Origin of the sequence: Paenibacillus sp. DP01, from assembly GCF_044784315.1 — a bacterium.
GTDB lineage: Bacteria > Bacillota > Bacilli > Paenibacillales > Paenibacillaceae > Paenibacillus > Paenibacillus polymyxa.
Genome location: NZ_CP173059.1, coordinates 4,680,661 through 4,796,003, shown reverse-complemented (window position 1 = coordinate 4,796,003; position 115,343 = coordinate 4,680,661). Strand labels below are relative to the sequence as shown.

Below are 115,343 nucleotides of genomic sequence, written 5' to 3'. Positions count from 1 at the left end.
ACCAACACCCACGCACTATAACCGAGGATCGCCAATAAAATAATTACATTGATCATGGAATCCACTTCCTTCTATATACTGTAGGGTCTGAATTAACCCCAACCTAATAATCTGCCACACTGATAGATCAAGACGGCGATGATATATGCCACGGTCAAAGGATAGATCACAGAAAATGCAGTCCAGCGCCAAGAGAGTGTCTCTTTGCGAATAACCGCTACCGTGGCCAGACACGGCACATACAACAGAATGAACACCATAAAGCTAAATGAGGCAAGCGGTGTAAAAGCATGACTGACTTGCAGTTCCAATCCCTGCATATCGGGAACGTGGTAAATGATATTCATAGTCGATACGACTACCTCCTTGGCCATAAAACCTGTGAGCAGGGACGCGCCTGCTTGCCAGGTACCAAAACCAAGAGGGGCCAATAGAGGTGCAAACCATCCTCCAATTGTAGCGAGCAGGCTGTCATCCATTTCTACCCCGAAGCCCTGCGGACCGAAATTGGACAAGAGCCAGATGCCAACGGAGCCTGCAAGAATAATCGTTCCGGCTTTACGGACGAAGCCTTTGACCTTTTCCCATGTGCTGCGAAATAAGGTAAGAGCCTGCGGTACCCGATAGGGAGGGAGCTCCACGATGAAGAGGGAAGGCTCACCTGATAAAATAGATACTTTGGAAAAAATTTTGGCAAGTACAAGCGATACGGTGATCCCTAACACATACATCAGCATGATAATGCTTGCCGCATGTGACGGGAAAAACACACCTGCAAACAACGCATAGACTGGCAAGCGGGCCGAGCATGACATAAAGGGTACCAGCAACGTTGTAATGAGGCGTTCTCTTGGTTGTTCGATGGTGCGTGCCGCCATAATGGCCGGAACATTACAACCAAATCCAATAATGAAGGGAATGAAGCTTTTCCCGTTCAAGCCAACAGCCTGCATCAAGCGATCCATGAGTATCGTGACCCGTGCCATATACCCAGAGTCTTCAATCACCGAGATAATCAGAAATAAAATAGCAATTTGAGGCAGAAAAACTAGCACACCCCCGACCCCAGCCACGATGCCGTCCACGACTAGACTTTGCGTAAAAGCGGACGCGTTCAGGTGAACGAGTAATTCAGAAATCCAGCTGCTGAGTGTCCCTGAAAAAAATTCATCTAGCATATCTGAAAGAATTGTGCCCGCCCAATCGAAGGTAAACTTGAAAGTAGCGTACATCAGCAGTAAAAAGATCGGAATCCCCAAATACCGATGAGTTAGCAATGCATCCAGCTTATCCGTCAGGTTGTGAGGTCTGAGTTTGGATGTGTCAATTGCCTTGCTGCACAGTTCAGCAATCCATGCTGTTCGTACAGAACGAATATACTGAGCAGGAGTGACGGCATTACCTTCCCTGAGAAGCTCTCCTTCGCAACGCTGGATGCGTGCAGTTACTTGTTCACGCTGTGTCTCATTCGCCATCCATTCCATGACGACCGGATTGTTTTCCAGACATTGCAGTGCAGCCCACCGGAGCTGCGGCACAGATGTATTCGGCAGCAAGTTGCAAATATCCATAATAGCAGCTTCGACAGCAGGACCGTAATCCAGTTGAAAAACATTGGACGTATGTCTGACCTCTCGAAGAGACGCAAGCATTTGCTTACTTCCGCTACCTGTACGTGCCACCATAGGAATAATGGGAACGTTCAGTTGGTCAGCTAATAATTCCTTGTTTACCCGAAGACCGGTGGCATCAGCTACATCAGTCATGTTTAAGCCGAGTACAAGCGGACGGCCGTATTCTAATAGTTGTATGGTCAGATAAAGATTGCGCTGGAGCTGAGATGCATCCACGATGTTAATCAGCGCCGCAGGCGGTTCCTCCAGCAAATAACGGGTAGCGACACCTTCATCCAGCGATAGAGGGAGTAAAGAATAGGCACCTGGCAAATCCACCAATACGGCAGACTTATCACGCAGAATTCCTGTTTTCTTTTCCACGGTGACGCCGGACCAGTTGCCTACTTCTGCATACGTACGAGTCAGCTTGTTGAATAATGAGGTTTTACCTGTATTGGGATTGCCAAAAAGAGCGATCATGTCCATGTCGGAACAACCTCCAGTTGTTTCACTTGATTTTGACGGAGACCGACCAGCTGTCCGTTGCATTCAATAACAATAGGACCGCCCAATAGACTGATCTTTTTTAAGCGTATGAAGGAGCCTTCGTTGATGCCCATGTCTGTTAAGCGACGGCGCAATGAGGGATGAAGAGGCGCAAGAGATTGCAATCGCACAGTCTGACCTAGTGGCGTACGAAGGAGTGAAATACATTCTGGCATGGTGCTCAGCCTTTCTTATCTAGAATGAGAATCAATATCATTTACTTCCGATGCCAGTACCATATCATGAGGAGTACTAGATTGCTGTGATAAAATTCTCTGCGAACGACATGTTTACCTAAGGTCCCAACTGTTATATAGCAGAGCATGGTGTCACAACCTGCCTTTAAATGCACTCTTACTCGCCTGTAACCGACAAAACTAGAGCGTTTGGGGCAACTGTTTTTATGGTAAGATAGAGCTGTTTACAACTATGCTAAGAAGGGCAGGAACGCTCTGTATGAACAGAAAAATCGGGGTTAGGCTTGTAAAATGTCTGGTTGCAGGTGCGGCGCTGGCTGTGTTGCTGCCGCAGGCTGTAGAGTGGGGCAGCAATGTGTATGCGTCGTCGGTCAAGCCGACTTCCTCCGTATCCTCGCAGCAGCTTCAGAACAAGCTTTTACAGGCAATGGCTACGCGGAGTGAAACGCTGACCTTTACATATCAAGGGCGAGTGAACGGTCTCAAGCAGCAGCTACAGACAGCCATCCAACAGGCGATGGAGAGCGATCCGTATGTGAATTATACGATCAAAAGCTACGCATTCAGCTATACAGGCACAACCACCTCCGCCCAGGTTACGATTCGTTTAAGCTACCGGGAGACGAAGGAACAGACGGCATATGTGGATAGCACAGTTCAAGCTGTGTTGGGGGATATCATTACGAAGGGAATGACGGATCACGAAAAGGTGAAGGCCATTCATGATTGGATCGTCGTTCGCCTGAAGTATGATGAAGCACAGCAAAAGTACACAGCCTACGATGGCCTGAAAACGGGCAGCACAGTGTGTCAGGGTTATTCGCTGTTGGCCTATAAAATGCTCGAACGAGCAGGGATTACGAATCGGATTGTGGAGGGTAGAGCAGGGGGACAGCTGCATGCATGGAATCTTGTTTTATTAGATGGCCGATGGTATCACATGGATACGACATGGGATGACCCGACCCCCGATCGCGCGAACGAGGTAAGCACTTCATATTATCTGCTGACGGATTCAGAAATGCGGCGGGATCACTCATGGGTGAAACAATACCCTCAGGCGAATACATCGTATCGGGAAACCTTATCGGCATTGATAGCTACTGGAGGATCAAAGGCTACCGTGTATCAAAAACTGTACAATAACCTGGAGTATCCATTGCAAGACGGCAAGGGGCTGGTCAAATCATCCGCCGATATCAAGGAGCAGGTTCATAAGGTGATAAATAAGGGAGGAACGTCACTTACCTTCGGCTATCAGGGGACGGAACGAAGTCTCAAGGAGGATTTGCAATCCTTATATCAACTTGGCTTGAAGTCCATTTCCTATCAGATTACGGATCTTGGAAGTACCGGCAATCTTCGTGTAACCCTAAAATGGACCTGATGATTTTGCTGTAAAAAGCTACATTAACAAAGGAGTATTCTAATTTATATGCACAAGCGTTCCTTTACCTATTTGCTTGGCACGCAGACGATGTCCAATGCGGCCGACATTCTTTATATTATGGCACTTGTGTCTCTGGTTTTTCATGAAACGGATTCGATCTTCTCTTCGGTGCTCGTTCCGTTGCTGCGAATGGGTGCACAGATGATCAGCGGCTTTTTGGCACCGCTCATTTTGGCCCGGTTCCAGCTTCCATTTATTTTATTCGTTTCCCAGTTCGGACAACTGGCCTTCTTCGCTGTACTGCTGGGCCACTTGTGGTCAGCGGGCACGGAGCCCGTATGGGTGATTGTGTTTGCGTTGGTGACAGCCATGTCCTTTCTGGACGGCTGGACTACACCTGCGCGCAACGCGCTGATTCCCCGCCTTGCTTCCGGGGAAGGGCTCATGCGGGCAAACAGTCTGGTATCGGTCAGCGATCAGACGGTGCAATTAGCGGGGTGGGGGCTTAGTGGGGTGCTCGTAGCTATGCTGGGCTCGGAAAAAACATTGCTGGTGGCTGGCGGTCTGTATATGATAGCGCTGATCTTCACCAGCTTGATTCGAGATCCCCTAGAAGGCAAAGCCCATTATTTGCTTCAGCCTGGAACAAGGGTGCAAAATGGAGATGTCTCAGCTTATGAGGCTGTAACCGAGCCGGGACAAGGGCACCATGACTTGCCTCCCGCACAGTTGGAAGATAAGCTGTATGGTCCGGAATCAGAGAGTCCGTCGGTGCCTCCTAAACGTAAAAAGGAAATACTGCGAGAAGGTTGGAGTCTCATCGGAGCCAGTCGCAGACTGAAGGCTCTTATTTTTATGGATATGATTGACCTGCTGGGGGGATCGGTTTGGGTAGGCGCGTTCACGCTTGCCTTCGCTCAGCAGGTCTTGCACAAGAGCGAGGCATGGTGGGGATACATCAATGCCGCGTATTTTGCAGGGGCGATTGGTGGCGGCATCGTAGTTCTTGCCTGCGTCAAGCTGTTGCAGCGCAGACTGCTGCCCGCCATGCTGGCAGGAATGGCAGGCTATGGACTGCTGACAGCTTGGTATGCACTGAACACATTACCGCCACTAACGCTGCTTATCGTGCTGTTGATGGGGCTACCTGCGGAAATGTCGGTCGTCTCCCGCCGCACGATGATGCAAATGAGTGTGTCGATACATGATTTGCCTAAGGTGCTGTCCGCCCAGGCTACGCTGACAAGCCTGACGTTTTGTATTTCGCTGCTTTTAATGGGCTGGATTGCAGATCATCTGGGTATCGTTAATTTGTACTTGTTTTCAGCAGTCTTGACGCTGATTGCTGTCATATACGGTATTTTTAGTCGTCGTGCCTTATCTATGTCTTTATCAGCTGAAGTAGCTGCTTCTTCCAAATAAACAGAAAAAGCCCGTCTCCGGGCATATACAGGGGAACATGCGGATAACGGTCTTGGGACCAGGTGTATCAGCGTGTTTCCCTGATATGTGGAGACGGGCTTTTTATCACACACGGTATTCTATTATTTATCCGAAGGCGGATTTGAACTCAAATCACATTCTTTTAATGGAACGATTTTAGTACGTTTAATCCATTTGTAGCCAAGCCACAGCAGAAGGAACAGCGGCACACTCATATACGTAGCGATCATCGTTTTCCAGTCAATCTCCTGTCCGGTGAAGGCATCCGTCCCTTGCCCGATAATGACAATGATACATAGAGCAAAGGCGAACAACGGTCCAAACGGGAACCAGCGGGCTTTGTATGGAAGCTCACTCAGACTGTGACCCTGTGCAGTAAAGGCACGGCGGAAACGATAGTGGCTGACTGCAATCCCAACCCACGTAATAAATCCGCACATTCCTGAGGCATTGAGCAGCCAGTTATAGACTACACCGTCTCCATACAGGGAGGCGAGAAAAGCCAGCATACCAACAGCAGTCGTAATCAGAAGTGCATTCATAGGAATGCCGCGTCGATTGATACGCCCAAGGAAACGGGGGGCTTTACCTTCCCGCGCCAAAGCGTACAGTACCCGAGTCGCTGCATACATACCCGAGTTGCCTGCCGACAATACGGAAGTCAAAATAACGGCGTTCATGACTGAGGCAGCAATGGCAAGCCCCGCTTTTTCAAATACGAGCGTGAACGGACTGACTCCGATATCACTGATATCTCCTCGCAACAGATTCGGATTCGTATACGGAATGATCAAACCAATAACGAGAATCGCGAGAATATAAAAGAACAAGATACGCCAGAAGATTTGACGGATGGCACGTGGCACATTGTCACGCGGATTTTCGCTCTCGCCTGCGGCTACCCCAATCAGCTCGGTTCCCTGAAAGGAAAAGCCCGCAGCCATAAATACGCCTAATACAGCGAAGAATCCACCATGGAACGGGGCATCTCCTACCGTGAAGTTGGCAAAGCCTACCGCAGGACCACCCATGATGCCGAAAATCATCAGCACCCCTACGGCCAAAAAGATGATTACAGTCACAATTTTAATCATCGCGAACCAGTATTCGGACTCACCGTAGCCTTTGACTGTCAACGCGTTCAGCAAGAAGATTATGGCCAAGAATAACAGACTCCACCAAGCAGAGTGACTTTCTGGAAACCAGTATTTGATGAGCACGGTCGCTGCTGCCAATTCGGCAGCAATCGTTACTGCCCAGTTGTACCAGAAGTTCCAGCCCATGGCAAAACCAAAAGCCGGATCAACGAAGCGACCCGCATAGGTATTAAAAGAGCCGGATTCAGGCATAAACGTAGCCAACTCACCGAGGCTGGTCATTAAGAAGTAGACCATAAGGCCAACTGCTGCATAAGCCAGCAGGGCACCGCCAGGTCCAGCTTCGGCGACCGCGCCTCCACTGGCGAGGAATAGCCCTGTTCCGATCGAGCCGCCGAGGGCGATCATCGTCATATGGCGGGCTTTGAGACTTTTACGCAAGGTTGCGTCAGATGTTGCTTTGTGTTGCACGTTCAAACACTCCTTCATGAAATTGTATTTCATGTCAGGGCAAGAGCCAGAAGGAGGGGGAGTATATAAATCAAAAGACCGCAGGGAATACGCCTGCGGTCTTGTCTATGCATTCCGCACCATACCTTCTTCTATAACAAGATAGCTCAACACACGTGTCTGTGTTAGGACATCGCGTGACAGTTCTGCTCCTTTCGGTTAGCAGCCCCAGCATACGGAGTATTTACAAAGAGTCAGCTCCGCATACTTCGGCGGGTGTACCTTTCTACTGGAATCTCAGACGGCTCTTGGCGTCTCCTCCAGTGTACTGATTACATCCGCGACCTCTACCTCATCATAAAACAGGTTGATGAGGTGTATGACATGATATTATATTGTATAGCGAACTACAGTATATCGTACCTGTACACCTTCTGACAATCGACAATTTTTTGAAAATCCACTTATCGATTCTTAAATCAGGAGTTCCGTTTGGCCATCTGCTGCCAAACCGTACCTGCGGCTTGCTCGCCTGATTCGATGCGCTCCAGCGCCATTTTAGCTTGTAGACTGACCTCGAATTCGGGGTCATCGACGGCCTTCTCCAGCGCATCACGCGCATCCTCGGTTCCAACCTCGTATAGAAAACGGGCTGCACGCCAGCGAACCAGCTTGCTGCTGTCCGATAGGGCTCCGATCATAGCACTGGTAGCGACGGGATCGCCAATGTCCGACAACGTGTCGCCAGCAGTGCGGCGTACTGCCGCTGAAGGATCGCGCAGCGCCTCGAACAGCAGTTCCATCGCCTCCGGTGTACGAATATCGCCCAGATAGACGACTCCCAGCCGCCGCAGCTGCATTTTGTCGTCATGCAGCGCTTGCCGGATCAGGGGCAAATGCTCGGGCGTCGGCTCCAGCCGATCCAGCGCAGCGTAGCGTGTGCGCCAGTCTTCGTGTTGCAGGGCCTGCTTCAGTTCGGCATCGCTCCACTCGCGGCGTTCCTCCACGAATTCGCTGTTGTCCGCGCCGTGGGCAATCGCCTGCTGGATAATTTGTTCCAGCCGATCCTGCGGAAAGGCTGCCTCCAATTCCTGCTCAACCTCGCGGGCAATATCCGGCAGTTCACCGTAGCGGACGCCGTAATCACTCAGCTTACGTTCCTTGATCAGCGTTGCACTTGCTACACGGGTAACGGCTTGCACGAAACGGTCGGACAAGGAAATTCGTTCCTCCTGCTGACCCGCTTTAACTCGAATTTGCATGGGAAGGCCGCGAAAAAATTGTACAAAAACCTGTGCTTCGCCAAACGCTTCCCCAGAGGTTTCCTCTGGTAAATCCCAATTAGCGTCAGCACCTTCCTCGCCTAGCTGATCCCGGACCTGACCCAGAATAGTAGACCAATCGGCATTTCCTTTACGGTCAAGGGCTACAAAATCAGTCGTGTGAAACACGCTTTTGACCCCTTCAATGGCCAGCATACGCCGGATAAATGGGGGAGCCGAACGCTCATTGTCCCGTGTATATGTTCTGCGGATACCCGCTTCCAGCCGCTCATCCAGATGCAGCATCATGGTGTTCGGACTGGGAGTTGGCTCGATAGATGTTATCTTCATAGCTCGGTACAGCCTCCTGTTCAAAAGTTCTCCATATATCATATATAGCTTATCTGTATTGTACCTCATTCTGCGTAGGTCTCCAAAGAGAGAGTTTTCGTTTATAGAGAAAACACAATGACATATATCACATGATTTAGATGAGTATACCTGTTAAATAGGAGTATTTTTGAATGAAAACAGGATGCTATATAAGCCAAACTCGAAAAAATGAACATGAAAACGGAGTAGGCGGAATGGTGCTGTACAAGCGTAGCGGTCGCTTTTGTCCCCGGATTTTTACCCTATTCATAGTTTTATTCTAGAAATCCGGGGACGGTGCGGTGGGAAGTAACATCCGATTGCGCAGTGGCACTATAGGTAACTTTTAAGTTCGGTTTTAGTCGGATGTTGTATTATGCATCCCGCTTCAGTGGATCGTTTTGACGGCGGCGAATGAGCAGGGAGGCGATAAGTCCCACAGACAGAACAGCCGCCAGCAGCATAAATGTAGTCATCTGATTGCCGCCATTCCCCATCAAACGAATGGAAAGCATAGGGGCTATACTCGTACCGGCAAACAGGATGAAGGTATATAGTGAGACCGCTATGGCCCTTGCTGCCCCGCCGAGCTGACCAACTATTGTAATGAGTGAAGGGACACTCAGGGCAATGCCGCTGACAAAACATACACTTAATACCACGATAGCTATTAGAGAATGTGTCATTCCCATCAGCGCCAAGCTAAGGATGGAAAGAAGAAGAGCTGTACGTAATACAAGGTGTACATCGAATTTCAGGGCCAATTTTCCGGCGAAGGGTGAGAGAAGCATGCCGATGATGCCAGCCGACCTGACATATAGCATCTGTCTACTATTCAGGCCAAATTCGGGACTGCCAAGGTAGCTTCCCAAAACCGTATACATGCTCACAAATGACATCAGAAGAACAAAAGCAATCGTGTAGCTTAACCATAAAGGATACGAACGCAGAACGGTCCCCAACTGACCGAAGGCTGCCAAAATACGAACCCCTCGTTGCGGGGAGGGAGCTTTAGGCAGGAAAAAAAGAACGATCAGGAAGGTGATTGCGTACAAAACACCTAGCATCCGAAATACCATATTCCATCCGATTTGTTCGCTGATGATAATACTAAATACCTGTCCGGCAATACCTGCCACTAGAAAACCGGTGCTGATAAAGCCGATGGCCGTTACCCGTTTTTCGGTTGGAAACATGTCTACGGCGTATGCGAGAGCAACGGGGGAAAAGGTGGCTGCCGCCAAGCCCTGAAGCAAGCGCAGTGCAACTAATACAGAATACTGACTGGTTAAGCTGAGGGATAACGAAAGGATCGTCAATGCGAGCAATCCAGCGACGATAATCTGCTTGCGTCCAAAGCGATCAGACAATCCTCCATAAATAAGACATCCCGCTGCAAAGCCTAAGGAAAAGATACTTCCCGGCAGAGCTGCTTCAGCTAGCGTTTTTCCAAATACTTTAGCAAAGAGAGGGACCAAAGGGATCGTCACATACAGGCTGGACATGACGACAACCGCTGACCAGCATAGGATTACAGTCATCCATGCATAAGGGAGAGCAACATTTTCCTTCTGGATAACGGTATCGTTTGTTCGTAGTTTACTCATCAATAGAACACTCCTTCATCATCAAATAAGTAATTTGAAATACAAACAATTGAATATATTAGATAACCTAATTATATGTTCAAAAAAAATTACCTGCCCACCCCCAGTTTGTTTTCCATATGATGATGGATTTTTTCTATAATCCGTGAAAAAACGACCTGCTCCTCGGGCTCCAAAATACTCGCTAGGGAAGCACAGGAAGACCAAAATACAGGGAGCACTTGCTGTACAAGGTGAGAACCCGCTTCTGTAATGCGTACATGAATTTTGCGCCGATCTGTAGAACTATGTTCTCTGATAATCCAGCCTCGTTGCTCTGTCCAATCCAGGAGGGATGTTACAGATGCACGTCGGATGCCTAGACGGTCGGCAATCATAGAGGGGCTCATCTGAGACTGGGATTGGTGCAATGTCAATAGCAACAATAAATCTAGCTTACTCTCTGTCAGGCCGTAAGCAGCTAGATCCAAATCTACCGCGTCGAGCACATTATCACCTGTCCATAGCAAGAAGAGACCAATACGAGCAAGTCGCCGGTCTGTTTCTGCAAGGGCAGTTTGATCCATTAACTCTAGATAAGGTTCTGGTCCCAGACGAGGAAGAGATTGCTGGATGAAGTCCCTTTGTTTTGGCGGCATAAGTTCACTCTTTTCATATAATTAGGTTATCTAACTATATATCAATATAACGTATTGTCATGAATAAAACAATATCTAGAAAGAAATACTGCTACATTCAATACAGAAGCAGGGTTAAAAATCAGCTGAATGAACCAAACTGTAAATAGGTTACCAAAATGCGCCAAAAGATAAGTGAAGGAGGCGTTCCTATGTTCCGCAAGCAGGAAAGAACGCTCATTATTGTATGTATAGTAATTGCGGCCATTATGCTATATGCCGTAATTAAAAGCATAGCTCGCTTGACTCCCTAGTTGGTAATCAAGAGTGAATTCGAAGTTTTCCCTATTAAAAATGTGAAATGAAGGAGTGAAACCCATTTGTCTTCACTGGACCCTGTATTGCTAAGCCGGATGCTGACCGGAATTACCCTGTTTGTTCATATCGTATTTGCATCCATCGGCGTTGGCGTACCCTTAATGATTGCACTTGCAGAATGGCGCGGGCTGCGAACTGGTGATCCGCATTATACACTGCTGGCACGGCGGTGGGCTCGGGGGTTTGTCATTACTGTCGCCGTGGGCGTCGTGACAGGCACCTCCATTGGTCTACAGCTCAGTTTGCTGTGGCCTACCTTTATGCGGGTGGCCGGACAAGCGATTGCGCTGCCCCTGTTTTTAGAGACGTTTGCTTTCTTTATCGAAGCAATATTCCTAGGCATCTATTTGTATACCTGGGATCGGTTTAAAAGTAAATATTTTCACTTGATGCTGCTCATCCCGGTAGCGATTGCCTCGTCTGCCTCAGCGGTTTTTATTACGACTGTGAACTCGTTCATGAACCAACCTCAAGGCTTTACACTCAAAAATGGAGTCATGACCAATATTCATCCCATCGAGGCTATGCTAAACCCGGCCACGCCGACCAAAGTGTCCCATGTACTGGCTTCCTCGTATACATTGAGCGCAGGGGTGCTGATGGGGCTGGCTGCTTACAGCATGCTGCGGGGGCGTAATCACCCTTATTTTAAAAAGGCGCTGAAGCTGACGGCCACCTGTACCATTGTATTTGCCATCAGTACAGTGCTGATAGGAGACGCATCCGGTAAATTTCTGGCCAAATATCAGCCGGAGAAGTTGGCTGCCGCCGAATGGCATTTTGATACGATGACACACGCCCCCTTTGTATATGGCGGCTTTATGGACGAAAACGGTGAAATCAAATATGCCCTGAAAGTGCCTTATGCACTTAGTATCCTGGCTGGTAATTTGCCTAGTACAGAGGTTAAGGGGTTAAATGACTATCCGGTGGAGGAGCGTCCGCCGCTGTCTATTCATTATATGTTTGACCTCAAGATCACTACAGGAGTGCTGATTCTCGTCATCCCACTGCTGTATCTGGTCCGTAAGCGTTTGCCAGGTCGCAGACCCTACCCCAAATGGCTGCTGCTAGCGCTCATTCTGGTCGGACCGATGGCGATGGTAGCTATTGAGCTGGGCTGGATGTTTGCAGAGGTCGGCAGACAGCCGTGGATTTTACGCGGATATATGAAGGTGTCCGAAGCAGCAACCACTTCTACAAGTGTTGGGTGGATGCTGGTGTTGTTTGTTATTTTGTATCTGGTGCTGTGCTTCTCGGCCATCAAGGTACTCAGCAAGCTATTCCGTAATAAGGATGCCGTGGAAGAGATAAGACAGCTGGGCCTGGAAGGGGCTGAAGGCAAGTGAGCTATGAAATTGTAGGTATCGCTATATTGTGGACCTTCCTGTTTGGATATTTGCTTGTGGCATCCATTGATTTTGGTGCAGGCTTTTTCAGCTTTTACAGCGTGCTGACAGGCCACCAGAATAAAATCCACAATATCATTCAACGATATCTGTCTCCGGTATGGGAGGTAACGAACGTATTTCTCATCTTTTTTGTGGTGGGATTAAACGGGTTCTTCCCGGATGCGGCTTATTACTATGGTACGGCGTTACTCGTTCCCGGCAGTATTGCGATTGTGCTGCTCGCGATCCGGGGAGTATATTATGCTTACAATACCTATGGGCATTCGGGTAAAAATAATATCGTCTACATGGCATTGTACGGTGCGACTGGGCTGCTGATTCCCGCAGCACTGTCGACGGTCCTCGCTATTTCAGAAGGTGGCATTATTGTAGAGAACAGCACAGGTGTTCATCTGCAATGGGGCCAGCTATTAAGCAACCCTTACACGTGGGCAGTTATTATTCTGGCGCTGGTGAGTGTATTGTATATATCGGCGATGTTTTTGTCCTTTTATGCCAAAAGGGCAGGGGACAAGGTAGCTTTTGAAATCGTACGAGGGTACGCGTTACTCTGGAGTGCTCCTACGATTTTGGCGAGTTTGTTCGCATTTTTCCAGATTAACAAACAAAATCCAGACCATTTTGCCAATATGCTTAGTATGGCCTGGATGTTTGTCGCATCCTTCATATGCTTTGTGGGAGCAGTGTATCTGGTCTGGCAGCGGCGGCATTTGGGTATCTCCTTCATCCTGGTGATGCTGCAATTTGCATTTGCCTGGTATGGCTATGGCCGCTCACATCTTCCGTATGTTCTGTATCCCTACATTAATGTATATAACAGCTTTACGAACTCTACGATGGCGTATGCATTGATTACGGCGTTTGTTGCGGGTCTGCTGGTGCTGATTCCTTCGCTGATCCTGATATTGAGATTGTTTCTGTTCGATGCAAAGTATGTACGAGGACAAGCGGGAAAGAAGGGGTGAGTTAGAGTGGTTGCTTTCGAGCATTTTACGATCATGTATGAGTCGCCGATCATTATCGTGGTGGCGATTGTGTTTTTGTTTATTTATTCGGCACGCTTTAAAAATCCACAGGACTGACAATAACATGTGGAGCAGGCCTTCTGATAGATCCGGGAGGTCTGTTTTTGCTGTATTATCGCAGAATTTCCTTTACAGATGTGATTGAATTATACTTTACATAGTTCAGGATGTTGCATCATTTCATGATCACATTTGAGTGACAATATATAGTTAAATTGAACCGTTGTGTTTTTTGGAGAACGGGTCTGTCAGGGAGGGGCTGCATCATGCCTAAAGTGCGTTTTAACAATATGGATCATGTAAATACCGATAAAACCATCAAGCAATTCAGACAATGGCGGCAGGAGCGACGCAGCAAAATAAAGGATTACACGTTCGTTGTGCCCAACCATCTCCCGGAGCTGGAGTTTCTGCATAGTAATCGGGAAATGGCGACGGCGACCTGGGTGGGCCATTCCACCTTTTTCATTCAGTACCTTGGGCTGAATATGGTCACCGATCCGGTGTGGGCAGAGCGTATGGCTTTTGATAAAAGATTGGCTCCGCCCGGCATTCGCATTCAGGATGTGCCACCGCTGGATATCATTCTGCTGTCACATTCGCATTATGATCATTTACATTTGGCATCGTTGCGGAAGTTATATCGTGCAGATACATTGATACTCGTCCCCTCGGGGTTAAAGTCGAAAATGATCCGCAAAGGCTTTCGCAACTGCCATGAGCTGCAATGGTGGGAGCATTTTACGGTAGGTGGAGTGCGGATTACATTTGTTCCGGCACAGCACTGGACACGGCGTACGCCGTTTGATACCAATACTTCACATTGGGGTGGATACGTTTTGCAAAGTGAGCAGCAGGTGATCGGTTCTGCCACGTCTGTTGCAGGCTCAGATGCTCACGCAGAATCAGATTCAGCGGAGGCACCTACGTTGTATTTTGTGGGAGACACGGGATATTTCCGTGGGTTTAAGGAGATTGGCGAGCGCTTTGCTATTGATCTGACCTTTATGCCGATTGGTGCGTATGAACCGGAATGGTTCATGACCTCACAGCATGTGACACCGGAGGAGGCGTTGCAGGGCTTTGTGGATTGCGGCGCAGATCAGATGATCCCGATGCACTATGGAGCCTTTAAGCTGGCGGACGATACGCCGAGAGAGGCGCTGGATCGTCTTGAAGTGGAGCGAGAGCGCTTGGGGATTGCAAAGGAACGCATCCATGTACTGGGGCACGGAGAGACGCTGAAAATTGGGCGCCGTTGCTCAACTAGAATCTGAAGGGTTCAGTAACGTATATAAAATAAGCGACTCGGTGGACAATGAATTTGCCTGCCGAGCCGCTTTTTCTAGTTTTAGGCTACCGTCCAGAATTAAACGGCTTCGATATCACTCGCCAAAGAGGAATCATTGTTCGAGATGGGATGACGAACGATTTTAACCTCATAAAATGTAATTTTGTTTTCAATAATATAGTCTGGAATTTGACGGTGGTTGTGGGATTCGCGGAACGCTTCACTTTTCGTCCAGCCTTGGAAGTTCTCTTTTTCCTGCCAGCGTGTGCTAATCGTTACTTCCTCATAATCCTTCGTGTTTTCCGTCAGCAGCACTTCCAGACCGAGGAAGCCTTCCATTTTTTCAACCTGTCCTTCTTTGTTAAATCTTTCGATGAGCAGGTGGGCATTGCCCGGTGTAATTTTAGATGTATTTGTAACGATAACCATATTAAATTCCTCCTGAATGATGTGGTATGGTCGGTATAATAACCGGATAGCCATCCTCAAATTTGATGGTAGCGTTCATTTCATAAATGTCGCGAAGAAAAGCAGACGTCAAAATCTGACGGGGTTCGCCAGCGACGGCGATTCGTCCCTTTTTAAGCGCAATCATATGATGACAATAGGCCGCAGCTTGCTGCAAATCATGCAGTACCATAACAATCGTCAAGCCGGACTCGTGATTGATACGCCGCAGCATATCCATAACTTCAAATTGATGGGCGATATCCAGAAAAGTGGTTGGTTCATCGAGTAAAAGAATACCCGTTTGTTGGGCCAAGGCCATTGCAATTCGCGCTTTTTGTTGTTCACCTCCCGATAGAGTATGGAACATCCGATCTGCATAGGGCTTGATGCCTGTGATTCCCATGACATGGTCGATAATATGCTGGTCTTGCCTGGTAGGACTTGTCCTCAAACCCTTGGTATGAGGGGATCTTCCGTAAGCGACCAGCTCACGGACTGTTAATAACGGCAGCATGTCCTTCATTTGCGGCAGCATGGTAATCGTCTGGGCAAAATCACGCCGTTTATATTCCTCTACGGGCCTGCCCAGTACGGAAACCTTGCCCTGATCCTGCTTGAGCAGCCGGGTCAAAATCCGCAAAAGCGTAGACTTGCCTGAGCCGTTGGAACCGACAATGGCAGTGAGTTGTCCGGCGGGCAAGGTAATGTTCACATCGTCCAGCTGGAAATACCCGCGTTGTAAGGAAAGATGCTTACCCTGAATGGCTGTCATCCGAAATTCCCCCGTTTCTTGAGCAGGATTAAGAAGAACGGTGCCCCAATGACGGCCAGCAAAATACCGACAGGCAGCTCAATCGGATCAAACCAAGAGCGTGCCACTGTATCGGCTAGGACAACCAGTGTCCCACCGCCCATGATGGAAAGGGGGAGGAGGAAACGATAATCTTCCCCGATGAGCAGCCTTATAACATGGGGAACGACCAGTCCTACGAACCCGATCAGCCCGGCTACACTGACCGCCGTGCCGGCGAGCAGGGCAGAGAGCAGGATAATGAGCATCCGTTGAAGCTCTACCCGCTGGCCCAGTAACTGTGCTGAATCATCACCCAATAGCAACAAATTCGCAGGCTTAATGGCAAACAAAGAGGCGATTAAGCCAATGATAGCGTAAGGAGCCATGAACTCCAGATGATGCCAGCTTCGTCCATTTAACCCGCCGGATAGCCAAGGAAGTACAGCCTGTACGCGGTCGCTGTACATGACCATTACGCCGTTAGTGAGCGCGCCCAGCAACGCGTTGATTGCAACACCAGCCAGTACAATTTTGACAGGGGAGGTCCCTCGGTCCCAAGCCAGCAGGTAAATGACGATCGCACTCAGAAAGGCTCCCAAAAAGGCGGTTACCGGAAGAAGGTAACTAAGCTGTGGAAGCATCACCATCGTAAAGACGGCTGCAAGTCCACCTCCAGCCGATACCCCAATAATGCCTGGGTCAGCCAATGGATTTTTCATGACGCCTTGAAGAAGTGCTCCTGAAGCTGCGAGACAAGCACCTACCAGTAAACCCACCAACACTCTGGGTAGTCGGAGATCCATTAGGATCGTGCGATATGTGGATTCATCATTATGTAGCAAAACCTGATTGATTTCTTGAAGTGGAATCGACACCGAACCGTAGGCCAGACCGTACACAGAGACAGCTAGCAGTAAGATCGGAAGGGTAATCCAGGCGATGGTGCGTCTTCTGGTGCGCTGTAGTTTGTTCATCGTCATCGCCTATTTCGCCGGATACAGCTTTTGGTGCATCAAATCCAGCGCTTTAGTGACCCGTGTCCCCGGATTCGTCCCGAACAAATCTGAAGGTAAAACTTCGACCTGATTGTTTTGGACTGCCCTGATTCCGTTCCAAGCTGCATTTTCCTGCATTTCCTTTATAAATGCGGCTTTAACCTCTTCCGTATTACCATGGGTCATGATGAAAATGTAATCAGGGTCAGCTTGTACGATGCGTTCTGTGTTCAACTGCGCATATTGCGGGAAATTTTGCAGGCCCGGAAAATCAGCGGCGATATTGGAGCCACCTGCAACTTCCAAAATATTTCCGCCTAGAGAATTCGGCAGCGCCGCCATGTACGTGGCCGGGGCTCCGTAAACCAGCAACACCTTCGGTTTGGAGGTAGAGGCTGTTTCTTTTTGCAGCTTGACTACCTGTTGGTCAATTTGTTGGTTCAGCTTTACGGCCCCGGCCTGCTTTTGCAGTAATTGTCCGAACAGCGTAATTTGTGACTGGATATCCTGAACGGAATTGGCCCCAGTCAGCAGCAGTTGTGAACCGACTCCTTCAATAGCTGGAATGTCTTTTTCATTCATAGGATAATTGCCTAGCACGACATCCGGTTTGAGCATCGTAATTTTCTCCAGATCCACTTCATGGGTGGAGCCTATTTGCTGAACGTTTTCAGCAGCAGGTACGACGGAAGGTCCATTGGAGTTGGGTCTGCCCACGGCTGTCCCGCCTAATGCGTAAATAATATCCAGATCGCCATTGCTGAGCGCAACGATATGTTGAGGGACCTTTTGAAACGCCAACGTCCGTTTTGAAAAGTCAGTAACTTGAATCGTCGCGCCGCTTGTCGTGCTTGAAGCGGTAGATACGGAAGCGCTGGCTGGTTTGTGATCTGCGGAGGTACCATTACTACATCCGGTAACTGCCAATAAAAGCGCTGCGGACGACCACAACACATAAGATTTCATGTTATTCCTCCTGCAATTTTCAAGTTAAACAATAATGATAATCATTTTCATTTATGTATAAGAGAATGATAATGAATATCACTGAGTATTGTCAATTGAAAAAAGCAATTTTTTAAATAAATTTTGAACTAAAAACAAAAGAGAGTCATTCGAATTATAGAAGAAGGAACTACAAATTTTTATTAAAAAATAGCATATATCAAGGGATTACGTACACACAAATACATATTGACATTTTCGAAAAGTGTAAGATATATTGGTGATGGGTTTACTTGATTTTGCGAAATTATGGAATAGAGAGGTGGGGAGACAAGCTCGAAAAGAGCTATTTTTTTTAAATTATTAATTGAGAATGATAATCAATTAGTTATATTCTCGTGGGGAGGGACTGCTGTCAAAATGAAGAAGGGGTATTCTGCAATTATTGCTGTGTTTCTGCTGGTGAGTGTGCTGAGCTTTTGGCCAACTTCGTCATCTGTAGGAGCCGCTGCGGCTTCTCCGAAATTGGCGGATGGTACATACACGCTCAAATACAATATTCTCAAGGCAGAAAATGATTCGGTGTCCATGGCAAATGATTATTTTGAAAAACCAGCTAAGTTGTATGTAAAGAAAGGTCAAATGACCATGCAAATTAAGCTGAATCATAGCGAATGGACAACCGGGTTTAAAGTGGATTACAAAGGTAAAATCATCGATACCAAGATCATCCAAAAGGATGCCAAAGCCGATACTCGCACCGTGCAATTTCCCATTGCAAGTGTCAACAGCCCGTTGATCTCTAAAATCCATGTTACTGTCCCTGCTTACAATTACGATCATGACTATACGATCCGCTTCGCTTTTGATTCCAAAAGCATCAAAAAAGTTGCAGCCGTCCAGTCAGCGAAATCAGCCAAATCTTCCAAAAAGTAAATTGAAGCCATCTTTATCGTTCATAAAATCAACATAAATTCAAGCATAAAAAATTGAGGAGTGTGTGTAGATATGAATATGGTAATGAATCGCTTTGAGCAATTTTCTTTCAAGAAGGCATTCGTAGCACTGATCATGACAGCACTTGTTTTTGCACTGATGGCTCCACTTTCTGCTAAAGCAGCAGCAGCCGACGGCACGTATAACGTAGATTATACCGTTCTGAAGGATCAAACCAATGAAACTTCTCGATTGGACAGCTATCTGACGAAGCCTGCTCAGGTTACGGTAGCTAATGGCAAAAATGTTGTTCGTCTGACTGTGAAAAGCAGCAATCTGATTACGGCGTTCAAAGTAGAGCAAAATGGCGTATTGCAAGATGCGACTGTAGTAAGCACAAATCCGGCGAACAACACTCGTGTCGTGGAATTCGAAGTGGCTGACCTGAATGCCAAAGTAAATGCTTACGCTGAAATTACCATCCCAGTGATTGGCTACACAGGCAAGTACGATGTACAACTGCAATTCGACGAAATCTAATCCAAAATAAAACGTAAAAGGAGATTAAAACATGAACATGATTATGAATCGTATGGAGAAATTGTCTCTAAAAAAAGTAATGCTCACTGTATTGATGGCTGCGCTTGTTTTTGTGGTACTAGCCCCATTCTCAGCTAATCAAGCGAACGCAGCTTTGCCTAATGGAACGTATCAATTGCCTTATACCGTTTATAAAGATGGAACCACTGAGCCTTCTTACATGGATACCAATGGTTATGTAAAAAAACCAGCCACACTGATTGTTACGAATGGTCAATACAAAGTGCGAGTAGCTATTACTAAAAGTGCTTGGGTTACTGAATTCAAAACGCAACAAAACGGCCAGTATGTGAATGCGACTGTGGTAAGTACATCAGGTGATACAAGAATAGTAGAGTTTCCTGTAAGTAATTTTGCTCAAAAATTGAACGTTAAGTTGCATGTAAGTGTACCAAAAGAATACACTGGCGGCATTCCTTACGATCACGACTATGTTGTTCAATTCCAATTCGACGACAGTGATATCTAAGGGTTTCATTTTGAGATAATGATTTTGAACTGAATGCTCATTTGGAGCTTAGTTCCAAAGCTCCAAATGAGTATATTTTAAGTAGGGGGATACATCACCTTGAAAAGCCGATTGAACAAATATATTACGACATTCGCTGCTATTCTAATGTTGTTTTCTTTATTTTCACCATACGCAGGAGCAACACCCGAGGATGAATCCACTTCGTCGAATTTGCCTGACTCAAGCACTACAGTGACTAGTGCTACGTATGCTACTTATGAGTATCCGGTAGAACTGCCCGGTCCATATGTTGAGCCTACGAATGCTATAACAACAACTGAAGCGACTTATGCAGATGGAGAATACCTGATTGATTATAAGCCTTTGCGCAAGACAGTCAGTGGAAGCACCAAGGATTCAAGTTTTAAAACAAATTATACCTACCCTGGAGATTTGATTATTAAAGATGGAAAATACCATTTTTCATTTAAATTTGCAGAGGCTCAAGGGCTTTCGAAATTTCTAGTTGAACAAAACGGGGAAACGGTTCCCGCCAAAATAGAAGTAGATTCCGGAAAAGCTTCGGGAACGGTAAGCTTCGATGTTTATGATTTTCATCAAAATGTAAATACGGAGTTTGGATTTAACAGCAGTTCTCCATGGTATGTAGATACCGATCCGGACCGTTCAGTGAAGGAATGGATTGAGTTTGATCCTTCCAGTTTGAGACTTAAAAACTCAACCGAGAATCCAACCGTTCCACCAGTGACACCACCGGTAACGCCTCCTGGCACAGGAGAAAAGTTAGCTGATTTGGACTTTACCCTCTTGAAAGATGGAACAGAGGAAAAGTCCATGATGGATGGGTATACGGAGAAGCCAGGCTCGCTAATTGAGCGTGGAGGCAAACAATATGCCCAGTTTACGTTAAAGAATAGTAAGCAAATTGATGGCTTTAAGGTAGAGCAAAATGGAGTGTTAACTGACACCTCTATTGTAAGTGAAGACCAGAATGCGAATACACGAGTTATCGAGTTTGAAGTAAAAGAACTACCAGCCAAGCTGAATGCATGGGTGAGCATCAACTGGCCTGAGTTGGGCTACGTGCATACTTATAATGTAGATCTGCAGTTGGCTTCTGTACCTGTACCAACAACTTTGGCGGATGGAACGTACTCTATTAACTTTGATACTTTGCATGCAACCAAAGATCAGCCATCGGCCATGGCCCAATATCTGTTGTCTCCGGCGACTTTGACGGTATTGAAGGGACAAAAAGAAGTTTCCTTCACCATTAAAGACAGCACTACCGTAACAGAATTCAAAACAGAGCAAAACGGGACACTTACGGATGCAGATATTATAAGTGAGGACAAGACAGCCAACACGCGTGTTGTGAAATTCAAGGTAGCTGATTTGGACGCAATTTTGAATGCACAGGTCCATGTGAGCACGACTTATCCAGGTGGGGTTTATGAGATGGACCATAAACTTCGTCTTCAGTTCGATAAAAATAGTATCACAGAAAATGGAAGCTCTCCAGAAACGACATCCAATCTGGACTTCACTCTTTTGAAGGATGGAACGAATGAAGTTTCTATGATGGATGGGTATACGGGGAAACCAGGCACCTTGATTGAACGTAATGGCAAGAAGTATGTTCGTTTCACCTTGAAAAACAGTAAACAAATTGATGGTTTTAAGGTAGAACAAAACGGAGTATTAACTAATGTTGCTACAGTAAGTGAAGACAAAACTGCGAATACACGAGTTATTGAATTCGAGGTTAAAGAAATACCTGCTAAGTTAAGCGCATGGGTAAGTATCAACTGGCCTGAACTGGGCTACGTGCATACCTATAATGTAGATCTTCAATTGGCTTCTGCACCTACATCACCTAGCTTGGCAGATGGAACGTATGCTATTAACTTTAATACCCTGCATGCAACCAAAGATCAGCCATCCGCAATGGCGCAATATCTGTTATCTCCAGCGACTTTAACGGTAGCAAAAGGACAAAAAGAGGTTTCCTTCACCATTAAAGACAGCACTACCGTAACAGAGTTCAAGACAGAACAAAACGGGACATTAACGGATGCAGATATTGTAAGCGAGGACAAGACAGCCAACACGCGTGTTGTGAAATTCAAGGTAGCTGATTTGGACGCAATTTTGAATGCACAAGTGCATGTGAGCACGACCTATCCAGGTGGGGTTTATGAAATGGATCATAAGCTTCGTCTTCAATTTGATAAAAACAGCATTACAAATGCTCCAACCCCGGTTGATCCTGGGACGCCAGGTACACCAGGCACGCCTGGAAAGAATTTAGCTGATGGAACGTATTCAATTAATTTTGATGCGTTGCACGCAACCAAAGATCAAAAATCGGCCATGGCGCAATATTTATTGTCTCCGGCTACGCTGACGGTATCGAAGGGCAAGTATGAAGCCTCCTTTACGATTAAAGACAGCACCACCGTGACAGAGTTCAAAACAGAACAAAACGGGACGTTGACAGATGCAGATATCGTTAGTGAGGATAAGAATGCGAATACACGTGTTGTGAAATTCAAGGTGGCCGATTTGGACGCTATTCTGAATGCACAGGTGCATGTGAGCACGACCTATCCAGGTGGGGTTTATGAGATGGATCATAAGCTTCGTCTTCAATTTGATCGCAGCAGCATTACAGCTAAAGGACCGGATAACGGAACCACAACTCCAGTGGAAAATGGCAGATACAGCATTGATTTCTCCGTACTCAAAAACGGAAGCAATGAAATATCTGTGATGGATGGATATATGCAAAAGCCAGCCACACTGTTAAAACAGTCCGGTAAAAATATCATTCAAATTAAAATGGACAAGAGCAGCTGGATTAAAACGTTTAAAGTAAATGGTTCTGAAGCTCAGGTGGTTGAACAGTCCACCTCTGCAGACACAAGAACAGTACAATTTGAAGTACCTAATCTGTCAGATAAAGTTACAGTGAACACGCATGTCATCGTACCTGGATTAGATTTGGGTGGCATCCCTTATGACCACGTATATGATGTGCAGTTCCAATTCGAGCCTGCCACCATTCGCAGCTTTGTTGAGCCTACCTCTTCAGGGGCGGCTGATCCTATCGTTAAACTGGATTTTGACAAGCTTGCCAATGGGAAATATGCATTGAAATTCACCATTGTGCTGCCAGATGGCATCACAGGATCTGAATCTCCGGCTCAACGCTTCATCACTAATGAACCAGCGCAATTGGTCGTGGAAGGCGACAAACGGTTTGTAGGTCTGAAGCTGCAAAACAGCAATGAAGTTAAGGCGCTGCGCATTTGGGATAACGCAAGTGGAGGTTATCAGGATGCAGAAGTGACCCGGGAAGATGCAGCAAGTAATACGAAGGACGTTCGTTTCAGTGTAAGTGACTTTAAGAACAACGTAAAAGGTCAACTGGTTGTCTACGAAGCTCCAAAAGTGGCAAGTAGCGCTCCGATGGTTTTCAAGGCGGAGGATCGAGTAGAAAAGGTATATGATTTTGAATTTAAATTCGATACCAGTAATGTATCTTATCACAACGAAACAAAAGCAGATGAAGTAGAACAGGGGAAAAATAACTTAGCCGATGGAGAGTACACTGCGAACTTCCGTGTGCTTGCAAACGGAACGGACAAGGATTCTTTGGTGGCTCCATTTGTACAGAGTCTGGCCAAGTTGATTGTGAAAAATGGTAAGGTTCAGGCTCATGTAACCGTAACAGACAATCATGCTTTGAAATTATTCCAAACGGACTTTGAGGGCCGCTACGCGAATCCGACGATTGTGGGTACCGACACAAAAGGTGATACACACACAATTGCCTTCGAAGTACCCGATCTGGATAAAAAGCTGAGTGTGTACACACAGGTATATCTGCCTGAGAAATACATTTTTAATGAGAAATTCGGCGGACAGATTCAATTTGACCGTGCATCGCTCAAAGGTGAAGGAGTTAATGCAGCTACAACTGCAACCGCTACTGAATCGGCAGCAGCTTCTACGGACAAAGCAACAGAAACGACCACCTCGGTAGCTGAAGCAAAACCAGCAGTTGAGCAACCAGTTCAACCTGCTTCCGAGAAGCAATACACGATCAATTACAACGTATTTAAAGACAAAACGAATGAAGCGTCCGTCATGGATGGTTATCTCGATAAACCAGCCACATTGATTGAAAAGGGAGACAAGCGCTATATCCAAATCACTTTGAAAAACAGCTCTTGGATGCCGACTCTACAAGTGGAGCAAAACGGTACCCTAAAAGATGTGGAAGTGATCTCGACATCCGGTGATACACGTATCGTTCAATTTGAGGTAGGGGACTTGTCTCAGAAAATCAGTGCTTACACACACGTTATTGTGCCTGGTTTGGTCCTAGGCGGAGTACCGTATGATCACTGGTATACGGTTCAGTTCCAATTTGATGAAGCAAGCCTAAAGGTGAAATAATCTCAGGTTATGACATCAATGAAGCCTAAATAACAGCAAAGTTTGTATGCGAGCAAGTCTTGGTGCCCCGGCATCAAGACTTGTCAGCATTTACATACCCGAGGAATTTGCAAAAATCCACCCGAAAAAATTGGGACTCACGCTGTTGCTCTATATTTTGAATTGAGGTGATTGGATTTTCATGAAACAGTATGCAGCTTTGGCTCAAAGGAAAGCGTTTGGTTTCTATATGTTAATCGGCATCATGATCTTATTGCTGGCCGGATGCTCCGGGGGAGCACAGCCTGGACAGGACCATAGCGATGGTTCGACTTCAACAGCAGCATCAGATGCAACCGGAAAGTCCTCTGATGATAAAACAGCAACTCTACGTATTGTGGCGACTACAGTAGCCATTTCTGAAATTACGGATGCGCTGGGCTTGGATTTGGCTGGCAAGCCAACAAGCACCAAAGTATTGCCTGATCGTTACAAGGATGTTCCTGATGTGGGGAATCCGATGAGTCCTGATATGGAAAAAGTAATGTCCTTGAAACCTACAGATGTGCTTTCGGTGACCACACTCAAATATGATTTGGAGCCCAAGTTTAAGGACCTGAACATTAATGCTGAATTTTTGAATTTTGAAAGCCTTGCGAATATGCAAAAGGAAATTCAAAAGCTGGGAGACCGATTTGATAAAGCTGAAAAGGCGAAAGAGATTAATGGGGCCTTGGATGCCAAAGTTACTGAGATTCAGCAAAAAATTAAAGGCAAGAAGTCTCCTAAAGTACTAATTCTACTGGGTGTTCCGGGAAGCTATCTGGTGGCTACCGAACATTCCTATATTGGGGATATGGTTAAAATTGCAGGCGGGACAAATGTGGTTCAAGGTGAGAAGGTGGAGTTCATAGCCCACAATACCGAAGCCTTGCAGCAATCCAATCCTGATATCATTTTGCGTGCTGCACACGGGATGCCGGATGAGGTTGTAAAAATGTTCGATGAAGAGTTCAAAACTAACGATATCTGGAAGCATTTCAACGCTGTGAAAAAGGGGCATGTTTATGATTTGCCTGAACCGTTGTTTGGCACCACTGGGAATTTAGCGGCAAGCTCTGCGCTGGATGAGCTGATGAAAATGCTGTATCCTTCGAATTAAAGGAAGCTGATGACATGTCCAAAAAATTATGGAGCCTTATTGTTGTAATTGTCTTACTCGTCGGTGTCATGCTGTACTCAGCGATGACAGGCAGCCTCAAGGTGAATTTGAGTCAGTTGGTGGCCGGATTGTGGACAGGAACAGATGATCAGGTGAATGTGGTCAAGGATCTAAGACTACCGAGAATTATCGTAGCTGTGATAGCGGGTGCAGCCCTTGCAGTGGCGGGCGTTTTGCTGCAAGCCGTCATGAAAAACCCGCTGGCAGATTCCGGGGTGATCGGCATTTCTTCGGGAGCGGCCTTGGTCTCGCTGATCGCGGTGACCCTCTTTCCGGCGCTTTATTTCTGGATGCCGTTCTTTTCATTTATCGGCGGTGCGTTGGCCTGCCTAATGGTCTACGGATTTTCATGGAAATCTGGCTTGCATCCTATTCGACTTATTCTGATTGGGGTGGCAGTAAACGCCATCTTTTCCGGCCTAGGTCAGTCGTTTAACTATCGGGGCAGTTATGCGGTCACCAGCATTAACCAGGTCACCACCTCAACCTTGTCTATGAAAAAATGGGTAGATGTCGAGGTGATTGTGACTTATGGCGGAATTGGTTTAATTTTGGCCATGCTCGTCTTCTCTTGGTGTAATTTCTTGTCCCTTCAAGATAAAACGGCTAAAAATTTGGGCCTTAACGTGACACGTGCACGACTTTTAATTTCTGTGATAGCAGTGCTGCTTGCAGCAACGGCTACAGCTATCGCAGGAGTGATTGCTTTTATCGGCCTGCTCGTTCCGCATTGTGCCCGCTACCTGGTTGGCTCGGATCATAAGTGGCTGATTCCGTTTTCTGCCTTATGCGGCGGTTTGCTGCTGTTGCTTGCGGATACGCTGGGGCGAACGGTGCTTGCTCCCAATGAAATTCCGGCCTCTATTATTATGGCAGTCATTGGCGGACCATTCCTGATATTCCTGATCAGAAAGGCGGATCGCACCTATGGACATTAAAGATATAACCTTCTCCTATGATCGAAAAACAGATCGTCTACATGCGATCAATGCTGTTATTGAACGGGGACGAATTACTACGATTATTGGCCCCAATGGATGCGGCAAATCGACACTGCTCAATGTGATGTCCAACAATGCCGTTCCTCGCAAGGGCCAGGTGGTTCTGGATGGCAAGGAGATAGCCCACTACAAGCCCAAGGAACTGGCCCGTCAATTGGCGGTAGTTCATCAGCAGAACGAAGCGCCCTCTGACCTGACAGTAGAAAAACTCGTCAGCTTCGGAAGACTGCCTCATAAGAGCATGTTCACAACCAGCCGGGACGAGGACGAGGAAGCAGTCGAATGGGCTATAGCCTGCACCAATCTGGAGGAACGCAGGACACATACACTGGATCAGCTCTCAGGAGGAGAACGGCAGCGTGTGTGGATTGCAATGGCCTTGGCACAGCGAACGCCGATTTTATTTTTAGATGAGCCGACCACCTATCTGGATATGTATTACCAGCTTGAGATTTTGGAGCTTATTCGGCAGCTCAATCAGGAGCACGGACTGACCATCGTGATGGTGCTGCATGATATTAATCAGGCTATTCGGTATAGTGATGTGATGATCGCTATGAAAGAAGGACGCATAATAGCGAATGGTTCGCCTATAGAGGTCGTTACATCCGAACTGATTCAGGCAGTCTATGGTGTGAAGGTAGTCATAAGACAGGACGAGGAGGCGGGCATGTATCTTATTCCGATAGGCGTCGGAGATTCCGAACATTTACACGCACAGAGAGAGTGTAAGGTATCTGTCCTTGAGTTATCTCATTGAATTTAAAACATAAAAATGGTTCTGATCCAGGTGTTTGTCAGGTGACAATCGTGAGGACAGAAGCATTTTTTTATTTTATTTATAAGATATTGGATGAGATTCAGGGGCAGTTCTGCTTAGACTACGGTTCGAATCCGATCTTTTGTGTGTTATACTATTGCCGTCGGTAATTTTGTGTTTAGCACTTTACTAATGATAAGGATGGTATGCTTATATGATCAGTACAAGCGGCGTAACGCTTCGTTATGGTAAACGCCCACTTTTTGAAGACGTAAATATCAAATTTACTCCTGGGAACTGCTACGGCCTGATTGGGGCGAATGGCGCGGGTAAATCCACCTTTTTGAAAATTCTTTCCGGTGAAATTGAAGCCAATTCAGGTGAGGTTCACATGACACCAGGCGAACGGATGGCTGTCCTCAAGCAGAACCATTATGAATACGATGAATTTCCGGTTCTGGAAACCGTTATTATGGGCCATACGCGTCTGTATGAAATCATGAAGGAAAAGGATGCACTGTACGCCAAAGCGGAGTTTTCCGAAGCAGACGGTTTACGTGCTGGTGAATTGGAAGGCGAATTTGCAGAGCTGAACGGTTGGGATGCCGAGCCGGATGCGGCTGCATTGTTGATCGGTCTGGGGATTCCGCGTGATCTTCATGACAAAAAAATGGCTGAAATGAGCGGCAATGACAAAGTGCGCGTTCTGTTGGCACAAGCGTTGTTTGGTCGTCCGAACAATTTGCTGCTTGATGAGCCTACCAACCATTTGGATCTCGAATCCATTCAGTGGCTGGAGAACTTCCTGATGGACTATGAAGGCACTGTCATTGTTGTATCCCATGATCGTCACTTCCTGAACAAGGTATGTACGCATATTGCGGATATTGATTTTGGTAAAATCCAGATGTATGTCGGAAACTATGACTTCTGGTACGAGTCCAGCCAGCTTGCACTTACACTGGCTCGCGATGCGAACAAGAAAAAGGAAGAAAAAATCAAAGAACTGCAAGCCTTTATTCAGCGCTTTTCTGCGAATGCTTCCAAGTCCAAACAGGCAACTTCGCGTAAAAAGCAACTGGATAAAATTACGCTGGACGACATCCGTCCATCGAACCGTAAATATCCGTTCATTAACTTCAAGCCTGAGCGTGAAGCGGGCAAACAATTGCTGACTGTAGATAGTCTCAGTAAAACCGTGGAAGGCGAGCAAGTACTGAACGAGTTTAGTCTGGTCGTGAACAAAGGCGATAAAATTGCGTTTGTAGGTCCGAACGGTCTCCCTAAAACAACGCTCTTCCAGATCTTGATGAACGAACTGGAAGCGGATAACGGTGAATTTTCCTGGGGGATTACAACGAGCCAAGCGTATTTCCCGAAAGATAACTCCACTTATTTTGAAGGTGTGGATCTGAATCTGGTGGACTGGTTGCGTCAATATTCCAAGGATCAGGACGAAACGTTCCTGCGCGGCTTCTTGGGACGTATGCTTTTCTCAGGCGAAGAAGCGCTTAAGAAAGCAAGTGTGCTGTCCGGGGGAGAAAAGGTTCGCTGTATGCTGGCAAAAATGATGCTGAACGGTGCTAACGTACTGCTTCTGGAAGAACCGACCAACCACTTGGACTTGGAATCTATCACAGCGCTGAACAATGGTCTGATCGATTTTGACGGGACTATTTTGTTCACTTCTCATGACCATCAGTTCATTCAAACCATCGCGAATCGCATCGTGGAAATTACACCAAACGGCGTAATCGACCGTACGATGAGCTATGATGAATACTTGGAAAATGAAGAAATCGCTCAATTGCGTGAACGCATGTATCCGGTAGAAATCGGCTAACATCCGAACCGCTAATTTCAGCAAATAGATAAACGAAAGAGGAGCTCCATCAGGCCATTGCCTTGGCCGGGAGACTCCTCTTTTTTCGTTTTGTGCCATGACCTTTAGCTTACTTGGTTCCGAGAGTGAGTCAAGATAGATCCCGCCTGATCTCGGTCCCCTATATAGCCTAGAGGGTGGCTTATGATCCGCCTGTACGACGGCGTTGGTTGTTCGGCTTCTTCGTATTTTGGCTTTTCAGTGTTTTGGTGGAACCGCCTTGAAAGCCGCCCTGCTGTGAAGCGCCGGACTGCTGTTTTTTTTGTGCCAGCTTTTCGCGAATGGCATCTGCGAGATTAATTTTACGTGGTTCCTTAGCATCGCTCATGAATAAATTCCTCCTGTTGCCGCCAGATTCATGTCAATCATGCTGGATTGAAGAAAAACGCGGCTGTGTCCTCATTTTATACGTTTTTAAAAGAAGGGACAAGGGCAACAATGATAACACATCGCTGGAGTGAGGTAAGAGGAGAAATGTCTGTTTTTTGCATGAAGGAAAAATTGTTTTGTGTAACCTACAGGGATGGGGCCTGGCAATACTTTTTCATTGTTCCTACAGCGATGTAGAGTGGAAAGACTGTTTCTCTAGACCCACACAAAGTTCGTCTGTTATCCTAAAAATAACAGTTTTCCAAAGGTGAATTGTTATTTTTAGGGCAGCTATGCTGCTTGTTTGAGGGGTAGTGTAAGGGCAGCTATGCTGCTATTTTTATTTCTGGGCAGATCTTTACGCTGCGAACTATCTATTTGAAGGAGTGTCCTCCGTTGTGGTAAATGTCTATGATGAAATACGAAAAGGTGAGCGAGGGGCGTGGGTAAGCATTGCTGCTTATCTTTTGCTGTCCGCTTTTAAGCTGATTAGCGGATATATATTTGCCTCTAGCGCGTTGCTGGCCGATGGATTCAACAATGTCACCGATATTGTGGTGTCGGTTGCTGTATTAATTGGTCTGAGAATTTCGCAAAAACCACCAGATTCCGACCATGCCTATGGACATTTTCGGGCCGAAACGATTGCGGCGCTGCTGGCGTCCTTTATTATGGCTGTTGTTGGTTTGCAGGTGCTGATTGATGGAATCGGAAGCATTTTCAAGGGAGAAAAGCAAATACCGGATATTACCTCTGCGGGTGTGGCTGTGATTTGCGCAGTGATTATGTTCGGGGTGTACCTGTACAATAACAGGCTCGCTCGGCAAATCAACAACAAGGCGTTGCTGGCTGCGGCCAAGGATAATCTATCAGATGCACTCGTCAGTGTTGGAGCAGCAGTGGGCATTATTGGCGCACAGTTCGGGCTGCCGTGGTTGGATACTGTGGCGGCGATCGTGGTAGGATTCATTATTTGTAAAACGGCGTGGGAGATTTTTAGGGATTCCACACATAGCTTGACTGATGGATTTGATGAGCAAGAACTGAACGACTTACGGAGTACGATTGCTCTTATACCTGGAGTAGAGGGAATTCGAGACGTTAAAGCACGGGTACACGGTAACCATGCGCTGGTGGATGTGGTCATTGAGGTGAATCCGCAACTCAGTCTGATCGAAGGACATCGGATCAGCGATCGGATTGAGGAACGTTTACAAGAGGTTCATAATACAATGCACGTTCATGTCCATGTAGAACCTAAATTATAGATTAATTATTAAATAATTAGTATTAAAAGTGACTTTAGACCTATATCAAAAAAGGTGTACACGCTATCTTTTGTGACGTTTGGATTATATCTCTCTTCCTGCTGCTTTTACTATAATGAAGGCATGTCCGGCTATATTCGTCGGAATTATGCTCTTCAAATTCGTAAAAACAGCCAGGAGGTGCAACATTGAGAAGACGCGTGATGGGAATGCTCATGACGTCAGCCGCGCTGTTGGCAGCAATTCATGTGGCGCCGGGTCAGGTTGACGCAGCGGCATCGACAGCATCCACAGGACAGAAGGCGGTTATTCAGGCGGCTGTAAAGCTTAGATCCGATCCTTCGACTACGGGCGATGTAGTCAGCTTTATGAAGCAGGGAGAGGCCGTAACAGTATTGGAGAAAACGAATAGCTATTGGTATAAGATCAAGACCTCTGATGGAGTAACCGGCTACACAAGCAGCTCCGACAAGTACATAAAAGTTGGCGCTACCAGCGTCGCTGCTGCTGTCACCCCGTCTGCCAGCCGTAAAACGGAAGCCTCAGAGTCAGCTAAAACTGTTTCAGCTTCAGTTAAAAATGTTTCAACTAAAGAGGCTCCGGCTTCAGTGAATAGTTCTGCCGGTCAAACGAAAGCTACGATTCAAACGTCCGTTCGTTTGCGGGCGGAGGCATCCACTTCTTCCGAGGTTCTGGGCTATATGAATACAGGGGATGTCGTTACGATTACCGATTCCAGTAACGCGTATTGGTTTAAGATCACCACTGCTGATGGTACAGTAGGCTATGTCAGCTCATCTCCACAATATATTCGTATTGGTGAGGGGGTTGTTGTGCAGCAGCCTGTGGCATCTTCGGCTGCACCCGCTTCAGATACTACTGCTCTACCTGCGGTAGCGTCTCCTGCTTCGACGGTTAGCTTGCCTTCTGGTGATGCAGCGGCTGCAATCGAACAGGTTATTGACACAGGTATGACTTACCTTGGAACACCTTATGAATATGGTTCTGATCGCAACAGTACGGCTACTTTTGATTGCTCGGCATTTACTCGCCAAATTTTCCGTCAGGCTGTAGGGATCCAGCTCCCGGCAGATTCTCGTTCACAGGGTGAGTGGATCAAGCAGAACAGTCAGCCGAATACAGATATGACTACACTGAAGCGTGGCGATCTGCTCTTTTTTACAAATTATAATGCATCTTCCGGGGCGTACACGTCCTTGGATAATTCCTCCCAAACGATTACGCATGTAGCTGTATACTTGGGAGACAACAAGCTTCTCCATACGTTTTCTGTAGCGGCCGGTGGTGTAAAAGTTACGGATTTCAGCAAGCCTTGGCAGGATCGTTTCCTGTTTGGGGGCAGCGTGATCCAATAAAAACGCCGTTCACTGTTAAAAGCTGCATCAAAAAAGGATGTTCCACATCTCTGTTGACCAGGGTGGGAACATCCTTTTTTGATAAGCATATGATACATATCACGTTTGGGTGTAGCTATCATCCAACGTCTATGAAGCTCGTTTTCTTCCGGTAAAAAGTGAAATAACGAATAAGACCAAAAATAGCACAAATAACATTTTGGCTATTGTAGCTGCTACGGAGACGACGATACCAAAAAAACCTAAAATCCCGGCGATCACAGCAAAAACTAAGAATAAAGCCGACCATTTCAGCATGTTCTGTATCCTCCTTTGATTGTATATAATGTGGCATACTCGCGCCCCGATAGAGCGTGGTAGCAGAGGATGGTGACTTCTACAGATTAAGTGTGGCTGTGCCATCATTATACGTTGTTTTAAACGGTGCGAGGGCCCGTGAATCATAACCTTTGGAGCACAAGAAGATACCAGTCTGGACGTTGTTTCGTGTCCGAATGTAGAGGGTAACTATGCAGTAATCATAAACATCATCGTGAAAGACGAAAGAGAGGTTACGCTATGTTAACACAGGTCAGCATTTTTATTATTGCTATCGCATTTGCCGTACTCGTTATTTACCTTATTAAGACATTGAAAGCAGCTCAAGGTTCTCTAGATAAGGTAACTCAAACCTTGCAGGAAGTACAAAAGACAGTCGATGAACTAAGTTATGAAGTAAAACAAACGGTTCGACATGCAAATGACATCACCGCAGACGTTGATCATAAATTGAAGCAAGTGGAACCTGTGATGGAGTCGGTTAAAAACCTGGGGGAGGTACTCAGCGAAGTGACGCTGGCCGCCAAACAGGCTTCAACAGCGTTAATGACACGCCTTCAGAAGTCACGTAGCACTGCGAGCAGCACTTCCGGAACGGAGAAGGCGATCAAGTCAACGGGATCGAACAGACCTTTGACTGCAACAGAGCGGACGGTTCAGAGCTACAATGCCACTTATGGGGAACCTGCGGGCAAGCCGGCTAAGAACTGGCTGGGTTATGTAGACATCGCTGCTGGGGTGTGGCAGAAAATGCGTCAGTAGTATAGTGCTGAACCGTAAACTATAGGAAATTCATTGAAAGGGTGAGAATTATGATGAAGACATTATTACTAGCCGCTGGTTTGCTCACTCCCTTTTCCGGACAGGATACGGTTCAGCAAACCGTCTCCCCGCAGACAGCGGGGCATATGGTAAGGGCTGTTCAGACGATAACTGATCCACATGCTGTGCCAACTGATTTTCATACCTTAAATGGCATATCTCTGGATGATACTCGTGCGGATGTATTGAAAAAACTGGGCAAGCCACTTCGAATTAAGAAGGATAAGCTGCTGCTTTCTACAGAATATCAATACCCGGATGTCACCGTAGGTATGCGTGAGGACGTCGTCTCCTATGTGCATGTAGATCCTGCTGCCGGTCGAATCAAAGTGAATGATAAGTGGCTGCCACTGCAACGGAAAACGCTGGATCAAGAGCTAGGCGGCTCGCAATTTACGGCAGAAGACGGAGAGGTGTATGTGCGCGGGCAGCGGGCGATCAAAGTATTTACGGATAAGACGTCTGACAAGCCAAAGTATGTTGAGTTTTTTGATGAAACGGAGTGGTAATCGATTTTTTCGAGGCGTGACATCATATGGAAGTTTCAAATGGATGAATGAAGTGTAATAGTCAGAGAAGTCAATCCTTAAAGGAGCGTGAGAAACATGAATCAGACCAATCATAAATCTTATGCCAAGGTGGTAGAGAACGGTGTACAAGCCGTTGAAGCTGTGAATGAGTTGCGTAACACGGGCTATCGTTATGAGGATGTGTTCGTGCTCGCTCATGATCAGGATCGGACGGATCGTATCGCAGATACGGTAGCTGCCAAGGAAATCGGGATTAAAGAAGAGGGCGTTTTTGACTCCTTAGCGAATTTGTTCCGTTCTCGTGGCGATGAGCTTCGTGCTAAAATCACTTCCTTAGGTTTTACCGATACGGAAGCAGATTTTTATGAAAAAGAATTGGATCAGGGTAAAGTGCTGGTTATTGCGAAAAAAGCGTGATTTTCCAGCTCATCATAGGATTAAGCAAACTTAGATTTGAAAAAGAGGATGTTGGCCGCAGCCCAAGTGTTTCGCGGGTCCTCCAAAAACATAGATAAGGAATGGGGTTTTAGCCTCATTCCTTATCTATGTTTTTGGAATGCCTGCTTACGGAAACGCTATTTCTAATTAACAAGGGTGTTGCCCCATAAGCAGGTATAGTATAATACATGGGTTACAGATAAGGAGAGAGCAATGAGAATTCTAATTGTTGATGATAATCCAACGAATGTCATTATTATTCGTGAAATACTAAAAAAAGAAAATTATCGCGATGTGATCTCTGCCAGCTCGGCCGCAGAAATGCTGGAGCATCTGGGAATCGGCGACCGTACCATTAGTCTTCGCCCCCGTCCTTCGGATATTGATTTGGTGCTGCTCGATATGATGATGCCTGAAATGGATGGCATTGAAGCTTGCAGTATTGTACAGGAATATGAACATTTAAAAGATATTCCGATTATTATGGTCACCGCTGTAGGCGATTCTAAAAAATTGGCCGAAGCTCTGGATGTGGGAGCCGTCGATTATGTCACAAAGCCGATCAACAAGGTAGAGCTAATGGCGCGAATTCGATCTGCCTTGCGTCTTAAGCAGGAAAAAGACTGGCATAAGGACCGGGATCAGCGAATTCAGGATGAATTGAAACTGGCTGCGATGGTACAGCAGGCGGTGCTAAGTCCTGCCATTCAGGACCCTATGCTGCAAGCGAATGCACTGTACCAGCCTTCCTTTGAACTGGCGGGAGATTTATATTCATGGTATCCGCTAGGAGAAGGGAGATATGCCATCATTTTGCTCGATATGATGGGGCATGGCATTTCTTCTTCTTTGTTTTGCATGTTCATTGCGTCTGTACTCAAGGATACGGTGACCACGTATGTGGAGCCGGAGAAGGTCATACAAGAGCTGAATCGTCGTTTTAATCAACTGGACCTGGGCAAGCAGCTGGTACAGTATTATTTTACGGCGATTTATATGGTGATTGATACTCGTTCACGGCGAATTGACTATGTAAATGCAGGGCATCCTCCCGGCTTGCTGTTCAATCAGGACGGTAGCATAACCAAATTAGACCGTGCGTGTAGTCCGGTCGGATTGTTTGATAAAATTGATGCAGAGATGCACACGATTTATTACGAAGGAACTGGGCATATCGCTTTGTATACAGATGGCTTGCTGGAGACGGTAGAAGGTGAATATGAGGAACAATTGGAGTATCTGACTGCCTGTCTGCGCAAGTATGAGGAATGGAATGAAGAAGCGATGCTGGATGCGTTTTTTCGTAACGAGGGGCCGCAGGATCGCGATGATGATAAGTGCCTGATCTGGATTTCATTGAAAGAGGGAGAGAGCTTGCATGAAAATCAGAAATAAACTGCTGATTGGCTTTGGATCGCTTATGGCGATCCTCCTTGTGCTGACGCTAATCAGCTATGACCGGATGGGGAGCTTGAATGAACAGCTGAACCAGGTTTACCAAGAACGATATGTGAAGGTCCGGAAAACAACGGCTATACGCGGACAGGTGAACGATATGGCTAAAGTCATGGCCAACTTGATCTTGAATCCAGGCTCCTCTGTCAGCGAGGCCAAGCGCGAGATGGATGATATTTCTGCTACTGGAACAAAAGTGCTGGCTAGTCTGCAAACGGATTCCGGTACGAGTGAAGAGCAACAGCAGATTGACCGGGTGGCTGTCGCCTGGAAAGATTATCTAAACTATGAAGAGAGACTCGTTTCCTTATTGGAGCAAGATCGTATTGAGGAAGCTAATGCTTTCCGTAATAGCACGGGTCTGCCTGCTCAAGAGGAGGCAATGGACAGCATTAATACCCTAGCTGTTTTCCAAGACCGGGAAATTGATAACGATATGAAGCAGGCCAATCAGGCTTATGAGGAATCTGTGCAGATTACCACAATCCTGATGGCGGCCGGTCTGATGATGGGCTTACTGGTTATTTTGTGGGTGCTTCCTAGCATTGCCAAAGGTCTAAATACCGTTAACCTCATGATGAACGGTTTTGGCAAGGGAAAGTACAGGGCTATCAGCCGCATGAGTGTGGCCTCCAAAGATGAAATCGGAGAGGTTGCTCGTGTGTTTCAACAATTGGCTGGAGACCTGGATGAAAAAAGGAAATTCGAGCATTCCGTCCTTCAAACGCAGAAGGACCAAACTTGGCTTAATGCCAATACTGCTCGATTGACTGAGCTGTTTCGCGGTGTGAATTCACTGGAGCAGGTTGCTCAGATGTTCATTAGTGAGTTTACACCCATTTTGGGGGGCAGCTATGGAGCCATCTACCTGCAAGGAAAAGAGGTAGAAGACAACCGGTTCAAGTTATACGGCTCCTATGCAAAGGTGACTGGCGAAGGCTCGATCAGAGACGCTATCCAGGTGGGCGAAGGTTTGCTTGGACAGTGTGTTCTGGATCGTAAGCCAATCTTGATCACAGAGGCACCTGAAGGATACTTGTCCATTGGCTCCGCCTTAGGAGAAAGTAAGCCAGTTGGAATTATGATTTTCCCTATTATGTTCGATGATGAATGCATTGGTGCCGTGGAAATAGCGTCACTGGATCGCTTCAGTGATCTGGAAACGAAGCTGTTTGCTCAGTTAGTGGAGAGTTTGGGAATCATTTTGAACAATATCAAGGGACGGATGCGGGTTGAGCAACTATTGCGCGAATCACAAGCACTTACCGAGGAATTGCAATGCCAGTCCGAAGAGTTGCAAACTCAGCAAGAAGAGCTCAAGCGTTCTAACGAGAATTTGGAGCAGCAAACAGAGGAGCTTAAGCGTTCCGAGGAATTATTACAGCGTCAACAGGAAGAATTGGAGCATTTTAATACTGAACTGATTGCTAAAACGAGAGCACTGGAAGAACAGGTTCGAGAAGTGGAAGAAAAGAACGATGAGATCGAACGTGCACGAGCCCAGTTGGAGCAACAGGCGATGCAGCTTGGGATCACAAGCAAATACAAATCCGAGTTTTTGGCCAATATGTCGCATGAATTGCGTACTCCGCTAAATAGCTTGCTTATTCTTTCTCAGCTGCTGTCTGAGAACAAGGAAGGCAATCTCAAGCCCAAACAAGTTGAATATGCACAAACCATTTATATGTCGGGCGCGGATTTGTTGAAAATGATTGATGAAATTCTGGATTTATCCAAAGTGGATGCTGGAAAAATGGATATTAACCATGAAACGGTCCATTTGAAGGAACTGGAGCTGTTTGTAGAACAGAATTTTGCTCCAGTCGCAGCCAAACGAGAGCTTCAACTGCATACCGAAATCGAAGAGAATTTGCCAGATGCTATTATAAGTGACGGTTATCGTCTCAAACAAATTTTACGTAACTTACTGTCCAATGCGTTCAAGTTCACCACGGAAGGTTCTATAAGTTTCAAGGTATCTCGGGTAAATGGAGAGCAGCTTCCGGGTATGCTAAATCCACGAAAATCCTATCTGGCTCTATCTGTGCGTGATACCGGCATCGGGATTGCTTCAGATAAGACAGATCTGATCTTCGAAGCCTTCCAGCAGGTAGACGGTACGACTAGCCGAAAATACGGGGGAACAGGGCTGGGGCTGTCGATCAGCCGTGAGCTTTCCAAATTGTTGGGCGGTGCCATTACAGTCGAATCCGAGCAGGGACAGGGCAGTTGCTTTACACTGTATTTGCCGGAACAAACGCCTACCGAAAAGAATAAGGATTCTCATTCGAGAGAGGCGCTTAACAGTGCAGATGTGCCTCCGGCTTTTGAAGGCGCCGCTGCTTCAGCGGAAGCAGATCTTCCAATGATTATGCCAGCTGAACGCTTACCTGTGTATCAGATACCTGCGAAGAGCGGAGCGGAGGACATACATCCGGGTGACGACCGAAACGAGATTACCCCGCAGGATAAAGTGCTGCTGATTATTGAGGATGATATTAATTTTGCTAATATTTTGTACGACATGGCCCGTAGTCGGGGCTTTAAGGCGTTGATTGCTCTCAAAGGAGACGATGGGCTGAACATGGCTCATACCTATTTGCCCGACGCTATTATATTAGATATTCAGTTACCTGTGATGGATGGCTGGTCCATTTTGGGCGAGCTGAAAGGCAATTCGTCGACACGTCATATTCCAGTACATGTTATCTCAGTCATAGATGATGTGAAGCAGGGCTTGATGATGGGCGCAATTGCTTATCTCAAAAAGCCTTCCTCGAAGGAGAGTCTGGATAAGGCATTTTCACATATAAAGTCGTATACGGACCAAATGGTAAAACGCCTCCTTGTAGTCGAGGATGACGATAATCAACGCAAATCCATTATTGAGCTCATCGACCATGATGATGTGGCCATTACAGCGGTATCGACTGGTAAAGAAGCACTAAACGAGCTGGCCACCCAGCGGTATGACTGCATGGTACTGGACCTGATGTTGAGTGACATGACAGGCTTTGAATTGCTCGACCGCATTCGGGAAAATGAGCAGCTCACCGATCTGCCGATCATTATTTATACAGGCAAAGATCTGGATAGTAAGGAAGAAACACAACTTCGAAAATATGCAGAGTCCATTATTATTAAGGATGTCAAATCACCGGAACGACTTTTGGATGAGACTACGTTGTTCCTGCATCGGGTGGAGGCAAATCTTCCTGAGGACAAACGTAAAATTCTGCAGAAGCTTTATAACAAGGAAGAGCTGTTTGAAGGCAAAAAAATATTGTTGGTAGACGATGATATTCGTAATGTATTTGCTCTGTCCAGTGTGCTGGAAAGCTATCGTATGGAGGTTACCTTTGCTGAAAATGGAAGGGAAGCACTGGAACTGCTCGAACAGACACCTGATTTTGATCTGGTGCTGATGGATATGATGATGCCGGAAATGGATGGATATGAAGCGATGCGACGTATCCGGTTAATGCCACAATTCGAGAAGCTGCCTATTATTGCCCTGACAGCCAAGGCGATGAAAGATGATCGTTCCAAGTGTATTGAGGCAGGCGCTTCCGATTATGTAAAAAAACCGATTCAAACCGAACAGCTTTTATCATTAATGCGAGTGTGGTTGTATTCGTAACCCAAAAAAATGGGTAATATAAAACGACACATGATTGAGAGCGGTGCAGGCAAAACCTATTTAGGAATTGGAGAGAGATTATGACATCGAAGGATATGGCGGATAATGCTGCTAATGAAGTGAAATCGAATGACAATGAGCGGGAAATGATTGAGATTGAGCTGTTGCTGGAAGGTATACATCGGCTGTACGGCTACGATTTTCGTAATTACGCTCTGCCTTCGATCAAGCGGCGTATTTATTATCATGCGCAGTCCGAGAATGTAAGTACGATATCAGGACTTCAGGAGAAGGTGCTGCATGATCGCAGTGCCTTCGATAGACTGGTACAGAGTCTTTCTATTCCGGTGACCGAGATGTTTCGCGATCCGGAGCTGTTTCTAATTTTTAGGCAAAAAATTATTCCTATTTTACGAACGTATCCGTATATCCGAATCTGGCATGCAGGTTGCTCCACAGGTGAGGAAGTATACTCTATGGCAATCTTGCTGCATGAGGAAGGCTTATATGATAAGGCCCGTATTTATGCGACGGATATGAATAACCTGTCTTTACAGCAAGCGAAAGAAGGCGTATATGGGATCGACCGAATGAAGCTGTATACCAAAAATTATTTGGAATCTGGGGGCACACAATCGTTCTCTGAATATTATACAGCCAAGTATGATTCGGTGATGTTTCATCCCTTTTTACGAAAAAATATTATTTTTGCTGAGCACAATTTAGCGACAGACCGGTCTTTTAACGAGTTCAATGTGATTTTTTGCCGGAATGTTATGATCTACTTCAACGATGAACTTCGCAACCATGTACATGGGTTGTTTTATGATAGCTTGAGTCATTTTGGTGTGTTGGTGCTTGGGGCCAAGGAATCCATACATTTCACCGATTATAGTGATTCCTACGAGCCGCTGGACCGGGTAGAGAAAATATACCGGAAGATTAAATAGAGATGCTTAGGAGGATTCCATGGGGCTTCATGAACCGATTCATATATTGCTGGTAGATGACAGACCTGAGAACCTGCTCGCTCTTGAGGCAGTGCTGGAGAGTGAACAATATAATCTGGTAAAGGCCACATCAGGGGAAGAAGCGTTGCGATGTCTATTAAAAGACGAATTTGCACTTGTTGTCCTCGATGTGCAAATGCCGGGTATGGATGGAATTGAGACCGCAAAGCTAATCAAGGCCAGAGAGAAGACGAAGGATATTCCGATTATCTTCATTTCAGCTAACAGCAAGGAAGCGGAGCATTTGTTTGCGGGATACTCAGCGGGCGGTATTGATTATATGGTGAAGCCGTTCATCCCTCAAATTCTCAAGTCCAAAATTGAAGGCTTCGTACAAATGTATCTGACAAACAAGCGCTTGAAAACACAGTCCATGCTGCTTCATCAGAAGACGCAGGAGCTGGAAAAGATGAACAGCGAACTGATTGCCGCCAAGGAGGCGGCAGAGATTGCTGCCAATGCCAAAACCGAATTTTTGGCAATGATGAGCCATGAGATCCGCACACCTATGAACGGTGTCATTGGTATGATTGATCTGCTGATGGAGACAGAGCTGCAAAACGATCAACAGGAATATGCCGATATCATCCGCCGCAGTGCAGACGCGCTGGTCGCGGTCATTAATGATATTCTGGACTTTACCAAGCTGGAGTCAGGCAAGATGGAGGTTGAGGAATATCCATTTGATTTGGTTTCCTGTATCAAGGAAGTTTTCAGCCTGTTTACGGTAGAGGTGAACCGCAAGAATTTGGAACTGGTTTATTTTCTCGATGAACAGCTGCCTCCCGTGTTATATGGTGATATGGGAAGGTTGCGCCAAGTACTGATTAACTTGGTTTCCAATGCTGTCAAATTTACAGACCAAGGCGGGGTATATGTCTTCGCATCGGTTAAAGAGCGTAGCGACAATGGGCTTACGGTTGAGTTTTCTGTAAAGGATACAGGGATTGGTATTGATCCTGCCAAGGTTGGAAGGCTATTTCACCCTTTTTCCCAACTGGATTCTTCAATGACACGCAAATATGGTGGAACAGGTCTAGGACTCGCTATTTGCAAAACCTTAGTGAATATGATGGGCGGAGATATCCGTGTGGATACGAGTGGAGAACAGGGTGTGACGTTTCATTTTACAATGAAGCTTGGCTTTGCCAAGGAAAATGAACTGGAGGGGGAGTCCAGCCACGATTGGGAAATTCCACAACAGGAGCCCCCAACCCGTAGACCTGTACTGGTTGTGGATGACCATCCCATCAACCAGAAGCTGATGGTCAATATACTGGACAAGCTTGGTTTGGCTTCAGACGTGGCAGCAGATGGGCAACAGGCGCTTGATATGGTCACTGCGAATCAGGATTACGATTATATCTTTATGGACTTGCAGATGCCTGTAATGGACGGCCTGGAGTGTACGGGTAGAGTGCGTGAACAGTTGGCGGGGAGATCTCAACCTGCGATTATCGCTATGACGGCTAACGTCATGGAGGGAATTCAGCCCCGATGTATTGAAGCTGGAATGAACGATTACATTAGTAAGCCCGTTAAAATCAGCAGTGTAAAACAGGCGCTGCTCCGGCATTCTCCAGACCATTTTCCAATGCAGCCAGGTAAAGATCGAATCAATGAAGCTTAGCTGGTGTTATTTGACAGGTGTATAAAAAGTTATAACGTGATTCAAACGCTCGTATATTGGGTTAGTATGTAGGGAAATCTTTTTTTGGGAGAGTAGGCCTATGAATACAAATAAAAATGAGAAGTTCAATGCGATCACAGAAACAGCTGATGGTGTAAATACCGTTTATCTGAGTGGAGAATTAGACCTTTCGGTAGCACCTGATTTCCGTCTGGTCATGGAGCCTTTAGTGGGGGAATCCAGCCAGGATTTGATTGTTAACTTGAGAGACCTTAAATACATTGACAGCACAGGCATTGGTATTTTGCTATCCATTTTAAAAGCAAGGCATGGGATGGAGTCCCGGTTTACGGTTCAAGAGGTACCGCCTCAGATTCAAAAACTGTTTGATATGACCGGTATTGCCAAATTCTTTGCCCCCCAGGAGAATTCCCAATAGGAAAGGAAAGAAAAAGAAATGAATGCTCAAATTCAAAAAGTAGTTCTTAATTTGCCGGCCACAGCTGACTTTGTTGATATTGTAAGATTAAATTTATATGGTATTGCCGCTAAAATGGGATTCTCTTATGAGGATATCGAAGACATGAAAGTGGCTGTATCGGAAGCCTGTAATAACTCTGTCCTTTATGCATATGGTCATGAGGGAGGAGTCGTGGAAGTAACATTCGAATTTGACGAAGCTTCGTTGTCCATTCGTGTCAAAGATGAAGGGGAGAGCTTTGAACGTGTGGAGGACCCGTCTCGTATCGCATCCTTGCATGACAAGGAGTTAAATGATGCGCAAATTGGCGGATTAGGCTTTTATCTCATGCAGGCGCTTATGGACGATGTTCAAATCTTGAATGAGACAGGAAAAGGTACGGAAGTGGTGTTGGTAAAGCGTCTGACCAGAAGTGAGGAAAGAGTATGAATGAAAAGGTAACTCCCCCGGAGTCGATGGATGAAGCCGTTGGTCTAATCTGGGAGTACCAGCAAACCAAAGATAACGAAATTGCTACCGTGCTGATCCGCAAGTATGAGCCTATGGTCAAGATGGCTGCCGGGAAGATATCCCGTAACCGCCCGGACTTATACGAGGATTTATATCAGACCGGTCAGATGGCTTTGATACGTCTGCTCCAGCAATACGATATCAGCTTGGGTATCCCATTTGAGCCGTACGCTATGAAAAGTATGCTGGGACATATGAAGAATTATTTACGCGATAAATCCTGGTACATACAGGTCCCTCGCCGTATCAAGGAAAAGGGAGCGCTTGTTCAACATGCGATTGATGAGCTGACCGTCAAATTAGAACGCTCACCCAATGTGAACGAGATTGCGGAGTATTTGGACCTTACCGTTGAGGAAACGATCGAGGTGCTTGCAGGTCGCGAATGCTACCACTATGTTTCACTGGACTCGCCATTATCCCAGGAAGAGAGTGCAGCTACGTTAGGTGAGCTTATTAGCTCAGATGCTAACGATTTTGACACGGTGGAAAAACGGATGGATCTTCAGCAGGCCTTAAGCCAACTGAAAGAGCAGGAACAGAAAGTGCTTCTTCTGGCATTTCAGGATGGTCAATCTCAACGTGCGATTGCGCAGACGTTGGGCGTATCGCAGATGAGCGTTTCCCGTATTCAGAAGCGGGCAACAGAAAAGTTGAAGCAGATTATGTCTAATTCCTCTATTTCATGACAAGATCGCTGAATTCATGGCTTATAATATTTGACGTCCCATCGTAAGGACACGTTATTCCAATTAGGGAAGCGTGTCCTTTTTATAAAGCGGAAAAAACAAAGAAAGGATGGAATCCATGACAGCATTTGAACAGATTTCTACCTTTCGTGGAGGATGGGAATGGTGGGACATCTGTGCTGCGGACTGGCAGGATTCGGTCATACAGCACTTGAAGGAGAAGCTCCCAGAGGCCGCAGAGTGGCTGGATAAGGTAGAGGACATTCCATCCAGCTTTATTTCTGTACGCTTTCCAGATGGCAATCAGCCGTTGATGTGCGGATCGTTGATCTACTCCGTTCAAGAAGAGATCGACAGTCAGCGCAATTGCAACAAGTTTTATTTTCTAGTTCTAAACCAGAAGCTAGTGACCTTAAATTTGGACCAAAATACCCGCGAAATTATGCATACCCCAGAACGCCAAACCATGCTGCAACAGTGTGAGGATGCGGCTGATGGCATGTTCGTATTGGCGAGAGCTGTGCTTCATTATTTTCATACGGGAATGGATAAGTTTGAGATCAACCTGAGAAGACTGGAAGAGGACATGGAGAAAAGGAACGCACGTACGCTGATGGATTCTATATTGAATGCGCGTTTCGAGCTGTTGTATTGGAGCAATATGTTCATTCCTTTTTCAGAGCTGGTCACGGCTTCCCGCGAAGCCTATCTGGATAAGCTGGAGGAAAATCGCTTTTTTAAGCAGTTACTGTACCGTGTGACTCGGATGGAGGGACTATTCCGCCATTATGAGAAGGAAATCGACACACTAATCTCCATTGATGACGCCATTTCCGCATTTAGGGGCAATGAGATTACGAAGACACTCACGATCGTGACCGCTGTATTTACGCCGGCCACTGTAGTAGGCGCTATCTGGGGCATGAACTTTGAAAATCTGCCTTGGATCAAAACAGGCTGGGGTTTTACCTTCGTGATTATGGCTACTCTGTTAAGTATGGCGGGGATGTACGGCTGGCTGATGATGAAGGGATGGACAGGAGATTTATTAAAAACAAACAAGCGTAACAAATTGTAGCGGCTGCTTACGGCAGTTACAATGTGCATTCAAAAAACGATCCATCACAACCGGGAGCATTTTAGGAGCTCATTACCGGTTCGATGGATCGTTTTTATATGAAATAGAAGACAATCACTTAGTACCTTGGCTCATTTTGATATATCCTAACAACTCGGCGATAAAATCTCCGATGACTGGAAGATTTAACTGCACCAGGAAGCTAAGCAACCAAGCGAGTAAGGCGAGTACGACCACTGTACCCAGTGTAAGGCCAAGACCCCTTGAAATCCCAGCCGTCAGATTACTAATAATTCTTCTTTTCGTACTGGAGTAGTTCTCTATAATATCTTTGAATTCTGCTTTTTCTAATGTATCTGCGATTTGATCTAGACGTTTGTTAAGCCGCTTGACCTCATGGCGTAGCTCAAAAGGATGTTCATCCACATCAAAATCTCTTTCATGATCATGCTTTTTAACATGAGTAGGTGAGGTCTGCTTGGATGAAACCTTGTCTGGTTGATCTTGTGTCTGTAGGGGGTGAAAGGTTCTCTTGTTGTTCCGAGCAAGATCATCTCCATAGGAGCTTGGTTTGTTCATTGTCATCCCAGCCTTTCTATCATTTAAAAACAGCCAGCTTCTTGCATGCTGGCTGTTCAGTGTTTGGAGCTCATTTTGGTTGTAATCGGAATGTATTCGTATTAGGAATTTGCATTTAATTGCTTCTGAGTGTCCTTGGCTGCCTGAGCAGTTGCATCCATAACTTCTTTATCTGCTTTAGCCGCTTCATTAGCAACATCAGCAGAGGCTTTAGTTACGCTGGATACGATGTTGTCTTTGCTCTCGGCTACCGTTTTGGCTACATCTGCTGTTTTGGTAGAAACGGTTTTGGCCAAATCCGTCGCTTTACTGCTGACTACGGATGCAACATCCTTGGTTTTATCAGAGACAACAGTCATTTTTTCGGACAGATCGCTACGCAAATCACGGCCTGGCTTTGGAGCGAACAGCAGGGCTGCCGCAGCACCAATCAAACCTCCAATGAATAAACCCTTTGCAAAACCTGAAGTGCTTGCCATATTCTGATTGTCAATGTTACTCATGATATATCACTCCTTTTATAGAATAAAAAATATATATAAATGTTAGGTAGCCCTTCTTAATAGCCTGGACACAAGTCCGAGCAAGAACACGAACAATGCGGTTCCAAGTATGGCTGGAATGACTGCAAAATCTCCGATGACTGGACCCCAGTCTCCTAGAATCATGGCACCGAGCCAAGCTCCTACAAAGCCAGCAATCATAGAGCCTGCAATGCCGCCAGGCATTTCATGACCAGCCAGTGCATCGCCAATCAATCCGATAATAATAGCCATTACAATACTTAGGACAATTCCCCACACAAGGATCGCCTCCTTTATCCTGAGTTCACACAACGATAATGTTTTTGATGAATGCTGAGCTTTCGTTATTTCTTCGCCTTGCTTACTTCGTATATAAACGTTGTGACCCTGAGTGAAACAAAAAACCATCTTAGAGCGCTTTATGGGCGGGGGAGAGAGGAAGGGGAGGAACCCCACAGACGCGCTCGCCAATAGACCACGGGAACGGTAAATATCAGCCAGATCATACCTGCAATATAGCCACCTACAATGTCGGTAGGAAAATGAACTCCTAAATATACACGGCTGAGGCCAATCAAGAGAACGAACAATGCACCAAGAACACACGGAAGGAAGAATGTACGCTTATGAACCTTTCGTTCTATAGCCCAAATGGCAAATATCATTCCGTAAAATCCCATGGAAATCATCGCATGACCGCTGGGAAAACTGTAACCTCCTGCTTCAACCAAATGTTGAAGAGACGGGCGGTCCCGTTGTAAAAATTCTTTTATGATCGTATTTAGCACCCACATCGCCGTAAAGCTGCTTAGGATGGCAAAGGAATACGCTTTTGAGCGGAGATAGACCCAGCACAAGATTGCGGTACCGATTGCTATCAGTAATGATATGCGGAATGAGCCTAACGATGTAATGAATATAGCGACGGGGAGTAGTCGGTAATGAGCAGCAGCCGTGTTCGGAAAGACAATATCCTGAATGCGCTCATCCCAATATAGAAAAGGAGCTGTGCCAATCCATCTTACTGAATAGGCAATGAGAAGTAAGACAGCGATCATGATCATAGATGCGGATAGACTGCGACGCAAATAGCTTGGTAAGAATCGGAATCGTTGAGGTTCTTGGGATAGCATATGTAGTAAATCGCCTCCTTATGGCTGTGATAGATTCATTTTGTGTACTATTAACTTAACGAATAATGAACGGGAGAGCAAAACCTGACAGAGACAATAGGCTGATTGACGCATATAAGTGCGGGGTAAAGGGATCGTATTACAGCGTTTGTCAATGCCAGGGCCGGAAGTGGATTAGGAATCACGAAGTAAGGGCTGCTTTACGGAACTGAAATCCATGGAGGTGTTAAGGATGATTAAAATAGTGACATCAGCAGAGAGACATACCTCAAATAAGGGATGGATTCATAGTGAGTTTAGCTTTTCGTTTGCAGATTATGAAGATCCGAGCAATGCCCATTTTGGATGTATGCTAGCCCATAATGATAATGAGCTTAAACCGCAGCAAGGGTTCAAAAGACATCCGCATCATGATTTGGAAATCGTCACCTATGTAATTGAAGGCCTTCTGCATCATAGCGACAGCTTGGGTCACGAACAGGATCTGAAAAGCGGCTCGATTCAGGTTATGAGTGCAGGCACTGGGATTGAACATGAGGAGCGAAATCCTGGGGATGAAAAACCGGTTCGTTTTTTGCAAATGTGGTTTCTACCCGAGAGTCCTGGCCTTCAGCCTTCTTATCAGGTACAGAGATTCAAGCACAGTGAACGCCTAAATCGACTTCAGCCCGTAGTGTCTGGTTCAGAGGTGGAGGGAGCCCTATCGATTGCACAGGATATAAATCTGTATCTGAGCAGATTGGAAAAGGGACAGCAGCTTGAGTATCCGCAGCAAGAGGAGCGCCGCACTCACATTTATATCATTAGCGGTCATGTTGAAGTTACGTGTCAGGATGGGGAATTTCAGTTAAAACCTGGCGATGCCGCGCGAATTCAGAATAACTGTACATTAAAGATACTAGCTACAGGGAATGAGGAAGTATCTGAACTGGTATTAGTAGATTTGCCTTGAAGCTTCTATAGGTAAAGGAAGAAGTGGATGAAAATACGTATATGCATCAAAAAAATAAAGCTCGTATCCCTTGCGCGTCTGTTAAGACGACCGGAGATACGAGCTTTATTTGTGGTGACACACTTAAAATAGCCAAGCTGTCTGTCCTACAAGCTGATTTACGAGGACTTACGCAATCTACCCAGTTCGGAGACAATGGCTTCAACCTCTGAAATGCTGAGGTTAGGCTTGCTGATCACCATATCGTAGACATCATGGATGTCCTCGTATTGCTCTAGCGAGAAAGCGGAAGCCTGCATAGCAGCACCACTCGCCATACGAAGCTTGGTTTTAATGCCCTCAATCATATACTCAATATTGGCATGAGACGGTACAGACAAATCCATCGTTAATGTTCCATCCTTTCATAACAGGGGAAGTTGCCTGTATTGTATCATGTTTTTGTTGTAGAATGTACTGATAGCCAGATTACCGATATATAACTGAATGAAGGAGGATGGACAAAGTTGTCTTTGTATAATCGAGCTTCCACATCTGGTCGCTCGCCCGTAGAATCTAATGTAGAGAAAACAGATCGCGACGGACTCGCACCGTTTTTTCGAGAAATTCAACATCAGCATGCTATAGATAAGTTGACTTTTGTATGTATCGGTACAGATCGCTCGTCGGGTGACTCACTCGGGCCTCTGGTAGGCACCATGCTCAAGGAGCAAGGCTTTCCGCATGTGATTGGCACAATGACGGAGCCTTGCGATGCGGATCATCTGGTTTCATACTTGGAGCGTATTCCCCAAGATCATCATGTGATCGCCATAGATGCTTGTCTTGGACAGCATGGCTCAACCGGAATGTTCCTTGTTGCCCGTGAACCGCTAACCCCTGCGCGATCGGTCGGGCTGTCTCTGCCGTCCGTTGGGCATTATAGCGTTGCAGCGATTGTGAATGAGCGCAGTCCCAAACCGTACTGGACACTCCAGATGACGTCGCTTCACCTGGTTATGACAATGGCCGCATATATTGCAGATGCAGCGGCTTGTGAATTTGGTTTAAAAACAGCTTCGCAAGATTTTCCAGCGGGCTACCGTTTCAGATATTGATGGTCTGCTTAATAATATACATCAGCATGTTCTACTCACTAATATATTCAGAACCAATAGATTATATACAGAGAAGGAAGGGTTCCACATGGAAAAGGTATTATGCGAAGGAACGACGATCTGCTATGCCGAACAAGGAAAAGGAGATCCGATCATTCTGTTGCACGGATTTTGCGGAAGCTCCTCCTATTGGGATGAGGTTGTTCCCTTGCTATCCCCAAGCTATCGTTGTATTGTTCCAGACTTGCGTGGACACGGACGCAGCGATGCTCCACTCGGAGCCTATACGATTGATCAAATGGCAGGCGATGTGCTTAAACTTCAGGAACAATTGGACATTCCTCAGGCTGCATGGTTTGGTCACTCCCTAGGAGGCTACTTAGCCCTTTCCGCAGCCCAGAGACATGCAGAGCGTCTTACGGCCTTTGGATTGATTCATTCGACGGCTTATGCAGATACGGACGAAGGTAAAGAAAAGCGGAACAAGGCTGTATCCACCATTCAAACGGAAGGAATTACAACCTTTGTAGATGGGCTCGTACCGGGGTTGTTTGCTCCTGAACATGTGGAGTCGATGCCAAACCAACTACTCAAAGTCAAAGAAATTGGTTACAAAACACCTCCACAAGGAGTCGTAGGAGCATCACTGGCTATGCGCGAGCGCCCGGACCGTCGGGATGTGCTGTCGGCTTCTGCATTGCCAGCTCTTTTAGTAGCAGGCGAGCAGGATCAGGCGGTTCCTCCAGCCCGGACGTTTACAACAGATCGGGCCGGAGTAACTCAGGTTACCCTACCGCAGTCTGGACATATGAGCTTGTTCGAAGCACCACAGTTATTAGCGAATGCCATCTTGTCATTTTTGGACCAGAACTTGAAAAAGTAGAGTAGGGTAAGTCTAAAAACCGGAACCTTCTGATGTGGTAACAGAAGAGATCCGGTTTTTTGCTGACTTGTTGCTTCATATCGGTTGATGTGTAAAATGCCTAAGTCATATTGTTTTTGTTCAAGGCAAACGCTGTCGGCAAACCGTCAATACTTTCTAAATTTTTTTCGTATGCATACTTTTTAAGTGCTTCTTCGCCCATCTGAATCGCTACGTCCTTCAGCTTTTCCCGTTCGCTCGTGTAAGTCATGAAGGGAACTGCAAAACCACATGAATGTTGCACCATATGAACATCTAGAACAATGATTTGTCTTGCTCCAGGCAGTGGATTGAAGAGAGGATACAGCTCATTCCAACGCTTTGTGTTGGGCAGCACGACTGTGCCAGTACCAAAGAGCCTTAATACACAGGGCTCGCCTTCAAATGCACAGAACATGATGGTTACCCGTCCGTTCTCTATAATGTGTGCGCTTGTCTCGTTGCCACTTCCCGACAAGTCGAGATAGGCTACCTTATGATCTGACAATATACGAAAAGAATTATATCCCTTGGGGGAAATATTCACATGCCCCGTCTCAGATACAGGTGCTGATCCTACAAAGAAAATATGCTGTCGCTGTATGAACTCCTTATATTCCGGTAGTATCGAACTAAATTGTTTTCCCATACTTCAACATCCTTCCTGTAATTAATGCACAATTGTTTCTTAAGAAAATAAATATTATATTTTATTTTGTGATTTAATGCATTACAACGATTATTTTTGTTTCTTATGAAACAAAAATAACATGAGACTAACGGAGAATCAATATTAAATTTTCGAATACTTGTATTTGAAGTTGATTACATGACCGGCTACAAAACATTGTACTACCCAAATGTTACGTGTCATACGTGATTTTCTGAGTGCCGGATCATTGATGCTATAAATGATTTGTAATTGTACTAAATAGAATTACGCCATGATGGCGGCATTTGGCTTTTAGACAAGGATGTCTTACAATCAGAAGGGACAGGGTTGCTGGTTCTCTAGGCATCAGGATGAAAGGAAGGGAACGGCTTGCTTAGAAAAGATTATTTGCTTAGTATGATGGAAGAATTGACATCAGCAGTAGCATCAGTGCTCGGTCTGAGGCGTGAAAATAAACACGTCGAAGCGCTAAAACAGCTAGATGACCTACTCAACAAGCAGTTTCGCCTTCGTTCAGATTTGCTCAGACGATTGCCGCCAGAACAAATTATTGAGCTTTTCCGAATGGGCCCTGGGATGGAAGCGGATGAGCTTCAGCAAGTGGCTCGCATTCTGGAAGAAGAAGCTGTTATATACATGGAGACCAGCAGAATAGACGAGGGCATACGAATTTTAATGAAATCTCTTCATTTATATTTGTACAGCGATCTGAATGGCGCAAATCGTGATCTACAGGTCCTGCCTGAACGAATAGCGTGTATCGTACAACTGGTTCATGAATATGAGCTTTCTCCTGAAACCAGCAAGCTACTGGCTGTTCATTATGAGCGGGAAAACAGACTGGACCAGGCCGCCGATGTCTGGTTTGGATTGGCATGGGAGCAGCCAGAGCTGGGATCGGAAGCAGAGGCATTTTACAGTCAGTTACTGGATAAGACCGATGCAGAGCTAGAGCGGGGTGGAATTTCACGCCGGGAAATCATCGAGGGTTTGTCCGAGATCACCCAATTACATGAAAGAAAGTGAGATGTACCTTTTGGATTCACTGCGCGAACTTGTATACCAATTGACCACGGGAGGCTCCCTCATAACAGCAACGCTGAGTCAGCTGCGCAAACGTGAGGATGCTTCTTTTACTAAAGTGCAAATCAAACCTGTGGAATTGAAAAACAAACTGCATTACCAGTTTGCCTTTCATTACAGCAACAAAGTCATTCATGAAAATCTGACCCCTGATGAAGCTAATGAGCGCATGACTGCCTTGTTTGAGGACACATTCCGCCAAGGACTTCTATGTGCCAAGGATGCAGACTATCAGGTGCTGATCAGTAAAAAATATAAAGTATCCATTCTGACAAAGTCACCGAGCAAAAGTAAAGCCGATTTGTCTCATAATCGTAAAAAGCAATATGTGCTTGAGGAAGGAGAACGTATTCCTTTCCTGATTGAGCTGGGGATTATGAATGAGGACGGTAAGGTACTGGCCCGCAAATACGATAAATTCCGTCAAATCAACCGTTTTCTCGAAATGGTGCAGGATGTATTGCCCAGCCTTCCGGTAGGCCGTCCATTGACGATTGTGGATTTTGGCTGTGGCAAGTCTTATTTGACCTTTGCCTTGTATCACTATTTGGCGGTACAGCAAAAACGACCTTTGCAGATTGTCGGTTTGGACTTAAAGGCAGATGTTATTGAAACCTGTAATGTTCTGGCGCAAAAGCTGCAATATCGACAGTTGGAGTTTCTGGTCGGAGATATCGCAGACTACAATGAATTGGAGCAGGTGGATATGGTCGTTACCTTGCATGCATGCGATACAGCAACAGATGCAGCGCTGGAAAAGGCTGTCCGCTGGGGAGCGTCTGTCATTTTATCAGTTCCGTGCTGCCAGCATGAGCTGTTTAGCCAACTGGAAAACCCGGTCTTGGAGCCTTTGCTCTCCCATGGCATTTTAAAGGAGCGTTTTTCTGCACTGGCAACGGATGGAATCCGGGCCAAGCTGCTGGATATGATGGGGTATCGGACACAGCTCTTGGAATTTATCGACATGGAGCACACACCTAAAAATATTCTGATTCGTGCTGTCAAAGGCCAAGCGGGAGAACGATCCGTTCTGTGGCGTGAGTACACAGCATTTCGGGATTTTATACATGCTGATCCTTATTTGGAACGTGCTTGTGCGGATTTGCTTCCCGAAGGAGCGGGGCAGAAACAGACACATAGCTAAGAATATAGTAAAAGTGGAGCCACTGCGGGGTGGCTCCACTTTTTTGTAAATTACAGTTCATGGTTGCTATACGCAAACCTCTACCCGCCATAGGCACTTCTAAAAGCGGTGCACAAGACATCGCGATCCACCTTCCACAATGCCGCGAGCTCCTCGCTGACATCTTCGTCCCACCAGTCGCACAGTAGTTTGCGATTGCTATGGTTTTCCGCAATCCAGATGAGGTGTCCGACGACCTTGCGGCAGTATAGCTCCTCGCCCTGCTTGACCAGATCAGGAGCAATGTGAACAGGCAGACGTTTGCAGGTTCGGTACAGCTCTTTGCAGCATGCGCGGCGGATCCCGCGAGCCGTGGGTAAACGGGATTGTGGATTGTCATGTTTGGGGAATTTGCCGGGAGGCATATTGTACCCCCTCCTCTCTCTCTCAACTTATGCGGGCAGAGGAGCTGGGGTCACTGACCGCCCTAATGGAGCGAAGTGGCGACTTGTTCTGCCGCTGTGATACACTAATGAAAATAGAGAAACAGGCAGGGAGTGGGAAGAAAAAATGGACCATATATCTAGTATCATTAATTATTTGTTTGAAATCATTCGTAGTCTTGGGTATTTTGGTATTATGCTAGGCTTGATGGTGGAGGTCATTCCAAGTGAAATTGTCCTCGCTTACGGCGGCTTTTTAGTATCCTCAGGTCATATTAATTTTTTTGGCGCAGTCGTGTTCGGAACGATTGGCGGGGTGCTGGCCCAACTGTTCATTTACTGGATTGGACGCTATGGTGGCAGACCCGTATTAGATAAGTATGGGAAATACATACTCATCAAAAAAAGCCATGTTGACCACGCTGAAGCCTGGTTCAATAAATATGGCACGGGGGTCATTTTTACAGCTCGCTTCATCCCTGTTGTTCGTCACGCGATCTCAATCCCTGCCGGGTTGGCTCGAATGAACGTATGGCGCTTTATTATTTTGACGACGCTAGCGATTATACCTTGGTCTGTTTTGTTTATATATTTAGGTATGCTGCTGGGAGACAAGTGGGAGCAAATTGACGAAGTGGCAGCACCTTACATCAAACCCATTTTGCTAGTTGCTCTTGCGCTCTTGATCATTTATTTTGTCATCAAATGGATTGTAGCCAAAAACAAAAAAGGAAGTGTATAACATGAGCCGTACTAACGTATCGCAATATTTCGGCAAGGGCCTGAGTCCTGAACAATTTATGGAGGGCATGGAAAAGAACAAAGAAGCCTTCCGCTCCGGATACGATCAGTTTGTGTGGAGCAGCGAAGAGGATCGGGAGTTTTTTGAAAGCCTGAACCATCGTGATGATCTGCGTGTGCTTATATTGGCTGCCGACTGGTGTGGGGATGTCGTACGCAATGTGCCAGTTGTGTTCCGTGCGCTGGAGAATAGCGGTATCCCAACCGAAGTATTGATTCTGGAAAATCATCAGGCGCTGATGGACGACTTCCTGACGATGGGCGGACGTGCTGTGCCGATTGTGATTTTTGCGGATACTGGGGGCCACGTACTGGGTCACTGGGGACCACGTCCTGCACATGTCCAACAAATTATGATCGAATTCAAACGTGAAAATCCAGATCGGGAAGCCGATGACTATCAAGAAAAAATCGCAGTTGCTCGCAAAGAAATGGCTGCAAAATATGGGGAGGGAACCGAGGTTCATCCTGTGATTGTTCAGGAATTACGCGAGCTGATCTCGGGATTTTAACTTATGACCTTATCCATTCGCAGCTTTAATCTGGGTCCACTTCAAACGAATGCTTATTTGCTTCAAGGGGATGATCCACAGCGCGCCGTTATTATTGATCCAGGAATGAATCCGGGACCTTTGCTGAGAGCGATTGAATCCCTGACCATTGAAGCTATCCTGCTGACCCATGCCCATTTTGACCATATTGGAGGAGTGGAGGAGATTCGCAATGCGAAAGGATGCCCGGTGTATCTGCACGCCTTGGAGCAAGACTGGCTCACATCTCCTAAGCTGAATGGCTCCCTGATGTGGCCAGAGGCTTCTCCACCGATCTCGACAGGACCTGCCGAATATGATTTGGCGGAAGGTCAGCAATTAAATCTAATCGGGCACACGTTCAAGGTGTTCCATACACCGGGGCATTCACCCGGAAGTGTTAGCTTCTTGTGTGGCAAAGATCTTTTCTCCGGGGATGTGCTATTCCGTCAGGGTGTCGGACGTACCGACCTGCCGGGGGGGCGGGAACGGGATTTGTACGATTCCATTCAGAATAAATTGTTTCCGCTTGGAGATGACGTTACGGTCTATTGTGGTCACGGACCCAAAACATCCATTGGTTATGAGAAAGCCAACAATCCGTATATCCGGTAAATTTGATAAACGTTAATTAATTGAGGCAAAATCAAAGAAGTGACAGGTTTTGCCTCAATTCGACAACAAAATATAAATTATGTATAGACAAAGGTTTTTATTTTTGTTAACATAAATTTATTGAAGTTACATACTAAACTCGCGAAGCACGCAAGCTGTGGATGAATCCCGGTTTGCGTTCTTTTTTTGCCCATTAAGAGGATAAAGAGGCATGAAGCCGTCAGATCACAAGGGGGAGCAAGAATGAAAAGAAAACATATATATGAGGTACACCGTGAGAAAGAAGGTAGTTTCCGTCTTCCCAAAATAGTAGATATTGAAGATGTTGTGGTAGGTTCCGAACCGAAGATCATAACTTGGAAAAAGGTGAAACGGCAGGGCGGAACCCCTACGCAAAACTGGCATATACGGCTTAATGAGCATAGATTTGGACGTGGAGACGGTCGATTATGAAGATACATAGATGATATAGACAAGCTACCTTTTTTTTAGTAGACTTAGCAGATAAGTTCAGACAAACGGGGGGGCTAACGATGCATCATTTAGGAGCTAGAATTATGATCGTCGCGGATGCTTTTGAGCAGAATCTTCCTGTGGGCGAACATGGTTATATCATTGCTTACGACCGTAATGCGGACAATGCTTTTGACTATGTCATTCGCGTACCGAAGGTAAATCGCAATTTTTTCGTACCATCCGGGGACATTGAGCTGGAAGAAAGTATTCTCAAGCTGGAAGCCGAGCGGATTGAGCGTGAAGCGCTGATAGATTACGCCCTTGCTACTCATAATGAGAAGCTGTTCAGACATGTGATGAACGGTGGTCATGATTCAGTAGAGACTGAGGAAGAAGAAACCGCGGCAGAATTGTTGTCACAGGCTGATTTTATTAAACAAGTTAATTTGCGTGCTTGGATATAGGACCGGCTGTTGCCGACTCTTTTTAACAATATATAATGGGCACGATTTCAGCTGCTATAGTTTTCTTGAAAGAGCACCGAGAGGTGCTTTTTTTATATTCTTTTAGTAACATTTACCTCATTGATGTACAGTCTGCTTCTGTACCGCGTCAAAGATTGAATTGTATAGGGTTCTATCCTATAATTAAAAACGTTATTTCAAAGTTCGGTGTAACATTTTTGATACCAGGATTTTGCAAAATCCGATTCCAGTCGCTTATTGGATTTTTATATATACATGAGGAGGGTTTAGAATGAACATTTCCAAGGAAGATGTCCGTCACGTAGCCAGGCTGTCCCGATTGAATTTGACCGAGACTGAGGAAGAAACCATGACAGGGCAATTAAACGCCATTCTCCATTATGCGGAGAAGCTGAATGAGCTGGATACGGAGCAGGTAAAACCGACCACTCATGTGCTGCACGTCAGCAATGTCATGCGAGACGACGAAGTTCGCGAAAGTTTGACGCATGAGCAAGTGATGCGTAATGCACCTGAAGAAGAAGATGGACAGTTTAAAGTTCCTGCTGTTCTGGAATAGATTTCACATTTGAAAGGAGGATGCAAATTGAGCTTGTTTAATAACACATTGCCGGAAATACATAATAAGCTGCATCAAAAGGAAATTTCCGTGAGTGATCTAGTGGGGCACGCTCTGGAGACAATTGATGCGCGGGAAGAGAAGATCAGGGCCTATATTACTGTCGACGAGGAACGGGCTCGGGCATCCGCACGTCAGCTGGATGATCAGCTGGTTTCGGGAGAGGAACGAGGGTTGTTGTTTGGTCTGCCGGTCGGTATTAAGGATAATATCGTGACGGAAGGGCTGCGCACAACATGTGGCAGTCAGTTTTTGAAAAATTTTGATCCCGTGTACGATGCCACAGTTGTCGGTAAGTTACGCGCAGCACAAACGGTAACACTGGGTAAAATGAACATGGACGAATTCGCCATGGGTGGTTCGAACGAGAACTCCAGCTTTTTCCCTGCACGTAATCCTTGGGATTTAGAACGTGTTCCCGGCGGTTCCAGTGGCGGCTCGGCTGCAGCTGTTGCGGCAGGTGAAGCTTATTTCACGCTCGGTTCCGATACAGGTGGCTCCATTCGCCAGCCCGCTTCTTATTGCGGCGTAGTTGGCTTAAAACCAACCTATGGTCTGGTATCCCGTTTTGGACTGGTGGCTTTTGCTTCGTCTTTAGACCAAATCGGTCCGATTACAAAAAATGTTCAGGATTCAGCCTATGTCCTGCAAGCCATTGCAGGTTATGACCAGAAGGACTCCACTTCTGCGAAGGTAGACATTCCTGATTATTTGAACGCTTTAACCGGAGATGTGAAGGGACTTCGTATCGCTGTGCCTAAAGAGTATCTTGGTGAAGGCGTAGATCCACAGGTCAAGGAAAAGGTGCTTGATGCACTGAAAACACTGGAAGGATTGGGCGCTGTATGGGAAGAGGTATCTCTTCCGCACACGGAATATGCAGTTGCAACGTACTACCTACTGGCTTCATCTGAAGCATCGTCCAATCTGGCCCGCTTTGACGGCGTGCGCTATGGTGTACGCGCTGACAATCCGGATAACCTGCTCGATCTGTACCATCAGTCCCGTACGCAAGGGTTTGGTCCTGAGGTGAAGCGTCGGATTATGCTCGGTACCTATGCACTCAGCTCCGGGTACTACGATGCTTATTATTTGAAAGCTCAAAAAGTGCGCACACTGATCAAACAGGATTTTGATCGTGTATTTGAACAATATGATGTGATTATCGGGCCTACTGCACCGACTACCGCGTTCAAAATCGGTTCCCAAGTAGACGACCCATTGACAATGTATTTGAACGATATTTTGACGATTCCAGTGAGTTTGGCTGGCGTGCCGGCGATCAGTATTCCTTGTGGTCTTGCAGATGGAATGCCAGTCGGACTACAAATTATCGGGAAAGCCTTTGACGAGTCTTCTGTACTGCGCGTAGCGCATGCATTCGAACAAAATACTGAATTTCACAAGCAGCGTCCGCAGCTGTAATTTGCCAAAAAGGAGGGAACCTATTCATGTCTACAACTACATCTAAGTATGAGACGGTCATTGGACTTGAAGTCCATGTGGAATTGCATACGAAGTCCAAAATATTTTGTGGATGCTCGACATCCTTCGGAGCACCGCCAAACTCCCATACATGTCCGGTCTGTCTAGGACATCCGGGGGTATTGCCGGTATTGAACCGTCAAGCCGTTGATTATGCTATGAAAGCGGCAATGGCGCTCAATTGCACCATCGCTGATATCAGCAAATTTGACCGCAAAAACTATTTCTACCCCGATTCACCGAAGGCTTACCAAATTTCGCAATATGACCAACCGATCGGTGAGCATGGCTGGATTGATATTGAAGTGAACGGTGAAACCAAGCGTATCGGCATTACCCGGTTGCATCTGGAAGAGGACGCGGGGAAATTAACCCACGTTGATGGTGGCTATGCGTCTTTGGTTGATTTTAACCGGGTCGGCACACCGTTGGTTGAAATCGTTTCGGAACCGGATATATCTTCGCCGGAAGAAGCCAAGGCTTATCTGGAAAAAATACGTGCCATTATGCAGTATTGTGACGTATCCGATGTGAAGATGGAGGAAGGCTCGCTTCGTTGCGATGCGAATATCAGTCTTCGTCCGCATGGACAAAAAGAGCTGGGAACCAAAGCGGAACTGAAAAACATGAACTCCTTCCGTGGCGTACAGCGCGGACTGGAATATGAGCAGTTCCGGCAAGAACAGACGCTGGACGAAGGTGGAACGATCGTACAGGAAACACGTCGCTGGGATGAGGCACAGGGTAAAACACTGTCCATGCGTGGCAAGGAACAGGCGCACGACTATCGTTATTTCCCGGACCCGGATCTCGTTACACTGCATATTGATGAGGAGTGGAAAGAGCGTATCCGTGCTTCGATTCCTGAATTACCCGACCAGCGTAAAGCACGTTACACTTCGGAATATGGATTACCTGAGTATGATGCACAGGTAATTACGTCCTCCAAGCCATTGGCTGATTTGTTCGAGGATAGTCTTCAGTACACCAAGGATGCCAAAGCCGTATCCAACTGGATTATGGGGGATTTACTCGGCTATTTGAACAGTGCCAATGTAGAATTGTCGCAGGTTAAATTGACAGGTCGGGGCTTGGGTGAAATGATCGGACTACTGGAGAAGGGTACGATCAATAGTAAAATTGCCAAAACGGTCTTCAAGGAAATGCTGGAAAGTGATAAACTGCCACAGCAAATTGTTGAAGAAAAAGGGCTTGTGCAAATCAGTGATGAAGGTGCAATTCTGACAATTGTCGAACAAGTTGTAGCAGCCAACCCGCAATCGGTCGAGGATTACAAAGCTGGCAAGCAAAAGGCCATCGGCTTCTTGGTCGGTCAAGTGATGAAGGAGAGCAAGGGCAAAGCTAACCCTGGCCTCGCTAATAAGTTGCTGACAGAAGTGTTGAACCGTTAATGGCATAGTTATGACAGGGGCTTGTCTTTTAGGGACAGGCCCCTTTTGCATAGGTGCAAAGACACGAATGGGGCATCAAACACGTATTAGAAGCGTGATGACATATGATGAGTTTCCTTAGGAGGGCAAACAGCATGGTTACCCTATGTTCATTGGAAGATGATAATATTGTCAGTCAGATATGGCGTCTTCAGCATGTCGCTTATAGACTGGAAGCTGAACTGATTGGATTTGATGAGATTCCTCCACTGATGGATACATTGGAGACGCTGAGAAGCTGCGGGGAGTCTTTTTATGGGTGGCTGGAGGATGATGAACTGCTAGGAGCACTAGCTGTGCAGTCTGAGTCATCTGGCTCGCTTACCCTTACACGTATGATGGTTCATCCAGATCATTTTCGCAAAGGGATTGCGGACTCCTTAATGAAGCATGTTTTGAATGAATATCGGAATGTCCCCCTGTTTATCGTCACCACTGGAACTTTAAACACTCCTGCGGTGACGCTTTATCGAAAACATGGTTTTCGCCCCGTTTCCGCGGCAGAAGTGGCCCCAGGCGTGGAATTAACCACCTACCATTTGCATAACGTGGAATAATACTCACAAACCGCGTGCCCGGACAGGGAAGCACGACATAACCGGGAGGAGAGACTCGAATGAATAATCCGTGGATTATAGATGATTCACATATCATTTTACGGCTATTACTGTCCATGCTTCTCGGTGGATTCATTGGCTTTGAGCGAGAACGTTCCAATCATGCTGCTGGTTTGCGGACTCACATTATGGTCAGTCTTGGATCGGCGCTGATTATGCTACTCTCCATTTACGGCTTTGCTGATTTTATTAAAGAAGCTAATGTGCGTATAGATCCAGCTCGTTTGGCTACGGCGGTGATTACTGGCGTAGGCTTTTTGGGCGCAGGTACGATTATGTTCACAGGTAAATCCATTACTGGACTCACAACGGCGGCTTCCATTTGGGTCGTAGCTGCCATTGGCCTTGGGGTCGGAGCAGGCTTCTATTTACCCTCTATAGCGGCAACTGTGCTCGTATTTTTAAATTTATGGGTGTTCAACAAATTAGAACTTCGGTATATGCGTGGACGCAAGCCTCATCTTATTACACTGTACGGATTGTCCTCTCACGGATTGCTCGATCAAATTTCGACTTATTTAGAGCAGGAAAAAGTGGAAATACGTAAAATCATGATTAAAGAACATGAAAATGTTCCATTTCATGAATTGCACCCGGATCGTCAGAGTATGGAGGTTTCCCTGGAGGTGCTGGCCCGACATGACTTTAATCCGGTGCGTATTGCAGCTGATTTACGACAATGGGAAGATATAGCTGCCGTCTCCGTTGAGTGATCATAACCCTTTTTTTTACAGTTACTATCAAATCTGATTGGGGTACTATGTAACCATCAAAGTATTTTACAGCGGAGCTACGTATGGAATTCAAAGGGGAGGATGGCATGAACTCGGAACAACCGTTACCGTCGGGAGAGTCCGGACAGGCTGAACAGCCACATGGACAGAAACAGCGGGGGCGTCTGCAATACGCTAAATTTCGCAAAGTAATTGCCATTATCATGGCAGCACTGATACCTGGAATGGGACATCTTTTTTTAGGACTATTTATTAGGGGGCTTACATTTATTGTATTGCTCCTGCTAGATATTTTTGCGATGCTGTATGTTTCCTCCGATGGATTGAGGATTAACATCCCATTACTAATTTTGCTGGGCTTGTTCATACCCGTTTTATATTTTTATAATGTATATGATGTCTTACAGTCAGCGGATTACATGGTTCGTTATCGGCGCAAGCCAGATCAATATGCACGAATGGATGCTAGAGGTCAGCAAAGTAGTCCATTTTATGCGTGGGAAAGAGGCTTTGCTTTTGCTGTGCTATTGGTGGCAGGCGGTGGACTTATGATTCTGTTCCGCATGAAACCTCGCTGGCTAAGCATTTTCTTTGAAGATTATGGGTTCCTGACGCTGGCCATTATATTAATGATAATCGGTTTATTCCTTTTTCTAAGGGAAGCCTTTCTATCCTTTAAACGTAAAAAGTTGAAAGAAAGAGGGTGAAGCAGGCGTGCACCGCAAAATAAGAGTCGGCCGCTACACCTCTTCGCTTCTGTTGATGGCTGTAGGCATTTTGCTGATTGTAGATGTGCTTCAGAACACGGAATATATGCTCCAGCTCCTTGTGTGGTGGCCTGTAATCTTTGTGCTTTGGGGTCTGGAGTATTTGATTTTTTTTGGCGTGTATTATCGCAAAGAGGGCAAGCCTGACAACGGACGACGTTTCAGACCTGACTTGAAGGGGATTCTGTCCGCTTTGGTAGTGGCTGCTTCGGTTTTTATCGTGACCCAGCAAAACCATTATATGTACCTGTGGAACCGGGTTAGTCTCAATCTGACATCGGCGTCTATGGATTTTAGCCAGGCTAAAGAGAATCGGTATGATATGGGCGGTGTGCTGGTACCTGTAACTATGCAGACATCCGATTTAGTAGTTGATTCAGTGAATGGGGATATAACACTGATCAGAAGGCCGGTGTCCAATATTGAGGTACGCGGGACTCTATGGGTGGATCAAGCGCCTGCTGCCGAAGCGGACAAGATTGCTCAAGCTTCTTCACTGACTTCTACCGACGGCAAGACCATCCAGATTCGTCCGGAGGTACAGTCATACGGAGCATCAAGTAAACGTCAGCCTCGAATGAACATGTTGATCACCGTGCCAGAGGATCGGCGCTTCAATATGCAGATTAGAACCTCCAACGGGAATATTACCTTGAATGGAGTAGACGCTATCGACAGCATCCGGCTTGAGAGTGGTAATGGGAATCTCACAGTTAATGACGCTATCGGCAATGTCAAAGGAGGCACCCTGAACGGTCAGATTAAATTGCATCGGATTTCTGGAGATGTGGATGTACGCACGAACCGTGGCGATATGCAGGCAGGGGATATTGAAGGGGCCTTGTCACTCCACACTATGGTAGGTGACATTCAGGTCGCTCGTTCGGAAGGGGATATTACCGTTGATACTCAAAATGGTGACATGAATGTGCTGGATTCTACAGCCAAGCTGAATGCAAATTCGCTTAATGGCGCTATCAAAGTGCATAGCGAGAGGGTGGGCGGAGATTGGAAAATATACAGTGCTGTCGGTGATATCGTATTGGATCTTCCATCAAATGGAGATTTTCAGTTAGAGGGTTCAAGCAGTTATGGTAATCTTCAGTCTGATTTTCCATTTAAGATAGACAGTAAAAGCATTTCAGGTCAAAACGGGGATGGCAAATATGTGATTAACGTAGAGGGGAACAGCAATTTAACCATTAAAAAGTTACTGATGCCGTCATTACCCGACTTGGATGATTCCGGAGGATCGACTGCGCCCGATGCAACTGTAAGTTCTCCGGGTGAACCTGAAGTTCCTGCGACCGATACTTCTGTACGGACATCCGGCGACAATACGGCGCGTTGACAAGATTCTTGAGTAGACCGTACAATGTGAGTAGCTTTAGAAGTGAATTGTAAATAGATGCGTGGTAATTGATAGGATTGCAAGTAAGGGATAAGGCGGTGGACATATATGGCAGCACGCGTCCAGCATGCTTTGGAACTTCTGAAGAAGACAGGTGTACGCATAACACCCCAGCGCCATGCCATATTAAACTATTTAATGGAATCTATGGGGCATCCGACTGCAGATGAAATATATCGTGCGCTTGAGTCCAAGTTTCCAAGTATGAGTGTGGCTACGGTTTATAATAACTTAAAGATGTTTATAGAAGCGGGTATGGTACATGAGTTGACCTATGGAGATAACGCCAGTCGTTATGATGCCAATATTTCGGAGCACTATCACATCATTTGTGAAAAATGCGGAAAGATTGAAGATTTCAGTTATCCGTATTTGGCAGATGTGGAACGCCATGCCGCGTTGGAAACAGGCTTCGAGGTGCATGGACATCGTATGGAGTTACACGGAGTATGCAAAGCTTGTAGTAACAAACAATCGTAGCGAAACAAGGGATAAAAGTTTTTAGTGCGGTATGTATATATTGTAATGGATTGGAAACGTGAGGAATTCCCCATAAGTGGGGATTTACCGCGTTTTTTTGTTTAAATCACTTTGTTTTTTGTCTCAGGTAATCTGTTAAAGTTACAAAATACAGAAATCAAAATTTCTTACAATGGAGGTTCAATATTGGCCAGAAATCATTCCAGACGCCGCCGTAAACGTTCTCGATTCAAAGGAGCGGCAAGCCTGCTATTATTCGCAGCGATTATATGCGCAATTACTGTCGTATGGTATGGTAATCCTCTTCACGAGAAACCCGATTGGCAGGGGAGTGTCCGACCTATTTTTATGAAGGGCAAGTTGACCGGATATGAAGCTCAAAGCTCCGGCAAGAACATGCTGATGCCGCTTAAATTGATACAAGGTCAAATTGACCCTGCCATTCGTTATGAGGATGACAGCCAAACCGTCATTATGGCAACGAGACAAAGCTTGCTCCATATGAATGTTGCAAAGACACAAGGCGAACTGAATGGTAAAACATATGCACTTAGCGCCGCCCCTCAGATAATCAGTGGAGAGGTGTATATCCCCATTGAGGCTGTACGTGAAGTATATGGTATATCCATCCACGAAGACCCTGTAACAGGGGCTGTCATTCTGATGAAAGCCGGAGAGAAAGTCAGGCTAGGTAGTGTAGAAAAGAAAGATGGGCAACAGGATGCTAGAATTGCTTTACGCAAAGAAGCCTCTAGTCTATCTTTTATTTTGGCAGATGTATCACAGCAGACGAAAGTACGCATCTGGTCTCAACAGGGCGATTGGTATTTTGTGCAGTTAGACAATGGTTATGCAGGATACATGAAGTCAGACTGTATCTCTGAAGGAGAAGAACTTGTGATACCTTCGGTTAAGGACGATTTGTCAATCTCGGAGAAGCATTGGCAGGGTAAACCTGTGAATCTCGCTTGGGAAGCCGTCTATAATCGTAAGCCTGATCCTTCCAAATTTGACCCTATGCCTGGAGTAAATGTGGTGAGCCCTACATGGTTCAGCGTCGTTGATCATGAGGGTACTGTAGAAAGCAAAGCGGACCCGGCATATGTCAGCTGGGCGCATCGTAAGGGCATGGAGGTATGGGGCTTGTTGAGCAACAGCTTTAACCCCGAAATAACAACAGAGGCACTATCTACCTTTGAACGTCGAAAATCGATTGTAGATCAGATGATCTCACTTGCCCAAGAAAATGATCTGGATGGTATTAATATTGACTTTGAAAATGTCCATACGAAGGATGGCCCCAATGTCACCCAATTTTTGCGGGAACTTAAACCGTTGGCCCGGGAACATGATTTGATACTGTCCATTGATGTTACGCCTAAATCTCAAAGTGAGATGTGGTCTGTTTTCTTGGATCGAAAGGCATTGGGTGCTATAACAGATTATCTCATGGTAATGGCGTATGATGAGCATTGGGCGGCTAGTCCAAAAGCTGGTTCCGTCGCCTCATTACCATGGACAGAAGCATCAATTCAGCGGATTGTTCAGGAAGACGAAGTGCCGCCTCAAAAAGTGGTTTTAGGTATTCCGTTATATACCCGCGTTTGGTCCGAGACTCCCAAAGAAGGGAAAATTAAGGTCACCTCCAAATCAATTGGTATGGAGTCAGCAGCGGATATCTTAGCCCAATTTAAGTTGAAGCCCAAATTTAGAGCTTCTGAAGGTCAGAATTATGTCGAATATACCGAAGACGGTGTTGTCAAAAAGATTTGGCTAGAGGATCAGATATCCCTGAAGGCAAGAGTAGAACTTGCCAAATCACTGAACCTGGGCGGAATTGGTGTGTGGAGTCGGAGCTTTGCAGATGAAGACGCTTGGATAACACTGAAAGAAATAATTAAATAAGATAAAAAATTATACAATTGAAGAAGGAAGTTTCTTATTTATGTAGAAATGATCACATGTATCCAAATATCCAATTTAGCGGTTATAGCCGCCTTGCAGGTATGGAGGGTGAAGTGCAGCTAACCAAATTAAACCTGATGCATGATGAATTGTTGCAGGAAGATTCAATAGGTGTTATTTCGTACAGAAAGCCGGGAGAATATTTTCACGGTTCGATGTTGTATGACTTTGATGAACTCATTCTAATTATTGGAGAAGGCCGGGAGCCAGTTCAATCTATACAACACTTATTTATTAATGGACTAAAATGCCAAGTGTTGTACACAACGCTTAGTTGTCTGAAGGGTTGGATTATCGCAGGTGAACAAGCCAACATTATAGATTATGTGCTAGAAGGTCGTATGGTCTGGGAACGGGATGACAGGGTACGTCTTTTAAGACAGGAAATTATTGAATTTAACGATCCACTGCGGGAGCAGAAGCGATTTCATGAGTTCTCCCGCTTTCTGGTCAATTACGTTCAGGGTAAGAAAGCAGTGCGAGAAGGGCGGATCATTGACGCTTATCAAAGTGTTCTGAAGGCACTGGATCATTGGGCGTCTATTGAACTCATTGAACGTGGGATTTATCCAAAGGTTCACTTATGGGTTCAGATGCAGCCGCTGGATCGAACAATTGAGAAGCTGTATAACGAGCTCACATTAAGTACGGAGACTCTGGAGCAACGGGTTGAACTGGTACTACTCGCTTGTGAATTTTCAGTCATGTCAAAAATGGAGGAGTGCTCCTCTCCGCTATTCCGTATATTAGGCAGCAGACGGGAACCTTGGTCTATAGATGAACTTATGAATCATCCTGAGCTCAAGAATCTACAATTAGATCTTACCGTCGTGCTCCGTAAACTGGTTTATCGTTCGCTTATTAGAGAATCAGCCGTCGGGGAATTTAGGGATCGCGGACAAAATCGTGAACTGCGCTACTCCCTTCTTTGATGAGCGGAGGTTATTTTATCAGGAAGAAAGGTCGATAAATGATCTTTTCTTCCTTTTTTCTTATGTGATTTAGAATTTACAGGAGATTAAAAGATATAAATGATTATTTTAGCTTGACGAGTATGTAAAATATGTGCTAAGTTATAACTCGCCCCATTAAGCAACACGAATAATTTAGAACTGTCTAAAGCAGGATAAAGGGTGTTGCATCAAGCAAGAAAATAAATTTTTAAAAAAATGCTTGACGAAAAATGAGGTTATGTGTTACATTATTTAAGTCGCCGCTGAGACGCGGTGGTGAAACAAAGTGAGAGAAAATAAAGTTTGATCTTTGAAAACTGAACAACGAGTGAGTACGGATTTTATTTATAAAATCCAATGCTGAAATTTTGGTACATGCCATCTGGCTGTATGAAATGGAAGCAAGAAAGAGATATTTTATCTCGTCAGTTTCAAAATGAGCTAATCGCTCTTTCTATAACCAGCTTCGGTTGGTCTTTAATGGAGAGTTTGATCCTGGCTCAGGACGAACGCTGGCGGCGTGCCTAATACATGCAAGTCGAGCGGGGTTAGTTAGAAGCTTGCTTTTAACTAACCTAGCGGCGGACGGGTGAGTAACACGTAGGCAACCTGCCCACAAGACAGGGATAACTACCGGAAACGGTAGCTAATACCCGATACATCTTTTTTCTGCATGGGAGAAGGAGGAAAGGCGGAGCAATCTGTCACTTGTGGATGGGCCTGCGGCGCATTAGCTAGTTGGTGGGGTAAAGGCCTACCAAGGCGACGATGCGTAGCCGACCTGAGAGGGTGATCGGCCACACTGGGACTGAGACACGGCCCAGACTCCTACGGGAGGCAGCAGTAGGGAATCTTCCGCAATGGGCGAAAGCCTGACGGAGCAACGCCGCGTGAGTGATGAAGGTTTTCGGATCGTAAAGCTCTGTTGCCAGGGAAGAACGTCTTGTAGAGTAACTGCTACAAGAGTGACGGTACCTGAGAAGAAAGCCCCGGCTAACTACGTGCCAGCAGCCGCGGTAATACGTAGGGGGCAAGCGTTGTCCGGAATTATTGGGCGTAAAGCGCGCGCAGGCGGCTCTTTAAGTCTGGTGTTTAATCCCGAGGCTCAACTTCGGGTCGCACTGGAAACTGGGGAGCTTGAGTGCAGAAGAGGAGAGTGGAATTCCACGTGTAGCGGTGAAATGCGTAGAGATGTGGAGGAACACCAGTGGCGAAGGCGACTCTCTGGGCTGTAACTGACGCTGAGGCGCGAAAGCGTGGGGAGCAAACAGGATTAGATACCCTGGTAGTCCACGCCGTAAACGATGAATGCTAGGTGTTAGGGGTTTCGATACCCTTGGTGCCGAAGTTAACACATTAAGCATTCCGCCTGGGGAGTACGGTCGCAAGACTGAAACTCAAAGGAATTGACGGGGACCCGCACAAGCAGTGGAGTATGTGGTTTAATTCGAAGCAACGCGAAGAACCTTACCAGGTCTTGACATCCCTCTGACCGGTCTAGAGATAGGCCTTTCCTTCGGGACAGAGGAGACAGGTGGTGCATGGTTGTCGTCAGCTCGTGTCGTGAGATGTTGGGTTAAGTCCCGCAACGAGCGCAACCCTTATGCTTAGTTGCCAGCAGGTCAAGCTGGGCACTCTAAGCAGACTGCCGGTGACAAACCGGAGGAAGGTGGGGATGACGTCAAATCATCATGCCCCTTATGACCTGGGCTACACACGTACTACAATGGCCGGTACAACGGGAAGCGAAGCCGCGAGGTGGAGCCAATCCTAGAAAAGCCGGTCTCAGTTCGGATTGTAGGCTGCAACTCGCCTACATGAAGTCGGAATTGCTAGTAATCGCGGATCAGCATGCCGCGGTGAATACGTTCCCGGGTCTTGTACACACCGCCCGTCACACCACGAGAGTTTACAACACCCGAAGTCGGTGAGGTAACCGCAAGGGGCCAGCCGCCGAAGGTGGGGTAGATGATTGGGGTGAAGTCGTAACAAGGTAGCCGTATCGGAAGGTGCGGCTGGATCACCTCCTTTCTATGGAGAATCGTTTCCTGCAATGGAAACATTCAAATCAGCAGGTACATGTACCTGCGACCGGATATTCAATTCGGTTCATCACAATATGTGTGAATGAAATGGATATCCTGAACTTACTCACTCGTTGCTCAGTTTTGAGAGTTCAAACTCTCAAGTTTCGACGAATGTTTCATTCACACATCGTGTGGAACCGAAATATTCATCGGGTTTCGCTTCGACGAAGCGAATTGCACCTTGAAAACTGGATACCGAAACGAAATTGCGTTTTAGAATATTCCTTTAAGCTGATCTTGTGTAAACAAGTGAAATAAAGGTAGCAAATCGTATTTACTATGTAGATACTAGGTTAAGCTACAAAGAGCACACGGAGGATGCCTAGGCGCCAGGAGCCGACGAAGGACGTGGCGAACAACGATAAGGCCTCGGGGAGCTGTAAGCAAGCTTTGATCCGGGGATGTCCGAATGGGGAAACCCGGCTGTCTTCATCGACAGTCACTACTCACTGAATTCATAGGTGAGTGAGAGGCAGACCAGGGGAACTGAAACATCTAAGTACCCTGAGGAAGAGAAAACAATAGTGATTCCGTCAGTAGCGGCGAGCGAACGCGGATTAGCCCAAACCAAGGAGCTTGCTCCTTGGGGTTGTGGGACGTCTCACATGGAGTTACAAAGGAACCGGTTAGATGAAGAGGTCTGGAAAGGCCCGCCAGAGAAGGTAAAAGCCCTGTAGTTCAAAACCTGTTCCCTCCGAGACGGATCCCGAGTAGTGCGGGGCACGTGAAACCCCGTATGAATCCGGCAGGACCATCTGCCAAGGCTAAATACTCCCTGGCGACCGATAGTGAAGCAGTACCGTGAGGGAAAGGTGAAAAGCACCCCGGAAGGGGAGTGAAATAGATCCTGAAACCGTGTGCTTACAAGAAGTCAGAGCCCGATCTATGGGTGATGGCGTGCCTTTTGTAGAATGAACCGGCGAGTTACGTTCCCGTGCAAGGTTAAGGTGAAGAGCTGAAGCCGCAGCGAAAGCGAGTCTGAATAGGGCGAATGAGTACGTGGACGTAGACCCGAAACCGGGTGATCTACCCCTGTCCAGGGTGAAGGTGCGGTAACACGCACTGGAGGCCCGAACCCACGCATGTTGAAAAATGCGGGGATGAGGTGGGGGTAGCGGAGAAATTCCAATCGAACCCGGAGATAGCTGGTTCTCCCCGAAATAGCTTTAGGGCTAGCCTCGGAAAGAAGAATCGTGGAGGTAGAGCACTGATTGGGTGCGGGGCCCGCAAGGGTTACCAAGCTCAGTCAAACTCCGAATGCCATAGATTTAGTTCCGGGAGTCAGACAGTGAGTGCTAAGATCCATTGTCGAAAGGGAAACAGCCCAGACCATCAGCTAAGGTCCCCAAGTGTGTGTTAAGTGGGAAAGGATGTGGAGTTGCACAGACAACCAGGATGTTGGCTTAGAAGCAGCCACCATTGAAAGAGTGCGTAATAGCTCACTGGTCGAGTGACTCTGCGCCGAAAATGTAACGGGGCTAAACACACCACCGAAGCTATGGCTTGATGCTTTGCATCAGGGGTAGGGGAGCGTTGAATGCGGGTTGAAGGTGTACCGGAAGGAGCGCTGGACTGCATTCAAGTGAGAATGCCGGTATGAGTAACGAAAAGATCTGTGAGAATCAGATCCGCCGAAAGCCTAAGGGTTCCTGAGGAAGGTTCGTCCGCTCAGGGTAAGTCGGGACCTAAGGCGAGGCCGATAGGCGTAGTCGAAGGACAACAGGTAGAAATTCCTGTACCACCGTAATCCGTTATGAGCGATGGGGTGACGCAGTAGGGTAGTGACGCGGACTGATGGATGTCCGTCTAAGCAGTGAGGCTGATGTGTAGGCAAATCCGCACATCGTAAGGCTGGGCTGTGATGGGGAGCGAAAATTACAGTAGCGAAGGTCATGATCTCAGACTGCCAAGAAAAGCCTCTAGCCAGGAGAAGGTGCCCGTACCGCAAACCGACACAGGTAGGCGAGAAGAGAATTCTAAGGCGCGCGGAAGAACTCTCGTTAAGGAACTCGGCAAAATGACCCCGTAACTTCGGGAGAAGGGGTGCCTCGGTAGGGTGAATAGCCCGAGGGGGCCGCAGTGAAAAGGCCCAAGCGACTGTTTAGCAAAAACACAGGTCTGTGCGAAGCCGCAAGGCGAAGTATACGGGCTGACGCCTGCCCGGTGCTGGAAGGTTAAGGGGAGTGGTAAGCCTTCGGGCGAAGCTATGAACCGAAGCCCCAGTAAACGGCGGCCGTAACTATAACGGTCCTAAGGTAGCGAAATTCCTTGTCAGGTAAATTCTGACCCGCACGAATGGCGTAACGACTTGGGCGCTGTCTCAACGAGAGATCCGGTGAAATTTTAATACCTGTGAAGATGCAGGTTACCCGCGACAAGACGGAAAGACCCCATGGAGCTTTACTGCAGCTTGATATTGAATTTGGGTACGATCTGTACAGGATAGGTGGGAGCCGTTGAGCCTTGAGCGCCAGCTTGAGGGGAGGCATCCTTGGGATACCACCCTGATCGTATCTAGGTTCTAACTTGGTACCGTGATCCGGTACGAGGACAGTGTCAGGTGGGCAGTTTGACTGGGGCGGTCGCCTCCTAAAGAGTAACGGAGGCGCCCCAAGGTTCCCTCAGAATGGTTGGAAATCATTCGAAGAGTGCAAAGGCAGAAGGGAGCTTGACTGCGAGACCTACAAGTCGAGCAGGGACGAAAGTCGGGCTTAGTGATCCGGTGGTACCGCATGGAAGGGCCATCGCTCAACGGATAAAAGCTACCCTGGGGATAACAGGCTTATCTCCCCCAAGAGTCCACATCGACGGGGAGGTTTGGCACCTCGATGTCGGCTCATCGCATCCTGGGGCTGAAGTAGGTCCCAAGGGTTGGGCTGTTCGCCCATTAAAGCGGTACGCGAGCTGGGTTCAGAACGTCGTGAGACAGTTCGGTCCCTATCTGTCGTGGGCGTAGGAAATTTGAGAGGAGCTGTCCTTAGTACGAGAGGACCGGGATGGACGTACCGCTGGTGTACCAGTTGTTCCGCCAGGAGCACCGCTGGGTAGCTATGTACGGAAGGGATAAGCGCTGAAAGCATCTAAGCGTGAAGCCCCCCTCAAGATGAGATTTCCCAGTATGTAAGACCCCTTGAAGACGACGAGGTAGATAGGTTGGGGGTGGAAGTGCAGTAATGCATGGAGCTGACCAATACTAATCGGTCGAGGGCTTATCCTAAGATAAGACGCAATGAAGTTTCGGATCCAGTTTTCAGGGTGTAACCTTGAAACAAATGTTAATATTCCCTGATAGCTCAGTTGGTAGAGCACTCGACTGTTAATCGAGTTGTCACAGGTTCGAGTCCTGTTCGGGGAGCCATATGGAGAGGTGTCCGAGTTGGCCGAAGGAGCACGATTGGAAATCGTGTAGGCGCCAAAAGCGTCTCGAGGGTTCGAATCCCTCTCTCTCCGCCAGAATTATTTTATAGTATGGCCCGTTGGTCAAGGGGTTAAGACACCTCCCTTTCACGGAGGTAACAGGGGTTCGAATCCCCTACGGGTCATAAAAAAATAACCACAAAAAGTTGCAATAAAAAGTTTGTTGTGGTATAATATAAGAAGTGTTCCGTTGAGGAGGCTTAGCTCAGCTGGGAGAGCATCTGCCTTACAAGCAGAGGGTCGGGGGTTCGATCCCCTCAGCCTCCACCATTTAAAAAGTAAATACTTATTACTGTCGCGGGGTGGAGCAGTTCGGTAGCTCGTCGGGCTCATAACCCGAAGGTCGCAGGTTCAAATCCTGCCCCCGCAACCAATTTAAATCTATTATGGAACTGTGGTGTAGAGGCCTAACATGCCTGCCTGTCACGCAGGAGATCGCGGGTTCGAATCCCGTCAGTTCCGCCATTAGTAATACATTGCTTGATAAAGAGCTCTATTGTGAGGCTCGGTAGCTCAGTCGGTAGAGCAGAGGACTGAAAATCCTCGTGTCGGCGGTTCGATTCCGTCCCGAGCCACTTTTAATTGAATAGTTTTTGTGCCGGTGTAGCTCAATTGGTAGAGCAACTGACTTGTAATCAGTAGGTTGGGGGTTCAAGTCCTCTCGCCGGCACCATTTTGGAGGATTAGCGAAGTGGCCAAACGCATCAGACTGTAAATCTGCTCCCTTACGGGTTCGGTGGTTCGAATCCATCATCCTCCACCAGTTTTATAGGGGCATAGTTTAAAGGTAGAACAACGGTCTCCAAAACCGTTGGTGTGGGTTCAATTCCTGCTGCCCCTGCCAATTACTTCTTTTCCTGTGGCGGTCGTGGCGAAGTGGTTAACGCACCGGACTGTGACTCCGGCATTCGTGGGTTCAAGCCCCATCGGCCGCCCTTTCTTATTGGGGATTAGCCAAGCGGTAAGGCAACGGACTTTGACTCCGTCATGCATAGGTTCAAATCCTATATCCCCAGCCATCTTATGCGGACGTGGCTCAGCGGTAGAGCATCGCCTTGCCAAGGCGAGGGTCGCGGGTTCGATTCCCGTCGTCCGCTTAGTTATATTCTGGCGCCATAGCCAAGTGGTAAGGCAAAGCTCTGCAAAAGCTTTATTCCCCAGTTCAAATCTGGGTGGCGCCTCCATAATTAAATATGCCGGCGTGGCGGAATGGCAGACGCGCTCGACTCAAAATCGAGTGGGAAACCGTGGAGGTTCGAGTCCTCTCGCCGGTATTAACTAAAAAAGTTCATTAGAGACATTCTCTAATGAACTTTTTTTATTTGAGCTTTAGTACCCCACTCATTGCTTGAGCTGAAGACACCTTTGATTACCGGATGGAGTAGCCGCTTTTACTCTTGCAGCATATCTTCGTTTTCAACCGCGAGTGCTTGTCCTTCCATATGATAATTCTTCCTGGCTTCCTGAAGCAAGATTTCGGCTCTTTTCTTGGTTCCTTTTATCTTAAGCCCCGTAGGGATCCATTTTGGTTATCGTTTACCATTCTCATCTTTACAGTTAGGCGGATGTCCCGTTGCGCTTTCTCCTCTTCCAACAACTCCAGAGGGTGAACCCGATCTTTTTTCAAATACCAGTTGAGCTTTGGAATGGATTTGCTACAAAAGTGGTAGCTAATCCGCCGATGGATTGCTTTAGCGCCCAGAAGGTGCATTTGATTTTGAACTGGGCGGATAAAGTTCAATGATCTAGGTCATCTCCAGTGTCAGATCGGTGCTGGCTAGAATGGAGCATCGCCTGTTCAAGATTCACCAGCAAAAACCACAGTTTTTGGTATACTCTTTGGCCTCATAACATATCCAGACACAGGTAACTGACTGATTATTCATTGCTATACATGCTCACGATAGCGTACTCAAACGCGGCGATACGGCTTTAAAACAGCTCGGCCAAGCACCACCTTTGTCCTCTTTTACGATAGCGACCCCGGTCTTTGACAGGTGTACCATGACGTTCATAGGCAACGGTATTGGACTTGGCTTCGGTTACCAGATCCATCCGGGTGCTGCCAAATTGGTTCCATTGTTCAACCCCCGCAAAGCAGGATTGATCAGAGGTATTCAAAACCATTTCCAGAACGTGCCCTAGTCAAAACACAGCCTGAGGCCGATGACAATGACAACAAACTCATGATGAAAAGTGCCTCCAAAATTGTATCACATTTAACATAATTGATATTGATAATCAATATCAATTATGTTAATATAACTTTGTTTACTAGTGAACAAAAATAATCTAATGGTGACACTAAACTTGGTCTGCAACTACTACAAAAGAGGGGAGATTGGGAAATTGGAGTTTCAAAATCATTTTAAAGGTCATCTTTACGAACAATATATTAAAATGCTACATCTGAATGAGCTGTATACTGAACAAGAAATTAACTCGTTTCGGCAACAGGCCAGAAAGTACCAGATTGACATGCTCTCCAACAATATTACTAGTGTACACGTTATTGATTGCATTGGTGATTATGAACCGATAAATCATACCGGGATTGTGGAGAAGATGGGGTTGTCCAAAGCTAGTATTACTAAAATTAGTGCAAAGCTGCTGGAAATGGGCTTCATTATGAAAAGTCAACTGAACAGCAATCGTAAGGAGATTTACTTTAGTTTAACGGATAAGGGAAGACACGTTTATCATTTGCATAAAGAACTGCACAAAGAAAAAGAAGAAAGGTTTTACCAATTCATTGAATCCTATTCAGAGGTTGAGCTGCAGACTATTGGAAAATTTATGAGTGATTTGGTGGCGCGTGCCGAAGAATACTCCGAAGGGAAGTTTATGATAAATGACGACATTAAAGATTGAGGAATTAAGATCCAAGATTGAAGGGAAAGAAATTTTAAAAGGGCTCACACTGGAGATTCATGGCGGAGAGATTCATGCGATTATGGGGCCTAATGGGACGGGGAAAAGTACATTGGCTTCAGCTTTAATGGGCCATCCCAAATATGAGGTTACTGGCGGTAAGGTGACATTGGACAATGAAGACCTTCTGGAGATGGAGGTGGATGAGCGTGCCCAGGCAGGCTTGTTCCTCGCTATGCAATACCCAAGTGAAATTGCTGGCGTGACCAACTCGGATTTTCTCAGAAGTGCCATCAATGCACGGCGTGAAGAAGGCGATGAGATATCCTTAATCCGTTTTATCCGTGAAATGGAGAGCAAAATGAAGGGGCTGGAGATGAACCCGGAATTTGTGCATCGTTATTTGAATGAGGGATTCTCTGGCGGTGAAAAAAAGCGGAATGAGATTTTGCAAATGATGCTACTTGAACCCAAGTTTGTGATCCTGGATGAAGTGGACTCAGGGCTTGATATTGATGCACTGCGTATTGTGGCCAATGGCGTAAATGAGATGCGCAGCCCGGATAGAGGCTTTTTAATCATCACCCATTATCAACGACTGTTGAATTATATTACCCCGGATTTTGTGCATGTCATGATGCAAGGCCAGATAGTTAAATCTGGCGGTCCGGAGCTTGCCCACCGTTTGGAGGCTGAAGGGTACGATTGGGTGAAGGAGGAACTTGGGATTACGGATGAGACGGTAAGGGAAGCTTAAAAGCCGGAGAGGAGGAACAGCACGTGGATATACAAGCTAGAGTTTCAATGAATGTGGACGATTTACGCGCATGGTCAAGTGCTAAGGATGAACCTCGTTGGCTGATTGAACGCCGCGTTCATGCACTCGAACTGGCAGGGACGCTGGAGTTGCCTAAAGTGGAGAAAATCAATCTTGAAAAATGGGATATCTACGAAAGTGGAGATTACAAAGCTGAGAATGCGTGGTCTAGTTTGGAGGAAGCGCCGGAGGTTGTTCGAGGTTTGGTTACTTCTCCGGTGAAAGGCGGACTAATCGTTCAGTTCAACTCGGATGTAGTGTATACGAAATTGTCCGAGAGCTTAGCCGCCCAGGGAGTCATTTTAACGGATCTGCATACTGCGGCAAAAGAGCATGAGGAGCTGGTTCAACGTTATCTCTTTCAGGCAGTAAAGCCAGAAGAACATCGTTTATCTGCTGCACACAGTGCCTTATGGAGTGGTGGCGTTTTTCTATATGTCCCAGACGGTGTAGAGGTTGAAGCACCTATTCAAGCGATCTTTCTTAACGATACAAGCGGTGTGTGTTTTGCTCCTCACGTCTTAATTGTGGCAGGGAGCAACAGCAAGATCACTTATGTGGATAATTGCGTATCGAGTGGTGATGATGTCAAGGTATTGCATAACGGTGTGACGGAGGTCTTCGCGGGGGCGGGCTCAAAGGTGCAAGTAGCTTCGGTTCATCAGCTTGCTGCAACTACAACAGATTTCACCCAGCGACGGGCGGTCGTTCTTGCTGATGGGGGTGTGGAATGGATTATCGGTGAGATGAACAATGGTTATACCGCCAGCGATACCAAGACTTTGCTACAAGGCAACGGGGTGGTCTCCGACAATAAGGTAATTGCTATTGGCACGGGTAATCAAAAATCGAGCTATACAACTCAAGCTCAGCATTTTGGCAGAAGCTCGGTAAGCCAGATGATTACGCGTGCAGTCATGCTTGAAGAAGCTACGGCCATTATCAATGGCATTACAAAGATTGAAAAAGGTGCAACCCATTGTGATGGTCAGCAAACAGAACGCGTGCTTATGCTAAGTCCTAAAGCTCGCGGCGATGCCAATCCGATCCTGCTGATAGATGAGGATGATGTAACCGCGGGTCATGCTGCATCCGTGGGGCAAGTAAATGCAGAGCAAATCTATTATCTGATGTCGCGCGGGATATCAAGGAGTGAAGCCGAACATCTTGTTATTTTCGGATTTCTCGCTCCTGTCATTTCGGAGATCCCGCTGGAAGGTGTTCGTAGTCGCCTAAAAGATTTAGTGGAAAGCAAGCTCGGCAGATCATAGCAAATCAAAATGATTCTTGAAAGGTTAAAAAGGAGTGATACTAATGGCTAAAAAAGCACCAGATATGGGCGAATATAAATATGGGTTTCGCGACAAGCACCAGTCTATTTTTCAATCTGGAAAAGGTCTGACGGAAGAGATTGTCCGGGAAATTTCCCGGATCAAGGAAGAGCCGGAGTGGATGCTCAATTTTCGGTTGAAAGCTTTGAATCAATTCTACAAAATGCCGATGCCTGAATGGGGAGCGGATTTGACCGGGCTAAATCTTGATGACATCCAGTATTACGTTCGCCCTTCTGAAAAACAGGGAAAGACCTGGGAGGAGGTTCCTTCCGAGATCAAAGCAACCTTTGACAAGCTGGGAATCCCTGAAGCGGAGCAAAAGTTCCTGGCGGGCGTATCCGCTCAATATGAGTCGGAAGTAGTTTATCACAGCATGCGGAAAGAACTGGAGGATCAGGGCGTTATTTTCCTTGATACGGATACTGCATTAAAGCAATACCCCGAAGTGTTTAAGCAACATTTTGGGACGATCATCCCTCCCGCAGACAATAAATTTGCGGCGCTTAATAGTGCGGTTTGGTCAGGCGGTAGCTTTGTATACATTCCGAAGGGTGTTCATTGCGAGGTTCCTATACAAGGTTATTTCCGTATTAATTCTGAAAATATGGGTCAATTCGAGCGGACATTAATTATTGCCGAAGAGGGCAGCTTTGTCCATTATGTTGAAGGATGTACAGCACCTATTTATAGTACCAGTTCTTTGCATAGTGGAGTTATTGAAATTATTTGCCGGAAAGATTCCCGTGTCCGTTACACGACCATTCAGAATTGGGCTCCTAATATCTACAACTTGGTAACCCAAAGGGCTGTGGTAGAAGAAAATGCCACAATGGAATGGGTGGACGGCAACATCGGCTCCAAGGTAACAATGAAGTATCCGGCAGTATTATTGAAAGGACGGGGAGCCAAGGGGTCCATCCTGTCTATTGCCGTAGCCGGTAAAGATCAGCATCAAGATGCTGGCGCGAAGGTAATTCACCTTGCTCCCGAGACAACATCTACGATTATATCCAAATCCATCAGCAAGCAGGGCGGAAAAGTAAACTACCGAGGGTTGTCCAGCTTCAGCCGCGATTCCGCAGGGTCTAAGTCCAATATTAAGTGCGATACGTTGATATTGGATAACATGTCAACATCAGATACGATTCCATACAATGAAATTAAAAACGATCAGATTACTTTGGAGCACGAGGCAACAGTATCCAAAGTGTCTGAGGAACAATTGTTTTACTTAATGAGCCGCGGGCTTACAGAACAAGATGCTACACAAATGATTGTAATGGGCTTTATTGAACCGTTTACCAAAGAATTGCCAATGGAATATGCCGTTGAAATGAATCGGTTGATTCAATTTGAGATGGAAGGAAGCATCGGTTGATTCATTAATTTAATAGATCAAACCTTTATCATTCTTTAAAGAGGTGCTAGTAATGAAGAAAAATAAATCGGACGATTCAGAACTAGCTCAAATTACCCGAGAGATACGAAAACTTCAATTCTGCCTCCATATGCTGTCAGGATTGAGCGCAAGTTGTGGTGTGATGATACCTTTAGACTCTATTCATACGCTTATAAGGGAACTTTCGGATCAAGAGGTTACTCTTAGGCAAAAAGCAAAGGATTACTCAGACGATCTAGGATGAAAAAAGGTCTGAATGACGGTTGGTAAAACAATGGGAGGAGTTGACATAATGGATGAAAATGGAGTTTTATTCGATGAAGTATCGGAAGTTCTTCTCAAACTACGTCCTTTCTTACTGCGTGACGGTGGAGATGCTGAACTGGTCGAAGTTGAGAACGGTATAGCAAAATTAAGATTTTTGGGAGCATGCAATGGTTGCCCAAGTGCTACGATTACGTTAAAGGTTGCTATTGAGCGCGCAATTCTTGAGGAAATTGATGATATTAAAGAAGTTGTACAAGTATTCTAAAATTCCTCGATACTGAGCAACTGAGTTAGTCCTGTCGCAGACCATAGCTACGGAAGTTGATCCCGCTGCTCAATACCAAAGTACATCGACAGATTACCTTGCGGGTAGAAATCGACGAACAGCGCTTTTTTCCCTTCGTCAAACAAGGTATTATCAAGATTTAATTCGATATCGAGTGGGAAACCGTGGAGGTTCAGTCCTCTCGCCGGTATACACAAAAGGGTGATAAAATGCTTAAAGGCATTTTATCACCCTTTTTATTAATTGCATTCTCAATTTCGGCTACATAATTAATCGGGTGTCAGATGAATGAAGATAAGAACTTCACATAGTTTCTTTTCTAAATAGTATATTTGACTGTGACTTTGAGGTTGTAGTAGGATAATGGTACTGAAAAAACATTTATAGTTTATTAAGTGTAAAAGAAATGAGGAATGCATATGCAAGAAAGAATTTTGGAAGCTTTCGTAGAGGAAGTTCATGAGAATGGATTGAAATTTACTATGGATGATCTTGCGAAAAGACTTGCCATCAGTAAGCGTACGTTGTATGAAAATTTTTCGTCTAAGACTCTTATTTTAGAGACACTTATTGAGCGTACAAATGATGATATGATTCAAAAGACGGAGCAAATTATCCAAAACAATGAATTATCTTTGTTAGAAAAGATTAAGCAGTCGATTAGGGTTATGCCGCTGTATTATAAGTTTTATGATTTAAGAATTTTGGACCAGATGAAAAAGTATTATCCTGAGCAATGGAAAAGAGTACATGCTGATTTAAATGATTGGTCTCCGATCAGAACATTAATTCAGGAAGGTATTCGAGAAGGAATTATTGTGAATAAAAATGAGGCTCTAATCATGAAGCTAATTATTGATTCAGTGAATTTAACGCTTGATCAGCGTTTCTTTCTGGATAACAGTGTGACGGTAGAGGAAGCAACTTATTCCATTGTAGATATATTGTTATTTGGGTTAGTCGAAAAACAAAAATAGCCTAATAATATGTGTGTATTAAAAGAGGCTATTTTTTTTATATGAAAACTAATAAAACAATTAAAGTTTTTTTGTTTTTGAAGCTAGGATACTGAAATTAACTACTGATAAATAAAAGGGGTTCTGAAAAGGAAGGGTGGAAATATGTCTATACTAACAAGAAATCGGGGAGCAATGCTGTTATTGATGCTTAACATTTTTTTAGCATTCATGGGGATTGGATTAGTCGTTCCTGTTTTACCTAAATTTATAAGTGAGCTAGGGATGAACGGTTCTTCAATGGGACTAATGGTTGCAGCCTTTGCGCTGACACAGCTTTTATTATCACCTTTGTCAGGAAAGTTGTCTGACCGTTATGGACGTAAAAAGTTGATTGTTTCTGGGATGTTTATTTTCATGCTGTCAGAGCTTGTTTTTGGATTGGCGAGTTCTGTTCCTACCTTGTTTGTTGCACGAATCATGGGCGGGGTAGGGGCAGCGTTGCTTACACCTTCTATAATGGCCTATGTCGCTGATGTGACCTCGTTTGAGGAAAGAGGCAAGGGTATGGGCATGATTAATGCAGCGATTAACACAGGCTTCATAATCGGGCCAGGGATTGGCGGTTTGCTTGCAGCCTATGGAATACGTATTCCCTTCTTTGCGGCGGCAGGTGCTGCAGGAATAGCGGCTATTTTGTCTCTGTTCGTGCTGCCTGAGTCTTTGAGCAAGGAAAAACAACAGTACAATAGAGAGCTTCCGCGTGAAAAAGAAAACCTTTTACAGCAATTTGCCAAGTCCTATCAATCTCCGTATTTCATGGGCTTGCTCATTGTATTTGTCGTTGCTTTTGGATTGGCGAATTTTGAAACGGTATTTGGACTGTTTGTTGACCATAAATATGGTTTTACACCGATGGATATTGCCATCATTATAACGACAGGGTCTATTTTGGGGGCAGTTGTTCAAGCAACTATATTTGGTTGGATCATTAACCGTTTTGGTGAGAAAAAAGTAATTCACCTTTGCTTGGCTATTGGAGGACTGTTTATTTTCCTAACTTTATTTGCCGAGCAGTACGTGATGATTATGCTGACGACTTTTATCATTTTTCTGGCTATGGATATCCTTCGCCCAGCCGTAAGCACTTCTCTATCGCGGCAGGCTGGGGATGAGCAAGGGTTTGTAGCGGGTATGAACTCGTCCTATACCAGCTTGGGGAATGTAATTGGACCGTTAGTTGCAGGACTGCTGTTTGATGTTCATATTAATTTGCCTTATATGGTGGCAGCGGTAGCCTTATTTGCTTGTCTCGTCCTTTCACTACGCTCTAAGCATGCAGGAAAGCGACACTCAACAACCCTTGCAGCAGAGCAGCGTAGAAGTGGTTAGCCGCAGGTCTATATTCACCCCCGACTTAGGTCTAGGTTCAAAAACCGTCTGGGGTCCGTTTTGTCAAACGTTAGGTCAGCGTACAATAAGGACATAAGCAAGAAACAGTGAAAGGCGGTGAGAGATGATGAGAGTTAACAAAGGGAATGGGTTAGCCATTGTACTGATCGTGTTGGGTTCGATTATGCTGCTCGGTAAGTTTACTCCGTTTTTCGGTCACTTTGTAGGACATCTGATTGGTTACTTAATTCCGATAGCGATGATTATGCTGGGGTACTACGGTGTGAAAAGAGGTAATGCGCTCTTCGGTTGGATCGTGCTTGTGCTCGGGGTACTGATTTTACTGGGCAAGCTGTCCTGGCTTATTGGACCACTGCTGGCAATCGGATTAATCATATTTGGTGTATCCATGCTGAGTGACCGTAGAAGACGCTACTGAATGTGACAGTTTGAGGATGAAGAAAAATGTACGAAAGCAAAGAGCAAGAAATGATGAAAATACGAACTTGTGAAAGGAGTAGACGCCAATGAGTGTTTTTCGAAGAATGCGTGATATTACGGTAGCAACCTTCAATGAGCATTTGGAACAAAGTCAAGATCCGGTACAACTCATTGACCAGTTTCTATATAATACCCGTCAGGAAATCGCCGAAGCGGAAAAGCTTCATCAGCAGTATGCAGTGCATACAAGACAAATGAAGCAGCAGTTGGATCATGCATTGTCCATGCAGGCCAAACGGGAGGAACAAGCGCTTCTGGCTTTGAAAGCAGATGAGGAACACGTCGCAAAGCTAGCCCTTCAGGAAAAAATGCTGTATGCAGAAAAAGAAGAGCAGTATAGAGAACTGTGGGAGCAGAGCCGTGAATCATTACGTGAATTGGAGCAACAGCTGGATACATTAAAGACAGAATACCAAACGGTACACAGTAAGCGTCAGTATTACGCTGCACGTGTACAAACGTTGAGACTCCAGCAACAAATGAACGAACGGGCAGGTACATACGGTGGACGAAATGTTCCCCGAATGTTCAACCGCTTGGAAGACCGGGTAGCCGATATGGAAGCAGAAACGATGAGTCTGCGTGAATTGCGTCGGGGTGAGGAGTATACAAGGGATGCTCACAGCGGTGGATCGCTGCTCGAACAAGAGTGGGCGAGATTGAAAAGCAAGCTGAACAACAGCGGGAAGGAATAAGTAAATTATGACCCGAATTTACCGATCAAGCCGGGATAGAGTATTAACTGGAGTATGTGGCGGTCTTTCTGACGCAACAGGAATGGACTCAACTTGGATACGTATTCTGGTTGTGATCAGTTTCTTTATTACAGCAGGCACCACATTTATGATTTATGTGATTGCAGCGTTGGTTATTTCCAAGGAACCAAGATCTCCTTACGATGGAGGATTCGGTCCAGATAGCGGTCCCTATACCCAGCAAGATCCGCGCTATTATGGCGGTAGTAATACTAGAACACAGTACGGACAAGGAACTGGTTACAATCAAGGTGGAGCATACGGCAACTCGAACCCGTTTGGTCAGGATGCCCGCTATTCATCCAAATTTAATGCAGGACACAACAGTGATCTGGATTCCATGATGGAAGATATCGAGAAAAAAGCAATGAAAAAGGAACTGGAAGAGTTACGTAAAAAAGTGGAGCAATTCGAGAAGGGAGAACGTAAATAATGGGAATCTTTAAAAGAATGAAGGATATGACAAGAGCATCGGTGAATGAAATGTTGGATAAAGTTGAAGATCCGATTATCATGTTAAATCAGTACTTGCGTGATATGGAGGCAGAAATTCACGAGGCTGAGGTAACAGTCGCCAAGCAAATGGCAAATGAGCGTCGTATGAAACAGCGCTTGGAGGAGGCTGTACGTGTATCCAATGAGCGCGAAAAGCAGGCCGAATCTGCATTGCGAAATGGTCAGGAAGAAGTAGCCCGCAAGCTGCTGGGCGAGAAGATTTATTTTGTGCAAAAGCAGGATGAATACCGTGACTTGCACACTCAAGCTGAGCTTCAAGCGAAAGAACTGGTACAGCAGCTTCATGGAATGAAGGATGAATTCTACAAAATGCGCAATAAGCGTAATGAGCTGGTATCCCGTGCTCAAATGGCAAAAGCCAAAAAGCAAATGTCGCAAATCAATAGCTTGCACACGATTGAAAGCGGGTCTGCTTCGCTGGGCTTCCACCGCATGGAGGAAAAAATCATGCAAATGGAGGCGGAAGCTGACGTACTGCGTGCCCCTTATCGTCAAGCACCGGGAGAGGCATATGTTAATCCCGCAGAAGCTGAAAAACAATTTAAAGTGGATGAGCAGCTTCAACAATTGAAGTCCAAAATTCAGACAGGTGCTAAACCTGTAGATATGAAGAAGGACTAACTACTCGGAACCCAAACATTATGATATGCTGTATAGATGGACACTGACCAATAACAGTGCTCAATCTGTATGGTTCGGGAAGCCATATGGCCATAAATTGCGCCACTATGGCTTTTCCTTCCTGTATAAGCAAAAAAGGGGGTGCAGCATGGAGAGAAGAAAATCAGCCTTGGCACTGGCAGGGATTGGCATCGGGATTATTATTTTATTCGGTCAGTGGATTGGGTTCCTCTCCGTGTTTGCACTGATCCTAATGTTGGCGGGAATATATAAGATTCGCAATTCTAAAATCAAAAAGGGCTATACGATGCTTGCCATCGGTGCTGGTCTGCTGGTGCTGGATCATTTGTTCTTGTTTGTGGTGATCACATTGGCTTCGCTGGCTGTGTTCTATTCACGTTCCAGGAAGCTGCATAAAGGTCAAAGCTCCATATTCAAACACAATTTCATATCCAATCACAAATGGGATGAAGTGCCGTGGAGCTTGCGCAGCACAAGTATATGGCATGTGGTTGGGGATGTGGATGCTGACCTGACGCTGGCTCTTCCAGAGGAACGTGAGCCCGTCATATTTTTACAGGGGATCTTCGGTGACATTGACATCACGCTGCCGGATAATTACGGTGTAGAGGTGGAGATGTTCGTATTGTTCGGGCAGATTCAGTTCGACCGGGATCATGAGGCGGGGATGCTCAACCGACTGGTGTGGAAGTCTCCTCATTTTGAGCAGAGTGAATATAAAGTGAAGTTTGTCGTTTCGTACCTGGCGGGCGATGTCCGCATTCGATTTTATTGAATCAGGAGGAACCGGGATGAATCATAAAAAAACGTCCAACATGGTAACCCGCAGTATGGGTGAAGGTATCCTCCTGTGTGTTGTTGTGGGCGTAGTTGTCTTTTATATGCTGTATACATATGGATATGTGAAGTCGTTCCCAACCTGGGGAATGATACTGAAAGTAGCAGGAGCCGTTATACTGGTGTTGATTGGTACAGGGGCAATGTACGGATTTTATGAAAGTTATCGCTTTAAAAGCAGACTGGAAATGTTAAGAGAGACATTGCTAATGTGGGAAAAGGGCACCCCTGCACGTGAGTTGCCTCCCCTAGGGCATGATGAGCTTGGCAGGCTAGGAGAGCAGTTGGAACGAATCGGGCGTAAATGGCAGGAACAAGTTACGTCTTTACAACGCTTATCTACAGATAATGCTCAGCTGGCAGAACAGGCACGAATGACTGCGATCGTAGAGGAACGGCAGCGGCTGGCCAGAGAGTTGCATGATGCAGTATCGCAGCAATTATTTGCTATTTCAATGACAGCGACGGCTGTGGGCAGGACACTGGACAAGGATTTTGATAAAGCGCAACGTCAGGTTGCATTAATTGAAGAAATGTCTTCCGTGGCACAATCCGAAATGCGGGCGTTACTCCTTCATTTACGGCCTGTCTATCTGGAAGGAAAACGGCTTGAGCAGGGTTTGCGTGATTTGGTACAGGAATTACAGGCAAAAGTACCAATGGAGATTGATTTTGAGATGGAAAGCGGAGTACAGTTGGTTAAAGGCATTGAGAATCACTTGTTTCGCATTGTTCAGGAAGCGATGTCTAATACATTGCGCCATGCCAAAGCAACTCGTATGGAAATTCGTATCGTGCAGCGCCCGGATTCCATTAGGCTGACGATTCGGGATAATGGTATTGGTTTTGAAATGGATGAGAAAAAGCAGACATCATATGGATTATCCACCATGCAGGAGCGGGTCAGTGAAATTGGGGGAGCTATTCAGTATATAACGGCTCCGGGAAAAGGGACACGCATCGAGGTGTCTGTGCCAGTTATTTATGATGAAAGCGGAAGGAACGATGATCATGGAAACGGAATTACCGATTAGCGTGCTGCTGGTAGACGACCATGAAATGGTGCGGATCGGGCTTGCGGCAGTGCTGGGGACAGAAGAAGGGATTGAAGTGGTCGGCGAGGCTGGAAGCGGAGAAGAAGGCATACGGTTAGCATCAGAATACAAGCCAAATGTAATTTTAATGGATTTGGTCATGGATGGCATGGATGGTATTGAAACGACACGCCAAGTGACACGCCTGCTTCCAGAGACAAAGGTGATTGTACTGACGAGTTATTTGGATGATGAGAAAATGTACCCGGTCATTGAGGCAGGTGCATTCAGTTATTTGCTCAAAACGTCTCGTGCTTCCGAGATTGCGGATGCGATCCGTGCAGCTGCACGCGGACAGTCCGTACTCGAGTCACAGGTGGCCTCTAAGATGATGAATCGATTCCGCCAGCCACAGGCTGAAGCGCCCGCACATACAGAGCTAACAGATCGTGAGATGGAGGTTCTTCGCTTGTTGGCACAAGGGAAGTCTAACCAGGATATCGCAGATGAACTGATTATCGGGATTAAGACGGTAAAATTCCATGTCACGAACCTTCTCGCCAAATTAGGAGTGGAGGACCGCACACAGGCGGCAATCTATGCCTATAAGAACGGCTTAGCAGAGTAGATTATAAAACGACAAATACAAAGAACCGGAGGCGATGAATGGTCCTCCGGTTTTTTGTGTTCTGAAATACGGCGTTTAGATAAGGAGGAATAGAAAGGCGATTAAGGCCAGATCTAGTGCAAGCCCTCCCCCGTATCCATATCTGCCGCGATAGCCTGCTCTGCCATTTGCATAATTTCCATTTCCGTTTGAGCCAAATTCGCCTACGTTATAAGGAAAGTATGGATTTAGAAGTTCGTCGGGCGGTCTATTAAAGGCATTTAGCTTGGCAGAAGGGCGAGCTTTGTTTTTGGAATTCCTTTTTTTCTTTTTAGAGGAGATTTTTTTAGCTTTTTGTTTTCCTTTGTTACTGTAGCTTCCGGCATAGAGACTACCAGGAAAGGAGGATGGATATCCGTTCAACATCAGCTTGCCTTTGCTACACCCGCTTAAGATGCCGATGTGTCGTGTACCATCACGCATGACGGCACAGACCATCCGTCCGCCATGAGGTGCCACACTGGCTTCATTTACTGGATAAATGGGAAACATGATTTCACCTCTTTTGGTGTAAGATGCGTTGTGATTATAGTCTATTCTTATAGTGCCTACGGTGTATGGTCGAACACCCAGTAGGCGAATGAATATTTCTGAACGGTTGTGCTGACTTCCTCTGCGTATAAAACCTCTGGCAACGGGCATGCTATTGATAGATTCATAGATTTCAATCGAGCCGAAAAAAGAAGCATTCTATCGTGGATATGCGGAGAACGTATGGTTATGGAGGGGAAGGAACGTCCATGTTAAAAGTAGAGATGATTAAAAAGGGAGTTATTGCGATTTTGGTATTAGGAACGGTGTTGGTACTGGCTGGCTGGCGTTACGGAACTCTTCAGACCAACGGAACTGATTCCCGCGAGGCAGAAACGGCTTTACGCTCGTTGTTATTCCTATCGGATCAAACCCCGGGTACACTGGATAAGCTAGTTGTAAAATGGCAAGGCGATTGGATTCCTAATCATGAAGATCCGGCAGATATAGCGGCACAGATAGCTGATCAACTGAATATACCCACAGCAAGTAAACTCGTGGAAAATGGACATACACTTTATCGTTCTGTTCGTGATCGTGAGGATTTGAAAATTCGTTTAAATGTGATGGAACGTCAAACTGGACAATGGTATGTAGTCGTTCAGCTGGAAAGCAGTGATACAGGACGTGAGCAATTGATTCAGCTTCATAAGCTTTGTGCTGAGCAATTAAATTCTATAGGGGTGCAAGCGCAGTGGAACACCTCCGTTCAGCGTTCGCTGCAAGCAAAGGAAAGCGTGGATCAACTGATGAAACGGACAGAAGCGAGCTTAGCAGGGACCATCTCTATGCAGGCTAAAGAAAGATACACAGATGTAAACACAGTAGCCGTATCTTATGAAGCTCCAGACCTGCCATTAATGGTTCAAAGCGGTGAGCATCAAGTCCAGATGCAGATGGCTGTACATGAAAATAAGGAGCAGCAGGATAAACGTATAACACTCGGTTTTCCGCTTATCACGATTGAATACTGACTTATAAGGTAAATTTATGATTCATCGGATAGCTTATCCATGTAGAATATGTTAAAATGTCATCAAATCTTTAGTTCCATGTTTTTCGAAAATCAAGTATGATCTTGTATAAATATACACAATACTACATGCGGATTTCGAGGATTGTGGATTGCGGAATCTTGACATGGGAAGAATGAGGTACTTCATGGCTGACATACCTGTTAAAGAATCTCTTGTGACACAAGGTGCAGTTCTGTTTATTTTTGGTGCTACGGGTGATTTGGCTCGCCGCAAGTTATTTCCTGCTATCTACAGCTTGTACCGCGAAGGCAAGCTTGCTGAAGATTTTGCTGTTATTGGTGTAGCAAGACGTCCTCGCACAGAAGCAGAATTCCGTAATGACCTGTACGCTTCCATACAGGAGTTTAGTCGCTATAAAGCAGAAAATGATCAAGAATGGCAGGCATTTGCCGAGCATTTTGAATATAAATCGCTGGATATCAACAATGTCGATGGGTTTCATGAGCTGAGACAGCAGACGGAGGCTATAGAAGGTAAGTTTAACATACCGGGAAATCGGTTGTTTTATTTGGCCTTGGCTCCTGAATTATTCGGAAGTGTGTCGAAGAGCTTGAAAGAGGGCGGCATGTTGGAAGGCAAGGGCTGGAATCGTCTGGTTATAGAGAAGCCTTTCGGCTACAACCTCGAATCTGCACAAGAACTGAACATTGAAATTCGTGAAGTATTTGCCGAAGAAGAAATTTATCGGATTGATCACTATCTTGGTAAGGAAATGGTACAAAATATCGAGGTGATCCGCTTCGCTAACGCCTTTTTTGAACCACTATGGAATAACAAGCATATTGCCAATGTGCAAATTACGCTGAGTGAAACGGTAGGGGTAGAGGAACGCGGAGGTTATTATGATCATTCCGGTGCCTTGCGTGATATGGGACAGAACCATATGCTGCAAATGCTTACGATGATCGCGATGGAGCCACCTAGTCGTTTGTTGCCAGAGGATATCCGCGATGAAAAGGTAAAAGTGCTGCGTTCACTACGACCTTTTGGATCATCTGAGGATGTGAAGACCAACGTGGTACGTGGTCAATATACTGAGGGCAGTTATCGCGGTCAGCAGTTGCCAGGGTATCGTCAAGAAGACAAGGTTGATCCACAATCGAATACAGAGACTTATTTTGCTTCACGCGTGTTTGTTGATAACTTCCGTTGGGCTGGCGTACCGTTCTACATTCGTACGGGCAAACGCCTCCCTGTAAAAACTACGGAGATCGTTGTGGAATTTAAGAGCATGCCGACCAATGTATATCTCGGTCAAAAGCATAAGCTCGAACCCAACTTGCTCGTCATTCGGGTTAATCCAATGGAGGGCATATACATTAAAATCAATGCCAAGAAGCCTGGTTCGGAGTCAGATATTGAGCCGCTGGCGATGGATTTTTGCCAAAGCTGTATGGTGGGGATCAACTCACCGGAAGCTTATGAACGGTTGCTGATGGATGCGATCGAGGGTGATTCGACGTACTTCACGCGCTGGGATGAGGTGGCTACAGCGTGGGGATTCGTTGATCGAATCGCCAAAGCATGGCAGCAAACCCCGGATACACTGGAAACCTATGCTGCAGGCTCATGGGGACCTGATGGTGCTCACAAGCTGTTGGAGCAGGATGGCTACAAGTGGTGGCCGGTTAGCGGTCAGGATGAAGATAATGTCATCTGGCGAGTAGGCGGCACTCAGTAATCCCGATTTGTCCAGCATCCCCCTATGTCCTGTTCAGGATGTAAGGGGATGCTTTGCGTTCGGAGTATGCTATAATAGCTTAGTCTCAGGTTTTCAGTTTGCAACTGATTATACGTTAAAGGCAGGCTAAAACATGTAAATAGATCGTATTTATCATGAATATGGTGACGGAGTATGCCGAATACTGGAACTAACGGCAATGAGCCGATGAACTTATGAAAATAGGCGTGCAACATGGCCTTTTTATAATAGCTTGAGCAGAAATGCAATGGATTTGATCATGAAGGGATATGTGAAATGAGTAAAACAACAGATATACTTCAACAGGAAGTCGACAAACGGCGTACGTTTGCGATTATTTCTCACCCGGATGCGGGTAAAACGACACTGACGGAAAAGTTGCTGCTGTTCGGGGGCGCTATTCGTCTTGCAGGTACAGTCAAAGCTCGTAAAGCTAGCAAGCATGCGACGAGTGACTGGATGGAGATTGAAAAACAGCGGGGGATTTCGGTAACATCCTCAGTAATGCAATTTGATTATAATGGGCATCGCGTTAATATTCTGGATACCCCAGGTCACCAGGATTTCAGTGAAGATACGTACCGCACACTGACAGCTGCAGATAGTGCGGTCATGCTGATTGACGTAGCAAAAGGTGTGGAAGCGCAAACGATCAAGCTGTTCCAGGTTTGTGCGAAGCGCGGAATACCGATATTTACCTTCATTAATAAGCTGGACCGTGAGGGACGCAGTCCCTTTGATCTGATGGAAGAGCTGGAACAGGTTCTTGGTATCCGTTCGGTGCCGATGAACTGGCCGATTGGTACTGGGCGTGATCTGTGCGGTGTTTATGATCGTGTCAAAAATCAGGTTGAGTTGTTTCAGGGAGATGACCATTCCACGATCAAAGTACAAAAAGTGGAAGGTTACAATGATCCGATTATTCGCGAGATGGCGGGCGAATATTTGCACGACCAATTATGCCAGGATTTAGAGTTGCTTGATGTCGCAGGTGACCCTTTTGATATGGAAAAAGTACAGCGTGGAGAATTGACGCCTATATTCTTTGGCAGTGCGATTAACAATTTTGGCGTGCAAACATTTTTGGAAAACTTCCTCCAGCTTGCGCCTAAGCCAGAACCGCGCCGCAGTACAGTTGGGGAAATTCAGCCAACGAACGAGAAGTTTACTGGCTATGTATTTAAAATTCAGGCCAATATGAACCCGGCTCACCGTGACCGTATTGCATTTTTGCGTATCGTGTCTGGTAAGTTCCAACGCGGGATGAGTGTTAAACATGTTCGAATGGGTAAAGAGATTAAGCTGTCCCAACCACAGCAGTTCTTGGCACAGGACCGTGATATTGTCGAAGAAGCATTCCCTGGGGATATTATAGGCTTGTTTGACCCAGGTATTTTCCGCATTGGCGATTCACTGAGTCAAGGTGGCGAGGTTGTATTTGATGAACTGCCAACCTTTTCACCTGAGATTTTTGCTAAGGTTACTGTAAAGAATGCTTTAAAGCACAAGCAGTATCTGAAAGGTATCGACCAGTTGACTGAAGAAGGTATGATTCAGGTGTTCCGTACGGTAAGCTTCGATGATACGCTTCTAGGCGTAGTCGGCCAACTGCAATTTGAAGTATTTGAATACCGCATGAAGGGTGAATATGGGGTAGATGTACAGCTTCAGCGTATGCCGTTCCAATTTGCTCGCTGGATTGTGGATGAGCAGATTGATCCGAGCAAGTTCCGTATCAACTCTACGCTTGTGAAAGATAAGAAAGGCAATTATGTCGCCTTGTTCGAAAATGAGTATGCCATGCGTACGGCTATAGAAAAAAATCCGACCGCTAAGTTTTTGGAAATGGCTCCATAAAATTTTATATGCAGAGCAGTCTGATCTCAGTCATTTGATATATACCACGAATAGTCCACTCGACATGAATGCGAGTGGACTATTCTCATTTTCGAATACGGGTAAAAATAATGAGCACAATTAAAGCATAACAGGAAGTTGAGTAGCTAGAGCTAGGTTAAGGGCACGGGTTTGATTTTATCGATTTGTTCATGTGCCAAATGGACGAAGTCATGCTGCTGGTTTGGACTCATATGCTTCCATGCGATTTCAAGAATGACACCCAATCCAGGCAAAGCGGCTTCCGGTCCATCCACTGACCCAATAATCATATCCGTAAGATCAGCCTCTGATTTGCCGTGAACTTTGTGAACAATCGCTTGTCGTAAATCCATTGTAATGGGCATGTGTACCTCCCGTATGTTGTAATAGTGATCGAATGTATTATGGCTTGGGCTGTGGTCCAGTATTCATGGAGAAGCATTTGGAATAAGGATGCCAAAATTTATGTTTGTAGCATGATATGCTATACTATGACGGACAGTATGGTGAGCGGGAGGTAAAGAAGGAATGGCGAAAAAACAGTATGCGGTCATTGGCATGGGGCGCTTTGGCTCCAGTGTTGCCAGCGCGCTGAGTGAGATGGGTTTTGATGTGTTGGCTATCGACTCGGACGAGCAGCGTACACAGGAAATGTCGAATATTGTGACGCATGCGGTGTCTGCCGATTCGACGGATGAGGAAGCACTGCGAGCACTGGGTATCCGCAATTTTGACGTAATTGTAGTCGCAATTGGTGAAGATATACAAGCCAGCATTCTAACAACATTGATTCTCAAGGACATGGGTGTGCCCGCTCTTGTGGTCAAAGCACAAAATGAACTACACGGGAAAGTGCTGCAAAAAATAGGTGCGGATAAAGTGGTTTATCCTGAACGGGATATGGGACTGCGGGTAGCCCATCATCTAACATCTCCCAATATTCTGGACTATATCGAGCTGTCCAAGGACTACAGTATTTTGGAGATGCGAGCCGCTGATTCCATGATCGGCAAAAATCTGAAGGAGCTAGACATACGTGCACGCTTCGGCTGCAATGTAATGGCGATTCGCAGAAACCAGGAGATGAACATTTCACCTTATGCTGAGGATCGTCTTGAAGCGGGTGATGTGCTGGTCATTGTGGGTCACAAGGACGATCTAACCAAGCTGGAGCTGGCTTTTGCAGCTTAGAGAGATTTGATGTTCAAGTACAAGTGATGCATCATTTATTTTTAAAGAAACGGACCATAGAACGGAAGGTTAAACGAATGGAAATCATTTCACCGAATAATGCGCGTGTAAAAGAATGGTCGCAATTGCTGGAGAAAAAGCATCGTACACGGCAGCATAAATATATTGTTGAGGGTATTCATCTAGTGCAGGAAGCGTTGCGTTCGAACGCGGCAGTAGAAAGCGTCGCCTATGATTTGGACAAGGGGATTCCTGCCGAGCTGAATGGTCTGGATTCAGCCGACCAGCCGGTGGAATGGATTCCCGTGTCGACGGCGGTCATTGCCAAATGCACCGATACCAAGACGCCGCAGTCTGTCTTTGCTATCGTGCGTAAGCAGGAGCAGAGCGCATTCGTAGCATTACTGGAGCAGCCAGATGCGCTGGTGATGGTGCTGGACGGGGTACAGGACCCCGGCAATGTAGGCACCATTATCCGCAGCGCGGACGCTGCTGGAGCCGCAGGCGTTATATTGGGTCATGGCTGCGCCGACCTGTACAACCCCAAAACGATCCGTTCCACGATGGGATCGTTATTTCATCTGCCGGTCATCGAAGGCAGTCTGGAGGAGCTTTTGCCGCAGGCCAAAAGTAAAGGGGCCCGCTTGCTCAGCACCTCGCTGGATGCAAGCTTGTCATGCTATGCCGTGGATTTGCGTGTATCCACCTGGCTCGTGATTGGCAACGAGGGCCAAGGTATTTCTGCTGCTACCGCTAGTATGGTGGATGAATCAGTATTCATTCCAATGCAGGGACAAGCAGAGTCACTGAATGCAGCCATGGCCTCTACGGTGTTATTATTCGAGGCGATGAGACAGCGAAGCTAAGAGAATGAACACGGATTTGTCTGGGTTATAACATCAATTAATACTAAAATGAGTCGGGTCATAGAGCCCGACTCATTTTTTTAGAGAATGTTATATCTGTCATGATCTTAATCACTTTTAAGGGTAGGTCTTCATTTGGACATAATACATATATTACTGTTGAGCTGTTTTCTATATACCTTACAACAAAGTAAGGTTTTTGTAAGCTTTGACTGTTGTTTGTGATGTATAGGCTAGTTAGTATGTTTAATAGCTAGGCAAGGAAAGATGTGAGCATATGAAGTATTCAAAGAACAAAATAAAAAAGGTAATCAAATCAAAAAAAGACTTCGATGAGACGTTAAAAAAATATAAAGGGATCATTATTACAGTAACGGTTATCGTTATGATGATTATAACGTTAACTGCTCTGGTGCTTGGCACAATGCATATTATTCGAGACTCAATCTATATCACAATTGAATCTTCCTAATTACAATTAAAGAAAATGGATTGTTGTTATTGCTTGGACGATTAAATCAAGGCATTATATAGAGAAAATCATATTATTAAAAATTCAAGCACTAAGAAGGTAGAAAACACAATGCATAAAATATTAATCGTAGAGGATGACCCTCAAATTAGCTCTTTACTCCAGTCCTATCTTGAAAAGTATGGTTATCAAGGAGTTGTCGTTTCAAATTTTGATCAGGTATTGAGTACTTTTCAGGAAGTAAAGCCTGATTTGGTCATACTTGATGTGAATTTACCTCATTTTGATGGATTTTATTGGTGTAGACAAATTCGCACCCAATCTACTTGTCCTATCCTTTTTGTGTCCGCGCGGGATGATAAGATGGATCAGGTCATTGCTTTGCAGAACGGGGCGGATGATTACATTACTAAACCGTTTCATCCCGAAGTACTGTTAGCCAAAATAGAAAGTAATCTGCGACGTGCTTATGGTTTATATGCAGTTGCCCAAAAATCACGCTCCATAACAGTGTCAGGCTTGACTCTATACCCTGACATTATGGAGCTTGTGTTTCATGACAAGCAGGTAGAAATGAGCCATAAAGAAGCTGCGCTACTGGAGCTACTGATGACATATCCTAAGCAGGTTGTAGGGAGAGTTCATCTCTTAGAAGCTTTATGGGATGATTACCAATATGTCGGTGAAAATACACTGAATGTTTATGTTACTCGTGTCCGTAAAAAGCTGGCCGAGTTGGGGTTGGAGGATATCATAGAGACGGTTAGAGGAGCTGGATATCGGCTGCACTTGACTGAGGAGGAAGAACAGTGAAGCTTTTTTGGCGTGATCATTTCTCAATGATCATATTCAATATCGTCCAACTTTTTCTTGTGTTAAGCATTTATTGGATGGATGGTTATCATAACTTGTCTACTGCTCTTTATTCCGTCTTTTTTGGGACCTCCATATTGCTGATCTATTTACTGTTCCGGTACGTCATGTATTCTAGTTTATATCGATTACTTTCCACTGCAAATATTAGAGATCTAGATGAACTCATTCAGATGAAGGTACTTAATCCTCTTGCCTCTTCTTTACAGAATTTGCTTTTACAATTTTACCGATTGTATCAGTCTCGAATTCATCAGTTAGAGCATCAACAGCGTGATCACATTACTTTTATTAACCAGTGGGTTCACCAGATGAAAACTCCCCTCTCTGTTATTCATTTAATTCTCAAAGGAAAAATAGATCCCGAGTCGGATCAGATTCATGATGAGATTGATCGAATGGGAAAAGGACTGGAAATGATCTTATATATGTCACGATTGGAGGCCTTTGAACCTGACTTTCATGTGGAGCCTGTTGTATTACGAAAGCTGGTTAGTGAAGTGATTTATGATAACAAAAGATTATTGATTCGTAACGAAATTTATCCTTCCAATGAAGTGGACGAGCAGTTGAGTGTGATTACCGATGCCAAATGGCTAAGATTTATAATTAATCAATTGGTGACCAATGCGGTGAAATACTCTTCAGGTCATGCCCACAGTCTGAAGTTGATATCTGAGATAAGAGATAAAGTGTTTGTGCTGAAAGTACAGGATGAAGGAATCGGTATCCCTAAAAAAGATATTGAACGGGTATTTGAGGCTTATTACACAGGTGAAAACGGACGGAAGTATAGTGAATCTACCGGAATGGGCCTGTACATGGTGTCAGAAATCTGCAAAAGGCTGAGTCATGACATTCAACTGAAATCGACGGTTGGTGAAGGAACGACGGTTGAGATCTTGTTTTCAATTCACAAATAAGAACCTTACAACACATTTAAGGTTTCTGTAATGTTAATCGATCGCTTCATCCCTCTGGATGAATTATGATCATGACATAGGAAAAAGAAAGGAATGAACGATGGAGATTGTACGAATGGATCAAGTCACCAAAATATACTATGGTAAGGTTCCCTACCGAGCTCTCAACAATATCCATTTAACGATTCAACAAGGTGAGTTTGTAGGCATTATGGGTCCGTCTGGTAGTGGGAAGACAACATTACTAAATATGATTTCCTCCATTGATATGCCGACTTCTGGCGAGGTTAGCATTAATGGGGAAAATCCACATCTGCTCAAGAAGGATAAGCTCGCTTTATTTCGTCGCAAAGAATTGGGGCTTGTATTTCAAGACTATAATTTGCTGGAAACTCTTAGTCTGGGAGAGAACATACTATTTCCTCTGATGCTGAATAAAAAAGGATTAAAGGAAATGGGACACAAACTGGAAGAGGTAGCGAAGAAACTGGATATTGCAGATATTTTAGACAAACGGCCTCTTGAGGTGTCAGGGGGTCAAAAGCAAAGAGCAGCTATAGCCAGAGCTATTATTCATTCTCCTTCACTCCTGTTGGCAGATGAACCAACTGGAAATCTCGATTCCAAATCTTCACGAGTTGTGATGGAAATGTTAGAACTCATCCATCGCGTAGACAATTCCACAATCGTGCTGGTAACACACGGTGCCTTGGAAGCCAGCTATTGTGATCGGGTAATTTTTATTAAAGATGGCGAGTTATTTAATGAAATCCACCGTAGTCACAGTCAGCAATTATTTTTTCAGGAAATCATAGATATGCTCTCCTTTCTGGGGGGAAGTAGACATGCACATGAGCTTTCGTCTGTTAGCATGGAATAATCTCAAGCATAATGCGCGTGCTTATGTACCTTATTATTTAAGTAGCTCCTTGATGATTACAATTTTTTTCGTATATGCGATGTTTATTTTTCACCCGGATGTCTCCAATGCAATCATGGCCTTTAATGTAAAAAAGGGATTACAAGTTGCTGATCTATTGATTTTTGTATTTTCCTTTTTCTTCGTATTATACACAAACAATATTTTTATTGCTGCACGTAAAAAAGAATTCGGTATACTGACCATTTTGGGGACACATCGCAGACAAATTTATTTTTTGGTTGCTTATGAGAATCTGATTATAGGCTTTTTATCCTTGATTACCGGGATTACGGGAGGATTTGTTTCCGCAAAGTTCTTTCTACTTTTGGGCTCCAGTGCCACAGGGCTGTATTTAACATTTTATTTTCCTTGGAAAGCACTGGCTTTCACTGTAGTTGGCTTTATGTTTTTGTTTACCTTGATCTCACTTGTATCTGTTTTCTTCATACGCCAATCTAAATTACAGCAGCTTTTTAGCAAGGTTCCTCAGCTCAAAAAAGAGCCTAAAGCTTCATGGAGCCTGTCCTTTCTTGCAATAGCGCTAATAGGAGCGGCTGTATATTTAATGAAGCTGGATTTTCCACCATATATTTATCTGGCACCGTATCGTTTGGGGACTCTATCCTTTTATATGTTGCACTATTCAGTTGGAGACACATTTAAATATACGATTGTAATGGGGTTTATTGGAATTTACTTACTATACGCCCAATCAAGTGTTTTGTTCATTCAATTGCTTAGAGCCAACAGGAAATGGTGTTGGAGTGGAACTCGTTTGTTATGGCTATCTGAAATCACATACAAAATGAGGAATAATGCCGGGCTGTTCACATTGGTTACCCTAATTTCTATCGTTTCCTTTCTAGGAGCAGCTTCAACTTTTGACTCCATGCAGCAGCAAAATAGATTTTTTAGGGAGCAGTCTTATTCATTTGCATTTTTTTCTGATGTTGTAAGTTCCATAGATCTTGAAGATGAGATTGATCAAAATCTTTATAAGGCTGGGGTGGATTATTCGAAAAGTGAAGTACTGATCTTTCCCTTTCGTGAACAGTTGGCACCTGTGATGAAACAATCCAACTATGAGCCTCTTGCTTCTAAATTAAAGAAACAAATACAGGTACCTGCGCTTCGAGATGATCAAGGCTTTTTCATTTTTGATTCAAACGGGATGTCATTAGAAGAACAGAAAACCTTTTTTGAAAAAAGGCTAACTTACAATCAAGGGAAATCCCGAATTACGGGTATCCAGATTGTGGATACTCAGAAGATAGACCATAGCATAAAGTTTGATGGAAACATCATTTCTGAACTAGGAAGGTTGCTTGTTGTCTCAGATCAAACTTACGAACATTTAGTTAAACAACAGTATTTCAATGTTCCATTGGCATACAAATCTGTTTATTATTTTGTGCCTAAATGGAAGAGTGGCCAAGTATCATTGGAAACTTCTGAGACCCAAGAAGAGGTGTGGTTGTATTCCCTGCTGGCCAACAAGGTGAATAAAGGATCGCTTAACTCTAGAGCAGTGGATTATCTGACATCGGAGATGGATCTGAATATTAGTAAATTTATTGGCGGATTTATCGCCATCATTATGTTGGCAAGCACAGTAAGCCTGCTTTATTTCAGATTGTATGTAGATCTTAAACGGGATGAGGAAATATACCGGGCTCTATCCAAAATTGGACTAAGCTCAAGGGAAATGAGACGAGCTGCATCCAGACAAATTGCGTTCCTATTTCTTCTGCCATTAGTTGTTTCATCCATAGGAATAGTGCTTTGTTTAGTTATGTCAGAACCATCTGTAGTACCCTTTCATCTTACGCTTATTCAAATTATGATTTGCTTTTGGGTAATTCAATTCTTTTCCTTTCTTATTGTACGTTTCCTGTACCTTCGTCAATTGGATTTAAAGATGCTGTAAAGAGCGATAAGCCACATGAAAAAAAGTTGCAGAAGGGTAGGATTAGACTCCTCCTTTCTGGAATTTTCATCAAATACAAAATAAGGTCTCAATGGGCTGAGAGCCTTGACGAGTAGGTGCAGGGCGAATTTGTTCATCAGAAGATATTTAATTCATATAACAACGCATTAGTGTATTCTATTCAAGTCGATACCATATTTTAAAAGTGGGGATATCATGAAAAAAAGTTTGTTCATTTTATTGCTGCTCGCCTTGTCGGCCAGTTCTTTATCAGAGTCCTTTGTTCAAGCAGAGGAGGCGCAGCAGCAGGTTACCAAAGCGAGCGTGAAACTAACACTGAGCCAAGCCCAGCAATGGGCGCGGTCTAATAGCTTTAGCTTGAAGGAGGCCCAGCAAGCGATAGATCGTAACCGGATTAACCTAAAAAATGCTGGTAAGAATCTGGATTTTATTCCGGCAGGTACAGGCAACGGTGAAGAGGATGCGGCTAGTAGTTCAGCCTGGAAGGGGTATGCTTCATCGACGGTTTCTTATCTGGAATCCAAGAAGCAAATTGAACTTGCCCAAGATCAGACAGACTACGCTGCAATGAAAAACTATTACGATGTACTTTTGGCTGATAACAAAGTGAAGAGTAGTGAGGATGCACTTTCGCTCGCGTTATTAGAGGAAAAGGCTGCTGAAGCGAAGGCCAACCGTGGGAAAATTTCACCAGGTGACCAGAGCACGATTATTCAGACTCGTATAGAGGCTCAAAAGAATGTAGACATTGCAAAGACTGCATTGCGAAAAGCGATGGATTCATTAAATACGCAAATGGGTCAACCTCAAGGTACGGTATATGAACTGGTTGATCGCCCTGTTTACCCCAAAATAGACAACACGAATTTGGATACGTTGGTGACGCGTGCAATCTCGGCGAGTCCTTCGGTGTGGAGACAGGAGGAAGCTGTCAAGCTGGCCAAGATGGAAGTTAAATATTACACCTGGAACTCAGGAACTGATGATTATGAAATTAAGCAGATTGATGTAGATTCAGCAGAAGGCGGACTGGAAAATACCAAGGATCAACTGGCAGAAACCTTGAAGAGTATGTACTTTAACTTACAGCAAAATATTGAACAATACGAGCAAATGCAAAGTAATCTACAGAACGTCAATAAAGTGTTGGACATTTCTCGTAAAAAAAAGGAACGTGGTTTTGCTACGGGTACGGAAGTCGCCACGAATCAATTAAAAGTGAAGCAAATCGAACGGAATATGGATGAACTGATTGTTCAAATGACGTTGCTGCAACATGCTTTGAACAAGCCGTGGAGCGTATAGGATTTAGAAAAAATACTTTTGAAGGGGATATAACATTGTCAGAAATAGAAAAGAAAGATGCATTGCAGGTAGTAAGAAAGAAAAGAAGGCTGAAAAGAATTATAGGCATTTTTGTCCTGATCATTATAGCGGGGATTGGCGGTACTGTTTATATGAACAGGAGTAAGGAAAAGCCTGTGGAGGGTCCTGCAAACCAGATCGTACAGGTACAGAAAACAAACATGACCGAGTCGCTTAAAGTCACTGGAACCGTTCAGGCTTCCAAGGAAGTAAACATTAATTTTACAAATGTCGAGGGTGCCAAGCTCGTCGCTGTCAATGTCAAAGCAGGAGATAGCGTCAAAGCAGGTCAGGTTCTAGCACGATTAGATGATTCGGATGCCAGGCTGCAAATTAAGGATGCCGAATCGAATGTGGCGATTGCAAGAGCCAAACTGGAGGAAGCCAAGCGCGGACCCAAAACGAATGATATAGAGTTGCAGAAAGCTAATGTCTTAAAGGCACAGATGGCGATTAAAACAGCCAAGAACACGATGGAATTAGAGGAAGCCGCTGCTCAAAAGGAGTCGGCCAAGGTGACTTTGGATAAGGCTCAGAAGGATTATGATGACCAGGCTTATCTGGTTCAGAATGATGCGGCAGCAGAAAGTGACCTGGCAACAGCCAAGCAAAATCTGGATAAGGCAAAATTGGATATGAGCAATGTGGAGCTGCAGTACAAGAAGGCACAGACCAAGCAAACTGAGGCGATCGAAGAGGCGGAAATGGGCTATAAAACAGCTTTAATACAATTAAAGGCTGCACAGTCCCCGCCCGAAGCTTCCAACATCCAATCCGCACAGGCTTCTTTATTGCAGGCTGAAACGGCATTAGAGCAGAAGAAAAGTGTCCTGAGTAAATTACAGGTTACGGCGCCGTGGGACGGGATCATTTTGAAGGTCAACGGCGATGTGGGTACCAGTCCTACTGCACCTTTTATTGTAATGAATAATTCAAACACAGGGGCTATGAAGGTTCTTGCCAAGGTTAATGAAAGTGATATTGCTAAATTGAAGACTGGACTTCAGGCGACAATGCACTCGAATTCATTTCCGGACAAACAATTTAAAGGCGAAGTGCTCTTTGTTTCTCCAGAGCCGGTTACCGAATCCAATGTGACTACATACAAAATCGAATTGTCTTTGGATAGCCAAAAGATAAGGCTGCAACCAGGGATGAATATGGATGTATCCCTTCTGTTAGCTGAACACAAAAATGCGTTATCTGTGCCGTTGTTTGCACTGAGATCTGAAGGCGGTGTGGATGGAGTATATGTGGCGAAGAACGCGGCGAATCCGGCGGATTATGAGTTTAGACCAGTGAAACTGGGTGTCTATACAGCAGATCAGGCGGAAATCAAGTCTGGTGTCAAGGACGGTGAGACCATTGTGATCCCACCTCAGGGTGGTAGTGCTGGTTCGAATGGCAGTCCAGAGGGTCAAGACCCTGATGGGGGGCAGGTACAATGAGTGAAACTCAATCCCATAAAGCTGTAATCGAAATTAAAGAACTGAAAAAAATGTATGAGGTAGGCGGTCAGAAGATTCAGGCTCTGCGCAGTGTTAATTTATCTATTAGCGAAGGGGAGTTTGTTGCTATCATGGGGCCCTCTGGTTCGGGCAAGTCTACCATGATGAATGTCATTGGCTGCCTGGATCATCCCGATACCGGAGAGTACTACCTGGATGAGTACTCCATATTGGATGCTAGAGAGAACGAGCTTTCGGAGATTAGAAACCAGAAGCTGGGTTTTGTATTTCAGAAATTCTATCTACTTCCCCGAACTACAGCATTAGCCAATGTAGAGCTGCCTATGATGTATGCAGGTGTACCTGCCAAGGAGCGTCGGGAAAGAGCCGTAGAGGCACTACGCAGCGTTGGCCTTGCAGAACGGATGTACAACAAGCCTAACGAGCTATCTGGTGGTCAGCAGCAACGTGTTTCCATTGCCCGGGCATTGGTGAATAATCCTGTTATTCTGCTGGCGGATGAGCCTACGGGAGCACTGGATACGAAGACGAGTATCGAAATTATGGAATTATTTCAAGGCTTGAATGAGCTGGGAAAAACCATCGTCTTGGTCACGCATGAGCTGGAGATTGCTGAATATGCCAAACGGTTGATCAGCTTTCGGGATGGTAATATTGAACGAGATGAGCCTATTGCAAATAGACGAATTTCATCAAGGAAGGTAAGCCTATGAATGTAATGGAAACCATCCGTGTATCCATGAATAGCTTAATCACTAACAAGCTACGCTCATTTTTAACGATACTCGGTATTATTATCGGGGTGGCAGCAGTTATTGCCATTATGGCGATCGGAAACGGATCTACAGCCCGCATAAAGGCGGAAATTAATAAATTAGGAAATAACGTATTGATGGTTGCGCCGGCTATGAAAATGGTCGATGGTGAAATAGATTATGACCACACACCATCATTTACTTGGGCTGATGTCGAGGCTTTGGAACAAAAGAAGTCTATAGATGCATTAATGCCGAATATAACGAGCAATTCAAAAGCTACGTGGGGGCGATATAACTATAACGCCACTATTGTAGGAACTTCCGCTTCATTTTATAAGGTCAAAAAGTTTTCCTTTGCCGAGGGTAGAACATTTACCAATGACGAGATGGACAAACGCATGAATGTCGCCATACTTGAAAGCCAAGCGGTCCAACGTCTTTTTGGTGGAGATAGCCAAAATGTATTGGGACGGACGTTTCAAATTAAGCAGATCCCCTTCAAGGTAGTCGGAGTATTGGATACTCAGCCAGTTACGAACTTAAGCTACAGTAGTAATGAACAAATTTACATCCCTGCTACAACCATGATGAACCGTCTGGGTGAGGAGAATATTACCAGATTGGACGTGTCTGCCAAGTCACCAGCCTTGATGGATCAGGCTCGCTTAGACATCTTGGAAAGCTTGCGTATGACACACCAGCTAAAACCTTCGGAACCAGATCAATTTGAAATTATGAGTCTGTCAGAGGCAGCAGGTGCAGCTTCTGGTGTAGATAGTATTATGACCAGCCTATTGGGTGGGGTAGCCGCGATATCCCTCGTGGTAGGGGGAATCGGAATTATGAATATTATGATGGTCTCAGTTATAGAGCGTACAAAAGAAATCGGTATTCGGAAAGCCATTGGTGCCAAGCCGAGAGATATTATGATTCAATTCCTGTCTGAAGCGATCATTTTTGGTCTGTTAGGAGGCACAATCGGAGTTGTTACAGGTATAGGAGCTTCCAAAATACTTGAGGCGGCTGCGCATATGACCATTGAATTTACAATCTCGCCTATCATATATTCGTTTCTTAGCTCTGCGGGCACAGGCATCCTATTCGGAGTATATCCGGCTTATAAAGCAGCAAGTTTGAGGCCAATAGATGCATTGAGGTACGAATAATTGAATGGGCACATGGTCGCAACATAAAACGTGAACTGCTTCTAGATTTTGGAGGAACAAATACTATGGAAAAAAGCTATGTGCAAAATAGAACCAGAGCTCATCGGATGAAGAGGAAGAGAAGAAGACTACTGTTTATTATTATCATTTGTATTGTTCTAATTATTTTAAAACTCTTTGACATTTTCAGTAGTAAACCACAACCAGTCAAAACGATTGAATTTGCAGAAAAAATAGAATCCGTATCAACCGACAAATTAAATAACGAATCCAAAGGGAGCGAATTCCCTGTAAAAAATGTTTCGGGTGTTGAGGATGCTGCATTTGTTGAAAAGTACTTAAATCAGCAAATCCAAGGTCAAAAGCCCGATGGGATAGACGGTAAAAAGGTTGTCTATTTATCTTTTGATGATGGGCCATCAGTAACCGTGACGCCTAAGATTTTAGATGTTCTTAAAGAACAAAATGTAAAAGCGACGTTTTTTGTGGTCGGAAAAGCAGTCGAAGAAAATGAAGGTACTAAACATTTAACCAAAAGAATAATTAAGGAAGGGCATGCTATCGGAAATCATACCTACTCACATGATTATGGTTATTTATATCCTAATCAGACTGTGAATTCGAGCATTTTTATGAGCGATATTGAAAAAACAAATCAAATTTTAAAGCAAATTTTGGGACAGGATTTTTCCACAAGAGTGATTCGATTTCCAGGTGGCCATGTGACGTGGCAGAGAAAGGATCCCAAAGGCATGGAAGAGTTAGATGAAATTTTACATGATAAGGATTATCATCAGATTGACTGGAATGTGTTGCCTAAAGATGCGGAAGGTACCTCTAAGAATGCCGAGGAATTAATACACGAATTTATGAAGAGCATTGGGACTAGAGAAAAAGCAGTGGTACTCATGCATGACACTTACGGGAAGGAAGAAACAGCTAAAGCCTTGCCTGAAATCATAACATATTTAAAAAAGCAGGGATATGAATTTAAGACTATAAAATAGCTAGTGTATTTAAGTCAAGGGGAACACCGTAATCCATCGAAACAGAAAGGATAAGCCATAATATGGACATTAAAGATCTGGAAGATCTATATTTATCTCATAAATCAGAACTCCTTGGCTATCTTTTGAGAATAGTGCATAACAAACAGGATGCCGAAGATTTGTTGCATGAATGCTTTATTCGGTTTATAAGAGCTTCCCCTGATTTGCCCGAAGATCGTATCCGATTTTATCTTTTGAGAATTGCTAAAAATTTAGCCATAGATATAATAAGAAAGCGAAAAAAGATGGAGGAATATTTCTTACGTAAGGAGCACGTCTACTATCACTGGGATACCCCCGATTTTGAAATTCAGGATGAGGTTAACCGAATTCTTCTGATGGCAAGTAATACCGAGCAAAGGACGGTACTTAAATTGCGTGTAGTCCAAGGATACTCCATAAAAGAAACGGCTAGAATTTTAAATAAGAGTGAAAATTCAGTGAAATCTTCGCTTCACAGAGCTTCCAAACGTATTAAATTGAGATATATTTCCTGACCACAATGGAGTGCTTGCTTTTTATAACAAGAAGTAAGACAAACAGTCCCGATGAGAAATCTCGATTGCGGGGCTGTTTGTACGTTGTACATAGTAGTTGAAATGATGAAAAAGGCGGTAAGTAATCACGGTTATTTTCTTATGCCAATCAGCAAGACATCAGCTTCAAAATCATGCATCCCAATGATCGTGATTTGCTCTTGCACAGAAATTGAAGCTGTGCCAAAACGACGATTCTCCAGGTCAATGACCGTGAAGTCGTATTCGCTCAAATCCACGTTTAGCTTCAGCACCGTGTTGATTGGAACGTAGATGGCGACCTTGGTGTAATCGGTGCTTACAGCCGCACGAATTTCCTCCGTATTTTTAAGCACTATGTTCCAAGGCTGCATATCTGTAATTCCATATATCCCGAAGAGCCATTTGGCCAATCCATAATCCCATGCCCCTTCAAACTTAAGTGCAGACTGCCAATCATATGGACTGTCGAATCCCTCCCCAGTTACCCCGAACCTTTTGCCTTTTCGATGCCAGCTCCAAATACCGTGGGCTCCATAGGTTATGCCCGCAGACGCCCCGGACAGAAGACTTTGCCAGGCTGCCTTACGAACATCGGCGCGGCTGAAGCGGCCATAGACTTTTCGACTGTAGCCCATTTGTTCATAACAGGGCTCCGAGTTGAGCACCGGTCGGGTGACAGGCTTATTGCAGAAATCCAGTGCGAGTGTATACGCCGTTGGTTGAAATTGTGAATTATGTCCTGACTGGTACATGTAAAAATCCAAATGGGGATCATCAATAAATTCCTCTGGCAGTGCCGCTAATCTTCCTTGAATATGCAGGGTAGTCAGACACTGCGGGCTGTGCTGTTTTATGGTATGGAGAGCAAGTCGGTAATATTGGTTGGCACGCTCGGAAGGGAAATCAGTGTCACCACTTATAATATAAATAGGGTAGAATTTGGAGAACCGATCGGCAATGTAACGTACATAAGGTTCCACTGCCTCAAGTGGCATTTTTTTCTCCTCACGAAGCTTGGCAGCCCAGGTATCCGGGATATAATTACACCATAGTAGAACCAGTGCAGGAACAAAGCCTCTGTTCACAGCCATTTCGATCATCGTCTCGGCTCTGGTAAAGTATTCTTCGTTCAGCATATAAAAATTGTAGCTGCCATCCTCGGCATATGCGAAAGGCTCATAGTTCAAATCGCTGCCACTTGCATCCCATTGGCGCAGCAAATTGATTTGCAGGACATTAAAGCCCTGACTTTTCCGATAATCCAGATAATAGGCCCATTCCTCCAGCGTGATGTTGGTAAATGCGCTCCAAACCGTATCCGCCAAATAAAAAAAGGGGTTCCCCTCATTCATGAAATATCGTTTGTTCTCAGCGATACTCAGTTGAATCAAAAGCTTCCTCTCCTAACGATTGTAATGGCAGAAGCGGCGAGCGTTTATCCGTCCGCCGCTTCTGCTTTTTTTATTATAGGATAACAGGAGTTGCTGTAGTTTCACTTGCTTGCTTTTCCAATTGCTCTTGCGCTTCGAGTTCCTTCTTCAGAGCCTGCTTGTCCAGCGCTCTAAAGAACGGGTAGTAGATCAGCATACTGATCGGAATGAGTACCAATTGTGCGGCGGCTAGTTTCCAACTGCCCTCAATGAAGCCCAGAGCAAAGATAGGGGTGCCGAAAGGCGGGTAAATTCCGATGGGTGCAGGCAACAAGCCGATGTTGGTGGCAATATAGCCGAGTACCGCACAAATGATGGGAGCAACGATAAACGGAATGGCTAGCAACGGGTTCAATACCATTGGAATTCCGAAGATCAACGGCTCGTGAATGGAGAAAAAGGTACCCGGAAGACCAAGCTTGCCGATCGTGCGAAGCTGCTTGCTCTTGGCCAGGAAAACCAATAGCAGAGCAAATCCAAGCATCGGTGCATAGTTGCAGTAGATGGACCAGAAGGCCAGACCGATCGTGTTCGGAAGTGGAGCGCCTGCCTGGAAAGCGTCAAGGTTAGCTAGATCCAGACTCATCCAGATGGGTTTAACGATAGCGAGTATAACAATTGCACCGTGAATTCCGAACATCCACAGAGCCTGCATAATGATCAGCGCGATAATTAAAGCGCCGAGTGATCCGCCCAACCCTTCCAGTGGTATTTGGAGATAAGTGTAGATAAAATCGTGAACTGTACCAAATGGGGTCTGCATGAACAAACCAGCAACGATAACAAACACAAGGGCTACTAAGACAGCTGGGATCAAGCCTGAGAAGGTTTTGACAACGGTAGGCGGGACCCCGTCAGGCATTTTAATCGTCCAATTGCGGTCAACAATCCAAATATACAACCGTGCAGCAATCAAACCGACGATCATGGCAACGAACAATCCCTGCGCGCCGAGCCATTGAAGTGGCAAGGCACGAACTTTATCAAAGGTTTGGATCGGTGTAACGATAAGAAAAGAGAGAAGAGCGGTTGCCGCTGGCACAAGGGGGTCCTTGTCAAAAGCTTGCGCCAGTCTGTAGGCGATAAAAAATACCGCATACAGTGCAATGATGCCAGTGGTCATTGTCGATGCCAACCCGATTATAGCCTTTACGGGTGCAATAAGATTCTGGTAAGGCTCCCAAGCAAGTGCAGAGAAGAGGGTTGCAAATGCTCCGATAATCAGAAAAGGAAGGGTGGACATCAGCCCGTTGGAAATTGCGCTCATGTAACGGTTTTGCTGAATTGTACCCGCCACTTTTTGAAGCTTATAAGAGAATTTTTGTTGGCTAGCCATATTTATTCAACTCCTACGATAGGCTTTCATCCGCCTATATAATAACTTAGAGAACGCTTTCATTTGGCGAAACACCATGCAGAATATCATATATCGTTGCCCGATTTGACCAACCTTCTTGTTCGGTCTGGTGATGAGCATCTGACTCTGAGCTTTACAGCTTAAGCGCGTCTCCTAGCACTTTTTCGCCGTTCATCATTCCATAGTCTACTATATTGATAACACTTACCTTAATGCCTTTAGGTTCATATTTTGCCTTGAAATCATCCTGCAGGTAGCCGACCTGTGGTCCAATTAGCAGTACATCTGTCTTGTCAGCATATTCTTTAAACGAACTTTCGGAAGTCGCCCTAATTTCAACCTCAAGCTTTTGTGCTTGTGCGGCCTTTTGCATTTTCTGTACCAACATACTTGTAGACATTCCTGCAGCACATACGAGTGTAATTTGTTTCATCCGTTGTTCCCTCCATTGGAAGTGTGATTTGTGATATCTTCATAGCGATTCAATCTGTTGTAAAGCTCAATCATATGTCCCGCCAGATCTTTAGTTGTGATGGCTGACATAAGGTGATCTTGAGCATGTACCATAAGCAGTGTGACTTCGTGGGCGGTTCCGCCAGCTTCCTGTTGAATCAGTCTCGTTTGTGATTTATGAGCTTTAACCAATTCGGCTTTGCTTTCTTCAAGCCGCTCTGCCGCCAACTGTGTGTTACCCTTTTGAGCAAGAGCGATTGCTTCCATCGCTTTACTCTTGGCAACACCTGAGTTGGTGATAATCCCCATAATGATTTCTTGATACTCCTCCATCTCGTTCACCTCATGCTTTTTTCTCTTTAACTTACAGTTTCAGTGTATAGGTTTACTGCCGAGATCTAAACCCAAGTCTTTTCCGCCAGTAGCGGAAATTCATTCATTGCTGTTACTCGTCCATTTTAAAAAGCTCCGAAGCAGCACCTGTTCTGTGATATCAGCTGGATGCACTGCGGAGCTTGGTTCAATACAGCTTATATTTAACGATAATCCTGGAGAATTCCTCGTACGTTTCGCAATTTAACATCTGCTGGACGATATCCGAATTGTCGACCAGTTCCATGAGATGGTTATACATTTTAGCGGGTGGCTCTTTACCGTTTCTTTCAATGCTGAGAAGACAGATGAACTGCACCGGTTTGTCGCCCCACTCGATAGGTTGTTGAAGGGTGCAGACCGCCCATACGGTTTGATTGCTTTGCGGAATGATAGGGTGAGGAATGGCTACCAAATTTCCGTAAGCCGTGGGTGCGGCCTGTTCTCGTTCCAGAACGAGTCCAATAAAGCCTTCGGCAGAGCGGATCAGCCCTTCAGCATATATTTTTTGGCCCAGAAATGAGATGACCTCTTCCTTGGTGGTAAAATTTTGTCTCAGAAATACGAGTTCCTTCCGGATGTAGTGAAAATCAAACTCGGCTTCACCAGCCAGCAAACTTTCAATTTTATCCATATCGCTGCCGCCAAGAAGAGTATGCACGACCACGACTGGAACCGATAATGGCAGCTGAATGGGAATGGTGCTCACCACGAAATCAATGTCATGGAGGGGAAACTGCTGAAGCTTGTAATATTCCGTTGTACCCGCCACTTCAAGCGAGCTACCAAAAGTGCTTTGCAGTTTGTACTTGAGCAGCCGGGCGCTTCCGACTCCTGAAGTGCAGACGACCAGACAGCGTTTTGGCCGGGTGTTCATACGCTGTCGTTCGATGGCTGCCCCGATATGAATGGCGAGATAGCCCATCTCTGCTTCCGGGATGGCAATATTCAGCTTGCTCTCGATCAGCTTGGCACCAATAACTCCCGCTTGAAAAGCCAGAGGGTAGTTGCTCTTGACATGATCCAGCATGGGGTTTCGGATGTTCATTCCATACTTTACCCGGTTCAGCGCTGGCTTCAGATGAAGGCAGATGCCTATGAGCAGTTCTGTATCACAGCTGATGTTCAGATTCAAATCCCTGTCGATCTCGGCGAGCATTTCCTTGCCCAGTTCAAAGAGGTTCCAGTCCAGCAGCTTCTCGGGTCCCATGTCCTCTATAGGGTGTCCTTCAATTCTGACAAACCACTTGTTTCCGGCAAGATGCATGGCAATGTAGGCGATTTCATTTTCGGGAAAAGACAACTGCAATTCCTTTTCGATCAGCTCGACAATATGCTCGGCAGCCCGAAATTCATCGGTGCCCCGCAGATCTCCTATTTCCGCCGAGAGCATAGCTACCTGGTTTCCGTCACGGATGCGCTTGCAGGCGATCGCAATATGAATGGACAAATTGCTGAAGGCGATATCGGAGAGTGTTACTTCATATTTCTGAGTCTGTTCCAGAACGATTCCACAAATCAGCGTCATTTCGCGCGGGGTGACGATGCGCAGCGCTGCATGAAATGTTCCGCCTTGTTCTTCGGAACGGCTCACAATAAACTCGGACAAGCAAAACCGAAGCTGGACTTCATCACCTTTCAGTTTGATTCCGTAATTTGGCCGTTTATCAATGGTGATTCCGTAGCTTTGTAGGGTTTGTTTAACCTCTTTGAAATCATTCTGCACCGTAGACTTGCTTATATATAGCTCATCTGCGAGGTCTTCCAGCTTCACATAATGATCAGCGAGCAGGAGACGCTTGATTAAATACAATTGCCGATAGCCGGGAGAACCTGGATCATCGGGCTCGCCGGACAGGAACAGCTGCTGCAGCAGCGCACGAAAGCTACGATGATCCGTAATTTTTAGTTCATATCCCCTTGAACGAACAGGTTCAATTGCTGCCCCGTGCTTGGATAGAAATTCATCTAGTTCCCGGATATCGCTGCGAATGGTACGTGAAGTAACTTGAATCAATTTGGCGAGATAATCACTTTTGACGGGAGCATCGGCAGCCAGCAAGTACTGAAGAATTGAAACCATGCGTGCATTCATTCAAGGTTTCCCCCTTTCTGTAAAGCGGAATACATGCAGTGTACATAAAAAACCTCCGATTATCCAAGTGTAACACCTGTAAAATAATCGGAAGCTTGTAGTAAGCTCAAAAGTAAATGAGGAAGATTCATCAACAATTAGCGGAAGAAGATGGTGTAAGCGGTTGTTCTGAACGTATTACCATCTGCACTGCATTCTGCCAACCTGCATAAAGCCGCTGGCGGCTGACTTCATCCATACTAGGAGTGTAGTGCTCATACAGATTCTGATCAGAGGTATTTCCCGTGATGATGCCTTTAGGATCTGACCAGTATCCGACACCGAGACCGCCCAGATACACAGAACCCATTGCAGACAGCTCGGCACAGGTAGAGCGGGTAACGTGGCTACCCAGAATATCTGCCTGAAACTGCATGAGCCAGCTGTTAGATGAGCCCCCGCCATCCGTACGTAAACTAGTAAGGGGCACACCGGATTGTTCACGTATAAATTGAACCGCATCTCTCACTTGATACCCGATGCTCTCCAGCGCTGCGCGTACAATATGTGCTTTGCCGTTTCCACGAGTCATACCCACAATTGCAGCACGTGCAGAGGGATTCCAGTAGGGAGCACCTAAACCGACAAAAGCAGGGACCAGATATACGCCCTCATTGTCCTGCAATTCGGTGATCATGGATTGCATTTCCTCAAATGAAGAGAATAATCCTAAATTATCCCGTGCCCATTTTATACTGTCTCCGGTTGTACGTATAACAGCTTCCAATGCATAAGATACCTTTCCTGAAGCCCCCCAGGCAATCGTTGTAACCAAGCCTTCGCCGCCCTGTACGGGTTGCGAACCAATATTCATAAGTACAGATGTTCCAGTCCCATATGTCGCTTTGGCATCGCCAGTATCGAAGCAACGATGCCCGTACAGTGCACCCTGTGAATCTCCGATTATCCCTGATATTGCTACTTGTTCGTCCCATAATTCAACTTCCTGTGTATAGCCATACAAGGCATCGGATGCTTTTACCTCAGGGAGCAGGGAGGAAGGAACACCGAATATACTGCACAACTCCATATCCCAAGCCAGAGTATGAATGTTAAAAAGGGAAGTCCGGCTGGCGTTACTGTAATCGGTTGCATGTATTTGACCGCCCGTAAGCTTCCATAGCAGCCAGCTGTCAATAGTCCCTGCAAGTAGTTTACCTTCAGCAAGCAATTGGGGGGCATGAGGTACATGTTCCAAAATCCAATTGAACTTGGCGGCAGAGAAATAAGGATCGAGCATTAGACCTGTCTTGGAGCGTATAATATCTTCATAGCCAGTATTCTTCAACCGTGTGCAGACCTCTGCCGTTCGCTGGCATTGCCATACAATGGCATTATAGATAGGCAAGCCAGTAGAACGGTCCCAGATCAGAGCCGTTTCTCGCTGATTCGTAATGGTTACTGCGGCCAGCGAGGAAGGAGAAAGCCCTGCTTTCTCCAGTACGCCTTTCGCAGCAATAAGCACATTGCGATATATCTCAAGCGGGTCGTGTTCAACCCAGCCCGACTGCGGGTAATATTGCTTGTGCTCCAAAGAATAACGGGTAATCACTTCGCCTTGCTGATTAACCAGCAGTGTTTTGGTTCCGGAAGTGCTTTGATCGATCGCCAGAATATAGGTCTCGATATTCATTACAGCTACAGCTCCTTACTTGTTCATCAATTCGAGCACAATCTTGCTGATATTTTCAGAGGTAAGTCCATAATGTTCAAAGACTTCAGCTGTTTTGCCGGCAATCGCCGGCTCATCCGGTATGCCCAGCATTTTCATAGGAATCGGTTGATGTTGAACCACCACTTCTGCTACAGCGGCACCCAAGCCTCCGAATACACTATGCTCCTCTACGGTGACAATACCTCCCGTTTCCCGGGCTGCGGCGATGATCGCTTTCTCATCAAGTGGCTTGATGGTGTGCATATTGAGAACACGAGCTTTAATACCCATCTGCCCTAGCAACTCAGCCGCATCCAGAATGATACGGACGGTCTCACCAGCGCCAATTAGGGTAATGTCTGATCCTTCTTGTAGGGTAACAGCTTTCCCAATCTCAAACGGATAATCATCGGACGGATAGACATCCTCAACAGCATTACGTCCGATCCTTACATATGCGCCTCCTTCATGCTGAACCAGCGCTTCGGTCATTTTCTTGGTTTCATGACGATCGGCGGGGAGTAAAACCATCAAACCAGGAATCGCTCTGGCGACAGCAATATCTTGGACAGAGTGGTGGGACATTCCTAGTGCACCGTAGCTAACACCACCGCTTATCCCAATCAGCTTTACATTGGTTCCGGAATAGGCTACATCTACCTTGATCTGCTCAATACTACGCATGCTCAGGAAGCAGGCAGGAGAGGTGACGAACGGCTTTTTACCGCTGTGTGCGAGTCCAGCAGACATACCGACGATATTTTGTTCGGCGATGCCTACCTCCACAAATTGTTCCGGATAGGCATCGGCAAAGGGAGCCATAGCAGCAGAGCCGCGAGAATCACTAGCCAACACCATAATATCCCGATCCTCTTTGGCAAGGCTAAGCAGCGTTTCACAGATGACCTGACGATTTGGGATTTTGTTCATTGTTTATCTCACCTGTCCTTCCCCGGATAATTCGTCTATTTCTTGTGTCAGTTCCGCCAGTGCGCGTTCAAGTTCATCATCACTTGGAATACGGTGATGCCAGCCTGGAACACCCTCGGCAAAGGATACACCTTTTCCCTTGATCGTGTTTGCCAGCACCAACGTTGGTTTGCCTTCAATTTCAGGGACATTGCGGAATGTATGGATCAGTTCCTCCATGCTGTTGCCGTCAATGGAGATCACGTTCCAGCCGAAAGCGGCCCACTTTTCCTCCAGCGGTTCAAGTCCCATAACCTCCTCGGTTGTACCGCTAATTTGCAGGCCGTTGCGGTCAATGATGCCGACAAGATTATCCAGTTTGTAATGGGCACCTGCCATAGCAGCTTCCCAATTGGAGCCTTCAGCTTGCTCTCCGTCACCCATGAGACAGAATACACGGTAGGATCGCCCGTCACGCTTGGCAGCCAGTGCCATGCCGACTGAGATGGGGAGGCCATGGCCCAATGCGCCTGTATTCATCTCAACACCGGGAACCTTATTGTTCGGATGCCCAATCAGACGGGTTCCGAACTGGCTATAGGTTTCCAGTTCTTCTTTAGGGAAGAAACCAAGGTCTGCCAGAATACACCATAAAGACTCGACGGAATGTCCCTTGCTGGCAATAAAGCGGTCACGTTCCTCCCATTTAGGATTAGTGATATCAATATTCATGATTTCGTAGTATAGGGCGGTGAGTATATCCGTATTGCTCAGCGAGCCTCCTGTATGCCCTGTTTTGGCACGATGAATAATGGTGAGCAGGTCCTTACGGATTTGTGCGGCTTTAATTTTCAAGTCTAGGATTTCCATAGTGCCCTCCTGAAATAATATAGTTAAACCAGAATACCCGACTTGGTGACAGCGAGATCGGAACCACGCAACCAGCGTTGAATTTCCTGTTCGGTAGGATCTACCGGATCTGCCGTGACACCTGGAAGGTAATTGCAGGCCTCGTACAGAGCCGGGATGACATTAGCATGAATGCCAACAGAGTGATGGACGTAAGGACCTTTGACGAGCTTTTCTTCCCATAACGGCCAGTCGTTGACCTCTACCCAGACATACGAGCCGCGGGTATAAGGTCCCTCAATTCCTTTAGCTTTGCCGAGGAAAATGGAATAATCTCCATGATCACCATCAAAACGGGCGATGGTCATGCCGCCGCCTTTGATTTGTCCTTCATGTGTGCCTGGTGCGTGATCATCGAACAGGAAGTGCTTGCGTAGTTTGGGTTTGTTCTCAATAGACATGGATACTGGAAAGTTCCCGCAGTGGAAAAGAAGCTCTCCATTGTCATTCTCAGGATGACGTACCGTAATATCAGCGAAAAAAGTGGGGAGTTCGTTCATCGCAGCCGCTTGTACCATAACCGAAGTAATTGCTCCGTGAATATCGGTTTCGCAGGTGACCGGAATTTGTTCATCTGTCAAAATGGCATTGGCCAGACAAGGCATAATTCCCATAGCTTCCTGGAGGGAGGACCAGCATTGGATCGCGATGGCTGTACTTCCCGTTTCGATAGCGTAGGATTTCATGGCTACTTTAAGTGCAGCAATGCGTCTGATATCTTCTTCGGTGACTTCACTGTAGTCCAGCTTCTCTTTGATATAATCAATCGCTTCTGAAAGTTCAGCACTGCTCCCGGCTGCAATTTTCTTTGAACGCAGCTGAATATCTACTAGCGTAATTGGATGAATCTCAATACCGAATCGCTCCAACAGCTCCCCTTCATTGCAGATCATAGTCCAAAAGGAAGCAGGACGAGGACCTATCTGGAGAATTCGTAAACTTTTGAACTGTCGTACTACATTGGCAGCCGAGATAAAATTGTTAAA

General features: G+C 45.7%; 107 protein-coding genes, 15 tRNA genes, 2 rRNA genes, 1 pseudogene and 1 riboswitch (2 of these 126 only partly in view). Of the genes and pseudogenes, 93 read left to right on the top strand and 32 right to left on the bottom strand.

Annotation, left to right across the window (positions count from 1 at the left end; translation table 11 throughout):
• The 3 genes in view from ACH59B_RS21250 to ACH59B_RS21240 are tightly spaced (at most 36 nt apart) and all read right to left on the bottom strand, a layout consistent with a single transcriptional unit that may run on beyond the window.
• Positions 1-56: the 5' end (the start) of a FeoB-associated Cys-rich membrane protein gene (locus ACH59B_RS21250; protein ID WP_017425972.1), read on the bottom strand. Its footprint begins 121 nt before the window's first position; only the first 56 of its 177 coding nucleotides appear in the window; the start codon lies at positions 54-56; its stop codon lies beyond the left edge, outside the window.
• Positions 57-92: 36 nt separating this feature from the next.
• Positions 93-2,102: a ferrous iron transport protein B gene (gene feoB, locus ACH59B_RS21245; protein ID WP_102997632.1), complete on the bottom strand. Its 2,010-nt coding sequence runs from the start codon at positions 2,100-2,102 to the stop codon at positions 93-95.
• The gene (locus ACH59B_RS21240; RefSeq protein WP_102997633.1) at positions 2,093-2,338 is read right to left on the bottom strand and encodes a FeoA family protein; all 246 of its coding nucleotides are present in this window, start codon (positions 2,336-2,338) and stop codon (positions 2,093-2,095) included. The genes feoB and ACH59B_RS21240 overlap by 10 nt, the downstream gene beginning before the upstream one ends.
• Before the next feature lie 280 nt (positions 2,339-2,618).
• Here ACH59B_RS21240 and ACH59B_RS21235 point away from each other — a divergent pair, with 280 nt between their 5' ends.
• Both ACH59B_RS21235 and ACH59B_RS21230 read left to right on the top strand, forming a co-directional pair.
• Positions 2,619-3,746, top strand: coding sequence for a transglutaminase domain-containing protein (locus tag ACH59B_RS21235; RefSeq protein ID WP_017425971.1), 1,128 nt, complete (start codon positions 2,619-2,621; stop codon positions 3,744-3,746).
• A 48-nt stretch (positions 3,747-3,794) separates the two neighbouring features.
• On the top strand, positions 3,795-5,171 hold the full coding sequence (locus ACH59B_RS21230; protein ID WP_025365843.1) for an MFS transporter: 1,377 nt from the start codon (positions 3,795-3,797) through the stop codon (positions 5,169-5,171).
• A 122-nt stretch (positions 5,172-5,293) separates the two neighbouring features.
• On the opposite strand, the gene ACH59B_RS21225 is transcribed toward ACH59B_RS21230, so the two are convergent.
• The 4 genes from ACH59B_RS21225 to ACH59B_RS21210 form a co-directional block, all read right to left on the bottom strand.
• Positions 5,294-6,760, bottom strand: a complete 1,467-nt coding sequence (locus ACH59B_RS21225; protein WP_019688612.1) for an amino acid permease — start codon at positions 6,758-6,760, stop codon at positions 5,294-5,296.
• Positions 6,761-6,894: 134 nt separating this feature from the next.
• A riboswitch (Lysine riboswitch) is annotated at positions 6,895-7,097 on the bottom strand.
• Between the two features lie 121 nt (positions 7,098-7,218).
• Complete coding sequence (locus ACH59B_RS21220; RefSeq protein ID WP_016820305.1) at positions 7,219-8,352, bottom strand: virulence factor; 1,134 nt, start codon at positions 8,350-8,352, stop codon at positions 7,219-7,221.
• A 395-nt stretch (positions 8,353-8,747) separates the two neighbouring features.
• Complete coding sequence (locus tag ACH59B_RS21215; protein ID WP_290410264.1) at positions 8,748-9,980, bottom strand: MFS transporter; 1,233 nt, start codon at positions 9,978-9,980, stop codon at positions 8,748-8,750.
• 89 nt (positions 9,981-10,069) lie between these two features.
• Positions 10,070-10,618: a MarR family winged helix-turn-helix transcriptional regulator gene (locus ACH59B_RS21210; RefSeq protein ID WP_404302592.1), complete on the bottom strand. Its 549-nt coding sequence runs from the start codon at positions 10,616-10,618 to the stop codon at positions 10,070-10,072.
• Between the two features lie 359 nt (positions 10,619-10,977).
• On the opposite strand from ACH59B_RS21210, the gene ACH59B_RS21205 reads away from it, so the two are divergent.
• The 4 genes from ACH59B_RS21205 to ACH59B_RS21190 all read left to right on the top strand — a co-directional run bounded on the left by ACH59B_RS21205 (position 10,978) and on the right by ACH59B_RS21190 (position 14,689).
• Entirely contained in the window at positions 10,978-12,324 is a 1,347-nt protein-coding gene (locus ACH59B_RS21205; RefSeq protein WP_404302590.1) for a cytochrome ubiquinol oxidase subunit I, read from the top strand.
• Entirely contained in the window at positions 12,321-13,352 is a 1,032-nt protein-coding gene (locus tag ACH59B_RS21200) for a cytochrome d ubiquinol oxidase subunit II (RefSeq protein WP_025365839.1), read from the top strand. The genes ACH59B_RS21205 and ACH59B_RS21200 overlap by 4 nt, the downstream gene beginning before the upstream one ends.
• A 6-nt stretch (positions 13,353-13,358) precedes the next feature.
• A complete protein-coding gene (locus ACH59B_RS21195; RefSeq protein WP_014278118.1) occupies positions 13,359-13,469 on the top strand; it encodes a cytochrome bd oxidase small subunit CydS in 111 nt (36 codons plus the stop codon).
• 209 nt (positions 13,470-13,678) lie between these two features.
• The gene (locus ACH59B_RS21190) at positions 13,679-14,689 is read left to right on the top strand and encodes an MBL fold metallo-hydrolase (RefSeq protein ID WP_019688607.1); all 1,011 of its coding nucleotides are present in this window, start codon (positions 13,679-13,681) and stop codon (positions 14,687-14,689) included.
• Between the two features lie 92 nt (positions 14,690-14,781).
• Here the strand turns inward: ACH59B_RS21190 and isdG are convergent, their stop codons facing one another.
• Genes isdG through ACH59B_RS21170 form a run of 4 tightly spaced genes read right to left on the bottom strand, consistent with a single transcriptional unit; the run spans position 14,782 to position 17,907 of the window.
• On the bottom strand, positions 14,782-15,132 hold the full coding sequence (gene isdG, locus ACH59B_RS21185) for a heme oxygenase (RefSeq protein ID WP_016820299.1): 351 nt from the start codon (positions 15,130-15,132) through the stop codon (positions 14,782-14,784).
• A 1-nt stretch (position 15,133) separates the two neighbouring features.
• Positions 15,134-15,925: an ABC transporter ATP-binding protein gene (locus tag ACH59B_RS21180; RefSeq protein WP_404302587.1), complete on the bottom strand. Its 792-nt coding sequence runs from the start codon at positions 15,923-15,925 to the stop codon at positions 15,134-15,136.
• On the bottom strand, positions 15,922-16,920 hold the full coding sequence (locus tag ACH59B_RS21175; RefSeq protein WP_404302585.1) for a FecCD family ABC transporter permease: 999 nt from the start codon (positions 16,918-16,920) through the stop codon (positions 15,922-15,924). Before ACH59B_RS21175 ends, ACH59B_RS21180 begins: the two co-directional genes overlap by 4 nt.
• 9 nt (positions 16,921-16,929) lie before the next feature.
• Positions 16,930-17,907 (bottom strand): ABC transporter substrate-binding protein, encoded by a 978-nt coding sequence (locus ACH59B_RS21170; protein ID WP_019688606.1) that lies wholly within the window; start codon positions 17,905-17,907, stop codon positions 16,930-16,932.
• A gap of 399 nt (positions 17,908-18,306) precedes the next feature.
• Here ACH59B_RS21170 and isdC point away from each other — a divergent pair, with 399 nt between their 5' ends.
• The 8 genes from isdC (at position 18,307) to ACH59B_RS21130 (ending at position 29,163) form a co-directional block, all read left to right on the top strand.
• Positions 18,307-18,822, top strand: coding sequence for a heme uptake protein IsdC (isdC, locus tag ACH59B_RS21165; RefSeq protein ID WP_044786252.1), 516 nt, complete (start codon positions 18,307-18,309; stop codon positions 18,820-18,822).
• A gap of 72 nt (positions 18,823-18,894) precedes the next feature.
• Entirely contained in the window at positions 18,895-19,362 is a 468-nt protein-coding gene (locus tag ACH59B_RS21160) for an NEAT domain-containing protein (protein ID WP_025365835.1), read from the top strand.
• A 31-nt stretch (positions 19,363-19,393) separates the two neighbouring features.
• Positions 19,394-19,891, top strand: a complete 498-nt coding sequence (locus tag ACH59B_RS21155) for an NEAT domain-containing protein (protein WP_016820293.1) — start codon at positions 19,394-19,396, stop codon at positions 19,889-19,891.
• Positions 19,892-19,990: 99 nt separating this feature from the next.
• The gene (locus ACH59B_RS21150) at positions 19,991-24,358 is read left to right on the top strand and encodes an NEAT domain-containing protein (protein ID WP_404302581.1); all 4,368 of its coding nucleotides are present in this window, start codon (positions 19,991-19,993) and stop codon (positions 24,356-24,358) included.
• Between the two features lie 181 nt (positions 24,359-24,539).
• Positions 24,540-25,499 carry a heme ABC transporter substrate-binding protein IsdE gene (gene isdE / locus ACH59B_RS21145; RefSeq protein WP_404302579.1) on the top strand — a complete coding sequence of 320 codons (960 nt, stop codon included), beginning with the start codon at positions 24,540-24,542 and terminating at the stop codon, positions 25,497-25,499.
• A gap of 14 nt (positions 25,500-25,513) precedes the next feature.
• On the top strand, positions 25,514-26,497 hold the full coding sequence (locus ACH59B_RS21140; protein ID WP_404302577.1) for a FecCD family ABC transporter permease: 984 nt from the start codon (positions 25,514-25,516) through the stop codon (positions 26,495-26,497).
• On the top strand, positions 26,487-27,320 hold the full coding sequence (locus tag ACH59B_RS21135; protein ID WP_404302575.1) for an ABC transporter ATP-binding protein: 834 nt from the start codon (positions 26,487-26,489) through the stop codon (positions 27,318-27,320). Before ACH59B_RS21140 ends, ACH59B_RS21135 begins: the two co-directional genes overlap by 11 nt.
• Positions 27,321-27,534: 214 nt before the next feature.
• Positions 27,535-29,163, top strand: coding sequence for an ABC-F family ATP-binding cassette domain-containing protein (locus ACH59B_RS21130; protein ID WP_016820289.1), 1,629 nt, complete (start codon positions 27,535-27,537; stop codon positions 29,161-29,163).
• 181 nt (positions 29,164-29,344) lie between these two features.
• On the opposite strand, the gene ACH59B_RS21125 is transcribed toward ACH59B_RS21130, so the two are convergent.
• Positions 29,345-29,530 (bottom strand): hypothetical protein, encoded by a 186-nt coding sequence (locus tag ACH59B_RS21125; protein ID WP_016820288.1) that lies wholly within the window; start codon positions 29,528-29,530, stop codon positions 29,345-29,347.
• 439 nt (positions 29,531-29,969) lie between these two features.
• Between ACH59B_RS21125 and ACH59B_RS21120 the strand changes: the two genes are divergently transcribed.
• Together ACH59B_RS21120 and ACH59B_RS21115 are read left to right on the top strand one after the other, a co-directional pair.
• The gene (locus tag ACH59B_RS21120; protein ID WP_045245019.1) at positions 29,970-30,839 is read left to right on the top strand and encodes a cation diffusion facilitator family transporter; all 870 of its coding nucleotides are present in this window, start codon (positions 29,970-29,972) and stop codon (positions 30,837-30,839) included.
• 188 nt (positions 30,840-31,027) lie between these two features.
• A complete protein-coding gene (locus tag ACH59B_RS21115) occupies positions 31,028-32,215 on the top strand; it encodes an SH3 domain-containing protein (RefSeq protein WP_025365829.1) in 1,188 nt (395 codons plus the stop codon).
• 129 nt (positions 32,216-32,344) lie between these two features.
• On the opposite strand, the gene ACH59B_RS21110 is transcribed toward ACH59B_RS21115, so the two are convergent.
• Positions 32,345-32,512: a DUF1328 domain-containing protein gene (locus ACH59B_RS21110; RefSeq protein WP_013373051.1), complete on the bottom strand. Its 168-nt coding sequence runs from the start codon at positions 32,510-32,512 to the stop codon at positions 32,345-32,347.
• A 261-nt stretch (positions 32,513-32,773) separates the two neighbouring features.
• On the opposite strand from ACH59B_RS21110, the gene ACH59B_RS21105 reads away from it, so the two are divergent.
• The 11 genes from ACH59B_RS21105 (at position 32,774) to ACH59B_RS21055 (ending at position 44,816) form a co-directional block, all read left to right on the top strand.
• On the top strand, positions 32,774-33,295 hold the full coding sequence (locus ACH59B_RS21105) for a DUF948 domain-containing protein (protein WP_016820285.1): 522 nt from the start codon (positions 32,774-32,776) through the stop codon (positions 33,293-33,295).
• Positions 33,296-33,345: 50 nt separating this feature from the next.
• A complete protein-coding gene (locus ACH59B_RS21100) occupies positions 33,346-33,864 on the top strand; it encodes a hypothetical protein (RefSeq protein ID WP_016820284.1) in 519 nt (172 codons plus the stop codon).
• A 96-nt stretch (positions 33,865-33,960) separates the two neighbouring features.
• A complete protein-coding gene (locus ACH59B_RS21095) occupies positions 33,961-34,302 on the top strand; it encodes a general stress protein (protein ID WP_013373048.1) in 342 nt (113 codons plus the stop codon).
• Positions 34,303-34,536: 234 nt separating this feature from the next.
• The gene (locus ACH59B_RS21090; RefSeq protein ID WP_016820282.1) at positions 34,537-35,718 is read left to right on the top strand and encodes a PP2C family protein-serine/threonine phosphatase; all 1,182 of its coding nucleotides are present in this window, start codon (positions 34,537-34,539) and stop codon (positions 35,716-35,718) included.
• Positions 35,702-39,418, top strand: coding sequence for a response regulator (locus tag ACH59B_RS21085; protein WP_045245020.1), 3,717 nt, complete (start codon positions 35,702-35,704; stop codon positions 39,416-39,418). Before ACH59B_RS21090 ends, ACH59B_RS21085 begins: the two co-directional genes overlap by 17 nt.
• Before the next feature lie 80 nt (positions 39,419-39,498).
• Positions 39,499-40,368 (top strand): protein-glutamate O-methyltransferase CheR, encoded by an 870-nt coding sequence (locus tag ACH59B_RS21080; RefSeq protein WP_016820280.1) that lies wholly within the window; start codon positions 39,499-39,501, stop codon positions 40,366-40,368.
• 19 nt (positions 40,369-40,387) lie between these two features.
• Positions 40,388-42,058 carry a response regulator gene (locus tag ACH59B_RS21075; RefSeq protein WP_025365827.1) on the top strand — a complete coding sequence of 557 codons (1,671 nt, stop codon included), beginning with the start codon at positions 40,388-40,390 and terminating at the stop codon, positions 42,056-42,058.
• Between the two features lie 100 nt (positions 42,059-42,158).
• On the top strand, positions 42,159-42,497 hold the full coding sequence (locus ACH59B_RS21070; RefSeq protein WP_013373043.1) for an STAS domain-containing protein: 339 nt from the start codon (positions 42,159-42,161) through the stop codon (positions 42,495-42,497).
• An 18-nt stretch (positions 42,498-42,515) separates the two neighbouring features.
• Positions 42,516-42,968: an anti-sigma B factor RsbW gene (gene rsbW / locus ACH59B_RS21065; RefSeq protein ID WP_016820278.1), complete on the top strand. Its 453-nt coding sequence runs from the start codon at positions 42,516-42,518 to the stop codon at positions 42,966-42,968.
• On the top strand, positions 42,965-43,738 hold the full coding sequence (locus tag ACH59B_RS21060) for a sigma-70 family RNA polymerase sigma factor (protein WP_013373041.1): 774 nt from the start codon (positions 42,965-42,967) through the stop codon (positions 43,736-43,738). Before rsbW ends, ACH59B_RS21060 begins: the two co-directional genes overlap by 4 nt.
• A 118-nt stretch (positions 43,739-43,856) precedes the next feature.
• On the top strand, positions 43,857-44,816 hold the full coding sequence (locus ACH59B_RS21055) for a magnesium transporter CorA family protein (RefSeq protein ID WP_016820277.1): 960 nt from the start codon (positions 43,857-43,859) through the stop codon (positions 44,814-44,816).
• A gap of 114 nt (positions 44,817-44,930) precedes the next feature.
• On the opposite strand, the gene ACH59B_RS21050 is transcribed toward ACH59B_RS21055, so the two are convergent.
• The 4 genes from ACH59B_RS21050 to ACH59B_RS21035 all read right to left on the bottom strand — a co-directional run bounded on the left by ACH59B_RS21050 (position 44,931) and on the right by ACH59B_RS21035 (position 47,052).
• Positions 44,931-45,401 (bottom strand): DUF5665 domain-containing protein, encoded by a 471-nt coding sequence (locus ACH59B_RS21050; protein WP_017425948.1) that lies wholly within the window; start codon positions 45,399-45,401, stop codon positions 44,931-44,933.
• Positions 45,402-45,496: 95 nt separating this feature from the next.
• The gene (locus ACH59B_RS21045) at positions 45,497-45,898 is read right to left on the bottom strand and encodes a YtxH domain-containing protein (RefSeq protein WP_016820275.1); all 402 of its coding nucleotides are present in this window, start codon (positions 45,896-45,898) and stop codon (positions 45,497-45,499) included.
• Positions 45,899-45,940: 42 nt separating this feature from the next.
• A complete protein-coding gene (locus ACH59B_RS21040) occupies positions 45,941-46,198 on the bottom strand; it encodes a GlsB/YeaQ/YmgE family stress response membrane protein (protein WP_016820274.1) in 258 nt (85 codons plus the stop codon).
• A 140-nt stretch (positions 46,199-46,338) separates the two neighbouring features.
• Positions 46,339-47,052, bottom strand: a complete 714-nt coding sequence (locus tag ACH59B_RS21035; protein WP_404302567.1) for a phosphatase PAP2 family protein — start codon at positions 47,050-47,052, stop codon at positions 46,339-46,341.
• Between the two features lie 232 nt (positions 47,053-47,284).
• On the opposite strand from ACH59B_RS21035, the gene ACH59B_RS21030 reads away from it, so the two are divergent.
• Positions 47,285-48,004 carry a pirin family protein gene (locus ACH59B_RS21030; protein ID WP_016820272.1) on the top strand — a complete coding sequence of 240 codons (720 nt, stop codon included), beginning with the start codon at positions 47,285-47,287 and terminating at the stop codon, positions 48,002-48,004.
• Positions 48,005-48,162: 158 nt separating this feature from the next.
• Here ACH59B_RS21030 and ACH59B_RS21025 read toward each other — a convergent pair whose 3' ends face one another.
• A complete protein-coding gene (locus ACH59B_RS21025) occupies positions 48,163-48,390 on the bottom strand; it encodes a DUF1128 domain-containing protein (RefSeq protein WP_013373034.1) in 228 nt (75 codons plus the stop codon).
• 96 nt (positions 48,391-48,486) lie between these two features.
• On the opposite strand from ACH59B_RS21025, the gene yyaC reads away from it, so the two are divergent.
• The gene (gene yyaC / locus ACH59B_RS21020; RefSeq protein ID WP_225164915.1) at positions 48,487-49,101 is read left to right on the top strand and encodes a spore protease YyaC; all 615 of its coding nucleotides are present in this window, start codon (positions 48,487-48,489) and stop codon (positions 49,099-49,101) included.
• An 88-nt stretch (positions 49,102-49,189) separates the two neighbouring features.
• On the top strand, positions 49,190-49,984 hold the full coding sequence (locus ACH59B_RS21015) for an alpha/beta fold hydrolase (protein WP_404302564.1): 795 nt from the start codon (positions 49,190-49,192) through the stop codon (positions 49,982-49,984).
• 100 nt (positions 49,985-50,084) lie between these two features.
• On the opposite strand, the gene ACH59B_RS21010 is transcribed toward ACH59B_RS21015, so the two are convergent.
• Complete coding sequence (locus ACH59B_RS21010; protein ID WP_031462227.1) at positions 50,085-50,651, bottom strand: pyridoxamine 5'-phosphate oxidase family protein; 567 nt, start codon at positions 50,649-50,651, stop codon at positions 50,085-50,087.
• Positions 50,652-51,044: 393 nt separating this feature from the next.
• On the opposite strand from ACH59B_RS21010, the gene ACH59B_RS21005 reads away from it, so the two are divergent.
• Together ACH59B_RS21005 and ACH59B_RS21000 are read left to right on the top strand one after the other, a co-directional pair.
• On the top strand, positions 51,045-51,701 hold the full coding sequence (locus tag ACH59B_RS21005; RefSeq protein ID WP_016820268.1) for a DUF6483 family protein: 657 nt from the start codon (positions 51,045-51,047) through the stop codon (positions 51,699-51,701).
• Entirely contained in the window at positions 51,688-52,902 is a 1,215-nt protein-coding gene (locus ACH59B_RS21000) for an SAM-dependent methyltransferase (protein WP_019688593.1), read from the top strand. The genes ACH59B_RS21005 and ACH59B_RS21000 overlap by 14 nt, the downstream gene beginning before the upstream one ends.
• 80 nt (positions 52,903-52,982) lie before the next feature.
• Here ACH59B_RS21000 and ACH59B_RS20995 read toward each other — a convergent pair whose 3' ends face one another.
• Entirely contained in the window at positions 52,983-53,306 is a 324-nt protein-coding gene (locus ACH59B_RS20995; protein WP_016820266.1) for a hypothetical protein, read from the bottom strand.
• 145 nt (positions 53,307-53,451) lie between these two features.
• Here ACH59B_RS20995 and ACH59B_RS20990 point away from each other — a divergent pair, with 145 nt between their 5' ends.
• The 32 genes from ACH59B_RS20990 (at position 53,452) to ACH59B_RS20835 (ending at position 73,471) form a co-directional block, all read left to right on the top strand.
• Positions 53,452-54,066 (top strand): DedA family protein, encoded by a 615-nt coding sequence (locus ACH59B_RS20990; protein WP_013373027.1) that lies wholly within the window; start codon positions 53,452-53,454, stop codon positions 54,064-54,066.
• A 1-nt stretch (position 54,067) separates the two neighbouring features.
• Positions 54,068-54,637, top strand: a complete 570-nt coding sequence (locus ACH59B_RS20985; protein WP_017425942.1) for a thioredoxin family protein — start codon at positions 54,068-54,070, stop codon at positions 54,635-54,637.
• Positions 54,638-54,640: 3 nt separating this feature from the next.
• A complete protein-coding gene (locus ACH59B_RS20980; protein WP_016820263.1) occupies positions 54,641-55,270 on the top strand; it encodes an MBL fold metallo-hydrolase in 630 nt (209 codons plus the stop codon).
• 243 nt (positions 55,271-55,513) lie between these two features.
• On the top strand, positions 55,514-55,723 hold the full coding sequence (locus tag ACH59B_RS20975) for a hypothetical protein (RefSeq protein ID WP_031462226.1): 210 nt from the start codon (positions 55,514-55,516) through the stop codon (positions 55,721-55,723).
• A gap of 80 nt (positions 55,724-55,803) precedes the next feature.
• Entirely contained in the window at positions 55,804-56,190 is a 387-nt protein-coding gene (locus ACH59B_RS20970) for a hypothetical protein (protein WP_016324719.1), read from the top strand.
• Between the two features lie 292 nt (positions 56,191-56,482).
• On the top strand, positions 56,483-56,770 hold the full coding sequence (gatC, locus tag ACH59B_RS20965; RefSeq protein WP_016820261.1) for an Asp-tRNA(Asn)/Glu-tRNA(Gln) amidotransferase subunit GatC: 288 nt from the start codon (positions 56,483-56,485) through the stop codon (positions 56,768-56,770).
• Positions 56,771-56,797: 27 nt separating this feature from the next.
• Positions 56,798-58,255 (top strand): Asp-tRNA(Asn)/Glu-tRNA(Gln) amidotransferase subunit GatA, encoded by a 1,458-nt coding sequence (gene gatA, locus ACH59B_RS20960; RefSeq protein ID WP_039276213.1) that lies wholly within the window; start codon positions 56,798-56,800, stop codon positions 58,253-58,255.
• 26 nt (positions 58,256-58,281) lie between these two features.
• Positions 58,282-59,727: an Asp-tRNA(Asn)/Glu-tRNA(Gln) amidotransferase subunit GatB gene (gene gatB, locus ACH59B_RS20955; protein ID WP_025365821.1), complete on the top strand. Its 1,446-nt coding sequence runs from the start codon at positions 58,282-58,284 to the stop codon at positions 59,725-59,727.
• A 134-nt stretch (positions 59,728-59,861) separates the two neighbouring features.
• Positions 59,862-60,323 (top strand): GNAT family N-acetyltransferase, encoded by a 462-nt coding sequence (locus ACH59B_RS20950; protein WP_017425940.1) that lies wholly within the window; start codon positions 59,862-59,864, stop codon positions 60,321-60,323.
• Positions 60,324-60,382: 59 nt separating this feature from the next.
• Positions 60,383-61,096 (top strand): MgtC/SapB family protein, encoded by a 714-nt coding sequence (locus ACH59B_RS20945; RefSeq protein WP_016820257.1) that lies wholly within the window; start codon positions 60,383-60,385, stop codon positions 61,094-61,096.
• Between the two features lie 83 nt (positions 61,097-61,179).
• Positions 61,180-61,824: a hypothetical protein gene (locus ACH59B_RS20940; RefSeq protein ID WP_025365819.1), complete on the top strand. Its 645-nt coding sequence runs from the start codon at positions 61,180-61,182 to the stop codon at positions 61,822-61,824.
• Between the two features lie 7 nt (positions 61,825-61,831).
• Positions 61,832-63,235: a DUF4097 family beta strand repeat-containing protein gene (locus tag ACH59B_RS20935; protein ID WP_031462223.1), complete on the top strand. Its 1,404-nt coding sequence runs from the start codon at positions 61,832-61,834 to the stop codon at positions 63,233-63,235.
• 108 nt (positions 63,236-63,343) lie between these two features.
• Complete coding sequence (locus ACH59B_RS20930; RefSeq protein WP_013373015.1) at positions 63,344-63,775, top strand: Fur family transcriptional regulator; 432 nt, start codon at positions 63,344-63,346, stop codon at positions 63,773-63,775.
• A 186-nt stretch (positions 63,776-63,961) separates the two neighbouring features.
• Complete coding sequence (locus ACH59B_RS20925; protein WP_031462222.1) at positions 63,962-65,680, top strand: glycosyl hydrolase family 18 protein; 1,719 nt, start codon at positions 63,962-63,964, stop codon at positions 65,678-65,680.
• Positions 65,681-65,736: 56 nt separating this feature from the next.
• Entirely contained in the window at positions 65,737-66,672 is a 936-nt protein-coding gene (locus ACH59B_RS20920) for a nucleotidyltransferase-like protein (RefSeq protein ID WP_052132615.1), read from the top strand.
• Positions 66,673-67,170: 498 nt separating this feature from the next.
• Positions 67,171-68,724, top strand: a 16S ribosomal RNA gene (locus ACH59B_RS20915).
• A 347-nt stretch (positions 68,725-69,071) separates the two neighbouring features.
• Positions 69,072-71,997: ribosomal RNA gene (locus ACH59B_RS20910) — 23S ribosomal RNA — on the top strand.
• The 16S and 23S rRNA genes sit together here with 15 tRNA genes alongside, the layout of an rRNA operon.
• 65 nt (positions 71,998-72,062) lie before the next feature.
• Positions 72,063-72,138: transfer RNA gene (locus ACH59B_RS20905), tRNA-Asn, on the top strand.
• A gap of 3 nt (positions 72,139-72,141) precedes the next feature.
• A tRNA-Ser gene (locus ACH59B_RS20900) sits at positions 72,142-72,233 on the top strand.
• A gap of 17 nt (positions 72,234-72,250) precedes the next feature.
• Positions 72,251-72,322: transfer RNA gene (locus ACH59B_RS20895), tRNA-Glu, on the top strand.
• Between the two features lie 69 nt (positions 72,323-72,391).
• Positions 72,392-72,467: transfer RNA gene (locus ACH59B_RS20890), tRNA-Val, on the top strand.
• Positions 72,468-72,493: 26 nt separating this feature from the next.
• Positions 72,494-72,570 (top strand) — tRNA-Met (locus tag ACH59B_RS20885).
• A gap of 15 nt (positions 72,571-72,585) precedes the next feature.
• Positions 72,586-72,662 (top strand) — tRNA-Asp (locus ACH59B_RS20880).
• 37 nt (positions 72,663-72,699) lie between these two features.
• Positions 72,700-72,772 (top strand) — tRNA-Phe (locus ACH59B_RS20875).
• Between the two features lie 22 nt (positions 72,773-72,794).
• Positions 72,795-72,870: transfer RNA gene (locus tag ACH59B_RS20870), tRNA-Thr, on the top strand.
• 4 nt (positions 72,871-72,874) lie between these two features.
• Positions 72,875-72,960 (top strand) — tRNA-Tyr (locus ACH59B_RS20865).
• Between the two features lie 7 nt (positions 72,961-72,967).
• A tRNA-Trp gene (locus tag ACH59B_RS20860) sits at positions 72,968-73,041 on the top strand.
• An 18-nt stretch (positions 73,042-73,059) separates the two neighbouring features.
• Positions 73,060-73,132: transfer RNA gene (locus tag ACH59B_RS20855), tRNA-His, on the top strand.
• Between the two features lie 9 nt (positions 73,133-73,141).
• Positions 73,142-73,216 (top strand) — tRNA-Gln (locus tag ACH59B_RS20850).
• Positions 73,217-73,222: 6 nt separating this feature from the next.
• Positions 73,223-73,294, top strand: a tRNA-Gly gene (locus ACH59B_RS20845).
• Positions 73,295-73,306: 12 nt separating this feature from the next.
• Positions 73,307-73,381 (top strand) — tRNA-Cys (locus ACH59B_RS20840).
• Positions 73,382-73,392: 11 nt separating this feature from the next.
• Positions 73,393-73,471: transfer RNA gene (locus ACH59B_RS20835), tRNA-Leu, on the top strand.
• A 658-nt stretch (positions 73,472-74,129) separates the two neighbouring features.
• Here the strand turns inward: ACH59B_RS20835 and ACH59B_RS20830 are convergent.
• On the bottom strand, positions 74,130-74,324 hold the full coding sequence (locus ACH59B_RS20830) for a hypothetical protein (RefSeq protein ID WP_318300697.1): 195 nt from the start codon (positions 74,322-74,324) through the stop codon (positions 74,130-74,132).
• A gap of 222 nt (positions 74,325-74,546) precedes the next feature.
• Between ACH59B_RS20830 and ACH59B_RS20825 the strand changes: the two genes are divergently transcribed.
• From ACH59B_RS20825 to ACH59B_RS20760, 14 genes are all read left to right on the top strand, one after another.
• Positions 74,547-75,068, top strand: a complete 522-nt coding sequence (locus tag ACH59B_RS20825; protein WP_016819923.1) for a MarR family transcriptional regulator — start codon at positions 74,547-74,549, stop codon at positions 75,066-75,068.
• Positions 75,049-75,825 carry a Fe-S cluster assembly ATPase SufC gene (gene sufC, locus ACH59B_RS20820; protein WP_016819924.1) on the top strand — a complete coding sequence of 259 codons (777 nt, stop codon included), beginning with the start codon at positions 75,049-75,051 and terminating at the stop codon, positions 75,823-75,825. The genes ACH59B_RS20825 and sufC overlap by 20 nt, the downstream gene beginning before the upstream one ends.
• A 23-nt stretch (positions 75,826-75,848) precedes the next feature.
• Positions 75,849-77,156 carry a Fe-S cluster assembly protein SufD gene (gene sufD, locus ACH59B_RS20815; protein WP_025365815.1) on the top strand — a complete coding sequence of 436 codons (1,308 nt, stop codon included), beginning with the start codon at positions 75,849-75,851 and terminating at the stop codon, positions 77,154-77,156.
• Between the two features lie 43 nt (positions 77,157-77,199).
• Positions 77,200-78,597: a Fe-S cluster assembly protein SufB gene (gene sufB, locus ACH59B_RS20810; protein ID WP_025365814.1), complete on the top strand. Its 1,398-nt coding sequence runs from the start codon at positions 77,200-77,202 to the stop codon at positions 78,595-78,597.
• Between the two features lie 313 nt (positions 78,598-78,910).
• Positions 78,911-79,150 (top strand): NifU family protein, encoded by a 240-nt coding sequence (locus ACH59B_RS20805; protein ID WP_013373004.1) that lies wholly within the window; start codon positions 78,911-78,913, stop codon positions 79,148-79,150.
• A gap of 440 nt (positions 79,151-79,590) precedes the next feature.
• Positions 79,591-80,148 carry a TetR/AcrR family transcriptional regulator gene (locus ACH59B_RS20800; protein WP_016819928.1) on the top strand — a complete coding sequence of 186 codons (558 nt, stop codon included), beginning with the start codon at positions 79,591-79,593 and terminating at the stop codon, positions 80,146-80,148.
• A 144-nt stretch (positions 80,149-80,292) separates the two neighbouring features.
• On the top strand, positions 80,293-81,519 hold the full coding sequence (locus ACH59B_RS20795; RefSeq protein ID WP_016819929.1) for a tetracycline resistance MFS efflux pump: 1,227 nt from the start codon (positions 80,293-80,295) through the stop codon (positions 81,517-81,519).
• A 127-nt stretch (positions 81,520-81,646) separates the two neighbouring features.
• Positions 81,647-81,958 (top strand): LiaF transmembrane domain-containing protein, encoded by a 312-nt coding sequence (locus ACH59B_RS20790; protein ID WP_017428655.1) that lies wholly within the window; start codon positions 81,647-81,649, stop codon positions 81,956-81,958.
• A gap of 88 nt (positions 81,959-82,046) precedes the next feature.
• On the top strand, positions 82,047-82,715 hold the full coding sequence (locus ACH59B_RS20785; RefSeq protein WP_019688580.1) for a PspA/IM30 family protein: 669 nt from the start codon (positions 82,047-82,049) through the stop codon (positions 82,713-82,715).
• Positions 82,716-82,722: 7 nt separating this feature from the next.
• The gene (locus tag ACH59B_RS20780; protein ID WP_016819932.1) at positions 82,723-83,208 is read left to right on the top strand and encodes a PspC domain-containing protein; all 486 of its coding nucleotides are present in this window, start codon (positions 82,723-82,725) and stop codon (positions 83,206-83,208) included.
• A complete protein-coding gene (locus ACH59B_RS20775) occupies positions 83,208-83,912 on the top strand; it encodes a PspA/IM30 family protein (RefSeq protein WP_016819933.1) in 705 nt (234 codons plus the stop codon). The genes ACH59B_RS20780 and ACH59B_RS20775 overlap by 1 nt, the downstream gene beginning before the upstream one ends.
• 148 nt (positions 83,913-84,060) lie before the next feature.
• Complete coding sequence (gene liaF, locus ACH59B_RS20770; RefSeq protein ID WP_016819934.1) at positions 84,061-84,708, top strand: cell wall-active antibiotics response protein LiaF; 648 nt, start codon at positions 84,061-84,063, stop codon at positions 84,706-84,708.
• A 16-nt stretch (positions 84,709-84,724) separates the two neighbouring features.
• Positions 84,725-85,804 carry a sensor histidine kinase gene (locus ACH59B_RS20765; RefSeq protein WP_013372996.1) on the top strand — a complete coding sequence of 360 codons (1,080 nt, stop codon included), beginning with the start codon at positions 84,725-84,727 and terminating at the stop codon, positions 85,802-85,804.
• The gene (locus tag ACH59B_RS20760; RefSeq protein WP_013372995.1) at positions 85,782-86,432 is read left to right on the top strand and encodes a response regulator transcription factor; all 651 of its coding nucleotides are present in this window, start codon (positions 85,782-85,784) and stop codon (positions 86,430-86,432) included. Before ACH59B_RS20765 ends, ACH59B_RS20760 begins: the two co-directional genes overlap by 23 nt.
• 75 nt (positions 86,433-86,507) lie before the next feature.
• On the opposite strand, the gene ACH59B_RS20755 is transcribed toward ACH59B_RS20760, so the two are convergent.
• Positions 86,508-86,963, bottom strand: a complete 456-nt coding sequence (locus ACH59B_RS20755; protein ID WP_016819935.1) for a hypothetical protein — start codon at positions 86,961-86,963, stop codon at positions 86,508-86,510.
• Between the two features lie 248 nt (positions 86,964-87,211).
• Here ACH59B_RS20755 and ACH59B_RS20750 point away from each other — a divergent pair, with 248 nt between their 5' ends.
• The 3 genes from ACH59B_RS20750 (at position 87,212) to ACH59B_RS20740 (ending at position 91,598) form a co-directional block, all read left to right on the top strand.
• Positions 87,212-87,976, top strand: a complete 765-nt coding sequence (locus ACH59B_RS20750; protein WP_016819936.1) for a YwmB family TATA-box binding protein — start codon at positions 87,212-87,214, stop codon at positions 87,974-87,976.
• A 187-nt stretch (positions 87,977-88,163) separates the two neighbouring features.
• On the top strand, positions 88,164-89,720 hold the full coding sequence (gene zwf, locus ACH59B_RS20745) for a glucose-6-phosphate dehydrogenase (protein WP_016819937.1): 1,557 nt from the start codon (positions 88,164-88,166) through the stop codon (positions 89,718-89,720).
• Between the two features lie 297 nt (positions 89,721-90,017).
• Positions 90,018-91,598 carry a peptide chain release factor 3 gene (locus tag ACH59B_RS20740; RefSeq protein WP_016819938.1) on the top strand — a complete coding sequence of 527 codons (1,581 nt, stop codon included), beginning with the start codon at positions 90,018-90,020 and terminating at the stop codon, positions 91,596-91,598.
• A gap of 152 nt (positions 91,599-91,750) precedes the next feature.
• Here ACH59B_RS20740 and ACH59B_RS20735 read toward each other — a convergent pair whose 3' ends face one another.
• Positions 91,751-91,984, bottom strand: a complete 234-nt coding sequence (locus ACH59B_RS20735; RefSeq protein ID WP_016819939.1) for a small acid-soluble spore protein SspI — start codon at positions 91,982-91,984, stop codon at positions 91,751-91,753.
• Positions 91,985-92,141: 157 nt separating this feature from the next.
• Between ACH59B_RS20735 and ACH59B_RS20730 the strand changes: the two are divergent.
• From ACH59B_RS20730 to ACH59B_RS20675, 12 genes and pseudogenes are all read left to right on the top strand, one after another.
• Positions 92,142-92,810 (top strand): annotated as a pseudogene (locus ACH59B_RS20730) (potassium channel family protein); the annotation flags it as partial.
• Between the two features lie 77 nt (positions 92,811-92,887).
• The gene (locus ACH59B_RS20725) at positions 92,888-93,676 is read left to right on the top strand and encodes an RNA methyltransferase (protein ID WP_016819941.1); all 789 of its coding nucleotides are present in this window, start codon (positions 92,888-92,890) and stop codon (positions 93,674-93,676) included.
• 583 nt (positions 93,677-94,259) lie between these two features.
• Positions 94,260-94,961, top strand: coding sequence for a response regulator transcription factor (locus ACH59B_RS20720; protein WP_031462216.1), 702 nt, complete (start codon positions 94,260-94,262; stop codon positions 94,959-94,961).
• Positions 94,958-95,944 (top strand): HAMP domain-containing sensor histidine kinase, encoded by a 987-nt coding sequence (locus tag ACH59B_RS20715; protein WP_016819944.1) that lies wholly within the window; start codon positions 94,958-94,960, stop codon positions 95,942-95,944. The genes ACH59B_RS20720 and ACH59B_RS20715 overlap by 4 nt, the downstream gene beginning before the upstream one ends.
• 100 nt (positions 95,945-96,044) lie before the next feature.
• Complete coding sequence (locus ACH59B_RS20710; RefSeq protein ID WP_025365805.1) at positions 96,045-96,824, top strand: ABC transporter ATP-binding protein; 780 nt, start codon at positions 96,045-96,047, stop codon at positions 96,822-96,824.
• Positions 96,790-98,793, top strand: coding sequence for an ABC transporter permease (locus ACH59B_RS20705; protein ID WP_404302548.1), 2,004 nt, complete (start codon positions 96,790-96,792; stop codon positions 98,791-98,793). The genes ACH59B_RS20710 and ACH59B_RS20705 overlap by 35 nt, the downstream gene beginning before the upstream one ends.
• 216 nt (positions 98,794-99,009) lie before the next feature.
• Entirely contained in the window at positions 99,010-100,119 is a 1,110-nt protein-coding gene (locus tag ACH59B_RS20700; protein WP_404302546.1) for a TolC family protein, read from the top strand.
• Positions 100,120-100,154: 35 nt separating this feature from the next.
• Positions 100,155-101,627, top strand: a complete 1,473-nt coding sequence (locus tag ACH59B_RS20695) for an efflux RND transporter periplasmic adaptor subunit (RefSeq protein WP_044787962.1) — start codon at positions 100,155-100,157, stop codon at positions 101,625-101,627.
• The gene (locus ACH59B_RS20690) at positions 101,624-102,361 is read left to right on the top strand and encodes an ABC transporter ATP-binding protein (RefSeq protein WP_016819949.1); all 738 of its coding nucleotides are present in this window, start codon (positions 101,624-101,626) and stop codon (positions 102,359-102,361) included. Before ACH59B_RS20695 ends, ACH59B_RS20690 begins: the two co-directional genes overlap by 4 nt.
• Complete coding sequence (locus ACH59B_RS20685) at positions 102,358-103,572, top strand: ABC transporter permease (RefSeq protein WP_151255908.1); 1,215 nt, start codon at positions 102,358-102,360, stop codon at positions 103,570-103,572. Before ACH59B_RS20690 ends, ACH59B_RS20685 begins: the two co-directional genes overlap by 4 nt.
• 65 nt (positions 103,573-103,637) lie before the next feature.
• Entirely contained in the window at positions 103,638-104,579 is a 942-nt protein-coding gene (locus ACH59B_RS20680) for a polysaccharide deacetylase family protein (protein ID WP_263560793.1), read from the top strand.
• A 62-nt stretch (positions 104,580-104,641) separates the two neighbouring features.
• Positions 104,642-105,118, top strand: coding sequence for an RNA polymerase sigma factor (locus ACH59B_RS20675; RefSeq protein WP_263560792.1), 477 nt, complete (start codon positions 104,642-104,644; stop codon positions 105,116-105,118).
• Positions 105,119-105,249: 131 nt separating this feature from the next.
• Here the strand turns inward: ACH59B_RS20675 and ACH59B_RS20670 are convergent, their stop codons facing one another.
• From ACH59B_RS20670 to ACH59B_RS20630, 9 genes are all read right to left on the bottom strand, one after another.
• Positions 105,250-106,530 (bottom strand): DUF4038 domain-containing protein, encoded by a 1,281-nt coding sequence (locus ACH59B_RS20670; protein WP_263560791.1) that lies wholly within the window; start codon positions 106,528-106,530, stop codon positions 105,250-105,252.
• Positions 106,531-106,603: 73 nt separating this feature from the next.
• A complete protein-coding gene (locus ACH59B_RS20665) occupies positions 106,604-107,905 on the bottom strand; it encodes a PTS sugar transporter subunit IIC (RefSeq protein ID WP_404302542.1) in 1,302 nt (433 codons plus the stop codon).
• A gap of 154 nt (positions 107,906-108,059) precedes the next feature.
• Entirely contained in the window at positions 108,060-108,359 is a 300-nt protein-coding gene (locus tag ACH59B_RS20660) for a PTS sugar transporter subunit IIB (protein WP_016819954.1), read from the bottom strand.
• Positions 108,356-108,712, bottom strand: a complete 357-nt coding sequence (locus ACH59B_RS20655; protein ID WP_016819955.1) for a PTS lactose/cellobiose transporter subunit IIA — start codon at positions 108,710-108,712, stop codon at positions 108,356-108,358. Before ACH59B_RS20655 ends, ACH59B_RS20660 begins: the two co-directional genes overlap by 4 nt.
• Positions 108,713-108,899: 187 nt before the next feature.
• Positions 108,900-110,846 carry a BglG family transcription antiterminator gene (locus ACH59B_RS20650; RefSeq protein WP_016819956.1) on the bottom strand — a complete coding sequence of 649 codons (1,947 nt, stop codon included), beginning with the start codon at positions 110,844-110,846 and terminating at the stop codon, positions 108,900-108,902.
• Positions 110,847-110,976: 130 nt separating this feature from the next.
• The gene (gene glpK, locus ACH59B_RS20645) at positions 110,977-112,518 is read right to left on the bottom strand and encodes a glycerol kinase GlpK (RefSeq protein WP_404302539.1); all 1,542 of its coding nucleotides are present in this window, start codon (positions 112,516-112,518) and stop codon (positions 110,977-110,979) included.
• A gap of 15 nt (positions 112,519-112,533) precedes the next feature.
• Entirely contained in the window at positions 112,534-113,469 is a 936-nt protein-coding gene (locus ACH59B_RS20640) for a transketolase family protein (RefSeq protein WP_031462205.1), read from the bottom strand.
• A 3-nt stretch (positions 113,470-113,472) separates the two neighbouring features.
• Positions 113,473-114,318 carry a transketolase gene (locus ACH59B_RS20635; RefSeq protein WP_404302536.1) on the bottom strand — a complete coding sequence of 282 codons (846 nt, stop codon included), beginning with the start codon at positions 114,316-114,318 and terminating at the stop codon, positions 113,473-113,475.
• A 23-nt stretch (positions 114,319-114,341) separates the two neighbouring features.
• Positions 114,342-115,343: the 3' portion of an L-fucose/L-arabinose isomerase family protein gene (locus ACH59B_RS20630; protein ID WP_016819960.1), read on the bottom strand. The gene runs 459 nt beyond the window's last position; 1,002 of the gene's 1,461 nt are visible here — the last part of the coding sequence; the start codon falls outside the window, past its right edge — the gene reads right to left on this strand; it ends in the stop codon at positions 114,342-114,344.

Excerpts from the sequence above, each read along its gene's own strand:
- feoB (WP_102997632.1), bottom strand. The coding sequence starts at position 2,102 with ATGGACATGATCGCTCTTTTTGGCAATCCCAATACAGGTAAAACCTCA.
- ACH59B_RS21240 (WP_102997633.1), bottom strand. The coding sequence starts at position 2,338 with ATGCCAGAATGTATTTCACTCCTTCGTACGCCACTAGGTCAGACTGTG.
- ACH59B_RS21235 (WP_017425971.1), top strand. The coding sequence starts at position 2,619 with ATGAACAGAAAAATCGGGGTTAGGCTTGTAAAATGTCTGGTTGCAGGT.
- ACH59B_RS21230 (WP_025365843.1), top strand. The coding sequence starts at position 3,795 with ATGCACAAGCGTTCCTTTACCTATTTGCTTGGCACGCAGACGATGTCC.
- ACH59B_RS21220 (WP_016820305.1), bottom strand. The coding sequence starts at position 8,352 with ATGAAGATAACATCTATCGAGCCAACTCCCAGTCCGAACACCATGATG.
- ACH59B_RS21215 (WP_290410264.1), bottom strand. The coding sequence starts at position 9,980 with ATGAGTAAACTACGAACAAACGATACCGTTATCCAGAAGGAAAATGTT.
- ACH59B_RS21210 (WP_404302592.1), bottom strand. The coding sequence starts at position 10,618 with ATGCCGCCAAAACAAAGGGACTTCATCCAGCAATCTCTTCCTCGTCTG.
- ACH59B_RS21190 (WP_019688607.1), top strand. The coding sequence starts at position 13,679 with ATGCCTAAAGTGCGTTTTAACAATATGGATCATGTAAATACCGATAAA.
- isdG (WP_016820299.1), bottom strand. The coding sequence starts at position 15,132 with ATGGTTATCGTTACAAATACATCTAAAATTACACCGGGCAATGCCCAC.
- ACH59B_RS21180 (WP_404302587.1), bottom strand. The coding sequence starts at position 15,925 with ATGACAGCCATTCAGGGTAAGCATCTTTCCTTACAACGCGGGTATTTC.
- ACH59B_RS21175 (WP_404302585.1), bottom strand. The coding sequence starts at position 16,920 with ATGAACAAACTACAGCGCACCAGAAGACGCACCATCGCCTGGATTACC.
- ACH59B_RS21170 (WP_019688606.1), bottom strand. The coding sequence starts at position 17,907 with ATGAAATCTTATGTGTTGTGGTCGTCCGCAGCGCTTTTATTGGCAGTT.
- isdC (WP_044786252.1), top strand. The coding sequence starts at position 18,307 with ATGAAGAAGGGGTATTCTGCAATTATTGCTGTGTTTCTGCTGGTGAGT.
- ACH59B_RS21160 (WP_025365835.1), top strand. The coding sequence starts at position 18,895 with ATGAATATGGTAATGAATCGCTTTGAGCAATTTTCTTTCAAGAAGGCA.
- ACH59B_RS21155 (WP_016820293.1), top strand. The coding sequence starts at position 19,394 with ATGAACATGATTATGAATCGTATGGAGAAATTGTCTCTAAAAAAAGTA.
- isdE (WP_404302579.1), top strand. The coding sequence starts at position 24,540 with ATGAAACAGTATGCAGCTTTGGCTCAAAGGAAAGCGTTTGGTTTCTAT.
- ACH59B_RS21140 (WP_404302577.1), top strand. The coding sequence starts at position 25,514 with ATGTCCAAAAAATTATGGAGCCTTATTGTTGTAATTGTCTTACTCGTC.
- ACH59B_RS21135 (WP_404302575.1), top strand. The coding sequence starts at position 26,487 with ATGGACATTAAAGATATAACCTTCTCCTATGATCGAAAAACAGATCGT.
- ACH59B_RS21130 (WP_016820289.1), top strand. The coding sequence starts at position 27,535 with ATGATCAGTACAAGCGGCGTAACGCTTCGTTATGGTAAACGCCCACTT.
- ACH59B_RS21125 (WP_016820288.1), bottom strand. The coding sequence starts at position 29,530 with ATGAGCGATGCTAAGGAACCACGTAAAATTAATCTCGCAGATGCCATT.
- ACH59B_RS21110 (WP_013373051.1), bottom strand. The coding sequence starts at position 32,512 with ATGCTGAAATGGTCGGCTTTATTCTTAGTTTTTGCTGTGATCGCCGGG.
- ACH59B_RS21105 (WP_016820285.1), top strand. The coding sequence starts at position 32,774 with ATGTTAACACAGGTCAGCATTTTTATTATTGCTATCGCATTTGCCGTA.
- ACH59B_RS21100 (WP_016820284.1), top strand. The coding sequence starts at position 33,346 with ATGATGAAGACATTATTACTAGCCGCTGGTTTGCTCACTCCCTTTTCC.
- ACH59B_RS21095 (WP_013373048.1), top strand. The coding sequence starts at position 33,961 with ATGAATCAGACCAATCATAAATCTTATGCCAAGGTGGTAGAGAACGGT.
- ACH59B_RS21090 (WP_016820282.1), top strand. The coding sequence starts at position 34,537 with ATGAGAATTCTAATTGTTGATGATAATCCAACGAATGTCATTATTATT.
- ACH59B_RS21085 (WP_045245020.1), top strand. The coding sequence starts at position 35,702 with ATGAAAATCAGAAATAAACTGCTGATTGGCTTTGGATCGCTTATGGCG.
- ACH59B_RS21080 (WP_016820280.1), top strand. The coding sequence starts at position 39,499 with ATGACATCGAAGGATATGGCGGATAATGCTGCTAATGAAGTGAAATCG.
- ACH59B_RS21075 (WP_025365827.1), top strand. The coding sequence starts at position 40,388 with ATGGGGCTTCATGAACCGATTCATATATTGCTGGTAGATGACAGACCT.
- ACH59B_RS21070 (WP_013373043.1), top strand. The coding sequence starts at position 42,159 with ATGAATACAAATAAAAATGAGAAGTTCAATGCGATCACAGAAACAGCT.
- rsbW (WP_016820278.1), top strand. The coding sequence starts at position 42,516 with ATGAATGCTCAAATTCAAAAAGTAGTTCTTAATTTGCCGGCCACAGCT.
- ACH59B_RS21060 (WP_013373041.1), top strand. The coding sequence starts at position 42,965 with ATGAATGAAAAGGTAACTCCCCCGGAGTCGATGGATGAAGCCGTTGGT.
- ACH59B_RS21055 (WP_016820277.1), top strand. The coding sequence starts at position 43,857 with ATGACAGCATTTGAACAGATTTCTACCTTTCGTGGAGGATGGGAATGG.
- ACH59B_RS21050 (WP_017425948.1), bottom strand. The coding sequence starts at position 45,401 with ATGACAATGAACAAACCAAGCTCCTATGGAGATGATCTTGCTCGGAAC.
- ACH59B_RS21045 (WP_016820275.1), bottom strand. The coding sequence starts at position 45,898 with ATGAGTAACATTGACAATCAGAATATGGCAAGCACTTCAGGTTTTGCA.
- ACH59B_RS21035 (WP_404302567.1), bottom strand. The coding sequence starts at position 47,052 with ATGCTATCCCAAGAACCTCAACGATTCCGATTCTTACCAAGCTATTTG.
- ACH59B_RS21030 (WP_016820272.1), top strand. The coding sequence starts at position 47,285 with ATGATTAAAATAGTGACATCAGCAGAGAGACATACCTCAAATAAGGGA.
- ACH59B_RS21025 (WP_013373034.1), bottom strand. The coding sequence starts at position 48,390 with ATGGATTTGTCTGTACCGTCTCATGCCAATATTGAGTATATGATTGAG.
- ACH59B_RS21015 (WP_404302564.1), top strand. The coding sequence starts at position 49,190 with ATGGAAAAGGTATTATGCGAAGGAACGACGATCTGCTATGCCGAACAA.
- ACH59B_RS21010 (WP_031462227.1), bottom strand. The coding sequence starts at position 50,651 with ATGGGAAAACAATTTAGTTCGATACTACCGGAATATAAGGAGTTCATA.
- ACH59B_RS21000 (WP_019688593.1), top strand. The coding sequence starts at position 51,688 with ATGAAAGAAAGTGAGATGTACCTTTTGGATTCACTGCGCGAACTTGTA.
- ACH59B_RS20995 (WP_016820266.1), bottom strand. The coding sequence starts at position 53,306 with ATGCCTCCCGGCAAATTCCCCAAACATGACAATCCACAATCCCGTTTA.
- ACH59B_RS20990 (WP_013373027.1), top strand. The coding sequence starts at position 53,452 with ATGGACCATATATCTAGTATCATTAATTATTTGTTTGAAATCATTCGT.
- ACH59B_RS20985 (WP_017425942.1), top strand. The coding sequence starts at position 54,068 with ATGAGCCGTACTAACGTATCGCAATATTTCGGCAAGGGCCTGAGTCCT.
- ACH59B_RS20980 (WP_016820263.1), top strand. The coding sequence starts at position 54,641 with ATGACCTTATCCATTCGCAGCTTTAATCTGGGTCCACTTCAAACGAAT.
- ACH59B_RS20975 (WP_031462226.1), top strand. The coding sequence starts at position 55,514 with ATGAAAAGAAAACATATATATGAGGTACACCGTGAGAAAGAAGGTAGT.
- ACH59B_RS20970 (WP_016324719.1), top strand. The coding sequence starts at position 55,804 with ATGCATCATTTAGGAGCTAGAATTATGATCGTCGCGGATGCTTTTGAG.
- gatC (WP_016820261.1), top strand. The coding sequence starts at position 56,483 with ATGAACATTTCCAAGGAAGATGTCCGTCACGTAGCCAGGCTGTCCCGA.
- gatB (WP_025365821.1), top strand. The coding sequence starts at position 58,282 with ATGTCTACAACTACATCTAAGTATGAGACGGTCATTGGACTTGAAGTC.
- ACH59B_RS20950 (WP_017425940.1), top strand. The coding sequence starts at position 59,862 with ATGGTTACCCTATGTTCATTGGAAGATGATAATATTGTCAGTCAGATA.
- ACH59B_RS20945 (WP_016820257.1), top strand. The coding sequence starts at position 60,383 with ATGAATAATCCGTGGATTATAGATGATTCACATATCATTTTACGGCTA.
- ACH59B_RS20940 (WP_025365819.1), top strand. The coding sequence starts at position 61,180 with ATGGAATTCAAAGGGGAGGATGGCATGAACTCGGAACAACCGTTACCG.
- ACH59B_RS20930 (WP_013373015.1), top strand. The coding sequence starts at position 63,344 with ATGGCAGCACGCGTCCAGCATGCTTTGGAACTTCTGAAGAAGACAGGT.
- ACH59B_RS20920 (WP_052132615.1), top strand. The coding sequence starts at position 65,737 with ATGTATCCAAATATCCAATTTAGCGGTTATAGCCGCCTTGCAGGTATG.
- ACH59B_RS20830 (WP_318300697.1), bottom strand. The coding sequence starts at position 74,324 with ATGGTTTTGAATACCTCTGATCAATCCTGCTTTGCGGGGGTTGAACAA.
- sufC (WP_016819924.1), top strand. The coding sequence starts at position 75,049 with ATGACGACATTAAAGATTGAGGAATTAAGATCCAAGATTGAAGGGAAA.
- sufB (WP_025365814.1), top strand. The coding sequence starts at position 77,200 with ATGGCTAAAAAAGCACCAGATATGGGCGAATATAAATATGGGTTTCGC.
- ACH59B_RS20805 (WP_013373004.1), top strand. The coding sequence starts at position 78,911 with ATGGATGAAAATGGAGTTTTATTCGATGAAGTATCGGAAGTTCTTCTC.
- ACH59B_RS20800 (WP_016819928.1), top strand. The coding sequence starts at position 79,591 with ATGCAAGAAAGAATTTTGGAAGCTTTCGTAGAGGAAGTTCATGAGAAT.
- ACH59B_RS20795 (WP_016819929.1), top strand. The coding sequence starts at position 80,293 with ATGTCTATACTAACAAGAAATCGGGGAGCAATGCTGTTATTGATGCTT.
- ACH59B_RS20790 (WP_017428655.1), top strand. The coding sequence starts at position 81,647 with ATGAGAGTTAACAAAGGGAATGGGTTAGCCATTGTACTGATCGTGTTG.
- ACH59B_RS20785 (WP_019688580.1), top strand. The coding sequence starts at position 82,047 with ATGAGTGTTTTTCGAAGAATGCGTGATATTACGGTAGCAACCTTCAAT.
- ACH59B_RS20780 (WP_016819932.1), top strand. The coding sequence starts at position 82,723 with ATGACCCGAATTTACCGATCAAGCCGGGATAGAGTATTAACTGGAGTA.
- ACH59B_RS20775 (WP_016819933.1), top strand. The coding sequence starts at position 83,208 with ATGGGAATCTTTAAAAGAATGAAGGATATGACAAGAGCATCGGTGAAT.
- liaF (WP_016819934.1), top strand. The coding sequence starts at position 84,061 with ATGGAGAGAAGAAAATCAGCCTTGGCACTGGCAGGGATTGGCATCGGG.
- ACH59B_RS20765 (WP_013372996.1), top strand. The coding sequence starts at position 84,725 with ATGAATCATAAAAAAACGTCCAACATGGTAACCCGCAGTATGGGTGAA.
- ACH59B_RS20760 (WP_013372995.1), top strand. The coding sequence starts at position 85,782 with ATGGAAACGGAATTACCGATTAGCGTGCTGCTGGTAGACGACCATGAA.
- ACH59B_RS20755 (WP_016819935.1), bottom strand. The coding sequence starts at position 86,963 with ATGTTTCCCATTTATCCAGTAAATGAAGCCAGTGTGGCACCTCATGGC.
- ACH59B_RS20750 (WP_016819936.1), top strand. The coding sequence starts at position 87,212 with ATGTTAAAAGTAGAGATGATTAAAAAGGGAGTTATTGCGATTTTGGTA.
- zwf (WP_016819937.1), top strand. The coding sequence starts at position 88,164 with ATGGCTGACATACCTGTTAAAGAATCTCTTGTGACACAAGGTGCAGTT.
- ACH59B_RS20740 (WP_016819938.1), top strand. The coding sequence starts at position 90,018 with ATGAGTAAAACAACAGATATACTTCAACAGGAAGTCGACAAACGGCGT.
- ACH59B_RS20735 (WP_016819939.1), bottom strand. The coding sequence starts at position 91,984 with ATGCCCATTACAATGGATTTACGACAAGCGATTGTTCACAAAGTTCAC.
- ACH59B_RS20725 (WP_016819941.1), top strand. The coding sequence starts at position 92,888 with ATGGAAATCATTTCACCGAATAATGCGCGTGTAAAAGAATGGTCGCAA.
- ACH59B_RS20720 (WP_031462216.1), top strand. The coding sequence starts at position 94,260 with ATGCATAAAATATTAATCGTAGAGGATGACCCTCAAATTAGCTCTTTA.
- ACH59B_RS20710 (WP_025365805.1), top strand. The coding sequence starts at position 96,045 with ATGGAGATTGTACGAATGGATCAAGTCACCAAAATATACTATGGTAAG.
- ACH59B_RS20705 (WP_404302548.1), top strand. The coding sequence starts at position 96,790 with ATGCACATGAGCTTTCGTCTGTTAGCATGGAATAATCTCAAGCATAAT.
- ACH59B_RS20700 (WP_404302546.1), top strand. The coding sequence starts at position 99,010 with ATGAAAAAAAGTTTGTTCATTTTATTGCTGCTCGCCTTGTCGGCCAGT.
- ACH59B_RS20690 (WP_016819949.1), top strand. The coding sequence starts at position 101,624 with ATGAGTGAAACTCAATCCCATAAAGCTGTAATCGAAATTAAAGAACTG.
- ACH59B_RS20685 (WP_151255908.1), top strand. The coding sequence starts at position 102,358 with ATGAATGTAATGGAAACCATCCGTGTATCCATGAATAGCTTAATCACT.
- ACH59B_RS20680 (WP_263560793.1), top strand. The coding sequence starts at position 103,638 with ATGGAAAAAAGCTATGTGCAAAATAGAACCAGAGCTCATCGGATGAAG.
- ACH59B_RS20675 (WP_263560792.1), top strand. The coding sequence starts at position 104,642 with ATGGACATTAAAGATCTGGAAGATCTATATTTATCTCATAAATCAGAA.
- ACH59B_RS20665 (WP_404302542.1), bottom strand. The coding sequence starts at position 107,905 with ATGGCTAGCCAACAAAAATTCTCTTATAAGCTTCAAAAAGTGGCGGGT.
- ACH59B_RS20660 (WP_016819954.1), bottom strand. The coding sequence starts at position 108,359 with ATGAAACAAATTACACTCGTATGTGCTGCAGGAATGTCTACAAGTATG.
- ACH59B_RS20655 (WP_016819955.1), bottom strand. The coding sequence starts at position 108,712 with ATGGAGGAGTATCAAGAAATCATTATGGGGATTATCACCAACTCAGGT.
- ACH59B_RS20650 (WP_016819956.1), bottom strand. The coding sequence starts at position 110,846 with ATGAATGCACGCATGGTTTCAATTCTTCAGTACTTGCTGGCTGCCGAT.
- glpK (WP_404302539.1), bottom strand. The coding sequence starts at position 112,518 with ATGAATATCGAGACCTATATTCTGGCGATCGATCAAAGCACTTCCGGA.
- ACH59B_RS20640 (WP_031462205.1), bottom strand. The coding sequence starts at position 113,469 with ATGAACAAAATCCCAAATCGTCAGGTCATCTGTGAAACGCTGCTTAGC.
- ACH59B_RS20635 (WP_404302536.1), bottom strand. The coding sequence starts at position 114,318 with ATGGAAATCCTAGACTTGAAAATTAAAGCCGCACAAATCCGTAAGGAC.